Here is a 111,513-nt window from a genome sequence, read left to right as displayed (position 1 = left end):
CACGGTAGTAATACTAGGGCGGGCCGTACCGAGGGTTACGCACCCCACCGAGAGCGGGAACACATTTGCCGAAACAGCAAGATTTCTGGCGCCCTGCGGAGCTGCCGATGCACTATCCGATGATCCTTTCACCCTGACTGACCAGGAGCATCGATGACCGAGACCGTGGCGAACGCCGAAGAGTTCTGGGAAGACTTCTACCGCGAGCGTGCGCAGATCTGGACCGGCAACCCGAACCCCCTCCTGGTGCGCGAGGTCTCCGAACTGACCCCCGGGACCGCCCTCGACCTGGGCTGCGGCGAGGGCGCCGACGCGATCTGGCTGGCGGAGGGCGGCTGGCAGGTCACCGCCGCCGACATCTCCGCGACCGCGATGGAGCGCGGCGCGCGGCGGGCCGCCGAAGTAGGCGTGACGATCGTGTGGGAGCGCCACGACCTCCAGGCGAGCTTCCCGGCAGGCACCTTCGACCTGGTGTCGGCGCAGTTCCTGCACTCCCCGGTGGAACTGCCGGACGAGCGGGCCGGGATTCTGCGCAGCGCGGCGGCCGCCGTCGCGCCCGGTGGTGTGCTGGTGATCGGCGCGCACGCGGCCGCGCCGAGCTGGGCCTCCAGCGAGATGCACGCTCATGTGTTCCCGACCATCGAGCAGGTGCTCGACCAGCTCGAGCTCGGCCCCGAATGGCAGGTCGAGACCGCTGAGCTGGTCCACACCCCCTCGACCAGCCCCGACGGTGTGGCCGGCGAGCGCGCCGACAGCGTGCTGCGCCTGCGCCGCGGCTGACCACGATCCCCAGCAACCTCCCAGCCTGGTCCCAGCTCGGTGGCAGCGCGGCCGTCGAGCCTGGGTGTCATGACTCAGACCGAGGCCGAGCAGAAGGCCATGCAGAGCAGCCGCGCGCCGGTGCTCGACGTAGTGATACCCGTCTACAACGAAGAGGTCGATCTCGGCCTGTGCGTGCGGAGGTTGCACGCCTATCTGCGCGCCGGATTCCCGTTCACGGCCCGCATCACCATCGCCGACAACGCCAGCACCGACGCCACCCTCGCGGTGGCGGAGTTGCTGGCCGCGGAACTCGACGGCGTCGAGGTGCTGCACCTGGACGCCAAAGGGCGCGGGCGGGCCCTACGGGCCGCGTGGGAAGCCTCGGACGCGGCGGTGGTCGCGTACATGGATGTCGACCTGTCGACCGACCTGGACGCGCTGCTGCCGCTGGTCGCGCCGCTGGTGTCCGGGCATTCCGATCTCGCGATCGGCACCAGGCTCGACGCGTCGGCTCGGGTGGTGCGCGGACCCAAGCGTGAGATCATCTCCCGCTGCTACAACCTGCTACTGAAAACCACTCTGCGGGCGGGTTTTTCGGATGCGCAGTGCGGCTTCAAAGCCGTGCGCACCGAGGTCGCCCGGGAACTGCTGCCACTGGTCCGGGACGGCGAGTGGTTCTTCGATACCGAGTTGCTGGTGCTGGCCGAGCGGGCGGGTCTGCGGATTCACGAGGTGCCCGTCGACTGGATCGACGATCCCGACAGCCGGGTCGACATCGTCGATACCGCACGCAAGGACCTGCGCGGAATCTGGCGCTTGACCAGGGCGCTGACCACCGGCGCCCTCCCGCTGGACGAGCTGCGGGCCGCTGTCGGGCGGGAACCGCTGGTCGCCGGGGTACCCCTCGGCATGGTCGGGCAGCTGGTGCGGTTCGCGATCGTCGGGGTGAGCTCGACCCTCGCCTACATCGTGCTGTATCTGCTGTTGCAGCCGCTGCTCGGCAGTCAGGGCGCCAATCTGATATCGCTGCTGGTCACCGCGGTGGGCAATACGGCCGCCAACCGGGCATTCACCTTCGGTGTGCGCGGACGCGGCAACGCGATGTCGCACCAGTTCCAGGGCTTGGCCATCTTCGCGTTCGGGCTGGCGATCACCAGCGGATCCCTGTTCGCCCTGCATCGCTGGGCTCCCGACGCACCCGTGGCGGTGGAACTCACCGTCCTGGTCACCGCCAATCTCGTGGCGACACTCGCTCGTTTCGTCGGCCTGCGCTGGGTGTTCCGGCACGCGGGCGGCGACCGGACGAGCGTCTCGCCGGTGTTCGTAGCCACCGACAATGCGGATTCGGCGGCGCGTGCGCACGCGGTGGAGGTCCGTCGATGACCACGACCATCGCACCCTCCCCACCGGCCGATACCGTGCGGGCGAGGCCGACCCGAAAGCGCTGGGAGCGCCCAGCGTTGGCGGTGTTGCTGCTCGGCACGCTGATCGCCTATCTCATCAATCTGAGCGCCAACGGCTGGGCCAACGACTTCTATGCCGCTGCGGTACAGGCAGGTTCGCAATCGTGGGAGGCGTTCTTCTTCGGCTCCTCCGATGCCGCCAACTCGATCACCGTCGACAAACCGCCCGCTTCGCTGTGGGTGATGGAGCTGTCGGTCCGGCTGTTCGGGCTCAACAGCTGGAGCATGCTGGTGCCGCAGGTGCTGCTCGGCGTCGCGAGCGTCGCACTGTTGTGGGCGACCGTCCGCAGGTCGTTCGGACCCGCGGCGGGGTTGATCGCGGGCACGGTGCTCGCGGTGACTCCCGTTGCGGTGCTGATGTTCCGGTTCAACAATCCCGACGCGCTGCTCGTCCTGCTGATGATCGCGGCCGCGTGGGCGATGACACGAGCGGTCGCGGACGGACGGTGGCGATGGTTGCTGCTCACCGGCGCGTTCATCGGATTCGGGTTCCTGGCCAAGCAGTTGCAGGTGCTGTTGGTGGTGCCACCGTTGGCCCTGATGTATCTGATCGCCGGACCCCCGAAGCTGGGAAAGCGGGTCGCTCAATTGTTCGCCGCCGGTGCCGCGATGGTGGCCGGCGCGGGTTGGTGGATAGCGGCGGTGGAGCTGTGGCCGTCGGATTCGCGGCCGTGGATCGGTGGGTCGCAGAACAATTCGATCATCGAGCTCACCCTCGGATACAACGGACTCGGCCGGTTGAACGGCAACGAGACCGGCAGTGTCGGACCCGGCGGGGAACTGCCCGCCGGCGGCAACGGGATGTGGGGAAGCACCGGGATCACCCGGATGTTCGAACCCGCGCAGGGCGGTCAGATCGCGTGGCTGATTCCGGCGGCGTTGCTCGCGCTCGTGATCGGGCTCGCCTTGCGCGGACGCGCGCCGCGCACCGATGCTCGACGGGCCGCGCTGATCCTCTGGGGCGGTTGGCTTCTCGTCACCGGACTGGTGTTCAGCTTCATGGCGGGGATCTTCCACCAGTACTACACGGTGGCCCTCGCGCCCGCCGTCGCGGCGCTGGTCGGGATCGGGGCCGTGCAGATCTGGGGTTCGCGTGATCGGCTGTGGCTGCGGTGCGCGGGCGCAGTGGCCATCGCGCTCACCACGGCGACCGCGTGGATGTTGTTGTCACGCAGCGCTTCCTTCCAGCCGTGGTTGCGCTGGGCGATCCTTGTCGTCGGTGTCATCGCCACCGTCGCGTTCGTGTTCCCGCCGGCTCGCAAGCAGTCGGTGATCGTGGCGCTCGCCGCGGCCTTCATCGGCCTCGCCGGGCCGATCGCCTACTCGGTCGACACCCTCGCGTCCGCGCATTCCGGTGCGATCCCCTCCGCCGGACCCAGTTCCGGCGGGATGCACGGAATGGGGGGACCCGGTATGCGTCCCGGTGGAGACGGCGGCAGGCCCGGCGCCGATGGATCCGCCAGGGACGGTGCCGCACCCGGCGGTGCTGCCACGGGTGCGCCGACCGGCACGCCGCCGGACGGTGGCGCGCAGGGGCAAGATGGCGCGGCTACGCCGAACGGTGCCGCGCAGGGTACGAACGGCGGTGACCAGCACATGGGTGGCGCGGGTGGATTGCTGGGCGGATCGCGGCCGAGCGACCAGATCGTCACCCTGCTGGAGTCGAACGGCACCGACTACACCTGGGTCGCGGCGGCCGTCGGTTCCAACAGCGCCGCCGGGTATCAGCTCGCCACCGAACTGCCGGTGATGCCGGTCGGCGGGTTCAACGGCAGCGACCCGTCGCCCACCCTCGAACAGTTCCAGCAGTACGTGGCCGACGGAAAGATCCACTACTTCGTCGGTGGTGGGCGCGGTGGCCCCGGCGGGAACAGCGCATCGACCAGCTCGGCGATCACCGCCTGGGTGACGGCCAACTACACCGCGACGACAGTCGACGGAGTAACCCTCTACGACCTCACCCAACCGAAGGCGTAGCTGTCTCGCCGTCAGGCCGGGGCCCGGCGGATCACCCCGATCCGCCGGACCCCGGCCTTCGTGTAGCCGCCCATATGTAGGGCAACCCTGTGTCCCCATCGCCGCTACTCGACCCGACGTCGGTCGCGTCGGAGAGCGGGCGCAGCGGCCTTTGCGCGAGCCACCCGGGTGAGCAGTGTCAGCGAGCGGCGGGGACCGTGGCGGCGACCCACTCAGCGAAGGACGGACCGGCCAGGGTGGCGTGCGGGGACGGCAGGAGGGTGCCGTTCTCGAATTGCTCGCGGTCGGGGTTGGCGGAGTCGGAGGTTTCGATGATCTGCAACGAATCGCCGCGGGCCTCGACCAGGACAGTGGCCGCACCGGCCATGGTCTCCGGCTGCGGTCCTGCGATCTCCGGGAACGGAATATCCTCGGCGGCAATCGGATTCGCGGCGAGATCGACCAGCGCCTCGGCTACTGTTCGAGCGGCGACCAGCTGGGTACGCATACCCGGAACGTAGGCGACGGAGCCTTGCGTACCCCACCCGGCCATCACCTCGACGAGCTCGTGGAACTGCGCCGCACGCAGGATCTGCACCGGCAGCACACCTTTGAGAAGTTCCTGCTCGTGGGCGAGCTTGGCGGCGTTGTACCCGGCGAGCGAACCGTCGATCCCGATGATGGACACCACGACCAGCCGCTCGACCCCGGCCCGCTCCCCCGCCGCATGCAGGTTCCGCGCGGAAGCGGTGAAGAAGTCGGTCGCCACCTGCTGATCGGCCGAGGGCGTACTGGACGCGTCGATAACGATGTCGACCCCGGTCAACGCCTCGTCGAGACCCGCACCGGTCTCGATGTCGACACCGTCGGCGCGCGAGAAGGCGACAACGTCATACCCACGCTCGGCCAGCACATCCACCACGTGCCGACCCAGCCGCCCGGTTGCCCCCGCCACCGCGATCTTCTTCTGCTCCACCATGATCCACTCCTTCATCGCTTCTTGCGGGTTCACAGAGTCGACGAAGTAGGCGACCGGAGTGTGACATCACCTGGTCACGACGTCTCGAGACTCCCCCGAGGCGCGACCCAGCGGTGATTGAGGTCCACCACCGATGCGACCGTTTCGAAATCGGAGTCGTAGTGGAACAGGACAAGGCGGTGTTCTATCGCCAACACCGAAGCGAGCAGGTCATGGATGCCGACCGCGCGGTGGCGGCCCGACCGCGCGAGTTCGCGCTGGATAGCAAACGCGCTCTGCCAGTGTTCGTCGTTGGTCGGTAGATACTCGAACAGCGCGCGCCGATCCGATCGGAGCTGTTCGTATTCGACAGGATTGCGCGCGCTGTAGAGGATCTCGGCGTCGATAGCGGCACAGGTGGCGACCATTCCCGCGTCGATGAGCGGCACGAGGTGACCGGCAACCTCCGGACGAGGCATTCGCGCGAGTGCGCTGGTGTCGACCAGGTATCGCGCTGTCACCGCCATACGTCGTCGCGCCGATCCTTATCGGCCATCTCTGCCAGCCCCCCGTTGATGAGCCACTCGACATGACGGGCTCGGGCCGCGGTGACCGCAGCCGAGTGCAGGGCCGCGCGCACGGTATCGGAGACGCCGGTAGTCCCGAGCGCGTCCTGCGCGGACTCGAGTAGCTCGTCGTCGATCTCGATCAGGCGTTTGGTCATCGCACAGTCCCTCGATATATATTCCCCCATGCCCGAACTATATACCTCGAAACGACCAGGTCACAAGGGTTCAGTGGGACAGGTTCAGGGCGGTGTGGAGGGTGGCGGCCCACTGGTCGACGATCAGTTTGCGGCGAGCGGAGTCGTCGGTGAGGACGTCGGCGAGGCCGAGTCCGCGGGCCAGGTCGAGGGTGGCCTGGACGAGATGGTGGGTGACCGGGTCGGAGTCGTCGACGCCGAGGGCTTCGATGGCGCGGCGGTGGGAGATGCGGCCGAACCGGGCCTCGAGGGGCAGGATGCGTTCGCGCAGGGCCGGGTCGGCGGCGGCGTGGGTCCAGACCTGGAGCGCGGCTTTGAAGAACGGGGTGGTGTAGGACTCGACGAGCGCGGAGACGACGGCGCGCGTGCGGCCTTCACCCTGGGCGACCGCGTTCACCGTTTCGGCCTCGGCCTTGGCCTGGTCCATCCGGAACTCGAACATGAACTCGAGCGCGGCGGTGATCAGGTCCTCGCGGGTGGGGAAATGGTGCTGGGCGGCGCCGCGCGACACCCCGGCCCGCTCGGCGACCACCGACACGGTGGCGGCTGCCCAGCCGGTTTCGGCCAGGCAGTCGATGGTCGCCTCCAGCAGCCGCTGCCGGGTGGCCCGGCTGCGGTCCTGCTTGGGTTCGTGGGGTGTCGCCATCGGACTATTGTGCCCAGCTGGGCGGACGCTTCTGGAAGAAGGCCGTCATGCCCTCGATCACCTCGGGGGTGCCGAAGAAGCTCGCCGACCGCTCGGCCAGTGCTTCGGCCTCGGTGTCGAACGTAGCCAGCACCGCCGCGTTGACCAGTTTCTTGGACTCGGCCAGTCCCTGCGGCGACCCCTTGCGCAGCTCGCCACTCAGGCGTTTCACCTCGGCGGCGGCGTCCTGCGCGGCCACGGTGACCAGGCCGATCTCCTGCGCGGTCGCGGCGTCGAACTTCTCGCCGGTCAGGAAGTAGCGGCTCGCGGCCCGCTGGTCCAGCCGCGGCACCAGCGTGAGCGAGATCATGAACGGCGCCATCCCGATGCGCACCTCGGTGAGCGCGAAACTGCTGCTCGGTCCGGCCACGACCAGATCGCAGGCCCCGATGATGCCCATGCCGCCGGCCCGGACATTGCCGTCGATCTGCGCGATCACCGGCTTGGGCGAGGCGAGGATGCCGCGCAGTACGTCGATCATCACGCGGGTGCGTTCGTCGGCGGCCACCGCCGGGTCGGCCGTGCTCGCCTCCTTGAGGTCGGCGCCCGCGCAGAAGGTGTCACCGGTGTGGGCGAGCACGATGCCGCGCACGGCGGGATCGGCGCCCGCGGCGTCGAATCCGGCGAGCAGCTCACGAACGAGCTTGGACGAGAGCGCATTGCGGTTGTGCGGGGAATCGAAGGTTAGCGTGGCGAACCCGTCGACGACCTCGTAGCGGACGAACGGTGTTTCCGTCGCGTCACTCATCGGGACTCCTGTTCATCCGGTAGGGGTGGTCGCCCCGCTTCCGGGGCGACCACCGTTGTGCCTAGTACGAGCGCGGCAGGCCGAGCGAATGCTGGGCGACGAAGTTCAGGATCATCTCCCGGCTGACCGGCGCGATGCGCGAGATACGCGCGGCCTGCAGCATGGCTGCCAGCCCGACCTCACGGGTCAGGCCCGAACCGCCGTGGGTCTGAATCGACTGGTCCAACGCTTTGATGCTGGCTTCCGCGGCCGCGTACTTGGCCATGTTGGCCGCCTCGGCGGCGCCGAACTCGTCGCCGGTGTCGTAGAGCGTCGCGGCCTTCTGCATCATCAGCTTGGCCAGTTCCAGCTCGATCTTCACCTGGGCCAGCGGATGCGAAATACCCTGGTGCGCACCGATGGCCGTCTTCCACACCGTGCGCTCCTTGGCATACTCCACGGCCCGGTCGATGGCGTAGCGGCCGAGGCCGACCGCCATCGCCGCGCCCATGATGCGCTCGGGATTCAGTCCGGCGAACAGCTGGGCGATGGCCGCGTCCTCGGAACCGACGAGGGCGTCGGCGGGCAGGCGCACGTCGTCGAAGAACAGCGTGAACTGGTTGTCCGGCTCGATCACGTCCATCTCCTGGACGTTCTTCACCAGGCCGGGCGCGTCCACCGGCACGATGAACAGCGCGGGCTTGAGCTTGCCGGTCTTGTGGTCCTCGGTCCGCGAGACCACCAGGATGGCCTCGGCCTGATCGACACCGGAGATGAAGATCTTGCGGCCGTTGAGGATCCAGTCGCCGCCGTCGCGGCGGGCGGTGGTGGTGATCTGGTGCGAGTTGGAGCCCGCGTCGGGTTCGGTGATCGCGAAGACCATCTTCGACGAGCCGTCGGCCAGCTTGGTCAGCCAGTTCTGCTTCTGCGCCTCGGTGCCGTACTTGGTGATGATGGTGCCGCAGATGGCAGGCGAGACGACCATCAGCAGCAGCCCGGCGCCCTGCGCCGCCAGCTCCTCCTGCACCAGCGCCAGCTCGTACATGCCCGCGCCACCGCCGCCGTACTCCTCGGGCAGGTTCACGCCGAGGAAGCCGAGCTTGCCCGCCTCGTCCCACAGCTCGGTGAGGGGCTCGTTCTTGCGCGAGAGCGGCAGCACGTAGTCGCGGTAGTTGTACTTGCTCGCCAGCGAGGCGACCGCCGCGCGCAGCGCCTTCTGCTCTTCGGTTTCGATGAAGCTCATGCCTCCACCTCGCTGACGCTCGGCTGCGGCATGCGCTCCGCGCGCTGGCACATGATTCTCTCGCTTCGCTCGTTCATGCCTGCTCCTGCTCTTCTTCCTCGACGACGGCGAGGACGGTTCCGACCTCGACCTGCTGGCCGACGGTCACGTTGAGTGCACTGAGAATGCCGGTCGCCGGGGCCGCGATGGTGTGTTCCATCTTCATCGCCTCCAGCCACAGAATGGGCTGCCCCTGCTTGACGTGGTCGCCTTCGGCGGCACCGAGGCGGATCACGCTGCCGGGCATCGGCGCGAGCAGCGAACCGGCGGCCACCTGCTCCGACGGGTCGGTGAAGCGGGGCAGCCTGCGCACGGCCACCGGGCCGAGCGGGGAGTCGACCGCGACATGATCGCCGTAGCGGGCGATCTCGAATTGCCTACGCACCGAACCACGTTCACCCGGTACACCGAGGATTACCCGATCGGGCGCGACCGAGATGAGCTCGAGACCGTCGTGGCCCTCGACCGCGACACCCGTGCGGGTGAAGCGGTAGCGCACCTCGTGGGTGCCGGAGGTGCGGCTTTCGTAAGACTTGGTCTGCGGCAGCGAAGACAGGTTGCGCCAGCCACTCGGGGTGAGTCCGGCCAGGCGCGAGGTGCCCCGATTGGCAGCCGAATCGGCAAGCGCCGCGGCGACAATCGACAATGCCTCGTCGGCCTCCGATACCAGCGGCGCCGAGAGCACGGCCAGGTCGTGGGTGGCGAAGAAGGCGGTGTCGGTGTCGCCGGCGAGGAACGCCGGGTGCCGCAGCACGCGCACGAGCAGGTCACGGTTGGTGACCAGGCCGTGGATCTTGGCGCGCTGGAGCGCGGTGGCGAGCAGATGTGCCGCCTCAGCGCGGGTTTCGGCGTAGGAGATGACCTTGGCGAGCATCGGGTCGTAGTGGACGCCGACCACCGAGTCGTCGACGACACCGGTGTCCAGGCGCACGCCTGGCTGGTCGAGAACCGTGAACTCACCAGCGGTGAAGGGGATCTCGATCTTGTGCACCGGACCGCTCTGCGGCTGCCAGTCGTGCGCGGGGTCCTCCGCGTAGAGGCGCACCTCGATCGAGTGGCCACGCTGGGCGGGCTGGGTCGCGGGCAGCGGCAGACCCGACGCCACCTGCAACTGCAGGCGGACCAGGTCGAGGCCGGTGGTCTGCTCGGTGACCGGATGTTCCACCTGGAGACGGGTGTTCATCTCCAGGAAGAAGAAGTCACCCTTCTCGTCGGCCAGGAACTCGACGGTGCCCGCGCCTTCGTACCCGATCGCCTCGGCCGCCAGACGCGCCGCCTCGAACAGCCGATCGCGCATGCCGTCGATCTTCTCGACGAGCGGCGAGGGCGCTTCCTCGACGACCTTCTGATGACGACGCTGGATCGAGCACTCCCGCTCGCCGACAGCCCACGTCTTGCCGAAGGTGTCCGACATGACCTGGACTTCGATGTGCCTGCCGGTCTCGAGGTAGCGCTCGCAGAACACGGTCGGATCACCGAAGGCCGACTCGGCCTCGCGCCGAGCGCCCGCGATCTGATCCTGCAGGTCGCCCAGCTCGCGCACCACGCGCATACCGCGTCCACCACCACCGGCGGACGCCTTGATCAGCACGGGCAGGTGCGCGTCGGTGACCTCGGCCGGATCGAGCTCGGCGAGGACGGGGACTCCGGCGGCGTCCATCATCTTCTTGGACTCGACCTTGGAGCCCATCTGCTCGATCGCCGCGACGGGCGGGCCGATCCAGACCAGACCCGCGTCGAGCACGGCGCGCGCGAATTCGGCGTTCTCGGAGAGGAATCCGTACCCGGGGTGGATCGCGTCGGCACCGGCCGACAGCGCGGCCTCGATGATCAGCTCGCCACGCAGATAGGTCTCGGCCGGAGTGTTGCCGGGCAGCCGGATGGCAGCATCGGCCTCGGAAACATGCGGTGCCGCGGCGTCGGCGTCGGAGTAGACCGCGGTGGTACCGATGCCCATCCGACGGCAGGTGGCGAACACGCGGCGCGCGATCTCACCACGATTGGCAACGAGGACATTCGTAATGGCCATGTTGTCGCGCCTCACATTCGGAAGACGCCGAAGCCCTCGGCGCCCTTGATCGGGGCTGTGTGAATGGCCGACAGAGCCATCCCCAGCACAGTGCGGGTGTCGCGGGGGTCGATGATGCCGTCGTCGAACAACCTGCCCGACAGGAACATCGGCATGGCCTCGGCCTCGATCTGCGCCTCGACCATCGCGGCGAGACCGGCGGCGGCCTCCTCGTCGAACGGCAGGCCCTTGGACTCGGCCGCGCCGCGCTGCACGATGGTGAGCACGCCGCCCAGCTGCGCCCCACCCATGACGGCGGATTTCGCACTCGGCCAGGCGAACAGGAAACGCGGGTTGAACGCGCGCCCGCACATGCCGTAGTGCCCGGCGCCGTAGGAGGCGCCGACCAGCAGCGAGATGTGCGGCACCGTGGAGTTGGCGACCGCGTTGATCATCATCGCGCCGTGCTTGATGATGCCGCCGTGCTCGTACTCCTTGCCGACCATGTAGCCGGTGGTGTTGTGCAGGAACAGCAGTGGCGTGTTCTTCTTGTTGGCCAGCTGGATGAACTGGGTGGCCTTCTGCGATTCCTCGGAGAACAGCACGCCGCGCGCGTTGGCGAGGATGCCGATCGGGTAGCCGTTGATCTCGGCCCACCCGGTGACCAGGCTCGAACCGTAGAGCGGTTTGAACTCGTCGAAGTCTGAACCGTCGACCACGCGCGCGATGACCTCGCGGGGATCGAACGGGATCTTGAGGTCCGAGGGCACGATGCCGAGCAGTTCCTCGGGATCGTAGATCGGCGAGATCACCTCCGCGCGCGGCTCCGGGCCCTGCTTCTTCCAGTTCAGGCGACGAACGATATTGCGGCCGAGGCGGATCGCGTCCTGCTCGTCGGCGGCCATGTAGTCGGCCAGACCGGAGGTGCGGGCGTGCATCTCGGCGCCGCCGAGGGTCTCGTCGTCGGAGTCCTCACCAGTGGCCATCTTCACCAGCGGCGGGCCCGCGAGGAAGACCTTCGCGGCTTCCTTGACCATCACCACGTAGTCGGACATGCCGGGGATATAGGCGCCACCGGCGGTGGAGTTGCCGAAAACCAAGGAGATGGTGGGGATCCCGGCCGCCGAGGCCTGGGTGAGGTCGCGGAACATCGCGCCACCCGGGATGAACACTTCCTTCTGCGTCGGCAGGTCCGCACCACCGGACTCGACCAGCGAGATCACCGGCAGACGATTCTCCCGGACGATGTCGTTGATGCGCAGTGTCTTACGCAGCGTCCACGGGTTCGACGTGCCGCCGCGCACCGTCGGGTCGGGCGCGACGATCATGCACTCGACACCCTCGACAAGGCCGATACCGGCGATCGTCGACGCGCCGACGTGGAAGTCGCTGCCCCACGCGGCGAGCGGGCACAGCTCGAGGAACGGCGAGTCCTCGTCGAGCAGCAGCTCGATGCGCTCACGGGCGGTCAGCTTGCCGCGCTTGTGGTGGCGGGCCACCTTCTCGGGGCCGCCCCCGGCGATGGCCTTGGCGAACTCCGCCTCGACCTCGGTGAGCTTGGTGGACATCGCCTCGGCCGCCGCGGTGTACTCGGGCGAGGCGGTGTCGATGAGGGAACGGAAGGTCGTCACGACTGGTACCCCAATACTTTCGACGCCAGCATGGTCAGGATCTCGTTGGTGCCGCCGCCGATGCCGATGATGCGCACATCGCGGTAGATGCGCTCGACCTCGGCCTCGCGCATGTAGCCCATCCCGCCGTGCAGCTGCACGGCCTGGTTGGCCACCCATTCGGCGGTCTCGACGGCGTTGTTCTTGGCGAAGCACACCTGAGCGATCAGGTTCTCCTCACCGGCGACGTAGCGCTCGACGAGCGCCCGGGTGTACGTGCGCGAGATATCCACGCGCTGCGCCATATCGGTGAGCGTCATCTGCACCTTCTGGCGGCTGATCAGCGGGCGGCCGAAGGTCTCGCGATCGCGGCACCACTGCACGGTGAGGTCGAGCGCGCGCTGGGCCAGCGAATACGCCTGCACCGCGAGGCCCACCCGCTCGCTGACGAACGCGGCGGCGATCTGCGCGAAGCCGCTGTTCTCGGCGCCGACCAGGTTCGACGCCGGAACCCGTACGTCCACGTACGACAGCTCGGCGGTATCCGAGGCCAGCCAGCCCATCTTCTCCAGCTTGCGGCTGACGGTGAAGCCCGGCGTGTCCTTCGGCACCACGATCAGCGAAACACCGGCCGCGCCGGGGCCGCCCGTGCGCACCGCGGTGACGACGAAGTCGGCACGGCAGCCCGAGGTGATGAAGGTCTTGGCGCCGTTGATGATGAAGTCCTCACCGTCGCGCACGGCCGTGGTGGTGAGGTGGCCGACATCGGAACCGCCGCCGGGTTCGGTGATGGCCAGCGAACCGATCAGGTCACCGGCCAGCGTCGGCTTGGCCCACTGGTCGATCTGGGCCTGGTTGCCCGAGGCGATCATGTGCGGCAGCGCGATTCCGCAGGTCAGCAGTGAGGCCCACAGCCCGCCGGACGCTCCGGCGACATGGATCTCCTCGCCCACGATCACCGAGTCGATGGCGTTGCCGCCCTCGCCGCCCGCCGATTCCGGGTACTCGATGCCGAGCAGGCCGAGTTCGCCTGCCTTCTTGTGCAGCTCGCGCGGCAGTTCGCCGGCCCGCTCCCAGGCATCGAGGTCGGGCAGGATCTCCCGCTCGACGAACCCGCGCACGGTGGCGCGCAGCTCTTTTCGCTCCGGCGTTTCCCAAACTGAGGTCATGCGAACAGCTCCGTCGGCATATCGATGTGGCGGGAGCGCAGCCATTCGCCGAGCCCCTTGGCCTGCGGGTCGAAACGTGCCTGGTAGGCGACGCCCTTGCCGAGCAGGCCGGAAATGATGAAGTTGACCGCGCGCAGGTTGGGCAGCACGTGGCGGGTGACGGTCAGTTCGGCCGTCTCGGGGAGGAGTTCTCGCAGCTTCTCGACGGTGAGGGTGTGCACGAGCCAGCGCCACTGGTCGTCGGTGCGCACCCACACGCCGATATTGGCGTCACCGCCCTTGTCGCCGCTGCGGGCGAGCGCGATCGTGCCGAGCGGGACTCGACGGGTCTCGGTGGGCGGCAGGGGTGCGGGCAGTTCTGGTTCGGAAACAGGTTCGAGGACAACGGTTTCCGTGGCAGGGGCGATGTCGACGCGGGTACCGTCCGACAGCACGGCGATATGCGGCACCTCGTGCGCGTCGACGAAGCCCGGGGTGAAGACACCGTAGGGCGAACCGTTTCCGGGCAGCGCGGTGAAGCTGGCGCCCGGGTAGCTCGCGAGCGCCAATTCCACAGCGACACTGGAGAACCCGCGACCGACCTTGTTCGGGTCGGCATCGCGCACCACACAGCGCAGGATCGCGCTGGCCTGCTCTTCGGTCTCGGCGTCGGGGCGATCGAGGCGAGCCAGGGTCCAGGTGAGCTCGGCGGGCTTGTCCGGCAGCCAGGATTCCAGCTGTCGTTGCGCCAGGGCGGCTTTGGCCTCGATATCGAGTCCGGTGAGGATGAACGACATCTCGTTGCGAAAGCCGCCGAGAGTGTTCAGCGAGACCTTGAGCTGTGGCGGCGGGGCCTCACCGGTGACACCGCTGATCAACACCCGGTCCTTGCCCTCCTGGCTCAGCACGATGCTGTCCAGGCGGGTGGTGACATCGGGTCCGGCGTAGCGCGCGCTCTGGATCTCGTACATGAGCTGGGCTTCGACGGTGTCGACAGTGACCGCGCCACCGGTGCCGTCGTGCTTGGTGATCACGCAGGAGCCGTCGCGCCGGATCTCGGCGATCGGGAAGCCGGGGCGGCCGATGTCGCCGAGTTCGGTGAAGAAGGCGAAGTTGCCGCCGGTGGCCTGAGTGCTGCACTCGATCACATGGCCCGCGACCACGGCACCGGCGAGCGCGTCGTAATCGGTACGGGCCCAACCGAAGTGGGCCGCCGCCGGACCCACGATCACGGAGGCGTCGGTGACCCGGCCGGTGACGACGATGTCGGCGCCGGAGTTCAGGCACTCGACGATGCCCCACGCGCCGAGATAGGCGTTGGCGGTGAGCGGCTGACCCAGGTCGAGCTCGGCGGCCCGCGAGACCAGGTCGTCGCCTTCTACGTGCGCGATCTCGGCATCGAGCCCGAGCTCGGCGGCGACCTTGCGCAACTGCTCGGCCAGCCCGGCCGGATTCAGCCCGCCGGCATTGGTGACGATCTGGACGTTCTTCTCGAGCGCGAGCCCGAGACAGTCCTTGATCTGCTTGACGAAGGTCTTGGCGTAGCCGAGGCTCGGATCCTTCATCCGGTCGCGGCCCAGGATCAGCATGGTGAGTTCGGCGAGGTAGTCGCCGGTCAGCACGTCGAGCTGACCGCCTTCCAGCATCTCGCGCATGGCGCTGAGCCGGTCACCGTAGAACCCGGAACAATTCCCGATCCGGATCAGGTCCGGGTCAGCGGAGAGAGCACTCATGGCACCCAGGATCGCAGCGGTTCAGAAAAAAAGCAAGCATGCGTGCTTGTTAATTCCGTGCAATCGACCAGGCAAGATGGAACCCATGCTGTCCGTCCTCCTCTTCGCCCTCGCCGGATTCCTGCTCGGCGGCGCGTACACGACCTGGAAGAACAACCGCCCGGTGGCGATCGGTTTGATCGTCGCCGCTGTCCTCGCGGGCCTCGGCGCCGCGCTCTGGCTGGAATAGCAAGGCTTTCGCAAGATCAGGGCAAGGCAGGGGCTGTTGTCTTGCCGACATGTTCACTTGGTATGTCGGCCTGCTCGCGCTCAGCGGCCTCGCGATGATCATCATGGCCAACGTCGACAACGGCCGCAGCCAGCTCTCGCGCGCGCTCAACGCGGTGTTCGGCATCGCGTTCCTCGGATACGCGGGGTACCTGTGGTTCGTGTTCGAAGGCGGCGACTACCTGATCTTCTTCCACGCGTTCATCCTGCCGGTGCTGCTCATCATCGACTTCGTTCGTTCGACGAACTGGCAGGCGCTGACCACCAAGCCGACCCCGACCCAGCAGGCGTTCCGCGCCTACTGGAAGGAACAGGATCGGCTGGAGAAGCGCTCAGCCCGACGTGTGTAGCTTGAAGATCCTGACGTCTTCCGGGACGCCGTTCAGCGGCGCCGCCCAGAAGTTGCGCTTGTAGGGTTTGGCGACAACACCCAGATCATCGAGGGTTTCCGGACGCAACGCGGCCAACGTGATGCTGGATATCATTGTGTTGCCGTTGCCGCCCGCCTCCATCATCCTGGCAGCGATATTGACGTCGACGCCGAGCCAGTCGCCGCCGATCTCCCGGGGCGAGCCGGTGTGCAGACCGACCCGCATCCGCGGGGTGTAGCCGTTGATCTCGACCCCGGCGAGATTGCGCCGGGCCGCCAGCGCGGCGCGCACGGCACGATCGGGCGAGGAGAACACCGCCATCAGACCGTCGCCCATCCGCTTGACCACCTGACCGCCACGCTCGACGATCGGCGGCTCGATGGCCTTGGCGACCTTGCGCAGCAGTTCCAGGGTGCGCTCGTCGCCCACCGACAGCGACCAGCTCGAGAACCCGACCAGGTCGGTGAACACGATGGTCACCTCCTCGGAGCCGCGCCCACGGCCGATCCGCTCCAGCCCCGCCTGCCACACCTGCAGGGCACCGAAACCGATTTCCCTGGCCGCGGTCGGGGCGCCGCCCGCGATCTTGTCCGCCGCCCGGGCCACCGCGCGCGCACCACCGGGTCCTGTCACCGACAGCGGGTCGCCGAAGGCCGGGTCGCCGGGCAGCTGTTGGCGTGCCCTGCGCAGGGCGCCGATCAGGTCCGCCCGCCGGTTGGCCGCTTGCAGCTTCGACGAGATCTGGGCGCGCTTGCGGCTCGCGCGCGCATCGGTGTCGGACTCGGCGGATTCACTCACGATCGGCTCCAACGGGATGGACACGTCCGCGGCGTCGCGCCGCCGCGGATTCACCCCGCCAGAAGGCGTTTCACTCACGCCAAAAGGTTAGCCGATCCGCCTCCCCGAGACTTCCAGCCAGACTCAGGCGCAGGGGGACGAGGTGACGCGGCCGATGGTTCCGCCCGTGGGGCACGTTCGCCCGTGCCCGGTGAGTTACCCATGTACTCACTGAATATGCGCGAGCCCCCGGCGTCCGGGCAGCGGACGCCGGGGGCTCATGCAGGGGCGACCTCCCGACAAGGTCGCGGCCCTCGCGGCCCGGGCGATTACGAGGGCGGCCCGGGCTGGCTTTATCAGGCGTCGCGGCGGTTGACCAGCACGAGCGCGCCGGCGAACACGATCGCCACGAACACGGCGAAGTAGATCAGGCTTCCCCACACGCCCCAGTGCCAGTCGCCCGCGTACTCCTCGACGCTCAGGAAACGGTTCGCGTTCTGGAAGGGCAGGAACGGCTTGACGGTGCGGCCGAAGCTGCCGAACGCGCCGAGCAGGTTCTCCAGCAGCAGCGACCACAGCACGATCAGCGAGATCGCCGCGGCCGACTGGCGCACCAGCACACCGACGCCGATGGCGAGCATGACGCACAGGAACGCGTAGATCGGCACGCTGTAGATGGCCCGCCAGTTGCCGTCGAGCACGAGACCGGGAGCGTCGTCACCGGTGATCAGCTTGGCCACGATGAACGCGATGAGCGCGAGCACACCGGTGAGCACGGCCGAATAGAAGCCGACCAGCGCGGTCTTCGACAGCACGACCTTGGATCGGTTCGGGACCGCGAGGAAGCTGGAGCGGATGACGCCGAAGCGATATTCGCTGGTCACCGTCAACGCGGCCATGATCATCAAGACCATGACGCCGAAACCGGCGACACCCGACACCGCCACGCTCGGGGTGAGCAACGGCGGGCCCTCGCCGGAATCCCCGGTGGAGTCGGCATTGGTGACCAAGGCGATCAGCACGGCGAGGCCGATGCCGAGCACCACCACGACCGCCGAGCACCACCAGGGCGAGCGGGTGGAGGTGAGTTTGATTCGTTCCGCTGCGAGCACGCCCATCAGAGCGCACCTCCCATCGCCTGTTGATCGAAGCTTTCACCGTGGTACTCCACGGCGCCGCCGGTCATCCGCATGAACGCTTCCTCGAGCGAGGCCTGCTGCGGTGCCAGCTCGTAGAGCGTGACGTTGTTCGTGCCCGCCACCTTGCCGACCTCGTCGGAAGTGACGCCCGCGACGATCAGCGCGGCGTCGCCGTCTTCCTTCACGGTCATGCCGTGTGAGGTGAGCAGGCTGCGCAGCTGATCCAGCTGCGGGCTGCGCACGCGCACCGACTGCTCGGAGGCGCGGTCGATGAACTCCTGGGTGGTGCCGTCGAACATCAGCTGACCACGACCGATGACGATGAGCTGCTCGGCGGTCTGCGACATCTCCGAGAGCAGGTGGCTCGACACGAGCACCGTGCGGCCCTCGGCGGCCAGGCGCTGCATGAACCGGCGGATCCACAGGATGCCCTCCGGGTCGAGGCCGTTGACCGGCTCGTCGAACAGCAGCACCTTCGGGTCGCCGAGCAGCGCGCCCGCCAGGCCGAGACGCTGGGACATACCGAGCGAGAATCCGCCCGCGTTCTTGTTCGCCACCTCGGACAGGCCGACCAGGCGCAGGACCTCTTCGACCCGCGACTTCGGGATGTCGTTGGAGGCGGCCAGCCACTCCAGGTGGGCGCGCGCCGAGCGGTTCGGATGCACCCACTTGGCATCCAGCAGCGCGCCGACCTGCGTGAGCGGGCGTTCCAGCTGCTGGTACTGCTTGCCGTCGATGAGCGCGCTGCCCGCCGTCGGCTTGTCCAATCCGAGGATCATCCGCATGGTCGTCGATTTACCGGCACCGTTGGGTCCGAGGAACCCGGTCACCAGTCCTGGTCGGACGGTGAACGTGAGGTCCTGCACCGCGACGGTCTGGCCGAATTGCTTCGTCAGGCCCTTCAGCTCGATCATGCGCCCCAGCTTGCCTCACGATCGCCGTGCCGCGCGTCGCCGAGAAGTAGCGAGTCGGGTCATCCTCGAGGATGACCTTCGACCCTTAGACGGCTGGGGAAGAAGCCTGAGCCCAGAAACGCTTGGGGATACGGCCCGCCTGCCTGGCCAGATAGCCCGCACGCACCGCGGCCGACATGGCCGATGCCATGAGTTCGGGCTCTTTCGCCCTGGTCACGGCGGTAGCGAGCAGGACTGCCGAGCAACCGAGTTCCATGGCGAGAGCGGCGTCGCTGGCGGTGCCGATGCCGGCGTCGAGGATCACGGGGACCCCGGCGGCGGCGACGATCATCTCGATGTTGTGGGGGTTGCCGATACCCAGGCCCGTGCCGATCGGGGAGCCGAGCGGCATCACGGCGGCACAGCCCGCTTCTTCGAGGCGGCGGGCGAGGATCGGGTCGTCGGTGGTGTACGGCAGGACCACGAACCCGTCGTCGACGAGCTTCTCGGCGGCGTCGAGGAGCTCGAACGGGTCCGGCAGCAGGGTGCGGTCGTCGGCGACCACCTCGAGCTTGACCCAGTTGGTGTCGAGCGCCTCGCGGGCCAGCTGGGCGGTGAGTACGGCTTCGGCGGCGGTGCGACAGCCCGCGGTGTTGGGCAGCAGGGTGATGTCGAGGCGCTTGAGCAGGTCGAGCACGCCGGTGCCGCCCGCGGCGTCGACCCGGCGCATGGCGACGGTGGTGAGCTCGGTGCCGGAGGCGATCAGTGCCTGTTCGAGGACGGCGAGGTTTTCGGCGCCCCCGGTGCCCATGATCAGGCGGGAGCCGAACTCCTTGTCGGCGATCCGCAACGGCGACTCAGCCACCCTGCACCGCCGTGAGCACCTCGATGGTCCAGCCGCGCCCGACCGGCTCGTCCCAGCGCGACTTCGAGAAGACCGCGCCATCGACCGCCAATGCCACACCCTGGCAGGGCAATTCGAGCTTGGTCAGCAGTTCGCGGACGCTGAGCGGCTCGGGGAACTCGTGGTCGACACCGTTGACGGTGACACCGATCGGGATGGTCGAGGTCATCGAACTCCTCCTTGCGACAGAGATGGCATCTGCGATGCCGGAAAACGTTGAGGTGCAGCGGCTTCGATGACCGCGGGGGTCTCGCCGTCGAGCAGTGCGGGCACGACCGCCGCGGTGAGCGCGAGGGTGAGCATGCCGTTGCGGCCGTGACCGGTGGCGGCGACGACCCGGTCGTCGAGGTGGCCGAGCAGCGGCAGGTTGTCGGGGGTGCCCGGCCGTGAGCCCGCGTTCGCTTCGGCCAGTTCGTATTCGGCGATACCGGGCAGGATGGTTTCGGCGTCGGCGATCAGGTCACGGACACCGCCGACGGTGACAGTGGTGTCGAAGCCCGCCTCGTATTGTGTTGCACCGACGACGATCCCGTCCTCGCGGGGAACCAGGTAGACCTGCCTGCCGTGGACCCGGGCGCGGATCACCCTGGTCGGTGGCGGGCTGACGCCGGGCCTGCGACGCAACCGGAGGATTTCACCCTTCACCGGGCGCACCGGCAGGCCGGGCCAGAGCTCGGCGGAGCGGGCGCCTGCCGCGAGAACTATCCGGTCATGCGGTAGATCATCCAGCGCGGCAACGGCTTCGGCACGGATCTCGACACCGGCTCCGGCGCAGGCGGATCGGAGCGCACGCAGTACGCGCCGATTGTCGATGGCGGGTTCGGTTCTCGCGTGCAGTCCGGCGCGGACGGTGCGCGCGAGCGCGGGTTCCAGTGCGCGGACACCCGCACGGTCGAGCACCCGCAGATCATGACCGAAACCGGCCAGCCAGTCCGAGACGGTGCGCAGATCCGTGACATCGGCGCTGTCGAGGGCGACGGTGAGCGTCTCCCCGGCCACGAACATCGATTCACCCGAGACCGCTCGGAGCCGTTCGGCGAAAGTAGGCCACTGCGCCAGCGCGGCCGCGCCGAAGGCGAGCACCCTGTCCTCGCCCGGCCAGCCTTCCGACAGCGGAGCGAGCATTCCACCGGCCACGAAGGAGGCGCCGCGCGCGGGTTCGGGGTCGTAGACGGTGACCGTCCAGCCTGCCTCGGCGGCCCGCCATGCGACGGCAAGTCCGACGGCGCCGCCGCCAACGACCGCCAGAGTTCGCATCACGTTCCACCTGTCTTTTTCGCCTACCGCCCGCCACGGCGTTCGCACTCCAACGGTAGCGCGACTACCGTCGAGAACGTGCAGCCCTCCCATCCGAACCGTTCCGTCCCGCCAAGGGAGCGCCTGTCGAGTGCACTGCTGTATCTGTGCACCGATGCGCGGCGGGAAAAAGGCGATCTGTCCCGCTTCGTCGACGCGGCGCTGGCAGGCGGAGTCGACATCGTGCAGCTCAGGGACAAGGGATCGCCGGGCGAGGCCGAATTCGGGCCGCTCGAGGCTAAGGCCGAGCTCGGTGCGCTCGCCGAGATCAAGGCCGCGACCCGCCGCCACGGCGCCTTGCTCGCGGTGAACGATCGCGCCGATATCGCACTCGCGGCGGGCGCCGATGTGCTGCACCTCGGCCAGGGCGACCTGCCGCCGTCCTACGCGCGACGCGTCCTCGGCCCCGATGTGGTGATCGGCCGCTCCACCCACAACCGCAACCAGGCGAGCCTGGCCGCGATCGACGGCCACCTCGACTACTTCTGCACCGGCCCGATCTGGACCACGCCGACCAAGCCCGGTCGCCAGGCCGCGGGCGTCGACTTCGTCCGCTCGACCGCCGAGTCCCATCCCACACTCCCCTGGTTCGCCATCGGCGGCGTCGACGCGCAACGTCTCCCGGAGGTGCTGGCCGCCGGTGCCCGCCGCGTGGTCGTCGTCCGCGCGATCACCGAAGCCGCCGATCCGGAAGCCGCGGCTCGCGAACTGAAGCAAGCGCTCCTCGCCGCTGACTGAGCGCCACGACAGGCACTGCGGCCGTGTGCCGATGTGCGCGCAGCCTGGTCGACGAGGTGGCGCTCCGGACTCAGGCGAGAACGTCTGCCCTGGTGAGAATCGGGCCTTCGGTGGGCTCACCATCGACAACGACTTCGACGCCGGGGCCGTCGGCCCGCGCGTGCAGCCAGAAGAAGCCCTGGTCGGGCAGTTCGACTGTGCGGGGTAGCGCTTCCGCGAGCTCGGCGTCGGCCTCGAGGCGCACGCGCAACGGCACCGCGCGCAGTTCGATCCAGGCGACGGCGAAGCCGGGATGCAACGGCAGATCGGCGACCTCGTCCTCGGGGACCCAGGCCAGTTCGGCGCTCTCCTTGTTGGCGACCGTGGGCAGCGGCTTGTCGGCGTCGGCGATGACGGTGATGTAGGTCCAGCCGCTCGGGGCGGTCATGGTCAGGCGCTCGGCCCGGACCCGGAGGTCGGCGGCGGCGATGCCCGCTTCCTCCTCGGCCTCCCTGACCGCCGCGTGCTCGGGGGACTCGTGCGAGTCACGCGCCCCACCGGGCAGCGCCCAGGTGCCGCCCTGATGACTCCACGGCGCCCGGTGCTGCAGCAGCACCGCGGACCCGCCACCGGGCAACGGCGCGCGCAGCAGCAGACCCGCCGCACCGAATTTTCCCCAGTGCTTGGCCCCATCGGGGCCCTTGAACCAGCCGTCTCCGTCGCCGCGCATCCCATACTCTTTCCTCCGAGCAGCCGTACAGCAACCGCTGCGGGGGTGTGTGAGGGGCTGCGCTACCCGTAGGCCCACAATAAACTCCGCACAGGTAGGTGTGCACGGACAGCGCCGGGAGGTGAACGATGGTCGAACCGGGGAATCGCAATGCCTCGACGGAGGTGGCGGCCGTCCGTGTTCGCCCGTCATCGCAGGCCACGACGGGTGCGAAGCACTCCGAGACGGCCGGCGCGGCGCCGGTGACACCGCGCTGGGCGCCGCTGCGCCGACCGGCCGCGCCGGTCGACCGGCCGCCCGCGCCCGACGTCAGAGCGTTGCGCGCGCAGTTCCAACCCGCCCGGTTGCGCAGCTTCGCGCACTCCTCGCCGGGACGGCTCGTCGCCGCCGGACTGGTCCTGATGGTGCTGTGCGTCACCGCGGGCGCGGTGACTTCGACGACCGTGAGCGAGCGTCAGCAAGCTCTCGGCGTCCTGCTCGACGACACCGAACCCGACGCGCATTCGGCCAACCACCTCTACACCTCGCTCTCCATCGCCGACGCCGCCGCGGGCACCGCGTTCATCGCGGGCGGACTCGAACCACAAGCGGTGCGCGACCGCTATACCCAGGCCATCGGTGAAGCCGCCGCCGAACTGGTGACCCAGGCCGGGCACGTCTCCGACGAAGAGGCAGCCGATCCCTCGGGCACCGACCGCCGCCTGCGCACCGGCATCGCGACCGGGCTGCCCGTCTACAGCGGGCTGATCGAGACCGCGCGGGTGAACAATCGCAACGGCTATCCCGTCGGCGCGGCCTATCTGAGCGAGGCATCACATCAGATGCAGACCGGACTGCTGCCGATGGCCGAGGAGCTGGAGGACCACCGCTTCGACGCGGTGACCGCCGCGCAGTACCGGCACGTGCAGCCACCGTGGACGGCGATCGTGCTGCTGGTGGTGGCGCTCGGCGCGCTGATCTGGGTGCAGGTCGAGCTGGCGCGGCGCTCGCGCCGATTCTTCAATATGGGCTTGCTGGTCGGCACCGGCGCGCTGGCGCTGACCCTGATCTGGACGGTGGCGGCCGGTTCGCTGTCCGCGGTGGCGATGATTCGCTGCCGGGACGAGGGCGCGGTGCCATCGGCGCGATTGGCCGAGAGCCGAATCCTCGTACAGCAAGCCAGATCAGCGGAAATGGTGAAGCTGGTCCGCCGCGACGCGACCGGCGACTACGACCGCACCTTCGATACGAACGCCGCCCGGCTCAACGAGCTGCTCGCCGGTTACCCCGGGGACGCGCCGGCCCGCGACGAGGTGGCGCACGCGCGCGCCGCGCTCACCCGCTGGCAGTCGGCCCATCAGCGGATGAACGACACCCTCGAGCGGGGCGATTTCGTGGGCGCGGCCACCGTCGCGACCGGTCCGAGCGCCGCAGATTCCGCCGCCCAGGTCGACGCACTCGACCGGGCACTGGACAAGGCGGGCGCGGTGACGCGAGACACCCTGCGCGCCAAGGTCTCGCAAGCGATCAACGTGCTGTCGTTCCTCGCCCCCGGCGCGTTCGTGCTCGGCATCGCGGCGGCGGCATGCGTCGCGCTCGGGCTGTGGCCGCGACTGCGGGAGTACCGATGAGGCGCGGCCGGGTTGTCGCGGCGCTGATGCTGGCCGGACTGCTCGCAGGCTGCTCCGAGGGCACCCCCACGCCCGCTGAGCGGGGTGTCTATTCCGAGCCGCCGTTGCCCGCCAAGGCCATTCCGATCGGCACCGACACCCCGGTGCCTCCCACCGGCGGCGAACAGTGCGGCGATCCGACCGCGAGTCTGCGACCGAGCACCGCCGCGGGCCCGACGATCGATGCCATTCGCGCGCGCGGCAGGCTCGTCGTGGGCCTCGACGCGGGCAGCAACCTGTTCAGCTTTCGCGATCCGCTCACCGGTCGCATCGTCGGGTTCGACGCCGACATCGCCCGCGAGATCGCCCGCGACCTGCTCGGCAATCCTGATCTGATCGAATACCGCAGTCTCGCTTCGGAAGAGCGCGAGCGGGCACTGCAGGATCACACGGTCGACCTGATCGCGAAGACGATGACGATCACCTGCGAGCGACGTCAGCGGGTGGCGTTCTCGACGGTGTACCTGCGGGCCGACCAGCGGGTGCTCGCGGTGAAGGGTTCGGGCATCGACGGGCTGGCCGATCTGGCGGGCAAGCGGGTGTGCGTGGTGCGCGGCACCACCTCGCTCGACCACATCCGCCGCGACCAGCCTGCTGCCACGATCCTGACGGTGCCGACCTGGGCCGACTGCCTGGTGGTGCTGCAACAACGCCAGGTCGACGCCGTGAGCACCGACGACTCGATCCTGGCGGGCCTGGCCGCCCAGGACCCCTATACCGAAGTGGTGGGCGGGAGCATCAGCGCCGAGCCGTACGGCATCGGGATCCCCAAGGGCGACGACGACCTGGTGCGTTTCGTCAACTCCACCCTGGACCGCATCCGCAACGACGGCACCTGGACCCGCATCCACCGCCGCTGGCTCGCGACGCTCGGCGAGACACCGAGCCCGCCCGCACCGAAGTACCAGGACTGACGGCCATGAGCACGAACCCGACCGATGACGGAACAGGGCAATCGACATCCCACGCCGCTGCGCCGGATGACCAGGAACGGCGCGAGCCGACCCAGCTGACCCAGCGCCACCGTCCGGGCACCCTGCCCGGCGGATGGACGCTGCCCGGCGACGACGAGACACGGCCACTGCCCAAGCTCACCGCCGAGGCGGCCGCGGAGTTCGCCGGCAAACAAGCGAGCAGCCGCGACCAGACCCCGGCGACCGACGCCACCCGGCGTGCCGAGGAGTCCGGCGCCGACCCGCGATCGGGCGACGTTCCCCCTGCCGACTCGGGAACGTCGCAGGACCACCTCGCTACGCAGCGGGCGAGCAGACCCGCGCCGACGGCACACGAATCCGCCGCGTATGTCCCGACCGAAGCGACGCAACGCGCCCCCGAGGCCGCGCCGAACGCGGCGGCCGAGGACGCACAGCGCACCCGCGAGACCGCGCCCTACGCGGCGACCGAAATGGCCCATCGCCCCGCCGAAACCGCGCCCTACGCGGCGACCGAAGCGGCACAGCGGGTTCCGGTGAACGCCCCGCACGCGGCGACCGAGGCAGCCCAGCGCGACGATCAGACCGGCGCACGAGCGTCCGATCCCTGGCCGTCTGCGCCACAGACCGGGGTGAGTACCGCGCGGTCGGGGCGCAGTGTGCGGACCGCGCGGTCACGGCCGACGCGGCGGCTCGGCGCCGGGCTGGTGCCGATTCCGACGGTCACCCCGGCGGACCCGCGCGACGCCGTGCTGGCCGATCCGATGGTCTCGGAGGGCCGCCGGTTCTGTTGGCGCTGCGGCAATCCGGTCGGGCGGTCGACGCCGGCGCGAGCCGCTTCGACCAGCGGGGAGTGCGAAACCTGCGGGGCAGCTTACGATTTCCGGCCGTCGCTGCACGAGGGCGATATGGTCGCCGGGCAGTACGAGATCCAGGGGTGCATCGCGCACGGCGGTCTCGGCTGGATCTATCTGGCCATCGACCGCAATGTGAGCGATCGGTGGGTGGTACTCAAGGGCCTGCTGCACGCGGGTGACGCCGAGGCGCAGGCCGTCGCGGTGGCCGAGCGCCAGTTCCTGGCCGAGGTGGCGCACCCGAGCATCGTCAAGATCCACAACTTCGTCGAGCACACCGCGGGTGACGGGTCCATCGGCTACATCGTGATGGAGTACGTGGGCGGGCATTCGCTGCGCGACATTCTCGATGCCAGGCCACGGGGCGAGCAGATGCCGCTGGCCGAGGCCATCGCGTATGTGCTGGAGATCCTGCCCGCGCTGGAACATCTGCATTCGATCGGCCTCACCTACAACGACCTCAAGCCCGACAACGTGATGGTCACCGAGGACCAGGTGAAGCTCATCGACCTCGGCGCGGTCGCCACCATCGACGCCTATGGGAACCTGTACGGCACCAAGGGTTTCCAGGCGCCCGAGATCGCCCGCACCGGGCCGACGCCCGCCTCCGACGTCTACACCGTGGGCCGGACGATCGCCGCGCTCACGCTGGCGCTGCCCAGCGAACACGGCCGCTACCTCGACGGCATCCCCGACCCCGCCGACGAACCGCTGCTGGCCCGCTACGAGTTCTTCCACCGATTCCTGCTCACCGCCACCGATCCCGATCCGGCACAGCGCTTTCCGTCGGCGCGGGCGATGTCGGCGCAGCTGGCCGGTGTGTTGCGCGAGATCCTCGCCTACGACACCGGCACGGAACATCCACAGCTGTCCACAGTGTTCAGTCCACAGCGCACCAGCTTCGGGACCGAGGAACTGATCAGCCAGACCGACGCCTATCTCGACGGTGTCGGTCGCTCGCCGCTGCTGGATTCCCGCGATGTGGTGGCCGCACTGCCGATTCCTCTGATCGACCCCGCCGACCCGTCGGCGCCGCTGCTGGCCGCCACCGCCAACCCCGAACCGGAGCGGGTGCTCGAGGCGCTGCACGACTCCCGCGAGCGGGCCGAGGCCGATCCGGACAACGCACCCGAGACCCTGGCGGGCGAATTGCTCTTCGCCGAGGCGCGAGCGCGGCTGGAACTGGGCGAGTCGGCTGCGGTGTTGCACATGCTCGATCGGGTGCCCAGCGAATCCGATTGGCGCACCGACTGGTTCACCGGTCAGGCACATCTGCTCGAACTCGACTACGAGGCCGCCTTCGCGTCGTTCGAGGCGGTGTTGCGGGTGCTGCCGGGCGAGATCGCGCCGAAGCTGGCGTTGGCCGCCACCGCGGAACTCATTCTGCAACACTGGGATTCCGACGCCCCCGAACAGTGGCGAAGCTTCGCCGAACGTTATTACGACACCGTCTGGCGCACCGACAGGGCCGTGGTGAGCGCGGCATTCGGCCTGGCCAGACAGCTGGCGGTGGCCGGGCGAGTCGGCGAAGCGGTCCACGCCCTCGACGATGTGCCCGCCGCGTCCCGCCACTTCACCACCGCTCAGACCACGGCGATCCTGTTGCTGCTCACCAGCTCTCCCGTCGCCGAACTCGACGAGCAGATCCTGCGGCTGGCCGCCTCGCGCGCCCAGTCCATCCCAGCAGGCGAGCACCGCGCCACCCTGATGCGCACGCTGGTCCAGGGCTCGGCATTGGCCTGGCTACAGGCGGGGAACACACCGAAACGTAAGGACGCCAAGCTGTTCGGCCGCGCCTTCACCGAACGCGAACTGCGCGACGGCACCGAATCCGGTCTGCGCTCGCTCGCCCGCAACGCCCCGGACCGGACGCACCGCTACGCCCTCGTCGATCTGGCGAACTCGCTACGACCCAAATCCTGGTTCTGAGCTCAGTGCCCGCCGACCAGCTCGTGGGCCGCGCGGGCAATGGCCAGTTCTTCGTTGGTGGGTACCACCAGCACGGTCACCGGGGCGGACTCCGGCGAAATGCGGCGGATGCCCGGCGCTCTCTTCTCATTGCGGGCCGGGTCGATGTCGATGCCCAGCGCCTGTAGACCCGCCAGGGCGTCGGCGCGCACCGCCGAGCTGTTCTCCCCCACACCGGCGGTGAAGATGATGGTGTCGACGGTGCCGAGTTCCACCAGGTAGGCGCCGAGATAGCGGCGCAAGCGGTGGATGTAGACGTCGTAGGCGAGCTTCGCCTGGGTGTCGCCGCCGTCGATGAGCTGCTGCAATTCGCGGAAGTCGTTGACCCCGCTCATGCCTTTGAGGCCGGAACTGCGGTTAAGCAGTTGCTCCACCTGACTCACGTCCAGATCGGCCGCCCGCATGAGATACGGCGTGACGCCGGGATCCAGATCGCCCGGCCTGGTTCCCATCACCAGACCTTCGAGTGGGGTCATCCCCATGGTGGTGTCGATCGCGACGCCCCCTCGGATCGACGAAGCCGACGCCCCGTTCCCCAGGTGGAAAACGATCTGGTTCAGCTCTTCGGTCGGTTTCCCCAGGTACTCCGCGGCCTTCTCCGACACGTACTGGTGCGAGGTCCCGTGGAAGCCGTACTTGCGAATACCGTGGGCCGCGGCGAGTTTCGCGTCGATCGCGTAGGTCTTGGCGGCGTCGGGCAAGGTGTGGAAGAACCCCGTGTCGAAGACCGCGACCTCGGGAATGCCGGGCAGCAGCTCCCGCGTCGACTCGATACCGACCACGTTGGCGGGATTGTGCAGCGGCGCGAGCACCGACAGTTCGTCGATCGCGTGCAGCACGTCGTCGGTGATCAGGGTCGGTTCCCAGAACACCTCGCCGCCGTGCACCACCCGGTGCCCGACCGCGCCGATGCCGACCGTGGTCAGGTCGAGGCCGGTCTCGCGGAACATCTCGAACGCCCGCAGCAGACCGGCTCTGTGGTCGGGTATCGCCCCGTCGTATTCGAGTTCGGCCGTCCCCGCCTCGTGCACGATCCTGCCGCCGTGCGACTCGCCGATCTTCTCGACCAGGCCGGATGCCAGCACCTGCGCCGAAACAGCATGCAGCAGTTGATACTTGATCGAAGAGGAGCCACTGTTCAGCACCAGAACAAGGTCACTCACTTGCCATCCCCCTGAGCCTGGATGGCGGTGATCGCCACCGTGTTGACGATGTCGGCGACCAGTGCGCCGCGCGAAAGATCGTTCACCGGCTTGCGCAGACCCTGGAGCACCGGCCCGATCGCGACCGCGCCCGCGCTGCGCTGCACCGCCTTGTAGGTGTTGTTGCCGGTATTGAGGTCGGGGAAGACGAAAACCGTGGCCTTGCCCGCCACTTCGGAATCGGGCAGCTTGGCGCTGGCGACGGCGGGCTCGATCGCCGCGTCGTACTGGATCGGGCCTTCCACCGGCAGTTCCGGCGCACGCTCACGCACGAGTTCGGTGGCCGTGCGCACCTTGTCGACGTCGGCGCCGGTGCCGGACGCGCCGGTCGAGTAGGACAACATCGCCACCCGGGGGTCGATCCCGAAACGGGCCGCCGTGCCCGCCGAGGACACCGCGATGTCGGCCAGCTGCTCCGAGGTCGGATCGGGAACCACCGCGCAATCGCCATAGGCGAGCACACGATCGGCCAAGCACATCAGGAACACGCTCGACACCGTGGAGACCCCGGGCACCGTCTTGATGATCTCGAACGAGGGCCGGATCGTGTGCGCGGTGGTGTGCGCGGCACCGGAGACCATGCCGTCGGCGATCCCCTTGTAGACCATCATGGTGCCGAAATACGAGATGTCGGACATGGTTTCGCGCGCACGCTCGAGCGTCATGCCCTTGTGCTTGCGCAATTCGGTGTATTCGGCGGCGAATTCGTCGAGGTAGCCCGAGGTGCGCGGCGCCATCACCTGGGCGTCGGCGATATCGACACCCAGCTCGGCGGCGCGGGCCCGTACCGAGGTCTCGTCACCGAGGATGGTGAGGTCGGCGATCTTGCGCTGCAGCACTCGACCGGCCGCACGAATGATGCGGTCGTCATCGCCCTCGGGCAGCACGATGCGTTTGCGGTCGGCGCGGGCGCGTTCGATCAGCCGGTATTCGAACATCTGCGGTGTCACGACGGCCGAGGACGGAACCTGAATGCGCCGCAACAGCTCCGGCGCGTCGACCCGCTGCTCCATCAGCGCGAGCGCGGTGTCGACCTTGCGCGGGCTGCCCGCCCACATCCGGCCGCGGGTGCCGTGCACGGCACTGGCGGTGTCGTAGGTACCCAGCTCGGTGGCCAGGATCGGCAGCCGGGGGTGCAGGCCCTCCATCAGCCGCGCGATGGCCGGATGCGGGCGAAGACCGCCGTTCATGATCACGCCCGCCAGCGACGGGAAGCCTTCTGCCTCGTGGGCGTTCACCAGGCTGAGCAGCACGTCGGAGCGGTCGCCCGGGGCGATCACCACCACACCGTCGGAGAGCCGCTCCAGGATGTGTTCGGCGGTCATCCCGCCGACCATGATGCGCAGCGCCTCACGCTGCAGCAATTCCGGGTCGCCACTGTAGATTTCGCCGTCGATCGCCTCGCACAGCTCGCCCATGGTCGGCGCCATCAGCAGCGGCACCTCGGGCAGCGTCCAGGACGGCACATCGAAACCGGCCAGTGCGGTCGCGATGTCGTCGAGCTCGTCGGGAGCGCACCGATTGGCGACGATCGCGACCAGGTGGGCGTGCTCGGTGGCGAGCTCGGCGGTACACAGTTCGACCAATTGCTTGACCTCGCCGGGCGTACGTTCCGCGCCGCGAACGACCAGCAGGACCGGCGCGCCCAGGTTCACCGCGATCCGGGCGTTGAAGCGCAGCTCGCTCGGGCTGGCGACGTCGGTGTAGTCGCTGCCGACGATCACCACCGCGTCACAAGCCTTGGCGACGTCGTGGAAACGCATCACGATGTCGCTGATCGCGGCCGTGGGGTCGCGGTGGACGTCCTCGTAGGTGACGCCGACGGCCTGCTCGTAGCTGATATCGGCGGTGCTGTGCTCGAGCAGCAGTTCGAGGATGTAGTCGGGTTCGTCGGTGGAACGGGTGATCGGACGGAACACGCCGACGCGTGCGGTGGTCGCGCACAGCATGCCGAGGACACCCAGTGCCACCGTAGATTTTCCGGTGTCACCCTCGGGCGAGGCGATGTACACGGTGGACGGCGCTTGTTCGACCATGCTCGCGAGCTTAGTGAATCGGCGGCGATTCAGGGGTTCGGCGGGGTCCGATCGGTCGCGTTATAGTCCGGCCCATGACATCGCAGTTCCCGGATCGCCAGTGGGGCTCCCGCGCCAATCCCCTGTCCCGCGCCGCCACCCGATTCGCCGCGACCAAGCCGGGTTCCTGGCTGATCCGCACCATCACCCCGCTCGACCGCGCCCTGCTCGAGCGCACCGACGCCAAGTACACCGTGCTGGGCCCGATCGGCGCCCCGGTGATCCTGCTCACTACCACCGGCCGCAAGTCCGGCGTCGCGCGCACCCAGCCGCTGCTCTACGTCCACGACGGCGACACCCTGTACGTGGTCGGTTCCAACTTCGGCCAGGCCCACCACCCCGCCTGGACCGGCAACCTGCTCGCCGATCCGGCAGCCACTGTCGCCATCGCCGGCGAACGCATCCCGGTGACCGCCACCCCTGTCACCGACGCGGACAAGGACGCGATCTTCGCCCGCTTCATCGATATCACCGGCGCCTACGCCGCCTACCGCGACCGCACCACCCGCGACCTACGCATGTTCGCCCTGCGCCGGTCGTAAGCGCCGGGTTCGGGCCGGACCCTCTTCGAGAACGTCGAGCGGACTCTCGCGGCCGTCGGAGCGACCTGGACCGACGTCTGCCGCCCGGGCGACCGCACTCGTGAACCGGCAGGACTGACGAGGTATCCGGTCAGCCCTGCCGGCTCGAGACTCGCCCACGACGTGGCGGTGATCAGACCTTGTCGACTTCGCCGTTCGACAGAGCCTTCTGCAAGGAATTGAAGACCGTCAGGCCCTGACCGACCATGCCGTTGAGCAGCTCGCCCACGCCGTCGGGGCCGTTGAGGACGGTGAGGTTGGCGCCCGCCAGGCCGTGCGAGGCCTGCTTGACGATTTCCGGGAGTTGCTCGATGAGCATCTGGTCCAGCGCGATGCGGTTGTTGGACGCCGCTGCCTCGGCCTGAATACGGGTGCGGTCGGCCTCGGCCACCGCGAGGATGCGGACTCGTTCCGCCTCCGCCTCAGCGGGTTTCACCACTTCGGCCTGGAGTTGCTGTTCGCGCAGTTCCGCGTTCTTGCGGGCCTGCTCGGCCTGGGCGTGCAGCACGGCCTGCCTGGCGATGGCGTCGGCGAGCGGGCCCGCCTGTGCCGCTTCGGCATTGGCCTTGTCGATGTCGCGCTGGTACTGCGCCTTGAGGATCGAGGTCTCACGTTCGTATTCGGCGCGACGGCGCAACGACTCCTGCTCGGCTTCGGCGGAGCGCTGCGCGGCCTGGGCCTGAGCGATCTGGGCATCGCGCTGGACGGCCGCATTGTGCGGTGCCGCAAGGGCATTGATGTAGCCGAGGTTGCCGTCGTCGATGGACTGGATCTGGAACGAGTCGACCCACAGGCCGATATTGCTCATCTCCACCTTGGAGGCGATCAGCACCTCGTCGGCCAGCTTCTGACGTTCGCGGATGATCTCCTCGACAGTCATCGAGCCCACGATCGAGCGCAGATGACCGGAGAAGATCCGCCCGGTCAGCACCGACATCTCCTGCTCCTGTTCGGACAGGAAGCGCTGTGCCGCATTGACGATCGACTGGGTGTCGTTGGCGACCTTGAACGCGATCACCGCACGCACATCGAGCTGGATGGCCTGCTTGGTGACGCAGCGCTCGCGGATCTCGGACTCGAACATGGCCAGTGACAGGTAGCGGACCTTGCGGAACAGCGGCACCACCCAGGTGCCGCGCCCGATGACCACCTTGAACGGGGTGTCGTCCTTGGTCTTGGCGCCACTGACCAGCATGGCTTCGTCGGGATCGGGAACGTGATAGCCCAGCATCGCGGGCCCCTTTCATTCAGAGGGAAGCGGAATCCAGGTGACCACGTCGACCAGGCGACCCGGGTGGACCGCGACGATCAACACGGTGGTCCAGGCGGCGATCGGTTCGTCGGCTCGGGCGAGATAGAGCTCGGTGCCCCCGCGAATCGAGATCAGTACCTCACCCAGTGCGCCCGCCTCCCGAATCGGTGACGTGATGGTGCCCGTCATGCCCTGCACCGAGTCGGTCATCGCGGGTGAACCTCCCTGTCTCGCACCGGATGCCGTCAGCGTACGGAGGGTCGGCTATAAGCCGGTAGCAAAATTCTTATTGACAGTATCCTGTCAAATATGACAGGATACTGTCATGTCGAAGAAAACAGTTCACGTAGCCGTCTACGACACCCTGGCCGACTGGGAAGTGGGGGCCGCGACGGCCCACATCGCCAACGGCAACTGGCACCGGGAGCCCGGAACGTTCGAGGTCGCGACGGTCGGCCTCACCACCGAACCGATCACCACCATGGGACGCCTGCGAGTGACGCCCGACCTGGCCGTCACCGATCTCGACCCGGCCGGTAGCGCGATGCTGATCCTGCCCGGCGCGGATCTGTGGATGGGTGCGGACCTGATCGCGTTCGCGCACAAGGCGAAAGAGTTCGTCGACGCCGGGGTGCCGGTGGCCGCGATCTGCGGCGCGACCTTCGGACTGGCCACGGCGGGACTGCTCGATGATCGCGCGCACACCAGCAACGCGGCGGAATTCCTTGGCTACAGCGGATACTCGGGTGCGCGGCACTACGTCGAGGCGCCCGCGGTCACCGACGGTGACGTGATCACCGCGGACGGCATGTCGCCGTTCGAATTCGCCAGGGAGATCTTCGCGCGGCTCGATCTGTACGAACCGCGGGTACTCGAGGCCTGGTACCAGCTGTACGCGCACAAGGACCCGGCCGGGTACGCCACGCTCGCCGAATACGAAGGGAGCCACGCGGCTTGAACTCCGAACAGGACCTGCTCGACGGCGCCGCCCTCACCGTCTTCCGGCTCAACGGTCAATTCCTGACCATCGGCGACGGCTTGTCCGCGCCGGCCGGAATCTCGGTGGCCTGGTGGCAGGTGATGGCCGCGGTGCAGGACCAGCCGCAGCCGGTAGCCGGGATCGCCCGCGCGATGGGCATCACCCGGCAGAGCGTGCAGCGGATCGCGGACCTGCTGGTCGGCAAGGGCATGTGCGAGTACCGGCCCAACCCCGCGCACAAGCGGGCCAAGCTGGTCGCGATGACCGAGGAAGGCACGGCCGCCATCCGTCGCATCGATCCGCAGCACGCGGCCATGGCGCACCGGCTGGCCGAGGCGCTCGGCCCGGCCGAGTTCGCCGCGACGGTCGCGACCCTCACGCGTCTCGCGGCGACCCTCGACACGATCATCGCCGACGAGGACTAGCCACGGCGCACAACGGCCGACGCCCCCATCACCGCACAGGTGATGGGGGCGTCACGTCGGTCCGGGTCAGCCCTGGAGGACCGCCTCGATCTCGAGGGTGAGGGTGATCTTGTCGCCGATCACGGCGCCGCCGTCGGGCAGCGGCATGTCGATGTCGAGGCCGAAGTCGCGGCGCGAGACCACGGTCTTGGCCTCGAAGCCGGCGACCTGACCGTTGCCCATGCCCGGGCTCACGCCGACGAACTCGACCTCGAGGGTGACCGGCTTGGTGTTGCCGCGCACGGTGAACTCGCCGTCGACGACGAAATCGCTGCCCTCGCCACGGAATGCGGTGGACTTGAAGGTCATCAGCGGGAATTCCTCGGCGTGGAAGAAGTCGGCGGTGCGCAGGTGGCCGTCGCGCTGAGCATTGTCGGTGGTGAGGGAGTCGACGCGGATCTCGGCGTGCGCGGTGGCGGTGCCGTCCTCGGCGATCACGAGCGCGCCGTCGAAGTCGGTGAAGCGGCCACGGACCTTGCTCACCATCAGGTGGCGTACGGAGAAGCCGACGGTCGAGTGGGTGGGGTCGATGGCCCAGGTGCCTGCGGTGAGTCCCTTGGCGATGGCGGTGGTCATGAGTGTGCTCCTTGGGGGTTGGTGTGCATCAGTGATTCGCTGCGAGAAGGTCTTCGAACGGGGTCGTATCGGTGTACGGGTCGGTGGGTCGGGTGGCGGACGTGCCGAGCAGTAGCGCGCCGAATTCGGCTGCGGCGCGGTCGATTCGATTGTTGAGCGCCTTGTCGCCGCCGTTCGCGCCCCAATCTGTCGACGCCGCGTAGACCGCGGTGGGGACGACGATCGAGCGCAGGTAGGCGAACAGCGGGCGCACCGCGTGCTCCAGCGCCAGGGAATGACGCTCGGTGCCGCCGGTCGCGCCGGTGAGCACCGGCATCCCGGCGAGCGAATCCGGTTCCAGCACATCGAAGAACGTCTTGAACAGGCCGCTGTAGGAGGCGCTGAAGATCGGCGTCACGGCGATCAGGCCATCGGCGGTGACGACCTTGTCGATCGCCGCCCGCAGCGCGGGGGCCGGGAAGCCGGTGAGCAGGTTGTCGGCCAGATCGCGAGCGTGATCGCGCAGGTCGACGAAGTCCACTTCGACCTCGGCGCCTTTCGCGCGGAGCTCGCGTGCTGCCGCGGCGGCCAGTCGATCGGCCAGCAAACGTGTCGACGAAGGCTGCGAAAGCCCTGCCGAGACCACGGCGATACGGGTTGTCATGCGATCACCTCCGTGGTGTGCGGGCCGCCGAATGCGCGGCGCGGTGTGGATGTCACGCGTTGACCTCCGCCATGGTCTTGGCGGCGAGCAGCGAGTCGTGCGTCGGCGCGTCCGGGACGTGCGCCGGGCGTCGAGCCGCGAACTCCTTGCGCAACACCGGGATCACCTCCTCGCCGAGCAGGTCCAGCTGCTCGAGCACCGTCTTCAACGGGAGTCCGGCATGGTCGACCAGGAACAGCTGGCGCTGGTAGTCGCCGAAGTGCTCGCGGAAGGTGAGCGTCTTCTCGATCACCTGCTCCGGGCTGCCCACGGTGAGCGGGGTCTGCTCGGTGAAATCCTCCAGCGACGGGCCGTGGCCGTAGACGGGCGCGTTGTCGAAGTAGGGCCGGAATTCGCGGACCGCGTCCTGCGAGTTCTTGCGCAGGAACACTTGTCCGCCGAGACCGACGATCGCCTGGTCGGCGCTGCCGTGGCCGTAGTGCTCGTAGCGCCTGCGGTACAGGTCGATCAGCCGCTTGAAATGGTCGGTGGGCCAGAAGATGTGGTTGGCGAAGAAGCCGTCACCGTAGTACGCGGCCTGTTCGGCGATCTCGGGGCTCCGGATCGACCCGTGCCAGACGAACGGTGGCACGTCGTCGAGCGGACGCGGGGTCGAGGTGAACGACTGCAGCGGGGTACGGAACTTGCCTTCCCAGTTCACGACGTCTTCACGCCACAGCCGGTGCAGCAGAGCGTAGTTCTCGATGGCCAGGGGGATGCCGTCGCGGATGTCCTTGCCGAACCACGGATAGACCGGGCCGGTGTTGCCGCGGCCGAGCATCAGGTCGACGCGGCCGTCGGCCAGGTGCTGCAGCATCGCGAAGTCCTCGGCGATCTTGACCGGGTCGTTCGTGGTGATGAGCGTGGTCGAAGTGGACAGCAAGATGTTGTCGGTGCGGCCCGCGATATAGCCGAGCATCGTCGTCGGTGACGACGGCACGAAGGGCCGATTGTGGTGCTCGCCCATCGCGAACACATCGAGGCCCACTTCCTCGGCCTTCTGCGCGATCGCGACCATCGCCTTGATCCGCTCGGCCTCGGTGGGGGTGCGGCCGGAGGTGGGATCGGTGGTCACATCGCCGACGCTGAAGATTCCGAACTGCACGGGCCCTCCTTTGGTTGCCATGGCAACTACAACCACGGCAGGCGGGCACCTATTCCGATGAGATGCGGATCACATGGCTACTCGGCGAACGGGTGGCGCGTGCGGCCGATCAAGTCGGCCACCGAGCCCACCACCATGGTCGGCCGGAACGGATAGGCCTCCACCGAGGACTTCGTCGAGATGCCGGAGGTCACCAGCACCGTGCGCAGACCCGCCTCCAAGCCGGCGATCACGTCGGTGTCCATCCGGTCGCCGATCATCACCGTCGATTGGGAATGCGCGCCGATCTGACGCAGCGCCGAGCGCATCATCAGCGGATTGGGCTTGCCGACGTAGTACGGCTCCTTACCGGTGGCACGGGTGATCAGGGCGGCGACCGAACCGGTGGCGGGCAGCACGCCGTCGCGCGAGGGTCCGGTGGCATCAGGATTGGTGGCGATGAACTTCGCGCCCCTGTCCACCAGCCGGATCGCGGTGGTGATCGCCTCGAAGGAGTACGTCCGGGTCTCGCCGAGGACCACGTAATCAGGGTCGCTGTCGGTGAGCACGTAGCCGATCTCGTGCAGCGCGGTGGTGAGACCGGATTCGCCGACCACGTACGCGGTGCCGTTGGGGCGCTGGTCGTCGAGGAAGGTCGCCGTGGCCAGCGCCGAGGTCCAGATCGACTCCTCGGGGATGTCGAGGCCGGTGTGGCGCAGGCGGGCCTGCAGGTCGCGGGGCGTGCGGATCGAGTTGTTGGTCAGCACGAGGAACGGGATCTCGTTGGCGCGCAGTTCGGCGAGGAACTCGTCGGCGCCGGGGATCAGCTGATCCTCGTGCACCAGCACGCCGTCCATGTCGGTGAGGTACGACAAGATCTGCTCATCCTTGGTGGCCACCAGTTAATTGTCCGCTAAAACTCGGCGTGGTGGGTGACGAAACGGCATGGGCGCGGATGACGGGCTGCGCGCTAGTGTCGTGTTGGCAGGGGTCAACGGACGACAGGAGTGGCTGGAATGGTTGAGCTCAAGCTCGGGTACAAGGCATCGGCAGAGCAGTTCGGGCCACGAGAGCTGGTCGAACTCGGCGTCGCCGCCGAGCAGCACGGTCTCGACAGCGCGACCGTGAGCGACCACTTCCAGCCGTGGCGCCACGACGGCGGGCACGCGCCGTTCTCGCTGGCCTGGCTGGCGGCCGTCGGCGAGCGCACCGAACGCATCCAGCTCGGCACCTCCGTGCTCACCCCGACCTTCCGCTACAACCCGGCGGTGATCGCGCAGGCCTTCGCCACCATGGGCTGCCTGTACCCGGGCCGGGTGATGCTCGGTGTGGGCACCGGTGAAGCGCTCAACGAGATCGCCACCGGTTACAAGGGCGAATGGCCCGACTTCAAGGAGCGTTTCGCCCGCCTGCGGGAAGCGGTGAAGATGATGCGCGAATTGTGGACCGGCGATCGCGTCGATTTCGACGGCGATTACTACCACACCGTGGGCGCCTCCATCTACGACGTTCCCAAGGGCGGCATCCCCGTCTACATCGCCGCGGGCGGCCCGGTGGTCGCCAGGTACGCGGGTCGCGCGGGCGACGGTTTCATCTGCACCTCGGGCAAGGGCATGGACCTCTACACCGAGAAGCTGCTGCCCGCCGTCGCCGAGGGCGCCGAGAAGGTCGACCGCGATGTCGCCGAGATCGACAAGATGATCGAGATCAAGATCTCCTACGACACCGATCCCGAACTGGCACTACAGAACACGCGATTCTGGGCCCCCCTCTCCCTGACCCCCGAACAGAAGCACGACATCACCGACCCCATCGAAATGGAGAAGGCCGCCGACGCCCTCCCGATCGAACAGGTCGCCAAGCGCTGGATCGTCGCCAGCGACCCCGACGAAGCCGTCGCCGCGATCAAGCCCTACCTCGACGCGGGCCTCAACCACCTGGTCTTCCATGCCCCCGGCCAAGACCAGCTCCGCTTCCTCGATCTGTTCAAGCGAGACCTGGCCCCCCGCCTGCGCGCCCTGGGCTGAGACCGGCCGCCGCGAATCCCTGGCCGGGCTCCATTAACGGCGCCCGGCCAGATATCGATCCATGGTCACGAACATCGGATCGACACAAGGAAACGAACCATGGGATTGTGGATCGGTAGCCCCGCGCTGAACGCCACCGAGAACGTCGTCTGGCAGAAACTCGCCAATCGAACGCAAGGCAGCAGGGCCGTCGGCGGACGCCTCCACCTGACCGAAACCCGACTGCTCTTCGTGCCCAATCACCTCGACGCGATCACCGGCGGCAAGCGCTGGGAAGCGCGCCTGACCCAGCTGCGCGCCGTCGGGCAGCAGAGCCCGGATGGCGGCCTGTTCAGCGGCGGCCTGCGCACTCGTCTGCGCGTCGACACCGACGCCGGAACCGAGCTTTTCGTCATCGATCCGATCGACGAGGCGATCGCGATTCTGGACGCCGCTAGGCAGTGAATCCGCTCAGGGCATGGTCGAGGCCACCGAGAAGCCGCCCTGAAGCCTGTAGACAATAGTAGACAATTTTCGGCTAGAATGATTTCATGAAGTCGATCAGTGTCGGCGAACTCCGCCAGAATCCGTCCGCGATGGTCGCCGACGTCGAGTCCGGCGAGGTCTACGAGTTGACGCGCCACAACCATCGGGTCGGCTACATCGTCCCCGCGGTCTCGTCGACCCAGATCATCCGGCGCGCGGTCGACGGCGGGGCACACACGAGTGCCATCGCCCGGCACGAACTCCGCAGCGCTGCGTCGATCGACGAGCTCCTCGAGTCCGAGAAGGGCGAGTGGTGAGGGCCTATTACCTCGACACCTCGGTGGCAATGCGGATCATGCTGGGGCATTCCATCGAAGCCGCACGGTGGTTCGATGAGACGACCGCGGACAAAGAGTGCCGGATCGTCTCTTCGCGACTGTTGCGCACCGAGATCACTCGCGTCCTTCGCCGGGAAGGCCTGCCTGTGCTCGACCGAGGTCAGATCATCGACCACATCGACATCATTCCGATCGATCACGCTGTGCTGAACGAAGCCGAGGCGATCATCTCGCACATCCGGACACTCGACGCGATTCATCTCGCCTCGGCACTGCGCAGCGGCTTGGACGATCTCACAGTGGTGACCCACGACAAGAACATGGCCACCGTCGCGGGCCACCTGGGGTTCGCGGTCTACGACCCGGTCCGGTAAGCGATCCACGAGTCCGACGTCGACCTGCCGAGCGTGGATCGTTGCGACAGGCCGACTCGGGACGTTCGGACGAACTAGCTCAGGGCGTTGTCGAGGTCGCCGAGGAGATCTTCGAGGTCTTCCAGACCGACCGAGATGCGAACTACCCCGTCGGACAAGCCGATTGACGCGCGCCCCTCCGGGCCCATGGCTCGGTGGGTGGTGGTGGCGGGGTGGGTGATCATGGTTTTGGCGTCGCCGAGGTTGTTGGAGATGTCGATGATGCGGAGGCGGTTGAGGACCTCGAAGGCTCGCTTCTTGCCGTCTTCGCCGTTGAGGGCGAAGGTGACTACTGTGCCGCCGCCGGTCATCTGCTCTTTGGCCAGTGCGTGTTGCGGATGTGATTCCAGGAAGGGGTATTTCACCCAGTCGACCGAATTCTTGGTCTCCAGGAACTCGGCTACCCGCAGGGCCGACTCGGTGGAGTGGCGCACGCGCAACGGCATGGTTTCCAGGCCCTTGAGCAAGGTCCAGGCGTTGAAGGGGCTCAGGGCCGGGCCGGTGTGGCGCATCAGGGTTTTGACGGGGCCGTCGATGTAGTCCTGGGCGCCGAGGATGGCGCCGCCGAGGACGCGACCCTGGCCGTCGATGTGTTTGGTGCCGGAGTAGACCACCACGTCGGCGCCGAGTTCGAAGCCGCGCTGGAGCAGGGGGGTGGCGAAGACGTTGTCCAGCACCACCTTCGCGCCCGCGGCGTGGGCGAGCTCGGTGACCTTGCGGACATCGACGAGGGTCTGCATCGGGTTGGCGGGGGTCTCGAAGAACACGGCCTGGGTGGGGACGGACAGGGCCTGCTCCCACTGGTCGAGGTCGTCACCGTCGACGAAGACGGTTTCGATGCCCCAGCGCGGCAGGATCTCGTTACAGACCACGAAACAGGAACCGAACAGGCTGCGGGCGGCGACGAGACGGTCGCCCGCCTTCAGCAGGGCACCGAGCGCGGTGAACACCGCCGACATGCCGGACGCGGTCGCGAAGGCCGCCTCGGCGCCGTCGAGCAGGCGGATGCGCTCCTCGAACATGGCCACGGTCGGGTTGCCGAAGCGCGAGTAGACGAAGTGCTCGACGTCGCCGGTGAACGCGGCCTCGGCGGCCTCGGCGCTCTCATAGACGAAACCCGAGGTCAGATACAGCGCCTCGGAGGTCTCGTCGAAGCCGGAACGGCGCAGGCCGCCACGCACGCCGAGCGTGCCGGGACCGACGCCTTCGGGCAGTGGCTTGTCGAACGAACCACCGGTGATCATGCTTTTCTCCTTATGCCTGACGCCACGGCAGGCCGACAGCGCGCCAACCGGTGCTGCCGCGCTGACCGAACGCGTCGGGACCACCTTCGAAACCGTCGAGCACGTTGTAGGACGGCGCCACGCCCGCCGCCGTCGCCAGGTTCGCCGCATGCGCGGAACGCTGGCCGGAGCGACACAGGAACACCACGGGTGCGTCGTCGGGGCGACCGGCGAGTGCCTTCTCGAGCTGCACTCCGAACTCCGGGTTGCGCGTGCCGGTGCCGTCGACCCATTCGATGAAATGGGCCGGGCGTTCGATGGAGCTGGTGTCGGGGATGCCGATGTGTGCCCACTCGCCCTCGGTGCGCACGTCGACCAGCACGGCGCCGGGGTGCTCGGTGAGCAGCTCCCACGCCTTCTCAGGGGTGATGTCGCCGGCGTAAGTCATGTCGATCCTCCTGCGTGAATCCGCTCTTGCCGTGCCGGAAATCCCCGAACACACGGCCAGGTCGTCACCCGGAGCACCCCACCGCGGAGGAGGGTTGCCGACCAGCGAGCCGGGGCTTGACGCTGGCACTCATGACCTTGCGATCTGAGATTGCCTCGGCACCGGTCATCGTGTCAAACGATTCAGAACGAGCACACCAGCCACGCGCTGTCCACGCGGGTCAGTTTCCAGTTGCTCGCCGCCGGGTTGCCGTTGACCACGAGCGCCGCGTCGATTTTGGCGCGGTCACCGTTGACGGTGGCGTTCTCGAAACCCTTGCCGTCGATCGTGACAGTGGATTTCGGGCCACCGAGCTGTTCGCCGAGGCCGGAGGTCTCTTCGCTGAAGCCGGGGCAGGCCACGCCCGTCGGCGGACGGAGGTCGCTGCGCGAGCGCGCGTCGATATAGTTGGTGACAGCGGCCGCGAGACGGTCGGCCTCTGTGACATTTTTCTCAGCGGGTGAGAGCAGTCCACCCGCCACGATGCCGATGAGCACGATGATCGCGATCACCGCGGCCGCGACGAACGGGACGATGGAACGCTTGTCGGTCTGATCCACCACTACGGGCTGGTCATCCGAGCCTGTTTGCTCCTCGTTCATGGGGTGTCGTAGCGCAAAAACCGGTCCTCTATGACCGGCCACGAGCACGGCAAGTTGAAGCCTGACGCGCACAGCGCTACTCCTCCTTTCGGGATAGTCAGGTTACAGATAAGCATGCTAATTTGTAAGGCGTGGGCGAGGTTGTGAAGCGGGCTTTCAAGTACCGGTTTCACCCGACCCCGGAGCAAGCCGCTGAGTTGGAACGGACCTTCGGTTGCGTGCGCAAGGTATACAACCTCGCACTCGAGACCCGGACCGTGGCGTGGCAGCGGGGCGAGCGGGTCAACTACAACACCACGTCGGCGATGCTGACCGAATGGAAACGCAGCGAAGACCTCGCCTATCTGAGTGCGGTGTCGTCGGTGCCGTTGCAACAGTCGTTGCGTCACCTGCAAACGGCATTCGCCAACTTCTGGGACAAGCGGGCCAAATACCCACGCTTCAAGTCCCGTAAGAAGTCCAGGGCCAGCGCGGAGTACACCCGGTCGGGGTTCCGGTGGCGTGACGGGGAGCTGACTTTGGCGAAGATGAGCGAACCGCTCGCCATCGTCTGGTCGCGCGAGCTGCCCGGCGATCCCTCCACGGTGACGGTGTCGCGAGACGCGGCCCGTCGCTGGTTCGTGTCCTTGCTGTGCGAGGATCCCACGGTCGAGCCACTCCCTCGCACGGGTCAGGCGGTCGGGATCGACGCCGGGCTGACCCATTTGCTCACCCTGTCGACCGGCGAGAAGATCGCCAACCCGCGCCACGAACGCGCCGACCGTGCCCGGTTGGCGAAAGCTCAGCGCAGCCTGTCCCACAAGGAGGAGGGCTCGGCGAACCGGGCCAAGGCTCGGCGCAAAGTCGCTCGCGTCCACGCTCGCATCGCCGACCGCAGACGCGACTACCTGCACAAGATCACTACTCGGCTCGTGCGTGAGAACCAAACGCTCGTGATCGAGGATTTGACCGTCCGCAACATGATCCGCAATCACTCGCTCGCGCGAGCGATCTCGGACGCGTCGTGGTCGGAGTTTCGGTCGATGCTGGAGTACAAGGCCGATTGGTACGGCCGCAAAGTAGTTGCGATCGATCGCTGGTACCCCTCGTCGAAGCTGTGCTCGTCGTGTGGTGTCTTGCGCAACAAGATGCCTCTCGAGGTGCGTGAGTGGGTGTGCAGTTGCGGTGTCCGACATGATCGGGATGTGAACGCCGCGAAGAATCTTTTGGCCGCCGGGCTGGCGGTGACAGTCTGTGGAGATGGTGTGAGACCTCAACGGAACCCTCCGGGCGGGCAGTCGTCGGTGAAGCAGAAAACCCGACCCGCGAGGGTGGGGACCCCGGTCCTTCAGGGACGGGACGATGTCAAGCTGTAATCCTGACAGGGGAAAAAGCAACCGTGCGGGCAGCTACACCGCGCCCCACGAAGCCATCAGCGTCGCAGCTAGAATCACACGTGATTGCGGCCTGCTGCCGCAACTCGGCAGCTGCCAGTAAGTCGGCATGCCGACTTAGCCTAAGCTAAGTTGACGCCGTCAAATCAGTTCTCGACCAAAGGGTGCGCGTAGAAATGACCGAACAGAGTGCAGCGACTCGCCCACTTCGCATTGCGATCGTGGGTGCGGGACCGGCCGGTATCTACGCCGCCGACGCGTTGATGAAGTCCGATGCCGACGTGAGCATCGACCTCTACGAGCGCATGCCCGCGCCCTTCGGTCTCATCCGCTACGGCGTCGCCCCCGACCACCCCCGTATCAAGGGCATCATCACCGCCCTGCACAAGGTCCTCGACAAAGACCAGGTCCGCCTGCTCGGCAACATCGACTACGGCACCGACATCACCCTCGACGACCTGCGCCAGTTCTACGACGCGGTCATCTTCTCCACCGGCGCCAACGCCGACCGCGCCCTGGCCATCCCCGGCATCGACCTCGACGGCTCCTACGGCGCCGCCGACTTCGTGTCCTGGTACGACGGCCACCCCGACGTCCCCCGCTCCTGGCCCCTCGAGGCCGAGAAGGTCGCCGTCCTCGGCGTCGGCAACGTCGCCCTCGACGTCGCGCGCGTGCTGGCCAAGACCGGTGACGAACTGCTGCCGACCGAGATCCCGCCGAACGTCTACGAAGGACTCAAGGCCAACAAGGCCCTCGAGGTCCACGTGTTCGGTCGTCGTGGCCCCGCGCAGGCCAAGTTCACGCCCCTCGAGCTGCGCGAACTCGACCACTCGCCGACGATCGAGGTCATCGTCAACCCCGAGGACATCGACTACGACGAGGGCTCCGAAGCCGCACGCCGTAACTCCAAGCAGGTCGACATGGTCGCCAACACCTTGGAGCAGTGGGCCATCCGCGACCACGGCGACCGCCCGCACAAGCTGTTCCTGCACTTCTTCGAATCGCCCTCGGAGATCCTCGGCGCCGACGGCAAGGTCGTCGGCCTGAAGACCGAACGCACTCAGCTCGACGGCACCGGCAACGTCAAGGGCACCGGCAACTTCACCGACTGGGACATCCAGGCCGTGTACCGCGCCGTGGGCTACCTCTCGCAGAACGTCACGCAGCTGCCGTTCGACGATCAGGCGGGCACGGTGCCCAACGAGGCCGGCCGCGTGATCGCCGACGACACCGCCGAAGGTGACGCCCGATTCATGCCCGCCACCTACGTGACCGGCTGGATCAAGCGCGGCCCGGTCGGCCTCATCGGCCACACCAAGGGCGACGCCAACGAGACCATCGCCTGCCTGCTCGACGACGCCAAGGCCTTCGCCCCCGCGCCGAAGCCCGAGCTCGACGCCGTCACCGAGTTCCTCGAGGGCAAGGGCATCCCGTTCACCACCTGGGCGGGCTGGTACCGCCTCGACGCCCACGAGCGCGCCCTCGGCGAGCCCGAAGGCCGCGAGCGCGTGAAGGTCGTGGAACGCGAGGACATGCTGCGCGCCTCCGAGCCGAACAAGGCCTGAGTTTTTGGCGCGCTGGCGCGCGCGTGTTCGCGGCCCTGAATGGCCCGCCGATGTGCGGGGTTGGGTGTGCTGTCATGGCAGAACTCGGGGTTTCAGTGGTCCCGTCCTAGTGGGGGCGCGACGTTGAGTGCGCTCGCGCCGCAGAGATAAGGCATTCTGTACTGGTGTTCGATGCCCACGTCCACATCATCGATCCGCGGTTTCCGCTGATCGAGAACGAAGGCTATCTCCCCGAGCCCTACGTGATCGATGACTATCGAAAGCGTATGGCGCACTTCGATGTTCGCGGCGGTGCTGTCGTCAGCGCGTCTTTCCAAGGCGCCGATCAGACGTACCTGAAGGCAGCACTGGCCGCGCTCGGTCCCGACTGGGTCGGCGTGACCCGGCTGGATCTCGACGCCACCGACGACGAGATCCTCGAGCTGAACCGGGCAGGCGTACGCGCCCTGCGGTTCAACCTCAAGCGCGCCGCCGCCGACATCACCGAGATGACATTGCAGGCGTTGCGCGCCCACGAACTGGCGGGCTGGCACGTGGAGCTCTACATCGACGGTCAGATGCTGGCCTCGCTGCAACCGGTGATCTCGAAGCTGCCCGCGCTCTCGATCGACCATCTCGGCATGTCCGACGAGGGTCTGCCGTACCTGCTCGACCTGGTGGACCGCGGCGCCAGGGTGAAGGCGACCGGGTTCGGCCGGGTCGAGATGGATGTGGCCGAGACGCTGCGGCGCATCCACACCGTCAACCCGGGTGCGCTGATGTTCGGCAGCGATCTGCCCGGCACGCGCGCCGGTAGGCCGTTCGAGGAGCGCGATGTGGACCTGATCTCGCAGGTGGTCGGCTCCGATATCCACGCGGTGCTCGAGGACAATGCCCGCGAGTTCTACCGGCTGCCCGCGGTGCGTCGCCCGGAATCCGAGCCGCTACCCCGCATCGAGAATCCGACTATCCCGATCCCGCGCAATCAGCTCCCCGGCGCGGACGACCACACCCGCCCGCTGCCGATCATCGAGTAGTCAGCTGATGATCGCGCCGGTGAGCCACACACCGGACGCGATCAGCGCGCCGAACAACTCGACCAGCATCGACAGGCCGACGCCCTTGAGCGCGTGCACCGTCGCGGGCCAGGCCAGGTCGTTGGTCTTCAGGCGGTACAGCTCGGCCAGGTACACACCGAGCACGAAGCCGATGAACAGGCCGACGATCGGGATCACGAAGAAGCCGGCGATGCCGAGCACCGCACCGGCCAGCAGCGCACGGTTCGACACCCCGGCTTCGCGCATCCGCTTGCCCGGCCAGGTGTACTTCACGACGCCGGAGAGCGCCAGCGCGACGGTGGCGATCGCCAGCACCGTCCAGGCCGTCGCACCGCCGGTCATGAACGCCCACACCGCGATCGCCGCGAAAATGAGGATCACCCCCGGCAGAATCGGTACGATCACGCCGACGATGCCGACCAGAATGACAAGGCCGACAACGACCTCACCCCACACGCCCACTACCGGGTCCTCCCGTTGCCGCGCCGAGTCGCGCTCGTGCGAATTCTCGCCCATGCTCTACCCGAGCCGCCACCCCAGCGCTATTGTCAATGTGTCAATACCGTTCGACAACGAACTGAGGTCACCGCGTGAGCACGGAGTCCACCGCCAAGCAGGGGCCCCTTGCGGGCATCAAGGTCATCGAGTTGGCAGGCATCGGGCCGGGCCCGCACGCCGCGCTACTACTGGCCGACCTCGGCGCCGACGTGGTGCGCGTGCAGCGCCCGAACCAGCTGCCCGGCTTCATGGAACGCCCCCAGTGGCGTGGGCGAACGATCGTCGAGGCGAATCTGAAGGACCCCGCCGACGTCGCCAAGATCCTCGACCTGGTCGAGAAGGCCGACGTGCTGCTCGAGGGCTTCCGTCCCGGCGTCACCGAGCGCATGGGCCTCGGACCCGACGAGGCGCTGGCCCGCAACCCACGCCTGGTGTACGGCCGGATGACCGGCTGGGGCCAGCACGGCCCGCTCGCCGATCGCGCGGGACACGACATCAACTACATCTCGCTGACCGGTGTGCTCAATGCCATCGGGCGCAAGGGCGAGCGGCCGGTACCGCCGCTGAACATGGTCGGCGACTTCGGTGGCGGCTCGATGTTCCTGGTGTTCGGCGTGCTCGCCGCCCTGGTGGAGCGGCAGAATTCCGGCAAGGGCCAGGTGATCGACGCCGCGATGATCGATGGCGCGCTTGCCCTTTCGCACATGATCTGGGGCATGCGCGGGGTCGGCCTGTGGTCCGACGAGCGCGGCACCAACCTGCTCGATACCGGCATGGCCTTCTACGACACCTATGAGACCTCCGACGGCAAGTACATGGCCGTCGGCGCGATCGAGCCGCAGTTCTACGCCGAACTGCTGGCCGGGCTGGAGATCGACCCGGAAGGTCTGCCGATGCAGATCGACCCGAACGGTCAGGAACAGCTGCGCAAGCTGTTCACCGACAAGTTCCTGACGAAGACCCGCGACGAGTGGGCCGCGATCTTCGACGGCACCGATGCCTGCACCACCCCGGTGCTGACCTTCACCGAGGCCACCGAGAACCCGCACATCGTGGCCCGTACCGGCCTGATCGACATCGACGGTGTGGTCCAGCACGCGCCCGCGCCGCGCTTCTCGCGCACACCGGGCGGCACGCCCACTCCCCCGCCGAACGTCGCGACACCGATCGAAACGGTCTGGGCTGACTGATTTGCCGGCCTGTCGTCGGTAAAGTTTTCCACTATCGACGACAGGCCGAGGTTCCGAACCGTCAGAACCCCACCGAAGGTGCTCGCCGCCCTCATCGCGGTCACCACCTTCGGCGCGGCAGTGCTGTGCTTCATCCTGGCCGAGGGATGGTTCGACACCCGTACCGCGCAGATCGCCGAAAACCATTGCCACAGCGCGGCACCGGTGCCGGTGATGGTGAGCGTGCTGAACGGGCTGGCGACCGGGATGCTGCTGGCCGCCGCCGTCTCACTGCTGTGTTTGCTGGTGCTGCTGTTCCGCTATCCGTCCGAACGTGGCGCTGTCGCGGTGCCGCTGACCGCGGTGGGACTGGTGGCCTCGGTGCTGTTCATGTTCGGGGCGGGGTACGAAACCGTGCGCCCCGAACCGGCTTCCACCGGGCACAACCCGTGCGCGTTCAGTAGCAGGTGAGCGGTTGCAGTGGGTCGGCGGCGCGGGGCGTGAGGGCGTCGTAGGCCGCGGCGATGGATTTGACGGCGATGCGTAGCTCGGCTTCGGGGTGGGTGTACGGCAGCCGGACGAAACGTTCGAACGCGCCCTGGACGCCGAAACGTGGTCCGGCGGCCAGCAATACGCCGTGATTGGGCGCGGTGGCGGCCAGCGCGGTGGAGACCGGGCTGGGCAGCTGGGCCCACACCGACATCCCGCCCGCGCCGACCGTGATGTGCCAGCCGGGGAGGTCTTCGGCGACGGCGTCGAGCAGGGCCGTGCGCTGGGCGCGCAGCTGTTCGCGACGACGCTCGAGGATGGGTTCGGCGTTCTCGAGCAGGTGGACGGTGGCCAGCTGATCCATCACCGGGGTGCCGAGGTCGACCGTGGAGCGGATGCCGAGCAATTTGGTGATCAGCGGCTGATTGGTTCGGATCCAGCCGACCCGCAGGCCACCCCAGAACGACTTCGACGCCGAACCGATGGTGACGATCTCCGAGCCCTTCGCGAACGCGGCGACCGGCGGGGGCATGGTCCCGTCCGACAGGTTCAGTTCGCCCATCGACTCGTCGACGACGACGGTCATCCTGGTATCGCGGGCGATGGCGGCCAGCTCGGCGCGGCCCTCGGCGCCGAGCAGCAGTCCGGTGGGGTTGTTGAAGTCGGGAACCAGGTAGGCCAGGGTGGCCGCGGTCTGCCGCGCTGTACTGCGCAGACCTTCGAGATCCCAACCGGCGTCAGGGAATTCGGGGCGCAGTGGGATCGGGATGGGACGGGCGCCGACGTCGCGGATGGCTTCGATGGCGTTCGGGTAGGACGGGTGCTCGATCAGGACCCGGGCGCCGGGTGAGGCGAGCACGTTGAGGAGCAGCCGAAGTCCGTGTTGCGCACCGAGGGTCACCAGGATCTGGTCCGGTTCCGTCGGCAGACCGCGCGCGGTGTAGCGGCGGGCCAGTGCTTCGCGCAGCGCGAGGATGCCGACCGGGTCCATACCGTGGGTGCCGAGATAGGACGGGATTCCTTGCAGCGCGGTCGAATACGCGTCGTGGAGTTCGGGGGACGCGGGCATCGCGGCATAGGTCATGTCGATGGTCGGCAGTTCCGGCTGCGCCATCAGGGCCATGATGCCGCGGCTGGGCTTGGCGCCGTCGTGCTGGATCGCGGGCGGGAGCGCGACAGTGCTGCGAGAACCCTGGCGGCTGATCAGATAGCCGTGTTCGCGCAGCAGCGAATAGGTGGAGGTGATGGTGGTGCGGCTGACGCCGAGAGTTCCCGCCAGATCGCGCTCGCTGGGCAGGGCCACGCCGAGTGGGGCGCGGCCGTCGTGGATCAGCAGGCGGATGGCTTCGGCCAGGGCCAGGTAGGCGGGCCGGTGCGGGCGGCGTTCGGCATCGCCGTCGGTTTCGGGGTCACGCCACCGGCCGAGGTCGCGAGCCAAGCCTGCTGCGCCGATCACTCTTGTCGCCATAAAGTCCAGTATTCCCTAAGTGGATATTTCTAAGCAAGGCCAGTGGGTGGATTCTTACTGGCATGACCACTTTCCTAGCCCTCACCGTTGCCGTTGCCTTCGGGTTGGCGGTCTACCACTTTTCGCCCAAGAAGGGCGAACTACCATTCTGGCCCTTCCAATATCTGCCGCATGACCGGGCCTTCGGCACCTATGACGAGCAGCGCCTCTACCGAGATCTCGATGCGATGCGCTCACACGAGGTAGGCGACGATGCAGTCCAGTCGCCCCAAACTGGCCTTGAAGTCCAGTCGGCAGACCCGCAGCGAGGGTCGCTCGCCGCGTGAGTATGTCTTTGTCGGTGGGTCAGCGCACACTGTGATCATGAGTGACTCGACGCAGACCGAGACGGTGGTCTCGGCACTGTTCGACACCGCTATCGGGCTGTGCGCGATCGCCTGGCACGGTGACGCCGTTGTCCGGTTCCAGCTGCCCGAGGCGAGCGAGGAGGAAACCCTCGCCCGGATCACCCGGCCGTTCGCCGGGTCACCGGTGCCGGAGAGCGCACCGGGGCCCGTGATCGTCGAGGCGATCGCGGGAATTCGCGCCCACCTCGACGGGGCGGTCGACGCACTGCGCTGGATCGAGGTGGACCTGCGGGGTGCGCCGGAATTCCATCGCGCGGTGTACGCGGTGACCCGCGAGATCGACCCGGGTCACACGCTCAGCTACGGCGATATCGCCAGTCGGATCGGAGCTCCCGGCTCCGCGCAGGCCGTCGGACAAGCGCTGGGGCGCAACCCGGTGCCGCTCATCATTCCCTGCCATCGGGTGCTCGCGGCCGATCACGCGCTGCACGGATTCTCGGCGCCGGGCGGGATCGGCACCAAGGCGCGGCTGCTGGAGATCGAACGGACGCCGGGCTTCGGCGAACCGATGTTGTTCTGATCGCCCGACTCGTTCGGCGAAGCACCGATGAATTCCCGCGACGCGTCCCGTCTCAACGAACAAGATCGGACTCGCCCGGCTCGTGCCGGCTGCCGGATCCGCGAAACCCGCGCGGACCTGCGGTCGAGGTGATCGCGTACCGTCGAGCGCGGCGGCCCGTTATCGAGAGGAATTCCCCATGCAGACTGTGACGTCGGCCGACGGCACCACGATCGCCTACGACCGGATCGGTGAGGGGACCGCCGGAACCGTCATCCTGATCGGTGGCGCGTTCAGCTACCGCGCGTTCCCCACGATGGTCGAACTCGCGCAGGCGCTGGCCGACGACTACGGGCTCACGGTGCTCAACTACGACCGGCGCGGGCGCGGTGACAGCACCGACTCCCCCGGCGTGTACGACGCCGCCAACGAGATCGCCGATATCGCGGCGCTGGTCGAGGCCGCGGGCGGGAAAGCGGCGCTGTTCGGCTGGTCCTCCGGCGCCGCGCTGGCGCTGCTGGCAGCGCGGTCCGTGCCCGGCGTCACCGAGGTGGTGGCGTTCGAGCCGCCGTTCGTGGTCGACACGAAAGGCCATGTGCCGCCGAAGAATCTGGAAGCCAAGCTGCACCCGATGATCGCGGCCGGCGATCGCGGTAAAACCGTGCGGTACTACATGACCAAGGCGATGGGGATGCCGTCGCTCATGGTGGCGGTGATGCGGGTGACGCCCTTCTGGAAGACGCTGACGGCGACGTCGAACTCGACCGCGCACGACTGGGCCGTGATGAAGCCGTACATGCAGGGTAAGAAGCTGGACCGCGCCGACTGGCAGGGTGTCGAGGTGCCGGTGCTCGTGCTCGCGGGCGACCGGACCGCGGCGCTGCTCATCAAGGGTTCGAAGGCCGCCGCCGAGGTGCTCCCGAACGCGGAATTCGCCGAACTTTCCGGCGTGGGTCACAACCCCAAGATCTCGATCCTCGCCCCCGCTGTCGGCGAATTCCTCACCCGCACAAAGTAATCAGGGCGGCGGCGGGTGATCGCGGAAGAACTGGCACGGCTCACCGGTGAGGTAGCCGTCCAGACACGCGAAGTAGACCTGGACGCAGCTGTTACTCGTGCAACCGACGGTATAGAGCATCCCGCGAATGCGTTCGTTGCGCTGCTGCGAGGGAGCGAGAGTCTGGGCGGGCGGCGGCGCCGAACTCACCGGGGAGACGCTGGGCGAGGGAGCCGGCGCGTCCTGGGCGGCGCATCCCGGCAGGACCGCCAGCGCGAGCAGAGCCGCCGCGGCTGACCCACGTCGCAGAGCCATCGTCCACCTCCATCCCGAAACCCTTCTCGACGCTACCCCGGCGGGCAGTCGGACGACGAGGTCGCCCGAGCCGATTCCCACCGGATCGCGGGACTGTGGCCGTGCCGTCGGGGGACGGGTCAGAGGGTCGCCCCGTAACCGCTGCCGAGCACGCCGCCCGCGACGGCACCCGCCGCGGCCGCGGGAACGCCGAGCACGGCGGCACCGGTAGCCGCACCCGCCGCGGCGCCGATGGCGGCGCCCGCACCGGTGCTGGCGGCTGCGATCGGCCACGCCAGGGCGAAGCCTGCGGGGATCGCCGCCAAGGCGCTCGCGCCCGCCGTCGGGACCGCCGCCGCGGCACCGAGAATCGCGGCCGCACCCGCGGTGCCCGCGGCGCCCACCGCGAAGCCGACACCGGCACCGATGCCGGCGCCGATGAGGCCGCCGCCGACCGCGCCGACGGCAGCGGCCGGAACACCCGCGATCGCGGCACCGGCCAGCGCGCCGCCGACGGTCGCCGCGGCGATCTTGTCGGACCGGCTCGGGTTGATGCCGACCGAACGGCCCTGGGTGGCGATCGCGGCTTCGGCGTCGGCCGCGGTGCCGTTCACACCATCGAGGACGTCGTTCGGAACCTCGTCCGGGACCGGGCTGGTGAAGTCACCGATGCGCAGTGTCCGCTCGGGCGGGGCGATCGGCGCCACCGGCTCGACCGGCTCCGGAAGGTGGAGTTCCTCGATGACGATCGGCGGGGCCGGGGTGGTGTACTCCGGCACCGGGCGCGACTCCGGACGCTCGGGCGTGAGATGCCCGAGCGAATCCGGACCGTCGAACTTCGCCAGATCCGAGCGACCGCCTTCGTCGGCGGGCGACTCGGTGGTGACACCCGGCTGCACCGGAACATTCACACCCGGCTGCGGCACTGCGATCGCGACACCCGCACAGGCGACCGCCAACGCCATGGGCACCACCCCGATCACCGGCCGAGCGACCCGCCGCACCGTCGAAGAGTTCACATTCACAGACCGACGGATCACGCCGACACCCACTGACACTCGAGGAGAACGGCACGTCCCCGCGTGCCGCCCCGCGACGATAGCGTTAGCCAGCTGGATGCCACAAATCGATATAGCGAGTCCACATAATTCGCGCACGTCGCCCTGACCAGGGCGGATATCCGGAACCCCGCCCAAAAGGAAGGTCCGGTGCCGTAACCGGCACCGGACCTCCGACTGGTTTCCCAGTCTCACATCACGCGAGCACGTCGTGCCGAACGATCGTCTGGTCGCGACCCGGACCCACACCGATGCACGAGATCCGCGCACCCGACAGCTCTTCCAGCCGCAGCACGTACGCCTGGGCGTTGGCGGGCAGCTCCTCGAAGGTGCGGGCGTGGGAGATGTCCTCCCACCAACCCGGCAGCTCCTCGTAGATCGGCTTGGCGTGGTGGAACTCGGTCTGCGTGGTCGGCATCTGCTCGACCCGCTTGCCGTCGATCTCGTACGCCACGCAGATCGGCACCGTATCCAGCCCGGACAGCACGTCCAGCTTGGTGAGGAAGTAATCGGTGACCCCGTTGACGCGCGTGGCGTACCGGCTGATCACCGCGTCGAACCAGCCACACCGCCGCGCACGACCGGTGGTGACACCGACCTCGCCGCCGTTCTTGGCCAGGAACTCACCGAAGTTGTCGAACAGCTCGGTCGGGAACGGGCCGGAGCCGACGCGGGTGGTGTAGCACTTGAGAATGCCGAGCACCGTGTCGATCTTGTTCGGTCCGATACCCGAACCCACCGCCGCGCCACCCGCGGTCGGGTTCGACGAGGTGACGAACGGGTAGGTGCCGTGGTCGACGTCGAGCAGCGTGCCCTGCGAGCCTTCGAGCAGCACGGTGTCGCCGCGCTCGAGCGCCAGGTTCAGCTCGAGCCGGGTGTCGGAGATGCGGTGCTTGAACGATTCGGCCTGCTCGAGCACCTCGTCCACCACCTGCTGCGGGTCGAGCGCGCGGCGGTTGTAGATCTTGACCAGCACCTGGTTCTTGAACTCCAGGGCGGCTTCGACCTTCTGGGTGAGGATCTTCTCGTCGAGCACGTCTGCCACCCGGACGCCGACGCGGGCGACTTTGTCCTGGTAGCAGGGACCGATACCGCGACCGGTGGTGCCGATCTTGCGGTTGCCGAGGAAGCGTTCGGTGACCTTATCGATGGCCACGTGATATGGCATGATCAGGTGCGCGTCAGCGGAGAGCAGCAGGCCGGAGGTGTCGACTCCGCGCTCTTCCAGACCGGCCAGTTCATCGAGCAGCACGCCCGGGTCGACGACGACACCGTTACCGATGACGTTCTTCACACCGGGGGTGAGGATGCCGGACGGAATCAGATGCAGCGCGAACTTGTCGCCATTGGGGAGAACCACCGTGTGGCCGGCATTGTTGCCGCCCTGGTATCGGACCACCCACTGCAACCGCTCACCGAGCAGGTCTGTAGCTTTGCCCTTACCCTCGTCGCCCCATTGGGCACCGATGAGGACGATTGCCGGCATTTCGGAGTCTCCTACAGATCGACGGCAGCACACGCGGCACTGCAGCTACCTGCCGTACTGAGGCGGTGGCCGGAGACACAGTCTAGCCGACGCCTGATCAGGTCCCGTCGACCTGCCCCGCCGGAGCGGTTCGACCCCGCCCTACCGCACCTGCCCTGATCGGTTACGGTTACCAGTCGGCAGTGAGTTTGCGTGACCGAGGAGGGTGTACCGCAGTTTGAGTACCCACGTTCTCCGATGCGGTGAAATGCCGGTCCCGATCGCGCTCTCGTCGTTACCCAACACCCAGACCGGGCGGGTCCCCGATGTCGCGGTGATCGACGAGCTGCTTCCGGTGCTGGCCGCCGACAGCCTGCCGCGCCTGATCGTGCTCGGCGCCGATGCCTCGCTCGCGGCCGTGCTCACCCACCTGATGCGCACCGAGCGATTGCACGTCGAAGTCGGTTTCGTCCCGGTCGACACCACCTACGCCTCGCGGGTCTATCAGACCGGAACCGGCAACGGCGCCGCGAAGCGAGCGGTGGAGGGCCGGGCGATCGAGACCCCGCTGATCCGCGACGACACCGGCACCGTGCTGGTCGGCCGCGCGAGCATCACCGGCGTGGACGGCGCGAAGCTCGAGGGCGAAGCCTATGTCGACGACACGCTGCTGTTCACCGGCAAGGTCACCACGATGCTGATCTCGCCGACGATGACCATGCCCGGAGTCCGCGCGCGAGTACGCAAAGGCCTGCGCAAGCGCACCTGGGTGTCCGGCCGCGCCGCCCAGCTCGGGACGCCGGGGGCGGTCGTCACCCGCGACGGGATCACCGCCGAACGCACCGTCCCCCGCTCGACCTTCTATCGATTCGAACAACCCTGGCTCCTGGTGCGATGACCTACTCCTTCCCCTCGGATCGGCGGTCCGGGCACAACGCGGTCCGGCCGAGCCCGGTTTTCCTGCTGATCGTCCTGATCACCGTGGGCGGCGGTGCGCTCGCCTGGGACGCCGACATCGATTCGGTGCGCGCCAAGGTCGGCGTATTCGTGCTCGTGGTGTTCGGCTGGATCATCAGCTTGTGCCTGCACGAGTTCTCCCACGCGTACGTGGCGTGGCGGGCAGGCGATCACGAGGTGGAGGTGCGTGGGTATCTCACGCTGAATCCGCTGAAGTACAGCCACCCCGTGCTGTCGATCGGTCTGCCGCTGGTGTTCATCGCGCTCGGTGGGATCGGGTTGCCCGGCGGCGCGGTGTATGTGGACACGACGCGGTTCAAGACGAGTGTGCAGCGCCTGGTGAGCGCGGTCGGCCCCGCGTCGAACGCGCTGTGCGCGGTGGTGCTGCTGATCGTGATCCGGGCTTTCGGCTCGGTCGCCGAGCATCCCGCGTTCTGGTGCGGGCTCAGCTTCCTGGCATTTCTGCAGATCACAGCGTTTCTGCTGAACATTCTGCCGGTGCCGGGGCTGGACGGCTACGGGATCATCGAGCCGTCGCTGAGTTACCAGACCCGTCGCTCGCTCGATCAGTTCAAGCCCTACGGCATGTTGATCCTGTTCGCTGTCATCTTCTTCACCCCGCTGAGCCAGGTGTTCTTCAACGGTGTTTACGCATTGTTCGAACTGTCGGGGGTACCTGAGGTGTGGGCCGCCTACGGTGGCCAGTTGACCCGATTCTGGCGTTGATAGCCTCGGGTCAGAATCGACCCTGGAACGGAAATTGCGTATGAGCTCCACCGGATCGTCCGCTGTCCTGTCCGTCGTCATCCCGGCGCTCGACGAAGCAGCGGGCATCACCGCATGCCTCGAGCGCCTCGTCGGCCAGGACACGATCGATGAGATCGTCGTCGTCGACAACGGCAGCACCGACAACACCCGCGAGATCGTCGCCGAACTCGCCGCCCGACATCCCAAGATCGAGCTGATCTCCGAGCCGCAGCCCGGCGTCGCGTTCGCTCGCAACACCGGCTTCGACAAGGCTCGCGGCGACTACCTCGGCCGCATCGACGCCGACACCCTCGTCTCCCCCGACTGGGGCGCCACCGTGCGCGCCCACCTCGACTCCTACTCGGACACCATGGCGGTGACCGGCATCAGCACCTATCACGACTCCCCGATCGGCATCTTCCTCGCGGCCGCGATCGGCGGCCAGGAACGGCTGGGGATGATCAAGACGCAGCCCGTCGGCAATGTGCACGGCGCCAATATGGCGATCCGGCGCTCGGCGTGGGACCAGGTGCGTTCCGCCACCACCACCCGTCGCGACCTGCACGAAGACCTCGACCTGGCGCTGTGCCTGTCGAAGGCGAAGCTGCGGATCGACCAGCTGCCGACGCTGCGGGCCGAGATCTCCGCGCGCCGTCGCAAGACCCCGCCGGACGTGTGGTGGAAGTACCAGTTGCGTGGCCTGCAGACCATCGCCAATCAGGGCTACGCCATCGTGCCGTTCCATCGCGCGGTGATCACCGGCGCCTGGATCATGCACACCTCGCAGTGGCCGATCTACCGGGCGTGGGATTTCGATCGCAAGCGTTTCTCGCTGCGACCGGGGCGCCCGCGTGTTTCGCCCGTCGGTGACTGAAGCTACTCCTCCGGCGTCACATACGGATTGGGCACGGTGGGCGGAAGCAGGGCGATCGCCGAGATGCGCTGCATGCCGCACACCACCATCAGATCCACCACGATCGAGCGCAGCTGCGCGAACACCACATGCGCCGACAATCCCGCCCCGACAACGAGTTCGGGGCGGGCAGCCTTGGCGACGCTGCGCAACGACGTGAGGGCTTCGGCCTGATCGGGCTGCTCGCCCGGATCGGCCAGCATCATCTTGCGGACCACATCGGTGGCATGGCCCAGCTGGTCGACCAGGTCGATCAAGCGCGGATCGAGAACCTCGTCGTCGCGGACCAGGGTGAGCGAACGGCGAAGCAGCACACGGGTATTGCGGACCGCGTTGTCGAGCGGGTCGGCCGCGTTGTGGATGCGTTCCAGACGTTTTCGGGAATTCCAGTACAGCGGTGAGATGCGGCTGATCTCCCGGCCGCCCGCGAGCGCGTCGCGCAGGGCGTCGATCTGGGGCTGGGTGTCGCGCACCGCCGACAGCGAGTCGGACACCTTCGTCGAGTTCTGTTCGAGCAGGCCCTCGGCGCAGGTGATCATCGATTTACTCATCACCGACAGCACGTCGGCAGCGTGTTCGCGGGCGCGGCGCACCGGGTGCAGTGGGATCAGCGCGACCATCACCACCCCGACGAGTCCGCCGATCAAGGCGTCGATCATGCGGTTCGGACCCGCGCCGGGCGCCTGGTTCAAGGTCGAGACCAGCACGGCCGAACCCGCCGCCTGGATGGTCATGAGCGCGCCGCTGCCGAGAAAGACCGACACCGACATGGCGCCGCCGACCACCAGCGCCACCTGCCAGACGCCGGTCCCGACCTGGGCGATGAACAGGTCGCCGATACCGATGCCGACCGCGACACCCACCACCAGTTCCACCGACCGGCGCACTCGCGCACCGAACGAGATCCCGATGGAGACCACCGCGGCGGTGGGGGCGAAGAACGGTTCGATGTGGCCGACGAGATTGTGGGCGATGAACCACGCCAGCGCGGCGCCGAGCGCGCACTGGATGATCGGGATCGCCGAGAGCCGCAGGCGCTCGATCGACGCCCGGTACCGGCCGACGGTGCTGACCTTGGCGGCAGCGACAACCGGAGTGGCAACGGCGACGAAAGGCTTGTGTTCGCTCACCTACGACTCGGACCCGACCGCTGGCTCAGTCCAGGCCGAGTTCGTTCGCCGCGCGCGGGTCGCAATCTTCGAGCAGGTCGAGGCAGCGCGCGTACTCTTCGGTCTCGCCGATCGTCTTCGCGGCACTCGCCAGCGCGCCGACGCTGCGCAGGAAGCCCTGGTTGGGTTCGTGACTCCACGGGACGGGGCCGAAGCCCTTCCAGCCGTTGCGCCGCAGCAGGTCGAGGCCGCGGTGGTAGCCGGTGCGGGCGAAGGCGTATGCCGCGACGGTGTCGTGGTTCACCTCGCCGCCGGCGCGCTGCAGAGCGGCTTCCGCGAGCTGGGCCCACGCGATCGATGCGGCCGGGAACTGCGCGGCGACATCGACCGGGTCGGTGCCCGCGGCAATGGCGTCTTCGGCGTCGATCAGTTCGGGAAGGAGGACCGGCTGCGGTCCGAGCAGGTCACCGAAGGAGGTCATGGGTTCATTGTGCACCGAGGCTGTGGCAGTCGCCGACCGGCCCGCCGCTGAGCCGTCGGCGGTCTCCCCCACGCAGCGCCCGTCAAGCGTGCCTTCACCCTCGCTCCGGGCCTGCCTGTCCTTTCGCCGCGGCCGTGCGCGAGAGACTTGGGACCGCTTCGCCGCTGTGCCTATTAGGCTGAGCGCAGAGTGCAACGTTCGAGCCTGAGCGAGGGGTACAGAGGTGTCCGACCCGACCGACGAGAACAACCCGGCAGCAGAGTCTGCCGGTCCCGGCGCGCCCGGCCAGCGTGACGATTCGTCCGCGTCCCCTCCCGGCGCACCGGAGTCGGTCACCGAGCCGGACCGGGCGACGAGCCCGCCGGTGGGTCCTGATGAGACCGTGGTGATCCGGCGAGGAGATCTGCCGGGTCGGCCCGATGACGGTGCGCGCGTGCAGGACACACGTTCCGGGACGCAGCCCACCGCGGGACCGGGCGATCAGCCCGGTGGCGCTCAGCGCCCGGGTGGTCCCGGCGGATCTCGGGTACAGGGTGGGTCTGCCCAAGATGGACCGCGCGCACCGCAGGGTAACGCCGCTGGTGGACGACCGGGTGGCACTGCGCCCGGCGCGGGACAGGGCCCCGCGCGACAAGGCACCGTGGCCGGCGGACAACAGTCTTCGGGACCGGGTGCACAGCAGTCCTGGGGCCGTCCAGGGTTCACGCCCGGCGGGGCGCGGCCGGGAGCGGGACAGCCCGGCAATGGTGCTGGTGCTCAACAACCTTCAGGTCGTCCGGGCAATGCGCCTGGTGCACAACCGCATGCGGGTCAGGGCGGGCCGCGCGCCGCGGGTCCGGCCGGCGGGCCGGGTTCGCCGCAGGGCGGCGGACCACAAGTGGGACACGGACCGAGCGGTGGGCCCCAGGCGAGTTTCGGGCCGAGCGGTCGTCCCGGTTCGCAACAGCCAGGTGGACCGCCGGCGGGCCGTGGGCCGAGTGGCCCGGCCTCGCCGCAAGCAGGTCGCGGGCCGAGTGGCCCGGGTTCCCAGCAAGCAGGTGGACGACCCGCGGGCCGAGGGCCGGGTGGCCTGGGTTCGCCGCAAGCGGGGCGCGGGCCCAGTTCTCAGCAAGGTGGTGGACCGAACGCGGGATACGGACCGGGTGGCGGCCCAGGTTCGCAGCAGGCCGGTGGACCTCGTGTCGAGGGCGGAAATGCCGGTGCGCCCGGTGCTCGGCAGGTGGGCGGGCCGGGCAATGTGAGCGGTGGATCGCAGCCCGCCGGACCGGGTGTCGATTCGCGAGTCGGCGCTCCCGGTGGTGGCTCACCTTCCGCCGGACGGCAAGGGAACGTGCCCTCGGGTTCGAACGGCCGACCAGGTGCGCAAGGGCCGGAACAGGATTCGGCTGACGGCGGTTCGCCGTTGGCCGGGTTGTCGAAGGGATTGCCCGGCGGGAGCCGGGGCGACCATGCGAAAGTTTCGGGCCCAGCGGCTCGGGACGAGCAGGGGTCCGACATCGCCGGACCGGACGCGCCGACTACCGCGATGTCGATTCCCGGACGGAATCCGACGGCGGGGCGCGGGGGTTCGGCGGATGACCGCACCGTGAAAATGGGTGGCGCCCAGTCGAAGTCAGCTCAGGCCGATGTGCCGACTGCCGCGATGAACAGGGCCGATCTGGCAGCGGCGTCGGATGCGGAGTTCGGCGACGACTCCGCGCCGGACGACACCACCACACGTGGCGCGGTTGCCGGAGCAGCGGCGGCAGGTGCTGTCGCCGCAGGTGCCGCAGCGGCGACCGCGAGCGGCGGATCCGACGAGGCGTCGGATGCGCGGGGCTCGACGTCGACCGCCGATGACAGCTCCGGCACGCAGGCGCGGGACGGCGACAGCTCCACGGAAGACGCCGCGACCGAAGCTGATTCGAGTGCGTCCGCCACCGCAGAGCAGCAGGACGACCCGACTGCCGCTGCGAAGACGAACACCGAGGCCGACTCGGTCACGACCACGGGATCCACCGCTTCAAGGCCCGCAAAGACCGCGCCCTCGCCTGCCGAGCAAGCGTCGGACGCCGAGGCAGCAGGCTCCGCAGCCGCACAGCCCGCGGTAACAGGGCCCGCAGCCGCCGGGTCCGCAGCCGCCGGGTCCGCAGCCGCCGGGTCCGCAGCCGCCGGGTCCGCAGCCGCCGGGTCCGCAGCCGCCGGGTCCGCAGCCGCCGGGTCCGGTGCTGCTGCGGGACAGGGTGACTCGCGGGGCGACAAGCCGGTTGATGTCGACGCGACCGAGAAGTTCCAGACCAGTGGGCCCAAGGACGCAGGCTCCGGGTCCGAGGATCGGACCGTGGCGATGCGGACGGTGAGTTCGGCGGATGCGCCGACCACCGCGATGCCGGTGCAGCGGGCGAAGACTGCCGGGCCGGGCACGACCGACCGGGTGGTGCCACCCGCCGGTGGGCGGCCCGCGATGACGCCGCCGCCGAATACGCCGCGCGGTCCCGCCGGTCCCCGACAGGCCGGTCAGTCCGGGCTCGGCGGTCCTGCCGGTCCCGGACAGCACCCCGCGGGTCCGGGACAGCAGGGACCGTCGGGTCCCGGCCAATACGGACAGGGACCGCAGGGACCCGTACGCGGTCAGCAAGGCCCAGCTCAGCAAGGGCCTGCCGGCTCGCGGCCCGGCGGCCCCGGGCCTGTCGGTCCAGGCCAACAGGGCCGAGGCCAGCACGGGCCCGCCGGTCAGCAAGGATCGGGTCAGCAGGGCCCTGCGGCGGCCGGCGAGCAAGGACCCGCCGGTCCCAAGCAGTTCGGGCCCGCTGCGGCCGGTCTGTCGGGACTCGCGGCCGCGGGCAACCAGTCCCCTGGTGGCGCCGCCCCGACCGATTCCGACCAGCAGGGAATCGAGGAGACTCAGCCGTCGCCGCCGCGCGGGCCGGGTGTGCCACAGCGGACAGGGGGATCGGCGCCTTCGCCCGCGGATATCCAGCCGACTCGACCGGCCCAGCAGTTGGCCGAGGGTCAGCGGCAGGTGGCTCCGCCGCAGCGGGTCGGGGTCGAGCAGAGCGAGAAGGCCGGTGCGCCCGGCGCCGAGCGGTCGAAGAAGTGGCTGCTGGCTGCCGGTGGCGCCGCGGTGCTGGTCGTCGCCTTGATCGCGACGGTCGTGGCACTGATGAGCGGTGCGGACGATTCGCCCGAAGGACAGGTGAAGGCGGTGATCGGGGACTACACCGACGCGCTGCGCAGCGGTGACCTGGAGGACCTGCGGGCGAGCACGTGTGGCGAGCTGCACACGTTCTATCAGGGCATCACTCCCGAGCAGTTCAAGGGCGTGCACGAGGTCTCGACCGAGCGCGGTTCCATTCCGGTCGTGGACAGCGTGGACGCGGTCCGGATCACCGGTGACACCGCCCTGGCCCAGGCCACGGTGTACACCACGGCGGATCCGACGAAGCGGACCGCGCGCACGTTCGACCTGCAGCGCACCGACGGTAGCTGGAAGGTGTGCGACCCCGCGGGCACTCCCTGATCGTGCGTCGACCCGTCGTAGTGGGCACTTCTGCCTGCTATGACGGGTCACACATAACTGGTGATCCAGATGGGTGAACAAGTAAAGTTTTCCGGATCATGAGCAGGGAACAGACAGTGGAGCAGCCGGACATCGATGCTGTGGTCCCGGATGCGACGCTGGTCGGTCAGCGCTTCGCGTTCCGCGATCACTACGAAGTCGGCCGCGAGAAGATCCGGGAATTCGCTCGCGCGGTGCAGAATCTGCACCCCGCCCATCAGCAGGAAGTCGACGCGCGCAAGCTCGGCTACGACGGGGTGATCGCCCCGCCGACCTTCGCGTCGGTGATCGGCATGACCGCCACCCGCGCCCTGCTCGACAGCGTGCTCACCGAGTACGACCTGTCGCAGGTGCTGCAGACCGACCAGGTCTTCGAGCTGTTCCACCCGATGCTGGCGGGCGACCGGATCAGCACCGAGATCGAGATCGAGTCGATCCGCCAGTTCGGCGACAACGACTTCATCAACGTCGGCTTCAAGCTGCGCAACCAGCACGACCAGGTCGCCGTGCAGGGCACCACCACGATCGTGGCCCGCCGCGGCATCGAGGTCGACCCTAATATCGTCGAGGCCGTCGAGAACATCAGCATGCACCCGCGCCCCGACACCATCGGCGGTGTCGGCGCGGGCGATCTCCTGATCCGCCACACCGGCATTGCCCCCGCGCTCCCCCCGCGCGAAACCGTCGCGGTCAACACCACCCCCGAATTCGACTCTCTGACAAAGGGAACCGAACTTCCCCCCGCCACCGCCCGCCTGACCCGCGGCGACCTGGCCAACTACGCGGGCGTCTCCGGCGACCCCAACCCGATCCACTTCAGCGACCGCGCCGCCGAACTGGCCGGACTCCCCACCGTGGTCGCGCACGGCCTGCTCACCATGGGCCTGGCCGCGCAGTATCTGACCGACTGGCTGGGCGACCCGACCGCCATCGAGAAGCTGAGCGTGCGCTTCTCGGGATTCGTTCCGGTTCCCCCGGCCGAGGCGGGCGTCATCGAATTCTCCGGAAAGATCAAGTCGATCGATCCCGATCGCCGCGCGGCAACCGTGCTGCTGAGCGGAGTCTCCGAGGGCCGCAAGCTCTTCGGCCGAGCCGCAGCCGAAATCCGCTTGACGTAGTACCTGCCACCCCAGGTCGGCCACGACCGCACTACCGTGGCGGACCTGGGACCTACTTCACCGCGATGAACACCAGAACAGTTCCGCCGATACGGATTACGTCCCCATCGGCCAGCAGTGCCCCGTTGTCGATCGGCACCTCGTTGACATAAACCCCGTTGGCCGAGTGCAGATCCTTGATCAGCAGCCCGGCACGGCTGGGCATGATGTGCGCGTGGTACCGGCTCGCCTTCGGATCATCGAGAACGAGTTCGTTGTCCGTCATCCGGCCGATCCTGATCCCCCCATGGGGAATCGGCAGCGTGCGCCCATCGGCGAACCGCAGATTGCCGTTGCGAATCGACTGCGGCACTTCGGTGACCGTCTCGGTCATCGCCGCGGCCACCTGATCAGATCGCCTGGACGCCAGCACATTCAACGGCTCCTGGCGCAGCACCTGCCGCTCCAGCTCGATCAGCGCGGCCCCCGGGTCGATTCCCAGCTCCTCGGCCAGCACGCTGCGCACCCGGCGGCACGCCTCCAGCGCGTCCGCCTGCCGCCCGGACAGATACAGCGCGGTGATCAACTGCCCCCACAGCGGCTCACGCAGCGGATGCTCGTTGGTCATCGACACCAACTCGCCGATCACCGAAGACGCCCGGCCACAGGCGATTTCCGCGTCGACGCGCGCGGAGACGGCGAGTAGCCGCTCCTCGTTCATCGCGGTGGCGAACCCGTCGGCGAATTGCAATCCGGCCAGGTCGGCCAGCGCCCGCCCGGTCCATTCCCGCAGTGCCGCACCGAAAAGGTTGGCGGCACCCGGGTGGTCACCGACATCCAAACACCGCGAACCCGCTTCGCGCGCGCTCTCGAAACGTCCGAGATCGCACGCGGTATCGGGGATTTCGAGCCGATAGCCCGCGCCCTCGGTCCGCAGCACCTGCGCGGAGTCGATCCCCGCGTTGCGCAGCGCTTTACGGATGTTCGACACGAACACCTGCAGGCTGGCCGCGTAGGAATCCGGCGGATCCTCGTTCCAGACCATCTCGGCGAGCACAGCAGAAGACACCGCGCGCCGCCGATTGACGGTGAGCGCGGCAAGGAGAGCGCGCGGCTTGGGCCCGCCGACCGCTACCGGCTCGCCGCCGACGAGCAGTCGAACGGGCCCGAGCACACGGACATCAAGACTCATGAGCTCGGGCCCCGTTGGTTGGTACGAAAATCAGAAACTGCTCACGGAGCGTCCGGCCGACTTCAGGTCGTTGCAGGCCTCGGTCACGCGCGCGGCCATCGAGGTCTCGGCCTTCTTCAGGTAGCTACGCGGGTCGTAGACCTTCTTGTTGCCGACCTCACCGTCGATCTTCAGCACACCGTCGTAGTTGGCGAGCATGTGACCGGCGACCGGGCGGGTGAAGGCGTACTGGGTGTCGGTGTCTACGTTCATCTTCACCACGCCGTAGCGCAGCGAGTCCTCGATCTCGGACTTCAGCGAGCCCGAACCACCGTGGAACACGAAGTCGAACGGCTGCGCACCGGACTCGAGGCCCAGCTTCTCGGCCGCGACGCGCTGGCCCTCAGCCAGCACCTCGGGCTTGAGCACCACGTTGCCCGGCTTGTACACACCGTGCACGTTGCCGAAGGTGGCGGCCAGCAGGTACTGCCCGTTCTCGCCCGCGCCGAGCGCGGCGATGGTCTTCTCGAAGTCCTCGGGCGAGGTGTAGAGCTTGTCGTTGATCTCGGCCTCGACGCCGTCTTCCTCGCCGCCGACCACACCGATCTCGACCTCGAGGATGATGTTGGCCGACTTACAGGCCTTCAGCAGCTCCTGGGCGATCTCGAGGTTCTCGTCGATCGGGATGGCCGAGCCGTCCCACATGTGCGACTGGAACAGCGGGTTCAGACCGGCGTTCACGCGATCCTGCGAGATCGCGATCAGCGGACGCACGTAGGTGTCCAGCTTGTCCTTGGGGCAGTGGTCGGTGTGCAGCGCGATCGTCACGTCGTACTTCGCGGCGACGATGTGCGCGAACTCGGCCAGTGCCACCGCGCCGGTGACCATGTCCTTCACGCCGAGACCGGAGCCGAACTCGGCACCACCGGTGGAGAACTGGATGATGCCGTCACTGCCCGCGTCGGCGAAGCCCTTGATGGCGGCGTTGATCGTCTCCGACGACGTGCAGTTGATAGCCGGGAACGCGAACGAGTGCGCCTTGGCCCGGCCGAGCATCTCGGCGTAGACCTCCGGGGTCGCGATAGGCACAGCAGTGACCTCCGTCTTGTGGGGAGCAAAAACCAATTCTGTCAGGCCACACCCTAAATTAGGAAGGCGAAGGCGAGATCACCCGGTGGGGCGAGGTTCACCCGCAGGGCACTCACGTCACAGATCGGACCGGTACTGTGGGGGCCGTGACTTTGCTGGCGGTATCCGATGCGGTGACGAACAACCTTGCGTTGACCCAGTTGCTGGACCCGATGTATCTGCTCCAGGAAACCTGGCTCAAGAACGCGGTGCTACCGGCCATCCTGGCGATTGTGTTCATCGAGACGGGTCTGCTGTTCCCGTTGCTGCCCGGTGACTCGCTGCTGTTCACCGGCGGCATGCTCGCGGCGCAGCCGGGCTCGACCCTCTCGATCTGGGTGCTCGTGCCGTTGGTGATTCTCACAGCCTTCGCCGGCGACCAGTGTGCGTATTGGATCGGCCGCAAGATCGGTCCGGCCATCTTCAAGAAGGAAGACAGCCGCTTCTTCAAGAAGCACTACGTCACCGAGACGCACGAGTTCTTCGAGAAGCACGGCCCCAAGACCATCATCCTGGCCAGGTTCGTGCCGATCGTGCGCACGTTCATGCCGGTGCTGGCCGGTGTGTCGAAGATGAGCTACCGCAAGTACGTGGCGTTCGACATCGTCGGCGCGGTGCTGTGGGGTGGCGGCGTCACGATCCTCGGCTACTTCCTCGGCAACGTGCCCTTCATCCGCGATCACATCGAGGGAATCTTCCTGCTGATCGTGTTCGTCTCGATCCTGCCCGCGATCATCACGGTCGGTAAGAAGGTGCTCGAGCGCCGCAACGCACCGGCCGCGCCGGCGCAGAGCGGCGAGCTGGCTGCTTCGACGAACGAGACGCACTGATCCCTGTGACCGCAGTACCGTCGACCCTCGCTATGGGCAGCTTCGATCCGCTGATCTCAGCAGGCCCCGCTGTGGTCTGCACGGTGGTGCTAGTTTTCGTCTTTCTCGAATGCGCGTTCATCATCGGGCTGTTCCTGCCCGGTGATTCCATGCTGATCACCGCGGGCATCGTGCTCGCCTCGCACGCCAATGGCGAGGCGCAGGTCTGGGCGTTGTCGGTGGGCACCATGCTCGCCGCGATCGCGGGTAATCAGGTGGGTTATGTCGTCGGGGCGCGGACCGGGCATCGCCTGGTCGCGCGCAAGAACGGCCGATATATCAACACCAAGAATCTGGCCAAGGTCACCGATCTGCTCGAACGGCACGGGTTCCTCGCGGTGCTGGTGGCCCGCTGGATTCCGTGGGTGCGCACGCTGTGCCCGATGGTCGCGGGTGCGGCCGGGATGGATCATCGGCGCTACACGGTGGCCAGCACGCTCGGCGCGATCATCTGGGCGCCCGTGCTGTTGTTGATCGGGTACTACGCGGGCGAGTTCCTCGAGCAGGTTCCGTGGCTGATGCCCGCGGTGATCGGCACGCTGATCGTCGGCCTGATCGTCGGCACTGTTCTCGGTATCCGGCACTATCGCCAGGAGATGGCGAGGCCGGTCGAGGATTACGACCTCGAGCCGAGCGTCGCGGTCGAGTCCGAGCGCTGAGCTACAGCCCGGCCGCGGTGACCTGGTAGGCCGCTTCCATCAACATCCAGCCGGACAGCTGCACGGACAGGTCGCGTTCGGGCACCGCCGAGGCCGTCACCGAACCGCCCGCGGTGAATCTGCCCGCGCCCGCGGTGCCGCCCGGCAGCCTGGCCGGTTTACTCCAGTCGAATCCGAACAGCGGCTCGCCTTCGAACTCGAGCCGATTGGCCCAGGCGGCGGTGGCCGAGGCTTTGACGATGGCCGCGGCGGTGCGCCGATCGGTTTCGGCCTGCTTGCCCTCGCCGGGCAACATCAGGGCGACCACCGCCAGGTAGCGCGCCAGGACGCCGTTGAACAGCCCACCGTCACCGCCGCCGCCACCGTTGATCACCAGGCGGGTGGTCATGTGTTCTTCCACCGCGGCCAGCAAGCCGCTGACTCGTTCGATGTGACGTTCGTCGTCGTCGGTGTGCACGGCCAGCTCGGTTTCCAGACCGAGCACGACTCCCTGGCAGTAGCTGAACACCGGGCGTTCGACCTCGCCCGAGGGTAGGTGGATCCCGTCGAGGATCAGGCCGGATTCGGGGTCGCGGAGGGTGGCGTCGAGCCAGTCGGCCATCTCTCGCGCGCGCTCCACCCGGCCGAGGCGTAAGAGCGCGATGCCGGCCGGGCCGTTGGCGGGGGCGTTGAAGAAGTCCGATTTGATCCGCCACGGAATACCGCCGCCGACCTCGGGTTCCCAGGCGCCATAGAGCTTCTGCTCGAGGGCGAGCAGGCCGCTGCGCGCCGAGGTGAGTTCCTGCGTGCGCTCGGCGCGTTCCAGGGCAATGGCCAGCCAGGCCATGTCGTCGTAGTAACGATTGGTCCAGCCGGTGATGTTGCGTAGCCGGATGCCGCGGGCGATCGCGCCGATGCGCCTGCGGCGGGCGGGGGTGGGGACACGATTGGCGGCGTCGACCGCGACGTCGAGCAGGTGGGCCTGCCACCAGTAGTGCCAGCCCGCGAAGGCTCGTTCACGACGAGTCGCCGGCCAGCCGACAACACCCAATTCCGTTCCGGGACAACCCCACAGCGTCCGCAGGTGCCGCGAGACGATCGCGGACTCGGCCATGTCGGCACGCTCGGACCACAGCGCCGGGGTGGGCACGGATCCGGCGCGATCAGAGGGCTGGGGGCGCCGGCCGCTGCGCGAGGTCATGGCTCCATGGTGCCAGGTGGTACCGACATTCCGTGCCCATTCCGTTACCAGGCCGCAGACAAGTCGGCGTGTTGGCGGATCCAGGCGTGCATGGCGATGCCCGCGGCGACACCGGCGTTGATGCTGCGGGTCGAGCCGAACTGGGCGATCGAAACAGTCAGGGCCGCTGCGTCTTTCGCGTCGTCGCTGACCCCGGGGCCCTCCTGGCCGAACAGCAGCAGGCAGTCGCGTGGCAGTTCGGCGGTCTCGAGCGGGACCGCGCCGGGCACATTGTCGACGGCGACCACCGTCAAACCCTCGCGCGCGGCGAATTCACGCAGTTCGGCGAGGTCGCTGTGGTGGACGAGGTGCTGGTAGCGGTCGGTGACCATGGCGCCACGCCGGTTCCAGCGCCGTCTGCCGACGATGTGCACCGCGGCGGCGGCGAAGGCGTTGGCGGTACGAACCACGGTGCCGATGTTGGCGTCGTGGCCGAAGTTCTCGATGGCCACATGGAAGGGGAAACGGCGGGCGTCGATGTCGGCGACGATCGCCTCGCGGGTCCAGTAGCGGTAGGCGTCGACGACGTTGCGGCGGTCGCCCTCGGCCAGCAGAACAGGGTCATAGCGCGCGTCGGTGGGGACGGGGGTGTCGTATTCCTGCTCCCACGGACCGAGGCCGTGCGGGTGCTCGCCCCACTCGGTCGGGCCCGCGACCTCTGCTTCATTCACCCGGCAATGCTAGGCGGGGGCTCGCTACGACGAGGAATCGGCCATCGCGCCGACGATCATCAGCACCACGGCGACACCGACGATCAGGACGGTGAAGGCCAGCAAGCACGTACCGACGATGCCGAGGATGTACCCGGCGTATACCTGCGTGCGACCACCGATCTGCCCACCGGAGCCATCGATTTCAGCGAGCACGCCGCGACCCTTGAGCCAGGCGAACGGAGCGCAGAGCCCGCACAGCGACATGCCGAGCACACCGAGGACGAGGACCGTGGTGGCCTGCGGATGCTCGGGCGGCGGGCCGTAATAGCCCTGGGGATAGCCCTGCGGGTAGCCCTGGGGCCCGTTGTCCGGGTAACTCATGACCGAAGCGTAATCGCGACCGCCCCGAATCGCCGTTTATCCTGGAGGGACAGAGTCTTTTCGGTGGTGAGCGTGATGGATCATGCGCGAGTGTCGCGGGCGCTGATCGGCGTCGTGGCGGGGTATCTGATCGCGCTCGCGGTGTGGTTGGGGTGGCTGGCTCCGCACGCGCCGCCGGGCACCGCACCGTTTCAGGTGATGATCATGGTCGGGCTGTTCGGTTCGGCGTGCGGGATCGCGATGACGTGGGCTTCGATGCCGACACGGGCGGATCGGCGGTTGCTCAGGCACGGGCTCGAGGGGTGGGCGCGCATCGACGGGGTGCATCCGCTGAGCCTGACCGATCACGCGAGTGAGCTCACCGAGTTCGATGTGGAGCTCACCGTGCCCGGCTCCGAGAGTTACCACGGGACGATCGTGGTGGACGTGATGCCGGTACACAAGCCCAGAATGGTTGTCGGACAGACAGTTCCGATTCGGGTGGACCCGCAGGACCGGGATCGGATCATCCTGGCGCTGTGAGCGGCGCGTGTCCGTTCGACCGCGCCGGGTCGTCGGCGGGCGCGGGGATGTTCGACGACGCGGGCGACGGGAGGCCGACGATCGGGCGACCGCGGCGGAGGGTGCGCTGCCAGCGCAGGGGGTCGAAGACGGCCGGGTCGGTCTCCTCGATGAACGAGCGGATCAGTGCGACGAAGCGGTCGGGATCGAAATGATGCGGGAAATGGCCTGCGCCCGCGAAGATTTCGATACGACTGCCGGGGAAGGCACGATGTGCGCGATCCGCGTGACCAGACGGGATGACGGTGTCGCGGGTGCCGCCGACGACCAGGGTGGGCAGGTGGGCGGCGAGATAGCCGCGGTCGAGCATGGTGATCGTCTGGCCGCGGCGGTCGGCGGCCGCACGAATGGTGCGCAGGAAGGCGTTGCGAGCGCCGGAGTCGGAGAGGTGGCCGTAGAGGCGGAGCACGTATTCGGCGTCGGGACCGAGGCCGAGGCCACCCAGCGCGGTGACGATCGGCACCGCGGCCGTCACCGCGGTGCGGACCGGCCAGCTGGTGATCGCCATCAGCGCCGGGCCCGCGCCTGCCAGTGTCGCGAGCCGGAACGCGGGGTGCACCCCCGCACCCATTCCCGCCGGGCACACCAGTGCGATCCGCTCCACCTTCTCGGGAAACTGGTAGGCGAACTGCATCGCGACACCGCCGCCGAGCGAGTGCCCGACGACGGTGATCCGCTCGATACCGAGGATGCTGAGCAGATCGCGCATGCCGTTGGCATAGGCCGCCACGGCGTAATCGCCGCGCGGTTTGTCCGATTCGCCGTGGCCCAGCAGGTCAGGTGCGATCACGGTGTAGTGCTCGGCGAGCGCGTCGAAGACCGGCGCCCATGTCCCCGAGCTGTCGGTGATGCCGTGGATGAGCAGCAGCGGCGGACCGGTTCCGGCCATCCGGAACGCCCGGCGATACCCGTGCACCTCGATGAACTGCGCTTCCCCACTCATCTACGAAGCGTGCGCGCGAGGTGTTGCGCCCCGACGACACCTGAGTTAGCGCCGTGTGACACCGAGTATCACGAACTCACCGGCGAGCGGGGAGTGCGGAGCGCCGAGACGCTCCAGGTGCGAGATCCTACGTCCGGCCCAGATCACGGGGAGGCGGGACAGTGAGCAGGTATTGCGCGGAGGCGTACGTCGCCAGGATGACGCCCTCGGTGATCCGGCGGGTGCGGTCGTCGCGGGCGAAGAGGCGGCGCACGACGATCAGCGCATCCGAGATCGTGAACAGCAGGGCCCCGACGCCGTAGCGACTGCGCGGGTCGGAGTTCGGAATGTTCAGGCCCGCGATGTTTTTCGCATCCGGGGCGAGAGCCGGGTCCGAAGCGAGGGTCGCGGCCGTGCCCAATGTCGCGCCGTAGGCGGTGAGCGGCAGAACGAGGTTCGGGGCTTTGGCGCGCAGCAAGCCCGCCGCGCCGACCCACGCCACCACGCGCGGGAGGGCGATCTCGGGGCGCGGCCGGGCACCGCGCTTCCACCACAGCAGTGAGTAGCCGGTTTGCATGACCGCGAAGGACGACGCGCCCGCGATGAGGCGGCGGTCGTCGTCGGGGTCGAGCAGCAGCACATCGCCGACCGTCGCGGCGGCCAGCGAGCCGAGCAGGAGCCGGCGTTCGGCCGGATCGAGATCGACGCCGCTGGTCACCGTGTCGGCGGCGAGCAGCGGCATCAACAGCGGCTTGGCGACCCATTGCAGGCGGTCGCGACCGGTGACGGCACCGAACACAGTGACCGCCGCCGCCCCCAGATAAGCGGCGCGCAACCCTCGCATGTCAGAAGCTCGGTTCCTTCGGGGCGGGCGGCAGGGTCACTACCTGGCCCGCGTAACTCAGACCCGCGCCGAAGCCGAGCAGCAGCGCGAGCTGACCACCCTTCGCCTTGCCGGTGACGAGCATTTCCTCGATCGCCAGTGGCACCGAGGCAGCGGAGGTGTTGCCGGTGTTCTCGATGTCGTTGGCGATCGGGACACTCTCGGCCAGGCCGAGGTTCTTCTTCATCAGCTCGTTGATCCGGGCGTTGGCCTGATGCGGGACGAAGACCTCGATGTCCTCCTTGGCCACGCCGGAGGTCTCGAGCGCCGCGGAGAGCGCGCGCGGCAGCGTGACCGCGGCCCACCGGAAGACCTTCGGGCCCTCCATGTGCAGCGACATCCGGCCGACGGCCTCGACCGCCGGATCGGTGCCCTGCAGGGCCTGCGCCTTGTTCATGTACTCCAGGAAATCGACGTCCTGGGCGATGGCTTCGGCGTTCTCACCGTCGCTGCCCCAGACCGTCGGGGAGATGCCGTTGTCCTCGGCCGGGCCGACGACCACAGCGCCCGCGCCGTCACCGAAGATCATCGCGGTGCCGCGGTCGGTGGGGTCGAGGCCGACGGTCATCGTCTCGGCGCCGATCACCAGCACATAGTCGAACGAGCCCGCGCGGATCAGGTCGGCGGCGACACCGAGTCCGTAACAGAAGCCACCGCAGCCGGACGTTAAATCGAAGGCGGCGACCCCGTTGAGCCCGAGGTCGAAAGCCACCGAGGGAGCGCCGTGCGGGGTGAGCTTGAGCCAGCTCGAGGTGCACAGGACGACCGCGCCGATCTTGGATCGATCGATCGGGGTGTTGTTCAGCGCACGCTCACCGGCGGCCGCCGCGATCGACCGGATCGTCTCGTCGCCACTGATCCAGCGCCGGTTGTGGATACCGGTGCGCTCGAAGATCCAGTCGGGCGTCGAGTCGAGGGTCTCGCACACTTCGGCGTTGGTGACGATGCGCTGCGGACGGTAGGCACCGATCCCGAGCATCGCAACGTTGTCGCGACCTTTGTTTACTGCAATGCTCACCACAGGTGACTCACACGTCCTTCAGACTTTCCGGACAGACCACGTCGTCGTCCGGGTTCGGCGTTGTTCAGGCTATCCCAGGGCGAGATCGTCGAGACCGAGGATGGATCGATATTCCAGCCCCTCCTCGGCAATCACCTGGTCAGCACCGGTTTCCCGGTCGACAACGGTGGCAACGCCGACCACGATCGCGCCCGCGTCGCGCAGTGCGCGCACCGCGGTGAGCGGCGAGTTGCCGGTGGTGGTGGTGTCCTCGACGACGAGCACGCGCTTGCCGACGATGTTGGGGCCCTCGATCTGGCGCTGCATGCCGTGCGCCTTGGCGGCCTTACGGACCACGAAGGCGTCGATCGGACGGCCCGGCGCGTGCATCACGGCCATCGCGACCGGATCGGCGCCCATGGTGAGCCCGCCGACAGCGTCGAAGTCCCAGTCGGCGACGAGCTCACGCAGCAGCGTGCCGATCAGCGGCGCCGCCTGGTGATGCAGGGTCGCGCGGCGCAGGTCGACGTAGTAGTCGGCTTCCTTGCCCGAGGACAGCGTCACCTTGCCGTGCACGACCGCGAGCTCGCGCACGAGGGCGGCCAGCTGGTCGCGATCGGCCTTCGTGAGCGCCTGACGTGCTTGGTCGATCATCTAAGTCATGTCCTTCCGCGTGCGTTGAAGAGTCCGCGATTCATGCGGGCCACCAGGGTGCGCGGGACGAAGCCCGCTACCGCGGTGAGCACCTTGTACTGCACGCCGGGCACGCTGATCACCCGGCCGGAGTCCAGATCCTGCAGGCACCCGTCGACGACCTGGTCGACGTCGAGCCACAGGCGCTCGGGCAGCGAACTCATCTCGATGCCCGCGCGCTCGTGGAACTCGGTGCGCACGAATCCGGGGCACAGCGCTTGGATGCGGACACCGGTGCCCACCAATCCACCCGCTAAACCCTCCGTGAAGGATACGACGTAGGCCTTGGAGGCCGAGTAGGTCGACCCCCGTCCGGGGATCAACCCGGCCACACTCGCCACATTCACGATCGAACCCGCGCCCGCCGCGACCATCGGCGGCAGGGCCGCCCTGGTGAGTTGCAGGACCGAGGTGACGTTGACGTCGAGCTGGGCCTGCAGCTCCGCGGGCTCCAGGGTCCAGAACTCACCCGAATGCGCGAAACCCGCGTTGTTCACGAGGAATTCGATGCCCTGGGCGGCTCTGGCCGCGACGCGAGCGCGATCGTCGTCATCGGCCAGGTCGGCGACGACGACTTCGGCCGACGTGGCGAAACGGCGGGCAACATCGTCGGCGAGTGCGCGCAGGCGTTCCTCGTTCCTGGCGACGAGGACCAGGTCGTAGCCGAGGGCGGCGAGACGGTGGGCGAAACCCCGCCCGATGCCGGACGTCGGTCCGGTGATCATCGCGACGGGGCGGTGCACGCCGGGCAGACGTGAAGGACTATCAGACATCGCTGGTCGATTCCGGTCGACGGGGTGCCGCGACGACTACCGCGGCAGGTGGATCACTTCGGAACAGGGCCCTGGTAAGGGCGGAAACCGGGGTGGAACGGTCCGCCCGGCTGACCCGATTCCGCGTCGTCGAGCGGTGGCTCGGTGCGCGGACGCGGCTCGGGGACGACGGCCAGCGACGGGCGCTTCGGCGGTTCGCCCAGCGGGCGGCGGCCGGGCGCGGGCTGGTCTTCGAACTCGGGGTCGTCGAGATCGGGGTCGTAGTCGGCGGGCAGGGCGGGGGCGCGGCCGCCGATCGGGGCGCGATCGTCGACGTCGCGGGTCGCGGCGCCACGCGCCGCGGAGGGCGCGTCGACTTCGGGGAAGCGGGCGCCACGATAGGGCTCGTCGTCATCGGGCAGGCGGGCCGCGGAGCCACGGGGGGCGAAGGGCTCGTCATCGGAGTCGAGTTCGTCGGGGCCCGGGAAACGGGCGCGGCCACGTTCTTCCACATCGGCGTATTCCGCACGGCCCGCGGCGAATTCGCGATCGTCGTCTTCGTCGTCGTACTCGGGGCGGAAACCGGGTGCGAGATTGGCACTCGACCGCGGCCGGGTGAACTCGTTCGGCTCGGCCACCGGGGGCAGCACGTGCAGCAGGCCGGACAGGCGGAGCACCACGTCGATGGCGGTCTCCCAGTCCTTGGATCCGCTGCCGACGGGGAGCATGCCGAGGGTCCAGTTGCCCTCACTCCACAGCATCTGCACGGTGTCGGACAGCGACTCGATGAAGCCGACCATCCGCTGATCCACCGCGTGGCGCGCGATCTCGGGGTCGGTGGCGAACACGACCCGGTCGCCGATGGCACCGAGCAGTTCCAGATCGTGGTCCTTCGGCGGCGCGGCGGTCTTGAGCCGCATGTCGACATCGATCTCGGAGCCGATCTGGCGTCGCACGGCCACCAGGGTCGCGGCGTCCTCCAGGTCGAAGAGCACGAACTTCTCGCCCTTGCGAATACCGGAGACCACGTCGACCGCCGAGAGATAGCCGAGCTTGGCCAGCGCGCCACGTCGCCACGTCGAGGCGAGCGCGGGCTCCACCGACACGTAGGTGTAGCCCTGGGACTTCGCCCACACCTGTCTCGCGTGTCCGGTGCGCTGCCGCTGGACCCGATCGAAATACAACAGGACGACCGCACCCACGAGTGCGATCGCTGCTAACCCGAACCACATAGCCGTCATCGTCGCCTAGCCTATCCAGCCGTCGCCGTGATTGCCCGGTAGCACCGGGGATTCGACGCGCGGGTCGCTCATCGGGGGCCGCCCGGCAACGCCGTACTGATAATGATCTTGGCGTGGATCGACCCGTCTGGGTTCTTGTCGCCCTGCACCATAACCATGTCGCCCACGGGAAGCTCGCTCGCCTTCGTGCTGGTCAGCGAGATCACCTGGGTGGCATCGTCGATCAGCACCCGCACATCGGATCCACCGAGGGTGCTCATGGTGATCTCGGTACCGGTATTGGCGGTGATACTGCCCATGGTGGCGCCGAGATCTTCGCCGCCGCCGAGACCGGGCAAGCCGGGGAGCCCGCTCGCGCTCGGCGGAGATCCCGGCGTGGTTTGTTTCGGTGTCGGCGGGACGAGCAGCTGGCTCGTCGTCGGCGCCGATGCGGTGTTGTCGCCCGAGTCGTCACCGCTGAGGACCAGACCGGCGAGCACCCCGCCGACCGCGATCAACGCCAGTACGCCCAAGCCGAGCGCGATCCACAAACCGATGTGACGTTTGGGAGGTTCCTCCTGGTCACCGTCCTGCGGCCGCGGTGGATACCCCGGCGGCGGCGCGGCGGGATAGCCCTGGCCATACCCGGGCGGCGGCGCCTGGTAACCCTGGTCGTACCCCGGCGGCGCCTGCTGCGGCGGGGGTTGAGCTGCCGGATAACCACTTTCGTAGTCACCCCATTGCGCGTCGTGCGGCGGCAACGCCTGCGTCGGGTTCGACGGTTGCCCCCACTCGTCGAACGAATTGCCTCCGTACGGCGTGGTCGAGTCGGTGCCCGGCGAACCCAGCCGTTCGGTCGGCGAATCCTCCGGGCGTTGCCCCCACGGATCGTTCGGGTTCGTCATGGGCTCCAGGGTAGGACAGCCCGGTGCGTTTGGGAGGTCCCTACGCACCGGGCTGTGGATAAATCACGAGCTGTGGACAACTTCGCGTTCGACGACGAGCTTGTCGGTGGCGTCGTCCACACTCACCTTCACCGTGTCGCCGTCGGCGACCGAACCGGACAGGAGTTCCTTGGCCAGGCTGTCGCCGATGGCCTGCTGGATCAGCCTGCGCAGCGGTCGCGCGCCGTAGGCCGGGTCGTAGCCGCGCACCGCCAGCCACTGCTTGGCCTCCTCGGTGACATCGAGGGTCAGCCTGCGCTGCGAGAGCCGTTTCTGCAGCTGACGCAGGTTGATGTCGACAATCGACTCCAGTTGCTTGGCGTCGAGCGCGTGGAACATCACCACGTCGTCGAGCCGGTTGATGAACTCCGGCTTGAACGCGCGCCGCACCGCCTCCATCACCTGATCGCGGTCGCCACCGGCGCCGAGATTGGAGGTGAGAATGAGGATCGTATTGCGGAAGTCGACCGTGCGCCCCTGGCTGTCGGTGAGCCTGCCCTCATCGAGAACTTGCAGCAAAATATCGAAGACGTCCGGGTGCGCCTTCTCGATCTCGTCGAACAGCACCACCGAATACGGTCGCCTGCGCACCGCTTCGGTGAGCTGGCCGCCCTGGTCGTAGCCGACATATCCGGGCGGCGCGCCGACGAGGCGAGCCACCGAGTGCTTCTCGCTGTACTCGCTCATGTCGATGCGGACCATGGCGCGTTCGTCGGCGAACAGGAAGTCGGCCAGCGATTTCGCCAGCTCCGTCTTGCCGACACCGGTCGGGCCGACGAACAGGAACGAGCCGGTCGGACGGTTCGGATCGGCGACACCGGCGCGCGCCCTGCGGACCGCGTCCGACACGGCCTGCACCGCTTCCTCCTGCCCCACGACGCGCCCCGCGACCTCGCTTTCCATCCGCAGCAGCTTGGCGGTCTCGCCCTCGAGCATGCGCCCGACCGGCACCCCTGTCCACGCCGAGACGACGTCGGCGATGTCGTCGGGAGTGACCTCCTCGTTGAGCATCATCTCGCCGCTGGCGGCGGTGCCACTGGCGGCTTCGGCGGCGGCGAGTTCCTTCTCCAGCGCCGGGATCTTGCCGTAGCGCAGCTCGGCGGCCTTGCCCAGATCGCCGTCACGCTCGGCCCGCTCGGACTCCCCGCGCAGCGCCTCGAGCTGCTCCTTGACCCCGCGCACCGAGTCGATCGCGTTCTTCTCGTTCTGCCAGCGCGTGGTGAGCTGGCCAAGCTTCTCCCGGTCGTCGGCGAGTTCCTGACGCAGCTTCTCCAGGCGCTGCTTCGACGCGGCGTCGGTCTCCTTCTCGAGCGCCACCTCCTCGATCTCGAGGCGGCGCACCGCCCGTTCCACCTCGTCGATCTCGACCGGCCGCGAGTCGATTTCCATGCGCAGCCGCGAAGCCGATTCGTCGATCAGGTCGATCGCCTTGTCGGGCAGGAATCGTGAGGTGATGTAGCGGTCCGAGAGCGTCGCCGCCGCCACCAGCGCGGAGTCGGTGATCCGCACGCCGTGGTGCACCTCGTAGCGCTCCTTGATGCCGCGCAGGATGCCGATGGTGTCGGCCACCGACGGCTCGCCGACCAGCACCTGCTGGAATCGCCGTTCGAGCGCGGCGTCCTTCTCGATGTACTTGCGGTACTCGTCGAGGGTGGTCGCGCCGACCAGGCGCAGCTCGCCGCGGGCCAGCAGCGGCTTGATCATGTTGCCCGCGTCCATCGCCGAGTCGCCGGTGCCGCCTGCGCCGACGATGGTGTGCAGCTCGTCGATGAAGGTGATGATCTCGCCCGCGCTGTTCTTGATGTCGTCGAGCACGGCCTTGAGCCGCTCCTCGAATTCACCGCGATACTTCGCGCCCGCCACCATCGCGCCGAGGTCGAGCGAGACAACCTTCTTGTTGCGCAACGACTCCGGCACATCGCCTTCGATGATGCGCCGCGCCAGACCTTCGACGATGGCGGTCTTGCCGACGCCGGGTTCGCCGATGAGGACAGGGTTGTTCTTGGTGCGCCTGCTCAGCACCTGGACCACGCGACGGATCTCGGTATCGCGCCCGATGACCGGATCGAGTTTGCCCGCGCGGGCCGCTTCGGTGAGGTCGGTGGAGTACTTCTCCAGAGCCTGGTAGCTGGCTTCCGGGTCGGGGCTGGTGACGCGGGCGCTGCCGCGGACCGTGGCGAACGCGTCGCGCAATGCCTCCGGGGTGGCGCCGTGCTTGCGCAGCAGCTTCGCCACGTCGGAATCGCCGTCGGCCAGTCCGACCAGCAGGTTCTCGGTGGAGACGTACTCGTCGCCGAGTTCGGTGGCCAGTCGCTGAGCGGCCGTGATCGCGGCCAGGGACTCCCGGCCGAGCTGGGGTGTGGTGGTGGCGCCGGTGGCCCGCGGCAGTTTGTCGGCGATGTCGCCCGCCTCGCGTTCGACGGTCGCCGGGTCGACACCGATGGCTTTGAGCAGCGGTGCGGCGATGCCGTCGGTCTGGTCGAGCAACGCCACCAGCAAGTGCGCCGGACGGATCTCCGGATTGCCTGCGGCGGAAGCGGCCTGCAGAGCGGCGGTCAGCGCCGCCTGCGTCTTGGTGGTGGGATTGAACGAGTCCACGAATCTCCTTGTGTGTGTCCGGTATCGACTTGTTCAACGCTCACAAAGTTGAGTCTGTTCCGCTCAACTCTAAAAATTTTCACGGACTTCGAATCCGCGCTTCACGGTACGCCGCGACACCACCGAAGACGACCAATCACCGCATGTCGAACGGCTATCCGCCTAGGATTGCGATGCCCGGCTCACCCCCGATGCGAGGAGTTCACCCCCATGCGCGCGATCGTGGTTCAGAAGTTCGGCGCCACACCCGAGCTCGCCGATGTCCCGGTTCCCGACGCGGGTCCCGGTGAGGTTCAAGTGGCGCTCGACGCGGCCGGGGTCAACCCGTTCGACCTGAAAATGGCCGACGGCATCCTGGAGGGCAAGATGCCCACCGACTTCCCGATGATCCTCGGCGTCGACGGCGCGGGCACCGTCTCGGCGATCGGCACGGGCGTCACCAAGTTCAAGGTCGGCGACAAGGTGGTCGGCAAATTCCTGACCGCGCCGGCGGGACACGGCAGTTGGGCGCAGTACGCCACGGTCCCCGAGGACGCGACCCTCGTCCCCATCCCCGACGGCGTCACCACGGTGGCCGCGGCGGCGTTGCCGGTCGCCGGGGTGACGGCCCAGGATCTGGTGGACGCCGCGCATATCCAGCCCGGCCAGACGGTACTGATCGTGGGCGCGACCGGCGGTGTGGGTTCCTTCCTCGTCCAGCTCGCCAATATCGCCGGCGGCCATGTGATCGCGACCGCCCGCGGCGACGCCACCGACCAGGTCGCGCGCCTCGGCGCCGCCGAGACCGTCGACTACACCCAGATCCGCCCCGCCGACCCGAATGCCGTCGACCCCGACCCGGCCACCCGCCAGGACTCGAGCATCACCGACGCCGTCCGGTTCACCCACCCCGACGGCATCGACGTCCTGTTCGACCTGGTCAGCTCCGCGGGCGATTTCGCCTCGCACGCCACGCTCGTCCGGCGCGGCGGACACGCCTACTCTACGATCTGGGCAGCCGACGAAGCCGTGCTGCGCGACCGCGACATCACCGGCGGAAACTTCGAATCCAAAGGCCGCTCACCGGAATTGAGCCGCCTGCTGTCGCGGGTCTCCGCCGGTGATGTGGTGGTGCCGGTGCAGATGACGGTCCCGCTGGAGGCCGCTCCCGCCGTCCTCGGCCAGGGCAGCGCACGCGGAAAAACCGTCCTCGCCATCTGATCCACGGCCGGCCGACAGCTTCCTGGCGTTCCTGCGAAATGCTGGCCATATCCACCGCGAACTTCGCGAAGCGACGGCGGCGATGCGACCCGATCGGCGATGACCGGCTCAGCGGGGGAGGTAGGTGCCGGTGCGGGCCTTGGTGGCTGTGGTGGTGAGGATGGTGGCGAGGGTGGATTGGATTCGGGTGGGGGTGGTGGGTTTGGCGATGAAGGTGGTTTCGCCGTAGAAGACGTAGCGGCCGTCGCCGGGGATGTCGTGGAGCTGGAAGTCGTCGCGGCCTTCGGTGTGGCGGTTGTCGACGCTGCCGTGGGCGTAGACGCCGATGTGGGTGAGGGTGGTGGTGGGTTTGGCCAGGAAAGATTCGAGTTGTTCCCGGGGGGTGGGGTTCCAGCGGTCGCGGACGTGCGGGCGAGGGGCCGCGAGTTCTGCCGCGGTGACCCGGATTTCGCGGCCCTTGCCGGGGGCGACTTTGGGGAGGGTGGACAGGACAGCGGCGGCCAGGGCGTCGGGGTCGCAAAGGTGGAGGGTGATGTCGCCGGGGTTGGTTTCGTCGCCGGGAGCTTGGACGGCAAGGGAGGCGTAGGTGTCGCGGGTGCCGCCGTGGGCCCGGATCGTTTTGACGCCCTTGGACGCTCCCGCCACTTCGACGCGGGCATGCGGGGCGAGCAGGGCGGCCATGGCGCGGTCGAGATCACTGTCGAACTCGGCCATCAAGTTCTCCGCGGCCTTGCTGCGCAGACGCAGGACCTCGGCGTGGGTGTCGACGTCGGTATGGCGGTGATGCAAGGGGTACGGGAGGACGTCGCGGCCCGCGGCTTCCCACAGGGTGCGGAAATCTAACGCGGTGAAATGCCAGGTACGCACGGGAGATCTACTCTGTTCCATCAGGATTGGCGACTAGTCGGCGCCGATGACCGGCGGGACCATCTTGGGCAGGGTGTCCAGACCGGTGAGTTCGTCACCGTTCTCCTGAGTGATGAGGTAGTCGGGGATTCCCTTGGTCGATTCGTCGTCCTTGCCGCCACCCTTGCCCGCGCCGGGACTCATCATGCCCGGCATGCCGGAACGGCCCGCTGTGCCCGTGCCGGTTCCACGGCCCCCGGCGCCGCCGGCAGACGTCGGACTGCCGGCCACCGCGCCACCCGGCGTTCCCGCGCCCGGTGTGCCCGCACCCGGCGACCCACCGCCGGGCGAGCCCGCACCACTCGGTGATCCGGACGGCGAGCCCGAACCGGGGACGGTCGCGCTCGGGGTGGTCGAGGCGGGAGTCGTCGAGCCCGGCTCCGTCGACTCGGGAGTGGTCGATTCGGGAGTGGTCGAATCGTCGGTCGAGTCGTCGGTGTCGTCCGGGTCGGTGGTGGGAGTGGTCGACGCCGGAGTGGTGGGCTGCGTCGTCGTGGACTGGGTGGTCGGCTGCGTTGTCGAACCCTGCGTCGTGGATTGTGTTGTGCTGACCTTTGTTTCGGGTTGGCCGCCGCCGTCTTCGATGGTCTTCGGGATGGGGATCACCGGGACCTTGTTGTCGGATTCGTAAATCACAGGGGCGTAGACGGTTTGGAGGATACGAACGGCTTCGACGCGCGCGTTCTCTTGCGCGACATCGTCATTGCGCCACCCACGTCCGGTGAGCAGGGCGCCGACATTGTCGAGACCGCTGCGGTGCTCGGGCTCGTGGGGGACGAGACGTTTTGTCGGCTCGAGGCCGGTGCGGAGTTCGTCCAGTTTGGTGCTGGTGAGCGCGGCGGCGGTGGTGACCTTTTTTCCCGTGGTGTCGTATGCCGCAACTGTCTGCGCGGCCGCGCTCGCTGCGGAACCTGCCCAGACGTCGGGGGACATGCCCCGTGTTATTTGCTTGCGGAACTCGTCCAGGGAAGTGCTGTTGCGCGTGGAGATTTCGTTCCAGGCGCCGATCAGGTCGTTGACAGCGTTGAGATCGATCTTGTCGACCTTGGCGCGCAGCTCCTCGACAGTGCCGGGGAACAGGTCGTTCCTCGTCACCACAGTCGGGCGGTAGTCACCGTCAAAACCGAGATCGCCGGCCTTCTGGCGGTTGCGATCACGCTGGGTGTTGTACTGGTTCTGGATATCAGCGATTTCGGAGCTGTCGAGTTCTCCGTCGTCGCCCGAGAACGGGGACATGACGAAGTTTCGGAGGTTGCCGAGTAGGTCGACGCCGCTGATGCTCTGCATGCCGGTCATTCAGCTCACCTGCCCAGTGACGTAGTCGAGAGCGTTGGCGTTTTCGATGTCTTTGCCCGCAATGCGTTTGAAGGAGATGGAGAAGACCTCGCGCAACTGCTTCACCGCCTCGATGTCCTTGAGGATGACCTCGTAGATCGAGTTCGGATCGTTGCCGGCTTGAGCACGGAACTTCGCCTCGAGCTGTCTGGCAATGTCGAAATCACCGAAACCGCTTACGTTCTGGGCTCGCTGAGAAGTGATCAGCATTTTGTCGAGATCGGTCAGCCGCTGATCACATGCCTTGAACATGTGATAGGCCGCCGCCTCGTCGTTCAAGTAGACCTCGCCTGCACGAGCCTGCGACAAAAGCGTGCTGTAAGCCGTCGTATCAGCCATTTGCCCTCCCTGCTATCGAGGGAAGGTCGGGACGAGCGCGCTTGCCGCGTTGTTCAGGTAGACGCACGGTTCCTCGAGGCCGTCAAGGCTGGCACGATTCATAACCTCGAGTTGCACCACCCCGCCCTGAGTCGCGAAGACCACGTCGCAGATCAGGTTGCGAGAATCGCCCGCGACCTTGAACTTCCTTCCGGGGCGACCAGCCACGGTGACATCAGTGAAATCAACGTTGCCCGGCTTGGCCTCGAACTCCGCGAGGGACTTAGCAGATGTGTAGACCGTCAATCCGTACTTGGGGGCCATCCATCCACAGATCTCCCACCCCGACTGCGGAACCCCCGCGACACCCTTCTCCTCCGTAGCCGGATCAACCCCAGCCTCACTCAACACAGCATCCGAAATCTCCGTGCACGGATTCCACAACACCGGTTTGGCCGTGGTCGTCGCCCCCTTCGACGTCGACTCCCCCGAGTCGCACCCGACCAGCCCGACAACCGCCAAACCGGCAACCACCATCGCCGTACCTGCGCGTTTCATCCCCACCCCTTCCGGCCGAGTACTGCCTTGACCAGGCACATTAGCACGGTCAACCGACCAGAGCCGGGGCCGCGTAGGTTGTCGGAGCATGAGCGAACTTCGACTTTCGGCGCCGTTCGACGGGCGTAGTCCCGAGGGCAAACCGGTGGTGAACCGGTCGGCGGTGGACTCCGATATCCAGGATCGGGTGCTGTCCTACCTCGAGCACGCGCCGGTGATTCTGAGCGCCCGCGGCCACGACGCCGACGAGTTCGACCCCACCCGGCGCGACGTGCCGTTGAACTTCCACACCGACGGCACATTCGTCTGGCCGGGCGCTGTTCCCTACTACCTGCGCAAGTACGGGCTGCCGCCGGAGGCCGCGCTGGTCCAGCACATCGTGGGCAAGGGGTTCGAGATCGGGGAGGTCGACGAAGGGGCACGGCAGGCGGCGGTGCGGAGGGTCACCGGCTGACGCGGTTTCAGCTCAGGCTGCGTGGCAGCGCTTCCAGGCCGGGGCCACGCAGGTTCGCCACGGCGGCCGACCTGCCGGTCATCAGCAGCAGGAGGTCGAGGATGGGGCCGTGTACCGGAGTGCCTGCGCCCGTTGACCATTCGATGTCGTCGGCGGCGAGGTGCAGGCCGCGGAGGTGACGTTTCGCCCAGAAGGGCCAGCCCATCGTCCACACCCGCTGTGCGGCGACGGCGGCCGCGCGCGGAGTCACGTCGATGGTGCGGCCGAGTGGGCGGGCGATGTCCTGGGCGTGGACGATCACGTCGAAGAAGATGTTGCGGTAGTTGGTCACGGCAGGCAATCGGCGCGATGCCGCGTGGGCGCGGATCTCGCCGGCCAGGTCGGGGCGATCCGAACAGCGCACCGCGGCGTCGTGATTCATTCGGTGGAAGCGGCCGCCCGCGCGGATTCCCATCCGGATCATCGCAGCCGGGCCGGGTGGCTGCGGCGCCATCGCCAGATGCGCGGCCACGTCGCGCACCCGCCAGCCCGCGCACAGCGACGGCGACTCCCATTCGGCCGGGGTCAGGTCGTCGAGTAGGTCGGCTACGGCACGGCGCTGCTGTTCGATGACCTGCCACTGCTGCTCACGATCCATCATCGACCTCCGGATTTAGTCAGCCTATCTGACCAATATAGTCAGATACACTGACCGAAACAAGGAGGAGAGCGTGGACGAACCGAACCTGGGCCTACTCCTGTTCGTCCCCTACCGCGAGATGGAACGCCGGGTGTTCGCGGCGCTCACCGCGGGCGGTCACGCCGATCTCACCCCGGCCAAGGCCCGCCTGGTCGCGCGGATCGGCACCAACGGCTCCCGCCTCACCGACCTCGCCGCCCAGGCCCAGGTCACCAAACAGACCGCGAGCACCCTCGCCGACCAGCTGGTCCGCGCCGGCTACCTCGAGCGCGTCCCCGATCCCACCGACGGCCGCGCCCGCCTTCTCCGCCTCACCCCCACCGGTCGGGCCGCCGCCGACCTCGCCAACCGCACCGCCGATGAGGTTCAGGCCGAATGGATCTCCCACCTGGGCAAACGAGCCGCCGCCGAGCTACGGAAAACGCTCACCGTGCTCCGGGAAGTCACCGACCCTTACGCGTGAAGCAGGCCGGCGAGTCGGAGCCTTCCGCTGCTCCGCGCGCAGCACAACGGGCCGAGTTGCGCGCTACCAGCTTCGACGCACCGCCGCCTTGGAACCGGTCATCAAGCTGTTCGCCGGGACGTCGTCAGCGACGACCGCACCCGCGGCGATCACGGCGTCGCGACCGATGCTGACGCCGGGCAGAATCATCGCGCCCGCGCCGATCCACACGTTGTCCGCCACGTCGATCGGCGCACCGGTGAGGAATCGGCGCCGTTCCTCCGGATCGACGGGATGGCCCATGGTGATGAAGGTGGCCTTCGGGCCGACCATCACGCCCCGGCCCAACCGGATTCCGGCGTAGTCGAGGAACGTGCAGCCCTGATTGATGAACACGCGCTCGGCCAGGTCCAGGTTCAGTCCGTGATCGGTATAGAACGGCGGGTAGACCGTGAGACCCGCCGGGAGCGGGCGGCCGAGGATCTCCCCCAGCAGCGCCGCCTTTCCGGTCTCGTCGTCGAAGGGCAGCCCGTTGAGACGGGAGGTCAACGCGCTGACCTGCAGAACTCGCTCGTGCATCGCCGTGAACTCGGCCCCCAGAACCCGTTCACCCCTGGCCAGAAGTTCGGGATCGTGAATCTCCATGAAGTTGTCGCTCGCCATCCCTCGATTCTCACGCACCTGCGCGCACGACCCGCAAGATCACCGACGCGTATCGATGATGGGGAGATCATGCTGATCGGCGACGGGGGGTTTACGATCCGTGCGGCTGGGAACGGCGTGACGAGCATCCCTGCACCGAGACGACGGTTTCGGGGGATACTGGGGAGGGCGGCACCGACGGGTGAGCCACATTGCGGCAATTGCAGAGAAATGGAGCTTGACGACGTGGATGCGCGTTCGCTTGCGCTGGTCCGCGCCGATTTCCGCGGGGTGTCGGAGACACCCGGTGGGTCCGAGCGGCTGATCAGCGCTTTCTACGGTCACCTGTTCGCGCAGGATCCGAGGTTGCGTGAGCTGTTTCCGCCTGCCATGGACATGCAGGCCAAGCGGATCACGACGGCGGTGCAGTTCGTCCTCGACCATCTCGAGGACTTCGAACGCGCGCAACGCTTCCTCGAGCAACTTGCCCGCGACCATCGCAAATACGGGGTCGAAGCCGACCACTACGACATGGCCGGACGCGCGCTGCTCGCGGCACTGCGAACCTTTCACGGCAATCGCTGGACCAGAGAGCTCGACGAGGGCTGGCGTGACATCACGCTGCTGATCTCGGCGTCGATGGCGATCGGCGCCAACGAGGACACCTCGCAGCCGTACTGGGACGCGACCGTGGTGGGTCACCGTCGAGTGCTCGACGATCTGGCGATCGTGCGATTACAGGCCGACGGGCCCATACCGTTCAAGGCCGGACAGTATGTGCCGGTCGCGGTGCCGCAGCGGCCGAATATGTGGCGCTACTTCTCCCCCGCCATCCCCGCGAACCCGTATGGCGAGATCGAATTCCATGTGCGGCGGATCAGCGGCGGCTGGGTGAGTCCGGCGATCGTCAACGACACCAAGGTCGGGGACCGGTGGAAGATCGCCGGGCCGCTCGGTGGGTTGCACGTGGACCGGGAGTCGGGCCGCGACGTGCTGATGATCGGCTCCGGCACGGGCATCGCGCCGTTGCGGGCGCAGCTGATCGAGATGAGCCAGCGCGGGATCAATCCGCGCGTGCACTTCTTCATCGGCGGGCGCTATCCCGGCGACCTCTACGACGTGGACAACATGTGGCAGCTCTCGCAGTCCAACCCGTGGCTGACCGTGGTACCGGTCTGCGAGGAACACACCAATCCCTGGTGGTATCCCCAGGATTCGGGTGAGACGCCGATGGGCATGCCGCGCCGCCTGGTCGGTAATCTGGGAGCGGTGGTGACCAGCTTCGGCGCGTGGTCGGACCGTCAGATCCAGATCGCGGGATCGCCGTCGATGATCGCCAACACCCGTTACGCGCTCCAGCGGGCCGGTACACCGACCGAGATCATCGCCGCCGACCCCGTCTGAACCCGCCCGCGACATCGCGAAAGAGGCTGATGAGCAACGCTTTTCCTGACCCCGCCTGGACGGCGACCGTCGTCGGTCACCACCGCTTGCGCCACGACCTCGCCGTGATCCGGCTGATCGGCGATTTCGTGCCGTTCGAAGCGGGCGGTTCGGTGGAGGTCGAGGTGCCGCAGCATCCGGGCGTGCGGCGGCGGTTCTCCCCCGCGCTGCCGCCCTCGCTGGACGGCAAGCTCGAGTTCCATGTGCGCACGGTGCCCGGTGGGTGGTGTTCGAGTTCCATCGTCACCGACACCAAACCCGGTGATCAGTGGCGAATCAACGCGCCCCACGGGGTTCTCGCGGTCGATCCCGACGCTGTCGAGGTGGTGATGATCGCCGGCGGTACCGGGCTCGCGCCGATGCGCGCCCAGATCCTGGACCTGGCCCGTCGCGACACTCCGCCGCGCACCTATCTGTTCTTCGGTGGCCGCTCGCCCCGCGACCTCTACGCCAACGACATGTTGTTCCTGCTGTCGGGCGAATTGCCATGGCTTTCCGTCATTCCGGTTGTCGAGAGCCCGGATGACCCCGCGGTACGCGATGAATGGCACGAACAGACTCGCTCCGATGTGGGTTTCAGCCCCGAGGAAATGCTCCACGGCACCCTCGCCGATGTCGCCGCCGCGCACGGCCCCTTCACCAAGCACCAGGTCCTGGTCTGCGGTTCGCCCGCGATGGTCCGCACCACCGTCGACCGCCTGATCGAAGCGGGAACTCCCCCGGCCAACATCATCTCCGAAGGCGCCTGAGGACCGGTTTCGCGACGGGCCCCGTGGTCAGAACAAGGGGTCGTGGCGGATCGACTGGGCCTGGGTGCCTGCCGCCATGAGGCGGAACTTGGTGGTCTGGACCATCGAGGGGGAGCCGACGATCTGGACATCGCGGTCTGCCCACGGTCCGTAGCTGGCGACGACCTTGCCGATTTGACCGGTCATGCGGGGTTCCAGGCCGGGTAGATCCGGCTGGGGTTCGCCGGAGTCGTAGTACCACCAGGGGTTTTCGTCACTCTCGGTGACGGGGGTGACGGTGAGCCATTTGTTGGCGATGGCGAGTTGGCTCAGGACCTGGAGGTCGTAGAGATCGCAGGGGTGGTGGCCGCCGACGAACAGGTGGACCTTCGGGTTGACCCGGCGCTGGGCCATCGCCATGATCTGCGCGCGCAGGGGGGCGATGCCGGTGCCACAACCGACCATCAGCATCTTGCGTTTGGTGTTGCGCGGCACGCCCAGGCCGCCGAGAGGCGAGCCGAGCGCCCACTGATCACCGACGGCGGTGTGCGCGACCATGGCGGGGCTGACCCAGCCGCCGAGCACGCCGCGAACGTGGAACTCGATCTCGCCGTTGGGATTGGCCGGGTTCGCGGGCGAGAGATAGCGCCACATCCGCGGCCGCGAGGGAATCTGCACGCTGAGATACTGACCGGCGGCGTACTGCATCGGCACGTCGAGCTGGACCCGGACGATCGAGAGATTGCGCAGCACCTCGCGATGTTCGACGACGGTGCCCGTCCAGGTAGCCGGGGTGGTCTCCTTGTCGGCGGCGCTGATCATCGCGCCGCTGATGGTGGCCAGACCTTCGTCCCATGCGCTGGCGACCTCGTCGGTCCACATCTCCGCACCGGCGAACAACCGCATGGCGGATTTCAGCGAGTTGGCCACGGCCACATAGTGCGCCGGTTGCACGCCGTATTTGCGATGGTCGCGCCCGAGCTGGGCCAGGAACGGCAGCAGCTTGTCGGGCTCCTCCAGCCGGTCGAGGGCGTAGGAGATCGCCGTGACGAGTCGGTCGCGCTGGGAGTCCATGGCAGCCGGGAAGTAGTCGCGGACACCGGGGTAGTCCGTGAAGAGGATCGAGTAGAACGACCTCGACAGCTTCTCGGGCCCACCTTCTTCCGCAGCAACCGCCTTGAACGTAGTACGGATCAAAGCGACAGTCCGCGAATCCATATGTGTCACAACCTCGTTTCGCCATCGAACGCTAGCCGCGCCGGCGAGTGACGGGCTGGGAGGACACTCGTCAGCAGCCGATGCGAGAAGTCTAGGCGAGGTTTGCCAGCTTAGGAATCGTACTCTTAAACATCACGCATGTAATTCGCGAAATACCAGGCGGTTCCCAGTAGTTTCTCATGAAAACATACCTGAAGCCCGTTAATTGAGGGTGAACAGCCGCTCACGATTCTCGAAACCACCGGGCGTATCAGGCAATTGGTGACCAATGGCCCTGGTAGAGCGACCCTTCCGCAACGTCGCCCGCAGGTGGCGATCCGACGCGCCGAGCCATGACACGCGGGGTCGGCGCACCGGAGTGGCTGGTCGCGGGCAGCGAATTGCCTTCCGATTGATCCGAATTCAGCATCCGGGCAGCAAACTTTTGGACGTCCACGGTGATAAATCCCCACCTCAGCGCGCCGCGACGCTACTTCCGATCAGCAAGATCACGAATAAGTGAGTTGCTGGAGAGTCACCAGCCGGTCGCCGGGGGTTGACCGGAGACGAACGAGCCCCCGGCTCGCATCCACCACAGCGGATGGGCGAACCGGAGGCTCGTCGAATCGAAGACGACTCAGCGCCGATGCCGTGGCTGCCACACCACGAGCGCGGTACTGCGTGCGGGCGGCGACAGATCGGGCCGGTAGCCCGCCCGCAACCGCTCCATCTCCGCGCTCATCTCCTCGACGCGCTGCTGCAACGCCTCCACCTGATTGGTGAGCTCGATGATGCGCTTGATGCCGGCGAGATTGACGCCCTCGTCCTGCGACAGGCGCTGCACCTCGCGCAGCACCTCGACGTCGCGGGCCGAATAACGGCGTCCGCCACCCGAGGTCCGTTGCGGGGTGACCAAACCCAGCCGGTCGTAGGTACGCAGCGTCTGCGCGTGCATCCCCGCCAGCTGAGCCGCCACCGAGATCATGAAGAACTCGGCACGCGCGGTCGCACCCGAAACAGACTTCGGATCATCGGACATCATCAAGCACCCGCCCATCCTGCACGCGGTTCGAAGCCACTGGCCTTCTCCGCCTCCTGATAGCGCTTGAGCGCATCGGTGGCGTCGGAGTCGAGCGATTGCGGCACCGCGACCTTCACCGTGACCAGCAGGTCACCGGCGCCGCCCGCCGCGCCGCGCTTGGGCACGCCACGACCACGGACTCGCAGGATACGCCCGTCGGCGGTACCCGCGGGCACCTTCACACCGACCCGGCCGTCCAGCGTCGGCACGGAAACCGTTGTCCCCAGAACCAATTCGCTGTAGCTCACCGGGAGCACCAGGGTGAGGTCGTCGCCTTGACGGCCGAAGACCTTGTCCTGGCTGACGTGCACGGTGACATACAAGTCGCCCGAAGGCGCACCGCGCAGACCCGCCTCGCCCTGACCGGCCAGCCGGATCTTCTGACCGTCACTGACGCCCGGTGGGATCCGGACGGTGATGGTGCGGGTGCGGTTCTGGATACCGGTGCCCGAGCAGTCGGTGCACGGGTCGTCGATGATCGACCCGGTGCCGCGGCAGTCGTCGCAGGGCTCGCTGAAACCGAACGCGCCCTGATTGCGGCTGACCACGCCCGCACCGTTGCAGTGCGGGCACACGCGCGGGCTGGTGCCCGGCTTGGCACCGCTGCCGTGACAGGTGGTGCACGGCGAGGGACTCGTCATCCGCAGCGGAACGGTGACGCCCTGGGCGGCCTCACGGAAACCCAGGGTCGTCTCGGTCTCCACGTCGGAGCCGCGGCGCGGACGAGCCGCCGCCCGGCCACCGCCGCCACCCCGGTTGAACAGCCCGCCCAGCAGATCGCCGAGCCCGCCGTCGCCCGCGGCGCCGGTACCACCGGCCTGACCGAAGATGTCACCGATGTTGAAGTCCTGCGAGAAGCCGCCGCCGGCACCGGGATTGAACCCGCCGCCGCCGTAGGCTCGTCCGCCACCGCCGCCGCCCGCGAACATGCGGCGCGTCTCGTCGTACTCCTTGCGCTTGGCAGGATCCGACAGCACCGCATTGGCTTCGCTCACGGACTTGAACCGCTCCTCGGCCTTGGTGTCACCCGGGTTGGAGTCCGGGTGCAGGTCGCGGGCGAGCTTGCGGTATGCCTTCTTGATCTCGTCCTGCGAGGCGCCGGAGGAGACACCCAGCTCCTTGTAGAAGTCCTTTTCGATCCACTCCCGTTGGCTCACCGGGCATCTCCTCCTTTCGCGTTCTTATTGACTGTCGCCGGCATCCGGATCCGATGCCCCCGCGGCCTCGGCATCGGTTACCCCGACCAGCGCGTGCCGAAGCACCCGGTCGCCGAACCGATAGCCCTTGCGCATGACGATGCCGATCACCGGGTCGGCGCCCGAACCCTCGTGCTGCACGGCCTCGTGCAGCGTGGGGTCGAACGGGTCACCGGTGGCACCGAATTCGACCAGACCCTGCTTGGTGAGCGCGGTCTCGAGCTTGTCGGCGACGGACTTCAGCGGGCCGGAATCGAGGTCGCCGTGCGCCCTCGCCCGATCCAGATCGTCCAGCACCGCGAGCAATTCGGTGACCACCGACGCCTTGGCGGCGTCGATGTTGGCCTGACGGTCACGCTCGACGCGGCGGCGGTAGTTCGCGTATTCCGCGGTCAACCGCTGCAGGTCGGCCGTGCGCTCGGCCAGCTCGTCGTGCTCCGGCTCGACAACTTCGGCGTCGAGGGCGGAGTCCGCCGTGGCGGCCTCCGCGTTCTCGTCCGCAGTGTCGTCCAGGATTTCCTCGACCAACTCCTGCTCCGAGGAGTTCGCCTCGGTCACTTCTTGTCCGTGTCGACCGGCTCGTCCACGACCTCCGCGTCGACGACCTGATCGTCATCGGCCTGGCTGGGGCCCGCGCCGTTGCCGGACTGCGCGTCGGCGGCGGCACTGGCCTCGTAGATCGCCTGGCCCAGGGCCTGCGACTCGGTGGCCAGCTTCTCCACGGCCGACTTCACCGCGGAGATATCGGTGCCCTCGAGCGCCTGCTTGGCCTCGGCGACCGCGTTCTCCACCTTCGCCAGCTGATCGGCGGAGACCTGTGCGCCACCTTCGCTCAGCTTCTGCTCGTTGATGAACTTCTCGGTCTGGTGCACCAGCGACTCGGCCTGGTTGCGGGTCTCGGCCTCTTCACGGCGCGCCTTGTCGTCGGCGGCGTGCGCCTCGGCGTCGGCGACCATGCGGTCGATCTCTTCCTTGGACAGACCGGAGCCGTCCTGGATCTTGATCTTGTTTTCCTTGCCGGTGCCCTTGTCCTTCGCGGTGACGTGCACGATGCCGTTGGCGTCGATGTCGAAGGTGACCTCGATCTGCGGCACGCCGCGCGGGGCCGGGGGCAGACCGGTGAGCTCGAAGGAGCCCAGCAGCTTGTTGTGCGAGGCGATCTCGCGCTCACCCTGGAACACCTGGATCTGCACCGAAGGCTGGTTGTCGTCAGCGGTGGTGAAGGTTTCCGAGCGCTTGGTGGGGATGGTGGTGTTGCGCTCGATGAGCTTGGTCATCACGCCACCCTTGGTCTCGATGCCAAGGCTCAGCGGGGTGACGTCGAGGAGCAGAACGTCCTTGACCTCGCCCTTGAGGACACCGGCCTGCAGCGCGGCGCCGACGGCGACGACCTCGTCCGGGTTCACGCCCTTGTTGGGCTCACGGCCGCCGGTCAGTTCCTTGACCAGCTCGGAGACGGCGGGCATCCGGGTGGAGCCACCGACGAGCACGACGTGGTCGATGTCGGCCACGTTCAGGCCCGAGTCCTTGATCACGGACTGGAACGGCGCGCGGGTGCGATCCAGCAGATCAGAGGTGATCTTCTGGAACTCCGAGCGGGTGAGCTGCTCGTCGAGGAACAGCGGGTTCTTGTCCGCGTCGACGGTGATGTAGGGCAGGTTGATCGAGGTGCTCTGGCCCGAGGACAGTTCGATCTTGGCCTTCTCGGCAGCCTCGCGCAGACGCTGCATGGCCATCTTGTCCTTGGTCAGGTCGATGCCCGAGGACGCCTTGAACTTGTCGACCAGCCAGGTCACGACGCGCTCGTCCCAGTCGTCGCCACCGAGGTGGTTGTCACCGGAGGTCGCGCGGACCTCGACGACGCCCTCGCCGATTTCCAGCAGCGAGACGTCGAAGGTGCCGCCACCGAGGTCGAAGACCAGGATGGTCTGCTCTTTGTCGCCCTTGTCCAGGCCGTACGCGAGCGCGGCCGCGGTGGGCTCGTTGACGATGCGCAGCACGTTGAGACCGGCGATCTGGCCGGCTTCCTTGGTGGCCTGACGCTGGGCGTCTTCGAAGTAGGCCGGGACGGTGATCACGGCGTCGGTGATCTCCTCGCCCAGGTAGGCCTCGGCGTCGCGCTTCAGCTTCATCAGCGTGCGCGCGGAGATCTCCTGCGGCGTGTACTTCTTGTCGTCGATCTCGACGTTCCAGTCGGTGCCGATGTGGCGTTTGACCGAGCGGATGGTGCGGTCGACGTTGGTGACCGCCTGGTTCTTCGCGGGCTGACCGACGAGAACCTCGCCGTTCTTCGCGAAGGCGACGATCGAGGGGGTGGTGCGCGAGCCTTCCGAGTTCGCGACGACGACCGGCTCGCCGCCTTCGAGCACGGCGACGACGGAGTTCGTGGTCCCGAGGTCGATTCCGACCGCACGAGCCATAGTGGTTTCCTCCTGTTTGACGTTCGGTTATTGCAACGCTGAGCGCAGTGGGCTCAATCCTGCCTTCGAGATCCACCGTGAGTCAACCCGAAGTTGAGTCAGGTTCGCTCATGTTGTTGATCAGCACAACCAGTAGCTGCGGCGATTCATTCCCGCCACCCGAAAAAATTTCCCGACCCCCGAGCCATTCTTGCCACGGGTGCGCTCAACTGCAGCCCCTGATGCGCGATCGTGACGGTCCGGAGACCATCGGCGGGCTATCGGGTGAGGCCGGGATGGATGCCGGGGCGAAGGCCGTTGCCCTCGGCGGTGCGGCGCAGGAGATCAAGGAAGACCGCGCGGTCTTCGGGAGGCAGGGGAGACAGGAGTTCAGCGTCCAGCTCGGCTACCCGCTGCTCGGCTTCGGCTAGGAGAGCATGGGCGGCGGGCAGGAGGTGGAGGGCGTGCGCGCGCCGATCGCTGGGGTGGCGGCGGCGTTCCACGAGGTTGCGTTTCTCCAGGTCGTCCACCAGGCCGACCATGACATTGCGGTGGATCTCCAACGCCTCGCCGAGCTCCTGCTGGGTGCGGCCGTCGTGGGCGCTCAGGAGTTTCAGCATGCCGAAGTGGCGGGGCTTGATGCCCAGCGGCGCCAGTAGATCGCTGAAGCGATAGGCCGTATGGAAGCCCAGTTGGCCGAGGAGGAATCCGGCGTGGGTCGACAGCTGCGTCGGGTCGGTCACACCACTACGATACGCCGATTAACGCACCATTCATGATTGCCCTATTGATTGATAATCACTTGAGGTGCATAGTTTGAGAGGTCCCCTACTCGAAGAGAGACTCTCGTGACTACCTCCCCCACTCCCCCCGCCCCGGATCCGCGGCGCTGGATCGCGTTCGCGGTGGTGCTGGCCGCCGGCTTCATGGATCTACTCGACGTGACCATCGTCAATGTGGCCGTACCGAGCATCCGGAACGACCTGCACGCCGAGTACTCGCAGCTCGAATGGATCATCGCCGCTTACGTTCTCGCCTTCGCCGCGGTGCTGATCACCGGCGGACGGCTCGGCGACATCTACGGTCGCAAACGCGTGTTCCTCACCGGCATGGCCGGTTTCACGATCGCCTCGGCGGCGTGCGGGCTGGCCACCGATCCCACCGTGCTCATCGGCTCCCGCTTCGCGCAGGGTGCGATGGGAGCGCTGATGGTGCCCCAGATCCTGGCCATCATTCAGACGACCTTCCCGAAAGAGGAGCGGGCCAAAGCGATTGCCGTCTACAGCGGTGTCGGCGGGTCGGCCTCAGCGGTCGGTCTCGCGCTCGGCGGAGTGCTGGTGCAGGCCGACCTGTTCGGGTTGGCCTGGCGGCCGATCTTCCTGGTGAACATTCCGGTCGGCATCGCGGGGTTCATCGCGGCGTGGTTCGTGATGAGCGATTCGAAGTCGGCCAGACCGCCCCGGCTGGACCCGGTCGGGATGGCACTGGCGGTATCCGCTGTACTGCTGCTGGTCTACCCGTTGACCGAGGGACGTCGACTCGACTGGCCCGCATGGACTTTCGTGATGATGGGTGTGGCTCTCGCGGTGTTCGCCGGGTTCCTGTTCTACGAGCGCGGCCTAGCGCGGAAGGGACGTTCGCCGCTGGTCGATCTCGGGCTGTTCCGGTCGCGGCCGTTCGCGATCGGGCTGGGGACCTGGTTGCTCTTCTGGATCGCCATGGGTGGATTCTTCCTGGTGTGGACGTTGTTCATGCAGGGCGGACTCGGGTGGTCGCCGTTGCGGGCCGGGCTCACCTCGGCGCTGTTCGCGGTGGGTGCCGGCGTGGGAGCCGGTCTTTCGGTCGGCGTGCTGGCCGCAAGGTACGGGCGGCGGGTGTTGATGGTCGGGGCGCTGGTGAATGCGACGGGGTTCGCGCTCTACGGCGCGATGGGTGTGCGATACGGGAGCGAGTTCACTTCCTGGCAGATGGCGCTGCCGCTGGTGATCACCGGTGCGGGGTTCGGGATGGTGGTGGCGCCGACGCTGGACCTGCTGCTCGGGCAGGTGCCGGTACGGGAGGCGGGGTCGGCTTCCGGGCTGCTGAACACGGGGCAGCAGTTGGGGACCGCGCTGGGCGTCGCGTTGGTCGGCGTGCTGTCCTTCACCGCGCTCGACCGGGATTCCGATCTCGGAGTGGCCGCCGTGACGCCCGAGATCCGGGCCGAGCTGGCGCTCGAGGGAATGCCGATACAGGTCCAGGATCAGATCCTGGCCGGGTTCGCGGCATGCGTGCACGATCGGTCGGCGGAGGATGATCCGGCCGTGACACCCGCTAGTTGTCAGTCGAATTCTGGTGGCGACTCGGTGGTTTCGCGCGTACTCGCCGAGGCAGGGACCGAGGCCAACGCGGTGAACTTCGCTGAGACGTTCCGGTACACGCTGTTCTACGGCGCCGGGATGCTACTGGTGGTGTGTCTCGGATTCTTCGCACTGCCGAAGGAGGCCAAGCTGGAACAGCGCGTACTCGATGATGAGCCGGAAATCGTCACAGTATGAAACACGAAGGGTGGAAGCACATGTACACCGTTGATCTGCTGACCGTCGGGCGCGGGCGCGAAGTTGTCGATACCGCGCTCGGCTATGTGGGCGGGCTCGGATACCGCGTCCTCGGGTCGACCACCGACGAGGAGGCGCTCGCGATCCTCGAGCGTGAGCGGGTTCGCCTGCTGGTGATCGGAGGTGGAGTCGAAGCCGAGTCCCGGAAGGAGTTGACGGCCGCGGCCCAAGAGCGCGGCGCCACCGTGATCCAGGCGGAGCGGGCCGGGCGCGGGATCGAGCAGTACCTCGCGGAGGAGGTTGTGCCGGCCCTGGGTGAGTGATCGGCCTCCCGCCTGATCGTTGCCCTGATTATTCGGGGCAACGATAGGGGTGCGAACAATCCTGTCGGACACTAGTTTCGGAAGTATGCGTGCATCGATGGGCAAGGTTCAGTGGAAGCGGGCGTTCGGCGGAGTGGCCGTGATCGCCGCCCTGGCCGGAGGCGGGATGGTCGCCTCCGCCGGGAGCGCCGTGGCCGACAGCGGCGTCGCCGTTGCCGATGACGGATGCACGTTCTCGTCGGTCGGGGGGTCGTGCAGCGATCCGGGGCCGGTGGGGCACGCGTTGATCGCGGTTCGGGAGTTCGCGAAGAGCCTGGGGTACGGGACCGGAAGTTCCTCGGGGACCGCTTACTTCATCTGACCGGCTAGGTGGTCCGCGGCGGAGGGAGTTCGGCCAGTATTCCCTCAGCGCTGCGGGCCGCGGCTCGGCAGGCGGTGGCGGTCGATCGGTCGGCGAGAGGATGGGCCGCGCGGGCCCGCCAGGTACGGACGGCGGCGAAAGCCGTGGCACGCAGGGAATCCGGGTCGGACTCCGCGGGCAGTCCGAGGCGTAGATGCGCCGCCACGCCCGCGCCGCCGAGCATGCGGTACAGGTCGGCGAGTACCGGTGGCGGCAACGGCAATTCGTCGGTACGCAGGCGCCCGAGCAGTCGGAGTTCGGTGAAACCGTGCACATCGGCGAGCCGAGCACGCACGCGGGGCCGCAGGCGATCGGCTTCGGTACCGGGGTAGGCGGCCAGGATCCGGTCCAGCGTGCTCAGCGCCGAATGCGCCTTCAATTCCTCAGCGCGCTGACCGAATTGGACCTCCAACACCGAACGCAACTCTTCGATGCCGCTGCGAGCCGCCAATTCCGCTGCCAGCGCGGAAGAATCGCGGGCACCGAGCCGAATCAGCATGGTGGCCATGCGAATACCGAACAGGCCGAAACGATCAACGAGCTGCGCGCGCAGTTCCGGGGCGACCGGCAGCGCGATGTCGGCGCGAGCGAATCGGTCCGCCGAGAGCAACGCGATCCCGAGGTCCTCCGCGGGCACTGTGGACAGCGCCTCGAACGCCGCGAACTCCGGCTGTCGCAGGGTCGCCGCGGCGAAAGCGAGCAGCCCCGCCACCGGAATCACCGACTGGCACAGGCCGGTTCGCTCCAGCTCGTCCGCGAACCGGGCGGCGACATCGCGGGCCGAATGCAGCGCGTCGATGCGACCGGAGCCGATCTCGTCGGCGCGCGACACCACCCCGATCACACCGAGCGGCCCCGCACCACCGGCGCCCGCACCGATCTGCTCGAGAAAACGCACGTCGGCGGCATCGAGACGGCGCAACAGGTAGACGACGGCGTCGGCGCCGGACACCGACAACGGCGCGGCTCGCGCATCGTCCTCGACATCGGCGGGAGTGAGCAGCCGTGCGGTGCGCAGCGACACCTCACGCGACAGCGACGACGTGCCAGGGGTGTCGATGATCGTGGTCTGCGACAACGCGGCCGACGGCCACCCGACCTCGAGATGGTCCACCGCACGGGGACCGCGCGCATCCCAGCTCAGACCGTTCAGGTCGAAGGTCAGTCCGTGCGCGCCACTGCCGCGTCGCACGATCACATTCGCGCGCGATCCGTCCACCGCGTGCGCGGTGACCGTGGGGGTTGCGGCGTCGCGGTACCAGGTGACGACGCGGGTGCACTCGGTGGCGTCGGTCGGGGCGACGGCCTGGCCGACCAGCGCGTTCAGCAACGTCGACTTGCCCGCCTTGATCGAACCGGCCAGCGCCACCCGCAGCGGCTCACGCAAGCGGTATTCGCATTCGGCCAGCAGCGTGCGCGCGTACTCGTCGCGCCCGAACGCCCGCGCCGCCGCGCCGATCAGCTCGTGCGCTTCGGCCAGGATCCTCGGTGTGGTCCGGTCGCTGGGCGCGGCGGTGTCGAAACGGTGGGTCACCCAGATACCGTACCGTCGGCCCGTCTCAGTTCGATCTGCATCGATTCCGCGTAGCGGCGCAGCTCGGCCACCGCGTGCAGCTGGCGTTCCAGCACGACGGTGCGCTCGGCGCGGTGTGTGGCAGCCATGGCCGCCGCCTCCTGTGCGGCCCGCAGGGAAGCGTCGATCGACCGCAGGCTGCGCTCGGCCACCCCGGCGAAGTGGTCGCGCAGCGCACGGTGGATGCGGTGCAGCCGGTCCTTGGTGTCCTTGGCCGCCTGGAACGCCACGTCGTCGAGGAATCGGCGCACCTCACCGTTGGCCTCGACGCGGCGTCGCGCCAGCCGGGCGGACTTGTCGTCGCGATAGGCCTTGCCGCCCACGATCAGGCCCGCGCCGAGCGAGATCGGGTTCAGCATGGCCAGGCCGGCGAAGGTCGTGGCGAGCCCGATCATCAGCACGCCGCCGTAGGAGCCGCGCATACCGACCAGAACCTTGCTCGTGAAGCCGATATCCGGCTCGAGATCGGCCAGGGAACCCGAACTGGCCAGGCCGCTCTCATCGTCCATCCCGGAGTGCACCTCCGGCAGATCGACCGCGCCGACCTCGGCGAAATGGCCCGCGATCCGTTCGGCGAGCAGCTCGGCTCGGCGGTGGGTCAGCAGGAGATTGTCGCCGAGGGCGGTGTCGACGGAGCCGGTCAGCCATTCCGTGATCGCGCCCCAATGCCTGCCCGGGTCGTTCTCGTCGATCCACTCCTGGCCCGTGCGGGCGATACCGCGCAGCCGGTCGCGCAGGTCGTGATCCACATCGCCGACGAGGTCGGTGATGCCGTCGGTGAGGGTCTGCTGCCAGCTCGCGGTGCGCCGCTGCAACTCCTCGGCGGCCGCACGCGCCGACTGCAATTCGTTGACCGCCGCCGCGCCACCGGCCGGATCGCGCAGCGCGACCAGCTCGCTACCCAGCGCCAGCGCCAGATGCTCCGCCGCCGAATGTAATTCGCGAGCCACCGCCTGCCGCGTGACCGCCTGATCACGGGCGACGACCCGATCGCGCAGGAAACCGAACAGCACGCCGAAACCGGACTCCAGGCCCAGCTGCGCGTCCTGCAAGCGCAGGGCGTGCGCACGCAGCAGCGCCGATACCGGGATCAGGGCGACATCGGCTTCCGCGCGCGTCAGATGGCCCCGGTCGGCCTCCAGCACCTGCCGCCAGTGTGGGTAGAGGTCGGTCTTGGTGAGCAGAACGGCGACCGCGGGACACATTTCGCGGATCTGCCGGACGAACGTGAGTTCGGGTTCGGTGAGCTCGGTGGAGGCATCGGAGAGCACAAGTACGGCGTCGGCGGCCGCCGCCAGGCTGAGCACGCCCGCGGCGCAAGCACTCCCGTGGCCGCCGACACCGGGGGTATCGATCAGGACGATGCCGTCGGCCAGCAGCTGACTGGGCAGCTCGGCTTCGATCCGCACGACCTGCCTGCCCTGCGCCAGTGGCGTGCGGGTATCGACGGCGCCGATCTCGTCGAACGGGATCTCGACCCGCGATTCATCGGTACCCGGCGCGGTGAGCACCAGATACGCCCGCTGCTGCGCGCCGTAGGACAGCTGCAGGGGCAACACGGTGGTCGCGTCGTCGCCGACCCGGCACACATCCAGCCCGAGCAGTGCGTTCACGAATCTGCTCTTGCCCTGACCGAGCTGACCGGTGACGACGATCCGGTGCCGCGGGTCGCGCACCCGCACGGCCACCTTCTCCAGACGTCCGACCAGGTCGTCACGGCCCGCGGCGTGGGCCGCCGCGACGGTGTCGGCCAACACCGTCGTCAGCGGCACCACGTTCGGTGCGAGAACAGTCATCCCTTCGCCCGTTTCGCTCAGTGGAACAGTCCGTCGGTGTGCACGTCGGCACCGGTGTCGGCGACGGTGCTCGATTCACCGAACAGCGACGCCTCGCCACCACCGAGGCCGGAACCGTGCAGGCCCGAACCGAACGCACTCGATACGTCGACGCCGGACCAGGTGTCGGCCGCGGTGGTGACCGCGCCCTGCGTCGTCGCACCGGCGGTGCCGGAAGTGTCGATCTGGGTGGTCGAGGTCGACGTGGTCTCACCGGAGAGGCCGCCGACCGCGGCGGTGCCGCCCTGCGCCGCGCCGTCGACGGCGGAGGTGAAGCCGCCGGTCACCTGGGTGCCGCCGGTGATCGCGCCCGACAGTCCCGCATCGCGGAGGCCGCCGAGGCCGGTCTCGAGGCCGGTTCCCGTTTCGGCGCCGCCGGTCGCGGATCCTGTCAGGCCGGTCTCCACGGCACCGGTCAACCCGGTCTGGGCGCCGCCGACTGCGGAACCCGCGAGCCCAGCGCCCGCGCCGGCGACACCGGTCAGGCCCGCTTGGGCGCCACCGGCCAGATCGACACCGGACCCGACGGCGCCGTTTACTCCTGCCTGCGCACCCGAGGCGAGAGAACCGGTCACATCGGTGCCGGCAGTCGTCGCGGTCTCGAGGCCGCCGTGCAGACCGGTGCTCAGCCCGATACCCGAGGTGGTGGACAGCGCTGATTCCACTCCGGTCGTGATCTGTCCGGTTCCGCCGCCGGTGAGTAGTTCGTCGACACCGAACCCGGTCCCCGCCCCACCCGTGAAGCCACCGGTCAGATCCGTACCCGCCGACACTGCGCCACCCAACCCGGTTTCGAGACCTGTGCCCAGGTCCGCGCCCGCGCCGACCACACCGTCGAGACCAGTGATCGCCGACGTGGTGGCGACCGCGCCCAGCCCGCCGGCGGCCTGCGCCCCCACGTTGGCTGCGGCGCCGAGCCCACCGGCAGCCTGCGCGCCCGCGTTGGCGACAGCGCCGACGCCGGCCCCGAGACCTCCCGCGGCCGTGGTCGCACCGCTCAGACCGGCATCGAGGCCACCGCCGAGACCAGCGGCGACATCGACCGCGCCATCCAAGTCGGCGGCGATATCGCCACCCACGGCCAACGCCCCGTCGAGACCGGCGCCCGCACCGACCGCACTCGACAACGCGCCACCGAGACCGGCACCGGCCGCGCCGGTCAGCTCGCCACCGAGACCGGCACCGGTACCCACCGCACCGTCGAGACCAGCGGCAAGATCCGCGCCCGCGCCTGCCGCACCCGTGAGCACACCGCCCAGACCCACACCCGCACCGGCCGCGCCGCCCAGCGCAGCATCCAGCCCGGTCTCGAGTTCGGCCCCCGCGCCGACCGCGCCGGTGAGCGCCTCACCGAGACCAGCGCCCGCGCCGACCGTCCCGGCCAGGCTGCCGCCGAGACCAGCGGCCAGGTCCGCCCCCGCGCCGACCGCACCCGACAGGGCACCGTCGAGACCGGTGCCGATTCCACCGGTCAGCGTGGTGTCGAGACCCGCACCGAGATCCGCGCCGACACCGGCCGCACCCCCCAGCGCGCCACCGACTCCAGCCGCACCATTCAGCGCGCCACCGAGACCGGCGGCAAGATCGCCACCCACGTCGACCGCACCACCGAGACCAGCAGCCAAATCACCACCAACACCCAGCGCACCATTCAGCGCGCCACCAAGACCAGCGGCAAGATCGCCACCCACGTCGACCGCACCACCGAGACCAGCAGCCAAATCACCACCAACACCCAGCGCACCATTCAGTGCGCCACCAAGACCAGCGGCAAGATCGCCACCCACGTCGACCGCACCACCGAGACCAGCAGCCAAATCACCACCAACACCGAGCGCACCGTTCACAGCACCACCGAGACCAGCGGCCAAATCACCACCAACACCCAGTGCACCATTCACAGCACCACCGAGGTTCGCACCGAGGTCGAGGGCGCTGTCGATCGCGCCGTTCAGGCCGAGGCCCGCGCCGAGGGCGCCGGTCACACCGGCGGCCAGGTCGGCGCCGAGGCCGGCGTTCACATCGACGTTCGCGCCGGTGACGGCGTCGAGTGCCACGTCGAGGCCGGCGCCTACCTGGGCGGCGGCGTCGGCGACTACCGAGGCCACAGCGCCGAGGCCGACGTCGAGACCGAGGTCGAGTTCGGCATCGGCCGCCGCGGCGGCCGTGACGGCTGCGGCAGCGGTGGCCGTGCCTGCCAGGGCCGCGCTCGTGCTCGCCGCGGCGCCCGCGGCTACGATCGCCTGCAACTGGGAGCCGCCGCTGACCAGCGCGGATTCCGCCACCATCGGGGCGACGGCGGAAATGTCCTCCGGGGTCACCACGAGGCCTGCCTCAGCCAGCGCGAGGCACGGGTTGGCGCAGTAACCGGCGGCGGCCTCGGGGTCGCGCAGCAGATTGAGGATGAACTCCAGAATCGCGTTCGGTGTCATCGAGATCAGCTCCTCCAGATCATGGGCGGTGATGCCCGATCTGTTTGTCGTTGGAATGTCTTTCACGCTAGGCGGGCCCGTCGTTACAGGTAACGGGGCGAATACCTAGTCCCGCCGGGCGTGCCCCATTAGGGGCCGACCACCGATTAGGGGAATTTCCCCGTACTTGCCCCATCGCAGGTAACAGCTGTCCCCTAGCAACCGACAGATCGAGTGGGACGCTGCCATCGGCGATCTCGCTGTACATCAAGCGTTTACCGGCCCACCGGAAGTCCTGCGAACGGGGTTGTCCAATGACAGAGCGTCTGGCGCTCGGCATCACTGTCGGAGCGGCGAATTCGGCCGCCGCGGCCACGACAGCCGACGGGACCGGTGCCACCGTTCTCACCCATCGCAGCGCACTGATGCTCGGCGCCGACGGATCGGTGAGCTTCGCCGACACCGCGCGCCACCATCGCGGAGTTGTCGTCGACGACTACGTGTCCAGGGTCGGCGATCCGGTGGATCTGCTGGCAGAGGACGGTTCCGCCCACGACGCAGCCGATTTGGTCGCTGCCGCGACCCGTGCGCTGATCGCCGAACTCTCCGGGGTCACCACCGATGTGCCTACCACCGTCGCGTGCTACCCGGCATGGTGGCCGGAGCACACCGTCGAGGCCGCCAGGTCCGCGCTCGCACGCGCCGGCCTGCCCGAAGTGACGCTGGTGCCCGAGCCGCTGGCCGCGGTGCGCCGATACGAGATCGAGTGCGGACAGCTCGAAGACGGCGCGCTGGTCGTGTACGACCTCGGCGCGAGCGGCTCGACCGTGTCGGTCCTGCGCACCGGCGAGCAGGCCGGACTGCTCGGCACCCCGGTGCACAGCACCGCGATCGCCGGTTCCGAATTCGATCTACTGACCATGCGCTACGTGCTGGCAAATGTTCTGAACGGAAACGACATCGATCCATTCGATCCTGTTGTCGAAGAAGAATTGTCGGCATTGCGAGAGCGCTGCGGAATTGCGAAAGAAGAACTCTCCAGAATTACCGCGACGGCGATTCCGGTCGGCATGCTCAACCCCTCGATCCACACCGAACAGGTCCGGTTGACCCGGGGCGAACTCGAAGATCTGCTGCGCCCGATCCTGCTCGACTCGATGAGCCTGCTCCAGGACGCGGTGCGCCGCGCCGAACTCACCCTCGGCGATGTCGGCCGGGTGCTGCTCACCGGTGGCGGTGGCGCGATTCCGCTGGTCGCCGAGCTGATCTCCACCGAATTCGGCCTGCCGGTGATCGCCTGCGCCGACCCGGCGACCTGCACGGCACGCGGCGCGGCCGAGATCGCCCTCGACGTCGCCGCGATCAGCGTGCCCACCGAGGCCATCCCGGTCGTGCCGGTAGCACCGGCAGCGGCTGCGGCGGCACCGGCCGTCGAGGGGCTCGCGCTGCCACCGTCCGAGCCGGTACGGACCAAGATGTTCACGGCCAAACGCTCGGCGATCGTCGCGGCGGCGGCCTTGACCATGGCCGCGCTCGCCACCGGCACCCTCGCCCTCGGTGGCGCCACCCAGTTCTCACCCACCGGCCCCGCCGAGACCACCGTCGGCCCTTCGGTCCCCGGCGCCCCCGCGGCGACCGGCGCCGGCGGCGCGGCCGGGACGGCGAATGCCACGAACTCCGTGGTCACCGACCCGGCCAAGCCGGGCGCGGTCGGTACAACAGCGCCATCGGGTGCGATCCCGGTCGGCACGACCGACGCCGGAGCACCTGGCGGCACGCCCGCGGCGGGAACTCCGGCACCCGTCGGAACACCCACCGGTGGAGCACCCGCCGACGGAACACCGGCGACCGCGGGCCAGCCAGGCCCCGCCGAGCAGCAACCGGCCCAGGCGCCGCCCGCAGGGCAGTCCCCGGCGCCCGCCCCGGCTCCGGCGCCTGCCCCCGCGCCGGCACCCGCACCCGCCCCGGCTCCGGCGCCCGCACCGACCCGGCCGCAGGTCCCCACTGTCAAGGTCGACCCCGGCGGCCTGCTCGACGACGTGGGCGGCGCGGTCGGCGAAACCCTCGAATCGGGTACGCAACTGCCCGGCAAGGTCCTCGGAGGAAATGGTGGCTGAGATCGCCCACGACACCTTCCCGAATGCCCGCTCCGTTTTCCGCGATCTCGACAACGCCGACCAGCAGACAGTGCTGCTCTTGATCCGTGGCCGAGCCGGGACCGGAAAAACGTTCCTGCTCGACGCCGTTCGCGCACGCCTGCGTCGCCGCGGCATACCGGTGGTCGAATCCGCCGCCGACGATGTCGAGAACGGGGTTCCCGACCGGGCGGTGCTCGTCGCCGACAATGTCCACAGCTACAGCGACGCCGAGCTTCGCGCGCTCTGCGAGGCCATCGAAACCGGGCAACGCTCGGTCGTGCTGACCACCCAGCCTCGGCCACACGATCCCCAGCTGCGCGCGCTGGCCGACGCGGTGGCGCGCAACGGCCGCACGGTGGATCTGCGAGCGCTGGGAAGTGCGCACATCACCTCGTTCGCCAGGGAACTCGGCGTGGCTGTGTCCCAGCCGCTCGCGGCGCGTATCCATCAGCTGACGGCGGGCATCCCCGGCGGTGTCGTGGCGGCGTTGAAGGGCGCCCACGCCGCGTCGCTGGAGACCTGCGAGGCAGCGGTCGACGAAGCCGTCACCGTCTGGACGCGGACGCTGCTGGAAGCGGTCGAACCCGAGTTGCTCGAAACGCTGGTCATCGCGGCGACCGGAACCGGGCTGGACGCGACAGAACTCACCGAGGTGCTCGGTGTCGACACCGCCACCGCCCACGACCTGATCGACCGGGCCAGGTCGGGTGCCCTGGTCACCGATGCCGACCTGCTCCTCGCGCCCGCCGTCGGTCCGCTGCGGACGCTGCTCGGCGATCGCCGCTATGTCGATGTGCAGCGCAGGCTGCTCACCGCGCGCCTCGACGCGGGTCTGCTCCGCGATCGCACCGCGCTGATCCTGGCCGAGTCCGGCGTCGTCGATGCCCGGCTCGCCGAGTTCCTCTGCCGCACAGCCGAGAAATCCGACGAGGCGACCCGCTGCTACGCGGCGGCGGCCGCGGCGGGCGCGGCGGTGGAGTCGATCGCGCTGCGCTGGGCCGAGGCCGCCGCGCACGCGGGTGATACCGACACCGCGCTACGCCTGGCCGAACCGCTGCTGACCGCCGAGAACGTCGCACGCGCCGACCTGGTCGCCGCGGTACGCATCTGCGCGAGCGTGCTCATCCGCCGAGGACTGGTGAGTCGCGCGGCCGGACTGTACAACTGGCTCGGACCCGACCGGATCGGCGCCGACTGGGCGCCCGCGGCGATAGTCCTCACCCTGGCCGGTGAACAGGCCGGCGCCGCGCGGATGTCCGAAGCGGCACAGCACTGGCCGCCGACCGAGGCCGACGCGGGCGCTCGGCTGATCGCGGGCGCGCTCGACGAATCGCTCGACCCGCACGGAACCGGAACGGCCGCGGCGATTTCGGCCCTGATCCAGGCGGGCAACACCGACACCGGCGACGATCGCTATCTGCCCTGCTCCGCGGTCTCGATCGCCACGCTGCTCTGCCTCGGCAGCGGCGAGCCCCGTCGCGCCGGCGACGCGCTGCGCCGGGCGGCGGGCATGGGCGGTGGCCGGCAGCTTCCGGTGCTGACGGCCTGGACCGCCCTGCTCGGCGGCGACGAACGCCGTGCCGCGAGCACCCTCGCCGAAATCGACATCCCCGCCCTCGCACCCCGCGATCAACTCCTCGCCCATGCCCTGGCTGTGGGACTGGCCCGTCGCGGCGGCGATCACGCCGCCCTGGCTCGCGCGTGGCACGCGGCCTGCCCACTGTTCGACGAGCTGGAAGCCGACCTGTTGAGCCTGTTGCCGATCGGCGAACTGTGGCTGGCCGGCATCCGCCTGGGCGACGCGCGCCGGATCGAACCGCTCGTCGATGCCGCCAGGGCGCTGGTCCGCAAAGTGGGCCGCGCACCCGCCTGGACCAATTCCTTCCACTGGTACGGCGTGCAGGCCGCGCTGGCCGACGAATCGCCCCGGGCGCTGCTGCCCCACGCCCACGCGCTGAAGACGGCGGCGGAAGCGGGTGACCGGCAGGCCACCGTGCTGGCCGACGCCGGGCGCACCTGGGTGCTCGTGCTGCGCGGGCAGGTCGCCGCGGCCGATGTGGAGGCCGCGGTCTCGGCACTGGCCGAGCTCGGGCTCACCTGGGACGCCGCCCGCCTGGCCAGCGAGGCCGCCCTCGCGGCGAGCGACTCGACCACCGCCACCGCCTTGCTCAAGCTCGCGCGTTCGGTGCGCACGCAAGCCCAGCCGGTCGAGCCGCTGCGACCGACCGCACAACCGCAGCCGCCCGCAGCCGGTCCCGTGCCCCTGACCGGCGAGTCCGGCGCGCTGAGCGACCGCGAACGCGAGGTGGCCGAGCTGGTCCTGCTCGGTCTGACCTATCGCGAGATCGGCGCGAGGCTGTACATTTCCGCGAAGACCGTAGAGCATCACGTCGCGCGGATCCGACGTCGAATAGGCGCGCGCTCACGATCGGAATTACTGTCAATGCTGCGCGCGATGGGACACGGCCAACTGCTGGTGTGACTCGCGCGGACGATGTCGACGCCGAAGTGAGGGGTGTTCCGCCGATGGCCACTGGGGTCGGCCTGCGTATCGCCGATGACGAATGCATCGCCGCGGTGGTCACCGAGGACGGCACGGTTCAGGTGATCGAGCGTGCTTCGGTTCTGCACATGTCCGACGACGGTGACGCCGCCCTCGGCGGACCGGCTCCCACCGGGCATGCCCACTCGATCGCCGGTTTCGTGCGCGCGATCGGGGATCCGGCCGGTGTCGATGTCGACGGCGGCGAGGCATATCGCGCCGAAGACCTCCTCGCGACGGCGATGTTCTGCCTGATCGATCTCACCACCGAGCACCTCAGCGGCCCGGCCGAGTTCTACGCCACCCATCCCGCGGCCTGGTCGACCGAGGTCGTGCGCGGCGTGCGCGAGGCTTTGGACTATCTGGGCTTGAAGTCGGTGGCCCTGCTCGGCGAGGACGAGCTGCCCCAGCCCGCGGACGGCGCCGATCCCGGCAAAACCTTCGCCAACGCCGCCGCCCAGGCCGCGCTGGTCGCGGTGCTGGCGACCCCGGCCGGCTCGACCCCGCCCGACCCGATCGTCACCGAGAACGCCATGGTCGCCACCGATGTGATGCCCGCGCTGCCGCCGCCCTCGGTGACCGCGCAGGCGTACTCGGCGGCGCTGCCGGTCTCGCCGCTGCCGACGAAGGCGATGGCGCCGATCGCGCCCGCCCCGATCGCGGAGCCCGCGGTGGTGCCCGCCCGCGAACCCGCGCGCAGCAAGACCCCGCTGCTGATCGCCGCGGCCGCGCTCATCGGCCTGCTGCTCGGCGGGGTCGCGGTCTCGGTCCTGATCCGCGATTCCGAAACCGTCCCACCGCCGACGATTTCCGACGCCAGCCCGGAAACGCTGTCACCGACCTCGGCGCCCGCGCCGCCTCCGCCGCCGGTCGTCGAGTCGACCACGCCCCCGCCGGTCACCACGACCGACGAACCGGTGCCGACGACCACCGAGGCGCCACCGACGACCACCCCGGAGCCGACCACCACACCGCCGACGACCACACCGAGCCCCACCACCACCCGGCCCCGGTCTCCCTTCGGGACCTACCCGCCCGGCTATCTCCCGGCGCCCCTGACCATCCCGGGGCAGCGCTGAATCCAGCAGCCGGACGGTAACCGCGCCAGCTGGGCGAGCGTGCCCTAGAGTGATGCGCTGACCGACATGATCGCCGCCGGCGGTGTTCTCGGTCACTGGTTGTCGACGAAGGGATTTCATGCGCAAGTTGGTGGCGCGTCGCGCCGCGGTCAAGGCAGCCTCCGCCGGGTTCGCCGCGACTGTTCTTCTCGCACCCCTGCTCGGATCCGGCATCGCGTCATCGGAACCTGCTGCGCCACTACAACTTTCGGCCGATGCGTTACCCGGCGAATTGGTGACGGCACTGTCGCGTGACCTCGGGATGACCCCCACCGAGTACCTCGATCGTGCCGCGCGCGCCCAGCAGTTGCGCGACTACGCGACCGACTTCCGTGCCGCGAACCCCGACACCTTCGCCGGTGCCTGGCTCACGCCCGAGGGCAAGGCCGTCGTCGCCACCACCGATGCCGAGGCGGGCAAGCTCGTCACCGCCGCCGGCTACCAGACCCATCTCGCGCCGATCTCGGCCGGAGGGCTGGAAGGCGCGCTGGTGCAACTGAGTCGGTGGGTCGCGAGCCTGCCGCCCGCGATCTCCGCGCCGATCAGCTCGATCGCGATCGACGCGCTCAACAGCCAGCTCGTGCTCAACGTGGCCAACACCGGCACCGGCCACATGCTCAACCTGCCCACCCTGATCGCCACCATCAAGGTGGTGCTCTCGCCCGGCGGCGGCGGTCCGGTGGAGTACAAGCCGATGGGCGGCGACACCTACATCACCGCGACCAAGGACCTGCACGACGCCGACCTGCGCGGAGTCGACGTCTGCTCGTTCGGGTTCAACAGCACCGACGCCGCGGGCAACGCGCTCAATATCTCCGCGGGCCACTGCAACCCCAACGTCGACAACGGCGGCACGGCCTCGGTCTACGTCCCGAACGTGCGCGACATCCCCAACAGTCCCGAAGTCGGCACCTTCGCCCGCGCGGTGCTCGGCGGCCCCGCCTCGCTGGACTACTCGGTGATCAAGCTCAACGAGCGGGCGGTGAACGCGGGCATGGACCAGCCTCGCGTGCGCGGCGCCGAGGGCACCACCCTGACGGTCACCGGCACCGCCGAACCCGTCACCGGCGCACCGGTCTGCAAGACCGGCCAGTCCTCCACCTTCACCTGTGGGTTCGTCTCGGCCGATCACGTCGAGACCCAGCTGTTCACCGAGGCGGGCGTCAGCAAGACGATCCGCGGCTTCGCCAGCACCGCCTGCACCCTCGGCGGCGACAGCGGCGGCGCCATCGTGTCCGGCACGCTCGCCCTCGGCATCACCAGCGGCTCGAACGCCTCCGGTGCGCCCAACTGCACCGAGGCCAACACCCAGCTCGCCCCCTACGGCGGCACCGCCTCGCTCGGCGTCCCGATCCGGCCCATCCTGGCCGACATCGAGGCGACATCGGGCGGCGGCCTCGGCAGCGGAATCATGGTGCGCACCAAGCCCAACGCGAGCTGAGCGGGGACAAATCACCGACCGGACCGGGTGAGCGAAATCTCTTGCCCGGTCCGAGTAGGCATAAGTCGCTCGAGCCCATATAGTTCGGACCATGCTCCTGCCACGTATGGGTCGTACCCCGTCCGCGCGAAGCTCGAGAAGAGCTCGGAAATCTATAATCGCCGCTTCGGCGGCGTTTCTGCTGTTCGGCCCCACGATGGCGGTTGCCGACGCGCAGCCCGCGCCCGCGGATCTGCCCGCCCAGCTCATCGAGGCGGTCACCCGGGATCTGAAGATCTCCCCTGACGAATACCTGCGCCGCGCCGATGTCGCGCAGCAGGTCGCCGCGTTCTCCACCACCGCGCAGCGTCAGTTCCCGCAGGTCTTCGCCGGTTCCTGGCTGAGCGACCAGGGCAACGCCGTCGTCGCGCTGTCGCACGGCCCCGGCGCCGACCAGGCCCGGGAAGCCGCCCAGTCGGCCGGTTTCGAGGTCCGCAACGTCGCCAAGAGCGAGTCCACCCTGCGCGGCGAGAAGACCGCCTTCGAGAACTGGCTCGCCGCCGCACCGCCGGAGATCTCCGCGCTGGTGCGTGGTGTCGTCGTCGACACCGTGAACAACTCCATCGCCGTCCGCGTGCAGCAGGCCGGGCTCCCGCTGCCCAGCTTCATCGACCCCTCCCGCGTCATCGTCACCGCACCGCCGGTGGCCGGCGAGCGCGTCGACCTGACCGCCACCCCCGTCGCCGGTGACGGCAACGGCGCCCTGGCAGGCGGCGACGGCTACGCCTCGGTGATCGGCCGCAGCTCGCTGCGCTGCTCGCTCGGCTTCAACGGCACCGACCGCTCGGGCAACGTCGTCAACATCTCGGCGGGCCACTGCAACCCCGACATCGAGTCGGCGGGCACCGGCAACGCCGCCGCCGTGTACGAGGTCAACGGCGACCGGGCGGGCGCTCAGCTCGGCACCTTCCAGAAGTCGGTGCTCGGCGAGCAGGACTACTCGATCATCCGCGTCAACGACAACGCGCGCGCCCGCTTCGAGAACAACCTGGTCCGCATCCCCGGGCAGGCCCCCATCGCCGTCGACGGCGTGGCCACCCCCGTGGTCGGCGCCCCCGTCTGCAAGTCCGGTGCCCGCACCGGCTTCAGCTGCGGCGTGATCAACGGTGTCGACCAGACCGTCCAGGTCGGCGACCGCCAGCTCACCCAGAGCTTCTCGGCCAACATCTGCGCCCTCCCCGGCGACTCCGGCGGCGCCATCGTCACCGGCCGCCTGGCCCTCGGCATCTCCAGCGCCTCCTCGGTCGCGGATTTCCCGATCTGCGAGATCCCGAACATCATCGGCGCCATCACCGGCGACACCCCCCAGCTGTTCGCCCAGCCCCTGACCGTCGTCCTCTCGGACAACCCCGGTCTTTCGGTCCGCACCAACTGATCACCACCATGTAGGCACAGAGCAGCCCCAAAAAGGCCGGTAGCACTCCCGCTACCGGCCTTTTGGCTGTCTGCCCCACCCTCTTCCCCGAGTCGTCAGCGTGTCGTCCGGTAGCTCGACCGCCAGCCCTCGGCCTCCACCCAAAAACCGCCGCACTACCGCACCCCCCAACCACACCCTCCACCCAAAAACCGCCGCACTACCGCGCCCCCAGCCACACCCTCCGCCCAGAGACGGCCGCACTACCGCACCAGCCCCAGGTGCACCCCACGTCCGCCATGACCGGCCTCCCAACCCCGCCCCGCGACCCCTAGGGAGCGGCGGCCACGAAGTGGCCGGTCCGCGGC

Annotated in this window: 109 protein-coding genes, 1 pseudogene and 1 riboswitch (1 of these 111 only partly in view); of the genes and pseudogenes, 46 read left to right on the top strand and 64 right to left on the bottom strand. The window is 68.3% G+C overall.

Annotated features, from left to right (window positions below):
• A protein-coding gene (locus ACFTS5_RS21615; protein WP_378633734.1) for a TetR/AcrR family transcriptional regulator crosses the window boundary here: on the bottom strand, positions 1-3 show its 5' end (the start). It extends 723 nt beyond the left edge of the window; 3 of the gene's 726 nt are visible here — the first part of the coding sequence; it begins with the start codon at positions 1-3; its stop codon lies off the left edge, out of view.
• A gap of 150 nt (positions 4-153) precedes the next feature.
• Between ACFTS5_RS21615 and ACFTS5_RS21610 the strand changes: the two genes are divergently transcribed.
• The 3 genes from ACFTS5_RS21610 to ACFTS5_RS21600 all read left to right on the top strand — a co-directional run bounded on the left by ACFTS5_RS21610 (position 154) and on the right by ACFTS5_RS21600 (position 4,202).
• The gene (locus ACFTS5_RS21610; RefSeq protein WP_378633731.1) at positions 154-780 is read left to right on the top strand and encodes a class I SAM-dependent methyltransferase; all 627 of its coding nucleotides are present in this window, start codon (positions 154-156) and stop codon (positions 778-780) included.
• 69 nt (positions 781-849) lie between these two features.
• Positions 850-2,145, top strand: coding sequence for a glycosyltransferase (locus ACFTS5_RS21605; protein WP_378633728.1), 1,296 nt, complete (start codon positions 850-852; stop codon positions 2,143-2,145).
• Positions 2,142-4,202 carry a glycosyltransferase family 39 protein gene (locus tag ACFTS5_RS21600; RefSeq protein WP_378633726.1) on the top strand — a complete coding sequence of 687 codons (2,061 nt, stop codon included), beginning with the start codon at positions 2,142-2,144 and terminating at the stop codon, positions 4,200-4,202. Before ACFTS5_RS21605 ends, ACFTS5_RS21600 begins: the two co-directional genes overlap by 4 nt.
• 178 nt (positions 4,203-4,380) lie before the next feature.
• Here ACFTS5_RS21600 and ACFTS5_RS21595 read toward each other — a convergent pair whose 3' ends face one another.
• The 10 genes from ACFTS5_RS21595 to ACFTS5_RS21550 form a co-directional block, all read right to left on the bottom strand.
• Positions 4,381-5,160 (bottom strand): SDR family oxidoreductase, encoded by a 780-nt coding sequence (locus ACFTS5_RS21595; RefSeq protein WP_378633724.1) that lies wholly within the window; start codon positions 5,158-5,160, stop codon positions 4,381-4,383.
• Positions 5,161-5,234: 74 nt separating this feature from the next.
• Positions 5,235-5,666, bottom strand: coding sequence for a PIN domain-containing protein (locus ACFTS5_RS21590; protein ID WP_378633721.1), 432 nt, complete (start codon positions 5,664-5,666; stop codon positions 5,235-5,237).
• A complete protein-coding gene (locus ACFTS5_RS21585; protein WP_358104280.1) occupies positions 5,657-5,863 on the bottom strand; it encodes a DUF2191 domain-containing protein in 207 nt (68 codons plus the stop codon). The genes ACFTS5_RS21590 and ACFTS5_RS21585 overlap by 10 nt, the downstream gene beginning before the upstream one ends.
• Positions 5,864-5,933: 70 nt before the next feature.
• Entirely contained in the window at positions 5,934-6,548 is a 615-nt protein-coding gene (locus ACFTS5_RS21580) for a TetR/AcrR family transcriptional regulator (protein WP_101465384.1), read from the bottom strand.
• 4 nt (positions 6,549-6,552) lie between these two features.
• Complete coding sequence (locus ACFTS5_RS21575) at positions 6,553-7,335, bottom strand: enoyl-CoA hydratase family protein (RefSeq protein ID WP_378633717.1); 783 nt, start codon at positions 7,333-7,335, stop codon at positions 6,553-6,555.
• A gap of 61 nt (positions 7,336-7,396) precedes the next feature.
• Entirely contained in the window at positions 7,397-8,557 is a 1,161-nt protein-coding gene (locus tag ACFTS5_RS21570; protein ID WP_378633713.1) for an acyl-CoA dehydrogenase family protein, read from the bottom strand.
• A gap of 73 nt (positions 8,558-8,630) precedes the next feature.
• Positions 8,631-10,625 (bottom strand): acetyl/propionyl/methylcrotonyl-CoA carboxylase subunit alpha, encoded by a 1,995-nt coding sequence (locus tag ACFTS5_RS21565; protein WP_378633710.1) that lies wholly within the window; start codon positions 10,623-10,625, stop codon positions 8,631-8,633.
• A gap of 11 nt (positions 10,626-10,636) precedes the next feature.
• Positions 10,637-12,235 carry a carboxyl transferase domain-containing protein gene (locus ACFTS5_RS21560; protein WP_358061506.1) on the bottom strand — a complete coding sequence of 533 codons (1,599 nt, stop codon included), beginning with the start codon at positions 12,233-12,235 and terminating at the stop codon, positions 10,637-10,639.
• Positions 12,232-13,383 carry an acyl-CoA dehydrogenase family protein gene (locus ACFTS5_RS21555; protein WP_378633707.1) on the bottom strand — a complete coding sequence of 384 codons (1,152 nt, stop codon included), beginning with the start codon at positions 13,381-13,383 and terminating at the stop codon, positions 12,232-12,234. Before ACFTS5_RS21555 ends, ACFTS5_RS21560 begins: the two co-directional genes overlap by 4 nt.
• On the bottom strand, positions 13,380-15,095 hold the full coding sequence (locus tag ACFTS5_RS21550) for an acyclic terpene utilization AtuA family protein (protein ID WP_378633705.1): 1,716 nt from the start codon (positions 15,093-15,095) through the stop codon (positions 13,380-13,382). Before ACFTS5_RS21550 ends, ACFTS5_RS21555 begins: the two co-directional genes overlap by 4 nt.
• A gap of 85 nt (positions 15,096-15,180) precedes the next feature.
• Here ACFTS5_RS21550 and ACFTS5_RS21545 point away from each other — a divergent pair, with 85 nt between their 5' ends.
• On the top strand, positions 15,181-15,324 hold the full coding sequence (locus ACFTS5_RS21545) for a hypothetical protein (protein WP_378633702.1): 144 nt from the start codon (positions 15,181-15,183) through the stop codon (positions 15,322-15,324).
• A 49-nt stretch (positions 15,325-15,373) separates the two neighbouring features.
• On the top strand, positions 15,374-15,712 hold the full coding sequence (locus ACFTS5_RS21540; protein ID WP_378633699.1) for a hypothetical protein: 339 nt from the start codon (positions 15,374-15,376) through the stop codon (positions 15,710-15,712).
• Here the strand turns inward: ACFTS5_RS21540 and ACFTS5_RS21535 are convergent.
• From ACFTS5_RS21535 to thiO, 6 genes are all read right to left on the bottom strand, one after another.
• The gene (locus ACFTS5_RS21535) at positions 15,695-16,549 is read right to left on the bottom strand and encodes an adenylate/guanylate cyclase domain-containing protein (protein WP_378634475.1); all 855 of its coding nucleotides are present in this window, start codon (positions 16,547-16,549) and stop codon (positions 15,695-15,697) included. The two genes, ACFTS5_RS21540 and ACFTS5_RS21535, sit on opposite strands and share 18 nt — an antisense overlap.
• A 317-nt stretch (positions 16,550-16,866) precedes the next feature.
• On the bottom strand, positions 16,867-17,628 hold the full coding sequence (locus tag ACFTS5_RS21530) for an ABC transporter permease (protein ID WP_378633697.1): 762 nt from the start codon (positions 17,626-17,628) through the stop codon (positions 16,867-16,869).
• Positions 17,628-18,563, bottom strand: a complete 936-nt coding sequence (locus tag ACFTS5_RS21525; protein ID WP_378633694.1) for an ABC transporter ATP-binding protein — start codon at positions 18,561-18,563, stop codon at positions 17,628-17,630. Before ACFTS5_RS21525 ends, ACFTS5_RS21530 begins: the two co-directional genes overlap by 1 nt.
• A gap of 85 nt (positions 18,564-18,648) precedes the next feature.
• A complete protein-coding gene (locus ACFTS5_RS21520; RefSeq protein WP_358190638.1) occupies positions 18,649-19,407 on the bottom strand; it encodes a thiazole synthase in 759 nt (252 codons plus the stop codon).
• On the bottom strand, positions 19,400-19,615 hold the full coding sequence (gene thiS / locus ACFTS5_RS21515; protein WP_378633691.1) for a sulfur carrier protein ThiS: 216 nt from the start codon (positions 19,613-19,615) through the stop codon (positions 19,400-19,402). Before thiS ends, ACFTS5_RS21520 begins: the two co-directional genes overlap by 8 nt.
• The gene (gene thiO, locus ACFTS5_RS21510; protein ID WP_378633688.1) at positions 19,612-20,703 is read right to left on the bottom strand and encodes a glycine oxidase ThiO; all 1,092 of its coding nucleotides are present in this window, start codon (positions 20,701-20,703) and stop codon (positions 19,612-19,614) included. The genes thiS and thiO overlap by 4 nt, the downstream gene beginning before the upstream one ends.
• Positions 20,704-20,781: 78 nt before the next feature.
• Between thiO and thiE the strand changes: the two genes are divergently transcribed.
• Positions 20,782-21,480: a thiamine phosphate synthase gene (gene thiE / locus ACFTS5_RS21505; protein WP_378633686.1), complete on the top strand. Its 699-nt coding sequence runs from the start codon at positions 20,782-20,784 to the stop codon at positions 21,478-21,480.
• A gap of 70 nt (positions 21,481-21,550) precedes the next feature.
• On the opposite strand, the gene ACFTS5_RS21500 is transcribed toward thiE, so the two are convergent.
• Complete coding sequence (locus ACFTS5_RS21500; RefSeq protein WP_378633683.1) at positions 21,551-22,189, bottom strand: NUDIX domain-containing protein; 639 nt, start codon at positions 22,187-22,189, stop codon at positions 21,551-21,553.
• A gap of 128 nt (positions 22,190-22,317) precedes the next feature.
• On the opposite strand from ACFTS5_RS21500, the gene ACFTS5_RS21495 reads away from it, so the two are divergent.
• From ACFTS5_RS21495 to ACFTS5_RS21485, 3 genes are all read left to right on the top strand, one after another.
• Entirely contained in the window at positions 22,318-23,799 is a 1,482-nt protein-coding gene (locus ACFTS5_RS21495; RefSeq protein WP_378633681.1) for a hypothetical protein, read from the top strand.
• Positions 23,796-24,752, top strand: a complete 957-nt coding sequence (locus tag ACFTS5_RS21490; RefSeq protein WP_378633678.1) for a glutamate ABC transporter substrate-binding protein — start codon at positions 23,796-23,798, stop codon at positions 24,750-24,752. The genes ACFTS5_RS21495 and ACFTS5_RS21490 overlap by 4 nt, the downstream gene beginning before the upstream one ends.
• Before the next feature lie 491 nt (positions 24,753-25,243).
• A complete protein-coding gene (locus ACFTS5_RS21485) occupies positions 25,244-27,553 on the top strand; it encodes a tetratricopeptide repeat protein (RefSeq protein WP_378634473.1) in 2,310 nt (769 codons plus the stop codon).
• A 2-nt stretch (positions 27,554-27,555) separates the two neighbouring features.
• On the opposite strand, the gene ACFTS5_RS21480 is transcribed toward ACFTS5_RS21485, so the two are convergent.
• Both ACFTS5_RS21480 and pta read right to left on the bottom strand, forming a co-directional pair.
• Positions 27,556-28,755 carry an acetate kinase gene (locus ACFTS5_RS21480; RefSeq protein WP_378633676.1) on the bottom strand — a complete coding sequence of 400 codons (1,200 nt, stop codon included), beginning with the start codon at positions 28,753-28,755 and terminating at the stop codon, positions 27,556-27,558.
• Positions 28,752-30,830: a phosphate acetyltransferase gene (pta, locus tag ACFTS5_RS21475; protein WP_378633673.1), complete on the bottom strand. Its 2,079-nt coding sequence runs from the start codon at positions 30,828-30,830 to the stop codon at positions 28,752-28,754. Before pta ends, ACFTS5_RS21480 begins: the two co-directional genes overlap by 4 nt.
• Positions 30,831-30,904: 74 nt before the next feature.
• Here pta and ACFTS5_RS21470 point away from each other — a divergent pair, with 74 nt between their 5' ends.
• The gene (locus tag ACFTS5_RS21470) at positions 30,905-31,411 is read left to right on the top strand and encodes a nitroreductase/quinone reductase family protein (RefSeq protein ID WP_378633671.1); all 507 of its coding nucleotides are present in this window, start codon (positions 30,905-30,907) and stop codon (positions 31,409-31,411) included.
• Positions 31,412-31,583: 172 nt separating this feature from the next.
• Here ACFTS5_RS21470 and ACFTS5_RS21465 read toward each other — a convergent pair whose 3' ends face one another.
• A complete protein-coding gene (locus tag ACFTS5_RS21465; RefSeq protein WP_378633668.1) occupies positions 31,584-32,681 on the bottom strand; it encodes an SPFH domain-containing protein in 1,098 nt (365 codons plus the stop codon).
• Positions 32,682-32,693: 12 nt separating this feature from the next.
• The gene (locus ACFTS5_RS21460; RefSeq protein WP_378633666.1) at positions 32,694-32,912 is read right to left on the bottom strand and encodes a hypothetical protein; all 219 of its coding nucleotides are present in this window, start codon (positions 32,910-32,912) and stop codon (positions 32,694-32,696) included.
• 115 nt (positions 32,913-33,027) lie between these two features.
• Between ACFTS5_RS21460 and ACFTS5_RS21455 the strand changes: the two genes are divergently transcribed.
• A complete protein-coding gene (locus ACFTS5_RS21455; protein ID WP_378633663.1) occupies positions 33,028-33,660 on the top strand; it encodes a DJ-1/PfpI family protein in 633 nt (210 codons plus the stop codon).
• Positions 33,657-34,106, top strand: coding sequence for a MarR family winged helix-turn-helix transcriptional regulator (locus tag ACFTS5_RS21450; protein WP_378633660.1), 450 nt, complete (start codon positions 33,657-33,659; stop codon positions 34,104-34,106). The genes ACFTS5_RS21455 and ACFTS5_RS21450 overlap by 4 nt, the downstream gene beginning before the upstream one ends.
• 66 nt (positions 34,107-34,172) lie before the next feature.
• Here ACFTS5_RS21450 and ACFTS5_RS21445 read toward each other — a convergent pair whose 3' ends face one another.
• The 4 genes from ACFTS5_RS21445 to ACFTS5_RS21430 all read right to left on the bottom strand — a co-directional run bounded on the left by ACFTS5_RS21445 (position 34,173) and on the right by ACFTS5_RS21430 (position 37,344).
• Positions 34,173-34,721 (bottom strand): YceI family protein, encoded by a 549-nt coding sequence (locus ACFTS5_RS21445; RefSeq protein ID WP_378633658.1) that lies wholly within the window; start codon positions 34,719-34,721, stop codon positions 34,173-34,175.
• Positions 34,722-34,749: 28 nt separating this feature from the next.
• Positions 34,750-35,364, bottom strand: coding sequence for an FMN reductase (locus ACFTS5_RS21440; protein ID WP_378633655.1), 615 nt, complete (start codon positions 35,362-35,364; stop codon positions 34,750-34,752).
• 52 nt (positions 35,365-35,416) lie between these two features.
• On the bottom strand, positions 35,417-36,508 hold the full coding sequence (locus ACFTS5_RS21435; protein ID WP_378633652.1) for an LLM class flavin-dependent oxidoreductase: 1,092 nt from the start codon (positions 36,506-36,508) through the stop codon (positions 35,417-35,419).
• A 77-nt stretch (positions 36,509-36,585) separates the two neighbouring features.
• Positions 36,586-37,344, bottom strand: coding sequence for an HAD-IIA family hydrolase (locus ACFTS5_RS21430; protein WP_378634471.1), 759 nt, complete (start codon positions 37,342-37,344; stop codon positions 36,586-36,588).
• 159 nt (positions 37,345-37,503) lie between these two features.
• On the opposite strand from ACFTS5_RS21430, the gene fgd reads away from it, so the two are divergent.
• The 4 genes and pseudogenes from fgd (at position 37,504) to ACFTS5_RS21410 (ending at position 39,691) form a co-directional block, all read left to right on the top strand.
• Positions 37,504-38,514, top strand: a complete 1,011-nt coding sequence (gene fgd / locus ACFTS5_RS21425; protein ID WP_378633650.1) for a glucose-6-phosphate dehydrogenase (coenzyme-F420) — start codon at positions 37,504-37,506, stop codon at positions 38,512-38,514.
• Between the two features lie 99 nt (positions 38,515-38,613).
• Positions 38,614-38,958 (top strand): hypothetical protein, encoded by a 345-nt coding sequence (locus ACFTS5_RS21420; protein WP_378633647.1) that lies wholly within the window; start codon positions 38,614-38,616, stop codon positions 38,956-38,958.
• Positions 38,959-39,044: 86 nt separating this feature from the next.
• Positions 39,045-39,194: pseudogene (locus ACFTS5_RS21415) on the top strand (type II toxin-antitoxin system Phd/YefM family antitoxin); the annotation flags it as partial.
• A gap of 98 nt (positions 39,195-39,292) precedes the next feature.
• Entirely contained in the window at positions 39,293-39,691 is a 399-nt protein-coding gene (locus tag ACFTS5_RS21410; protein WP_378633645.1) for a PIN domain-containing protein, read from the top strand.
• A gap of 74 nt (positions 39,692-39,765) precedes the next feature.
• Here ACFTS5_RS21410 and ACFTS5_RS21405 read toward each other — a convergent pair whose 3' ends face one another.
• The 3 genes from ACFTS5_RS21405 to ACFTS5_RS21395 form a co-directional block, all read right to left on the bottom strand.
• Entirely contained in the window at positions 39,766-40,974 is a 1,209-nt protein-coding gene (locus ACFTS5_RS21405; protein WP_378633642.1) for an O-succinylhomoserine sulfhydrylase, read from the bottom strand.
• Between the two features lie 10 nt (positions 40,975-40,984).
• The gene (locus ACFTS5_RS21400; RefSeq protein WP_056815009.1) at positions 40,985-41,401 is read right to left on the bottom strand and encodes a rhodanese-like domain-containing protein; all 417 of its coding nucleotides are present in this window, start codon (positions 41,399-41,401) and stop codon (positions 40,985-40,987) included.
• 17 nt (positions 41,402-41,418) lie between these two features.
• Positions 41,419-41,538, bottom strand: a riboswitch (SAM riboswitch).
• Positions 41,539-41,583: 45 nt separating this feature from the next.
• Positions 41,584-42,114 carry a hypothetical protein gene (locus tag ACFTS5_RS21395; protein WP_378633640.1) on the bottom strand — a complete coding sequence of 177 codons (531 nt, stop codon included), beginning with the start codon at positions 42,112-42,114 and terminating at the stop codon, positions 41,584-41,586.
• 71 nt (positions 42,115-42,185) lie between these two features.
• Between ACFTS5_RS21395 and ACFTS5_RS21390 the strand changes: the two genes are divergently transcribed.
• The 3 genes from ACFTS5_RS21390 (at position 42,186) to ACFTS5_RS21380 (ending at position 45,996) form a co-directional block, all read left to right on the top strand.
• Positions 42,186-43,397, top strand: coding sequence for an RNA-guided endonuclease InsQ/TnpB family protein (locus tag ACFTS5_RS21390; protein ID WP_378634470.1), 1,212 nt, complete (start codon positions 42,186-42,188; stop codon positions 43,395-43,397).
• A 194-nt stretch (positions 43,398-43,591) separates the two neighbouring features.
• Entirely contained in the window at positions 43,592-44,980 is a 1,389-nt protein-coding gene (locus tag ACFTS5_RS21385; protein ID WP_378633637.1) for an FAD-dependent oxidoreductase, read from the top strand.
• A 164-nt stretch (positions 44,981-45,144) separates the two neighbouring features.
• Positions 45,145-45,996, top strand: a complete 852-nt coding sequence (locus ACFTS5_RS21380; protein ID WP_378633634.1) for an amidohydrolase family protein — start codon at positions 45,145-45,147, stop codon at positions 45,994-45,996.
• Here ACFTS5_RS21380 and ACFTS5_RS21375 read toward each other — a convergent pair whose 3' ends face one another.
• Positions 45,997-46,479 carry a DUF456 domain-containing protein gene (locus tag ACFTS5_RS21375; protein WP_378634468.1) on the bottom strand — a complete coding sequence of 161 codons (483 nt, stop codon included), beginning with the start codon at positions 46,477-46,479 and terminating at the stop codon, positions 45,997-45,999.
• A gap of 128 nt (positions 46,480-46,607) precedes the next feature.
• Between ACFTS5_RS21375 and ACFTS5_RS21370 the strand changes: the two genes are divergently transcribed.
• Complete coding sequence (locus ACFTS5_RS21370) at positions 46,608-47,705, top strand: CaiB/BaiF CoA transferase family protein (protein ID WP_378633631.1); 1,098 nt, start codon at positions 46,608-46,610, stop codon at positions 47,703-47,705.
• Positions 47,706-47,783: 78 nt separating this feature from the next.
• Positions 47,784-48,155, top strand: coding sequence for a hypothetical protein (locus ACFTS5_RS21365; RefSeq protein ID WP_378633628.1), 372 nt, complete (start codon positions 47,784-47,786; stop codon positions 48,153-48,155).
• On the opposite strand, the gene ACFTS5_RS21360 is transcribed toward ACFTS5_RS21365, so the two are convergent.
• Positions 48,142-49,641: a PLP-dependent aminotransferase family protein gene (locus tag ACFTS5_RS21360; RefSeq protein WP_378633625.1), complete on the bottom strand. Its 1,500-nt coding sequence runs from the start codon at positions 49,639-49,641 to the stop codon at positions 48,142-48,144. The genes ACFTS5_RS21365 and ACFTS5_RS21360 overlap by 14 nt on opposite strands.
• A 62-nt stretch (positions 49,642-49,703) precedes the next feature.
• On the opposite strand from ACFTS5_RS21360, the gene ACFTS5_RS21355 reads away from it, so the two are divergent.
• From ACFTS5_RS21355 to ACFTS5_RS21345, 3 genes are all read left to right on the top strand, one after another.
• Positions 49,704-49,967, top strand: coding sequence for a hypothetical protein (locus tag ACFTS5_RS21355; protein WP_378633623.1), 264 nt, complete (start codon positions 49,704-49,706; stop codon positions 49,965-49,967).
• 37 nt (positions 49,968-50,004) lie between these two features.
• Positions 50,005-50,568, top strand: coding sequence for a methylated-DNA--[protein]-cysteine S-methyltransferase (locus ACFTS5_RS21350; RefSeq protein WP_378633620.1), 564 nt, complete (start codon positions 50,005-50,007; stop codon positions 50,566-50,568).
• A 178-nt stretch (positions 50,569-50,746) separates the two neighbouring features.
• Positions 50,747-51,565, top strand: a complete 819-nt coding sequence (locus ACFTS5_RS21345; RefSeq protein ID WP_378633618.1) for an alpha/beta fold hydrolase — start codon at positions 50,747-50,749, stop codon at positions 51,563-51,565.
• On the opposite strand, the gene ACFTS5_RS21340 is transcribed toward ACFTS5_RS21345, so the two are convergent.
• The 3 genes from ACFTS5_RS21340 to ACFTS5_RS21330 all read right to left on the bottom strand — a co-directional run bounded on the left by ACFTS5_RS21340 (position 51,566) and on the right by ACFTS5_RS21330 (position 54,382).
• Positions 51,566-51,859 (bottom strand): hypothetical protein, encoded by a 294-nt coding sequence (locus ACFTS5_RS21340; protein ID WP_378633615.1) that lies wholly within the window; start codon positions 51,857-51,859, stop codon positions 51,566-51,568.
• 119 nt (positions 51,860-51,978) lie between these two features.
• Positions 51,979-52,842 (bottom strand): hypothetical protein, encoded by an 864-nt coding sequence (locus ACFTS5_RS21335; RefSeq protein ID WP_378633612.1) that lies wholly within the window; start codon positions 52,840-52,842, stop codon positions 51,979-51,981.
• A gap of 250 nt (positions 52,843-53,092) precedes the next feature.
• Positions 53,093-54,382 (bottom strand): adenylosuccinate synthase, encoded by a 1,290-nt coding sequence (locus ACFTS5_RS21330; protein ID WP_378633609.1) that lies wholly within the window; start codon positions 54,380-54,382, stop codon positions 53,093-53,095.
• Positions 54,383-54,629: 247 nt separating this feature from the next.
• Here ACFTS5_RS21330 and ACFTS5_RS21325 point away from each other — a divergent pair, with 247 nt between their 5' ends.
• From ACFTS5_RS21325 to ACFTS5_RS21315, 3 genes are read left to right on the top strand one after another with little or no spacing between them, the layout of a single operon-like run.
• Entirely contained in the window at positions 54,630-55,259 is a 630-nt protein-coding gene (locus ACFTS5_RS21325) for a hypothetical protein (protein WP_378633606.1), read from the top strand.
• Entirely contained in the window at positions 55,256-56,044 is a 789-nt protein-coding gene (locus ACFTS5_RS21320) for a site-2 protease family protein (RefSeq protein ID WP_378633603.1), read from the top strand. The genes ACFTS5_RS21325 and ACFTS5_RS21320 overlap by 4 nt, the downstream gene beginning before the upstream one ends.
• Positions 56,045-56,084: 40 nt before the next feature.
• The gene (locus ACFTS5_RS21315) at positions 56,085-56,939 is read left to right on the top strand and encodes a glycosyltransferase family 2 protein (RefSeq protein ID WP_378633601.1); all 855 of its coding nucleotides are present in this window, start codon (positions 56,085-56,087) and stop codon (positions 56,937-56,939) included.
• A 2-nt stretch (positions 56,940-56,941) separates the two neighbouring features.
• Here the strand turns inward: ACFTS5_RS21315 and ACFTS5_RS21310 are convergent, their stop codons facing one another.
• Positions 56,942-58,108 (bottom strand): aromatic acid exporter family protein, encoded by a 1,167-nt coding sequence (locus ACFTS5_RS21310; protein ID WP_378633598.1) that lies wholly within the window; start codon positions 58,106-58,108, stop codon positions 56,942-56,944.
• 25 nt (positions 58,109-58,133) lie between these two features.
• The gene (locus ACFTS5_RS21305) at positions 58,134-58,568 is read right to left on the bottom strand and encodes a DUF3151 domain-containing protein (protein WP_378633595.1); all 435 of its coding nucleotides are present in this window, start codon (positions 58,566-58,568) and stop codon (positions 58,134-58,136) included.
• A gap of 977 nt (positions 58,569-59,545) precedes the next feature.
• On the opposite strand from ACFTS5_RS21305, the gene ACFTS5_RS21300 reads away from it, so the two are divergent.
• The 3 genes from ACFTS5_RS21300 to ACFTS5_RS21290 all read left to right on the top strand — a co-directional run bounded on the left by ACFTS5_RS21300 (position 59,546) and on the right by ACFTS5_RS21290 (position 63,224).
• Positions 59,546-59,809 (top strand): hypothetical protein, encoded by a 264-nt coding sequence (locus ACFTS5_RS21300; RefSeq protein WP_378633593.1) that lies wholly within the window; start codon positions 59,546-59,548, stop codon positions 59,807-59,809.
• A 284-nt stretch (positions 59,810-60,093) separates the two neighbouring features.
• Entirely contained in the window at positions 60,094-62,067 is a 1,974-nt protein-coding gene (locus tag ACFTS5_RS21295) for a hypothetical protein (protein ID WP_378633590.1), read from the top strand.
• Between the two features lie 98 nt (positions 62,068-62,165).
• On the top strand, positions 62,166-63,224 hold the full coding sequence (locus ACFTS5_RS21290; protein ID WP_378633588.1) for a fused (3R)-hydroxyacyl-ACP dehydratase subunits HadA/HadB: 1,059 nt from the start codon (positions 62,166-62,168) through the stop codon (positions 63,222-63,224).
• A 52-nt stretch (positions 63,225-63,276) separates the two neighbouring features.
• On the opposite strand, the gene ACFTS5_RS21285 is transcribed toward ACFTS5_RS21290, so the two are convergent.
• Together ACFTS5_RS21285 and fbaA are read right to left on the bottom strand one after the other, a co-directional pair.
• Positions 63,277-64,395: a BTAD domain-containing putative transcriptional regulator gene (locus ACFTS5_RS21285; protein WP_101465335.1), complete on the bottom strand. Its 1,119-nt coding sequence runs from the start codon at positions 64,393-64,395 to the stop codon at positions 63,277-63,279.
• A gap of 30 nt (positions 64,396-64,425) precedes the next feature.
• Positions 64,426-65,463, bottom strand: coding sequence for a class II fructose-bisphosphate aldolase (fbaA, locus tag ACFTS5_RS21280; protein ID WP_378633585.1), 1,038 nt, complete (start codon positions 65,461-65,463; stop codon positions 64,426-64,428).
• A 212-nt stretch (positions 65,464-65,675) separates the two neighbouring features.
• On the opposite strand from fbaA, the gene ACFTS5_RS21275 reads away from it, so the two are divergent.
• Positions 65,676-66,332, top strand: a complete 657-nt coding sequence (locus ACFTS5_RS21275; protein WP_378634467.1) for a DedA family protein — start codon at positions 65,676-65,678, stop codon at positions 66,330-66,332.
• A 32-nt stretch (positions 66,333-66,364) separates the two neighbouring features.
• Positions 66,365-67,030 (top strand): DedA family protein, encoded by a 666-nt coding sequence (locus ACFTS5_RS21270; RefSeq protein ID WP_378634465.1) that lies wholly within the window; start codon positions 66,365-66,367, stop codon positions 67,028-67,030.
• A 1-nt stretch (position 67,031) separates the two neighbouring features.
• On the opposite strand, the gene ACFTS5_RS21265 is transcribed toward ACFTS5_RS21270, so the two are convergent.
• From ACFTS5_RS21265 to ACFTS5_RS21255, 3 genes are all read right to left on the bottom strand, one after another.
• On the bottom strand, positions 67,032-68,123 hold the full coding sequence (locus tag ACFTS5_RS21265; RefSeq protein ID WP_378634463.1) for a glycoside hydrolase family 76 protein: 1,092 nt from the start codon (positions 68,121-68,123) through the stop codon (positions 67,032-67,034).
• 131 nt (positions 68,124-68,254) lie between these two features.
• Positions 68,255-68,920, bottom strand: coding sequence for a TrmH family RNA methyltransferase (locus tag ACFTS5_RS21260; protein ID WP_378633582.1), 666 nt, complete (start codon positions 68,918-68,920; stop codon positions 68,255-68,257).
• Between the two features lie 24 nt (positions 68,921-68,944).
• The gene (locus ACFTS5_RS21255) at positions 68,945-69,283 is read right to left on the bottom strand and encodes a DUF4190 domain-containing protein (protein WP_378633580.1); all 339 of its coding nucleotides are present in this window, start codon (positions 69,281-69,283) and stop codon (positions 68,945-68,947) included.
• A gap of 75 nt (positions 69,284-69,358) precedes the next feature.
• On the opposite strand from ACFTS5_RS21255, the gene ACFTS5_RS21250 reads away from it, so the two are divergent.
• Positions 69,359-69,805 (top strand): hypothetical protein, encoded by a 447-nt coding sequence (locus ACFTS5_RS21250; protein WP_378633578.1) that lies wholly within the window; start codon positions 69,359-69,361, stop codon positions 69,803-69,805.
• On the opposite strand, the gene ACFTS5_RS21245 is transcribed toward ACFTS5_RS21250, so the two are convergent.
• The 8 genes from ACFTS5_RS21245 to clpB all read right to left on the bottom strand — a co-directional run bounded on the left by ACFTS5_RS21245 (position 69,789) and on the right by clpB (position 78,856).
• Complete coding sequence (locus tag ACFTS5_RS21245) at positions 69,789-70,787, bottom strand: alpha/beta fold hydrolase (RefSeq protein WP_378633575.1); 999 nt, start codon at positions 70,785-70,787, stop codon at positions 69,789-69,791. The genes ACFTS5_RS21250 and ACFTS5_RS21245 overlap by 17 nt on opposite strands.
• 127 nt (positions 70,788-70,914) lie before the next feature.
• Positions 70,915-71,610, bottom strand: coding sequence for a lysoplasmalogenase family protein (locus tag ACFTS5_RS21240; protein WP_378633573.1), 696 nt, complete (start codon positions 71,608-71,610; stop codon positions 70,915-70,917).
• A gap of 1 nt (position 71,611) precedes the next feature.
• Positions 71,612-72,670, bottom strand: coding sequence for a beta-ketoacyl-ACP synthase 3 (locus tag ACFTS5_RS21235; protein WP_378633570.1), 1,059 nt, complete (start codon positions 72,668-72,670; stop codon positions 71,612-71,614).
• Positions 72,671-72,739: 69 nt separating this feature from the next.
• Positions 72,740-73,303 carry an orotate phosphoribosyltransferase gene (pyrE, locus tag ACFTS5_RS21230; protein ID WP_358061648.1) on the bottom strand — a complete coding sequence of 188 codons (564 nt, stop codon included), beginning with the start codon at positions 73,301-73,303 and terminating at the stop codon, positions 72,740-72,742.
• A gap of 5 nt (positions 73,304-73,308) precedes the next feature.
• Entirely contained in the window at positions 73,309-74,115 is an 807-nt protein-coding gene (locus ACFTS5_RS21225; RefSeq protein ID WP_378633568.1) for an SDR family NAD(P)-dependent oxidoreductase, read from the bottom strand.
• A gap of 53 nt (positions 74,116-74,168) precedes the next feature.
• Complete coding sequence (locus tag ACFTS5_RS21220) at positions 74,169-75,335, bottom strand: hypothetical protein (RefSeq protein WP_378633565.1); 1,167 nt, start codon at positions 75,333-75,335, stop codon at positions 74,169-74,171.
• Between the two features lie 68 nt (positions 75,336-75,403).
• Positions 75,404-76,219, bottom strand: coding sequence for a DUF5666 domain-containing protein (locus tag ACFTS5_RS21215; protein WP_378633562.1), 816 nt, complete (start codon positions 76,217-76,219; stop codon positions 75,404-75,406).
• Positions 76,220-76,282: 63 nt separating this feature from the next.
• Complete coding sequence (clpB, locus tag ACFTS5_RS21210) at positions 76,283-78,856, bottom strand: ATP-dependent chaperone ClpB (RefSeq protein WP_378633559.1); 2,574 nt, start codon at positions 78,854-78,856, stop codon at positions 76,283-76,285.
• A gap of 210 nt (positions 78,857-79,066) precedes the next feature.
• On the opposite strand from clpB, the gene ACFTS5_RS21205 reads away from it, so the two are divergent.
• Complete coding sequence (locus tag ACFTS5_RS21205; protein WP_378633556.1) at positions 79,067-80,056, top strand: NADP-dependent oxidoreductase; 990 nt, start codon at positions 79,067-79,069, stop codon at positions 80,054-80,056.
• Positions 80,057-80,164: 108 nt separating this feature from the next.
• Here the strand turns inward: ACFTS5_RS21205 and ACFTS5_RS21200 are convergent, their stop codons facing one another.
• The 4 genes from ACFTS5_RS21200 to ACFTS5_RS21185 are packed head-to-tail and all read right to left on the bottom strand — an operon-like array spanning position 80,165 to position 83,173.
• Positions 80,165-80,923, bottom strand: coding sequence for an ESX secretion-associated protein EspG (locus ACFTS5_RS21200; RefSeq protein ID WP_378633554.1), 759 nt, complete (start codon positions 80,921-80,923; stop codon positions 80,165-80,167).
• A 33-nt stretch (positions 80,924-80,956) separates the two neighbouring features.
• Positions 80,957-82,258: a hypothetical protein gene (locus ACFTS5_RS21195; protein ID WP_378633551.1), complete on the bottom strand. Its 1,302-nt coding sequence runs from the start codon at positions 82,256-82,258 to the stop codon at positions 80,957-80,959.
• Positions 82,259-82,636: a hypothetical protein gene (locus ACFTS5_RS21190; RefSeq protein ID WP_378633549.1), complete on the bottom strand. Its 378-nt coding sequence runs from the start codon at positions 82,634-82,636 to the stop codon at positions 82,259-82,261.
• 12 nt (positions 82,637-82,648) lie between these two features.
• Entirely contained in the window at positions 82,649-83,173 is a 525-nt protein-coding gene (locus tag ACFTS5_RS21185; protein ID WP_378633547.1) for a DUF3558 domain-containing protein, read from the bottom strand.
• An 88-nt stretch (positions 83,174-83,261) separates the two neighbouring features.
• Between ACFTS5_RS21185 and ACFTS5_RS21180 the strand changes: the two genes are divergently transcribed.
• Entirely contained in the window at positions 83,262-83,627 is a 366-nt protein-coding gene (locus ACFTS5_RS21180) for a hypothetical protein (protein WP_378633544.1), read from the top strand.
• A 7-nt stretch (positions 83,628-83,634) separates the two neighbouring features.
• Here the strand turns inward: ACFTS5_RS21180 and ACFTS5_RS21175 are convergent, their stop codons facing one another.
• A complete protein-coding gene (locus tag ACFTS5_RS21175) occupies positions 83,635-84,267 on the bottom strand; it encodes a maleylpyruvate isomerase family mycothiol-dependent enzyme (protein ID WP_378633542.1) in 633 nt (210 codons plus the stop codon).
• Between the two features lie 118 nt (positions 84,268-84,385).
• Here ACFTS5_RS21175 and ACFTS5_RS21170 point away from each other — a divergent pair, with 118 nt between their 5' ends.
• On the top strand, positions 84,386-84,769 hold the full coding sequence (locus ACFTS5_RS21170) for a MarR family winged helix-turn-helix transcriptional regulator (RefSeq protein ID WP_378634461.1): 384 nt from the start codon (positions 84,386-84,388) through the stop codon (positions 84,767-84,769).
• Positions 84,770-84,832: 63 nt separating this feature from the next.
• Here ACFTS5_RS21170 and ACFTS5_RS21165 read toward each other — a convergent pair whose 3' ends face one another.
• The gene (locus tag ACFTS5_RS21165) at positions 84,833-85,411 is read right to left on the bottom strand and encodes a DapH/DapD/GlmU-related protein (protein ID WP_378633540.1); all 579 of its coding nucleotides are present in this window, start codon (positions 85,409-85,411) and stop codon (positions 84,833-84,835) included.
• A 225-nt stretch (positions 85,412-85,636) separates the two neighbouring features.
• Between ACFTS5_RS21165 and ACFTS5_RS21160 the strand changes: the two genes are divergently transcribed.
• Together ACFTS5_RS21160 and ACFTS5_RS21155 are read left to right on the top strand one after the other, a co-directional pair.
• Complete coding sequence (locus ACFTS5_RS21160; RefSeq protein ID WP_378633538.1) at positions 85,637-86,794, top strand: FAD-binding oxidoreductase; 1,158 nt, start codon at positions 85,637-85,639, stop codon at positions 86,792-86,794.
• A gap of 29 nt (positions 86,795-86,823) precedes the next feature.
• A complete protein-coding gene (locus ACFTS5_RS21155) occupies positions 86,824-87,582 on the top strand; it encodes an FAD-binding oxidoreductase (protein ID WP_378633535.1) in 759 nt (252 codons plus the stop codon).
• Between the two features lie 27 nt (positions 87,583-87,609).
• Here ACFTS5_RS21155 and ACFTS5_RS21150 read toward each other — a convergent pair whose 3' ends face one another.
• The 6 genes from ACFTS5_RS21150 to ACFTS5_RS21125 all read right to left on the bottom strand — a co-directional run bounded on the left by ACFTS5_RS21150 (position 87,610) and on the right by ACFTS5_RS21125 (position 94,177).
• The gene (locus ACFTS5_RS21150) at positions 87,610-88,779 is read right to left on the bottom strand and encodes an FAD-binding oxidoreductase (RefSeq protein ID WP_378633533.1); all 1,170 of its coding nucleotides are present in this window, start codon (positions 88,777-88,779) and stop codon (positions 87,610-87,612) included.
• Between the two features lie 616 nt (positions 88,780-89,395).
• A complete protein-coding gene (locus ACFTS5_RS21145) occupies positions 89,396-89,797 on the bottom strand; it encodes a heat shock protein transcriptional repressor HspR (RefSeq protein ID WP_378633530.1) in 402 nt (133 codons plus the stop codon).
• A 2-nt stretch (positions 89,798-89,799) separates the two neighbouring features.
• Positions 89,800-90,996 carry a molecular chaperone DnaJ gene (gene dnaJ, locus ACFTS5_RS21140; protein ID WP_378633528.1) on the bottom strand — a complete coding sequence of 399 codons (1,197 nt, stop codon included), beginning with the start codon at positions 90,994-90,996 and terminating at the stop codon, positions 89,800-89,802.
• A 24-nt stretch (positions 90,997-91,020) separates the two neighbouring features.
• On the bottom strand, positions 91,021-91,593 hold the full coding sequence (gene grpE, locus ACFTS5_RS21135) for a nucleotide exchange factor GrpE (RefSeq protein ID WP_378633525.1): 573 nt from the start codon (positions 91,591-91,593) through the stop codon (positions 91,021-91,023).
• A complete protein-coding gene (dnaK, locus tag ACFTS5_RS21130) occupies positions 91,590-93,455 on the bottom strand; it encodes a molecular chaperone DnaK (protein WP_378633522.1) in 1,866 nt (621 codons plus the stop codon). Before dnaK ends, grpE begins: the two co-directional genes overlap by 4 nt.
• Positions 93,456-93,712: 257 nt before the next feature.
• Entirely contained in the window at positions 93,713-94,177 is a 465-nt protein-coding gene (locus ACFTS5_RS21125; protein ID WP_378633519.1) for a MarR family winged helix-turn-helix transcriptional regulator, read from the bottom strand.
• Positions 94,178-94,282: 105 nt separating this feature from the next.
• On the opposite strand from ACFTS5_RS21125, the gene ACFTS5_RS21120 reads away from it, so the two are divergent.
• From ACFTS5_RS21120 to ACFTS5_RS21110, 3 genes are all read left to right on the top strand, one after another.
• Positions 94,283-95,971 carry an MFS transporter gene (locus ACFTS5_RS21120; protein ID WP_378633517.1) on the top strand — a complete coding sequence of 563 codons (1,689 nt, stop codon included), beginning with the start codon at positions 94,283-94,285 and terminating at the stop codon, positions 95,969-95,971.
• Positions 95,968-96,294, top strand: coding sequence for a hypothetical protein (locus tag ACFTS5_RS21115; RefSeq protein WP_378633514.1), 327 nt, complete (start codon positions 95,968-95,970; stop codon positions 96,292-96,294). The genes ACFTS5_RS21120 and ACFTS5_RS21115 overlap by 4 nt, the downstream gene beginning before the upstream one ends.
• 85 nt (positions 96,295-96,379) lie before the next feature.
• Entirely contained in the window at positions 96,380-96,655 is a 276-nt protein-coding gene (locus tag ACFTS5_RS21110; RefSeq protein WP_378633511.1) for a hypothetical protein, read from the top strand.
• A gap of 4 nt (positions 96,656-96,659) precedes the next feature.
• Here the strand turns inward: ACFTS5_RS21110 and ACFTS5_RS21105 are convergent, their stop codons facing one another.
• The 3 genes from ACFTS5_RS21105 to ACFTS5_RS21095 are packed head-to-tail and all read right to left on the bottom strand — an operon-like array spanning position 96,660 to position 102,534.
• Positions 96,660-98,228 carry a dynamin family protein gene (locus ACFTS5_RS21105; RefSeq protein WP_378633509.1) on the bottom strand — a complete coding sequence of 523 codons (1,569 nt, stop codon included), beginning with the start codon at positions 98,226-98,228 and terminating at the stop codon, positions 96,660-96,662.
• Entirely contained in the window at positions 98,225-100,063 is a 1,839-nt protein-coding gene (locus ACFTS5_RS21100) for a dynamin family protein (protein WP_378633506.1), read from the bottom strand. Before ACFTS5_RS21100 ends, ACFTS5_RS21105 begins: the two co-directional genes overlap by 4 nt.
• A gap of 17 nt (positions 100,064-100,080) precedes the next feature.
• Positions 100,081-102,534, bottom strand: coding sequence for an IniB N-terminal domain-containing protein (locus ACFTS5_RS21095; protein WP_378633503.1), 2,454 nt, complete (start codon positions 102,532-102,534; stop codon positions 100,081-100,083).
• A gap of 293 nt (positions 102,535-102,827) precedes the next feature.
• Between ACFTS5_RS21095 and ACFTS5_RS21090 the strand changes: the two genes are divergently transcribed.
• The 5 genes from ACFTS5_RS21090 to ACFTS5_RS21070 all read left to right on the top strand — a co-directional run bounded on the left by ACFTS5_RS21090 (position 102,828) and on the right by ACFTS5_RS21070 (position 111,166).
• Complete coding sequence (locus ACFTS5_RS21090; RefSeq protein WP_378633501.1) at positions 102,828-104,630, top strand: Hsp70 family protein; 1,803 nt, start codon at positions 102,828-102,830, stop codon at positions 104,628-104,630.
• Positions 104,623-107,133 carry a LuxR C-terminal-related transcriptional regulator gene (locus ACFTS5_RS21085; RefSeq protein ID WP_378633499.1) on the top strand — a complete coding sequence of 837 codons (2,511 nt, stop codon included), beginning with the start codon at positions 104,623-104,625 and terminating at the stop codon, positions 107,131-107,133. The genes ACFTS5_RS21090 and ACFTS5_RS21085 overlap by 8 nt, the downstream gene beginning before the upstream one ends.
• Positions 107,134-107,177: 44 nt before the next feature.
• Positions 107,178-108,272 carry a hypothetical protein gene (locus ACFTS5_RS21080; RefSeq protein WP_378633497.1) on the top strand — a complete coding sequence of 365 codons (1,095 nt, stop codon included), beginning with the start codon at positions 107,178-107,180 and terminating at the stop codon, positions 108,270-108,272.
• A 118-nt stretch (positions 108,273-108,390) separates the two neighbouring features.
• Positions 108,391-109,752 (top strand): S1 family peptidase, encoded by a 1,362-nt coding sequence (locus ACFTS5_RS21075; RefSeq protein WP_378633494.1) that lies wholly within the window; start codon positions 108,391-108,393, stop codon positions 109,750-109,752.
• 196 nt (positions 109,753-109,948) lie between these two features.
• Positions 109,949-111,166 carry a S1 family peptidase gene (locus ACFTS5_RS21070; protein WP_378633492.1) on the top strand — a complete coding sequence of 406 codons (1,218 nt, stop codon included), beginning with the start codon at positions 109,949-109,951 and terminating at the stop codon, positions 111,164-111,166.
• Positions 111,167-111,513: the final 347 nt, after the last annotated feature.

Origin of the sequence: Nocardia sp. NPDC056952, from assembly GCF_042674185.1 — a bacterium.
Taxonomy (GTDB): domain Bacteria; phylum Actinomycetota; class Actinomycetes; order Mycobacteriales; family Mycobacteriaceae; genus Nocardia.
The sequence above is the reverse complement of the archived record's forward strand: the minus strand, read 5'-3'. Positions and strand labels throughout refer to the sequence as shown.

What these genes read in the sequence shown, in the direction of transcription:
- ACFTS5_RS21215 (WP_378633562.1), bottom strand. Translation starts at nt 76,219, where the DNA reads ATGACGAACCCGAACGATCCGTGGGGGCAACGCCCGGAGGATTCGCCG.
- ACFTS5_RS21330 (WP_378633609.1), bottom strand. Translation starts at nt 54,382, where the DNA reads ATGCCGGCAATCGTCCTCATCGGTGCCCAATGGGGCGACGAGGGTAAG.
- ACFTS5_RS21255 (WP_378633580.1), bottom strand. Translation starts at nt 69,283, where the DNA reads ATGAGTTACCCGGACAACGGGCCCCAGGGCTACCCGCAGGGCTATCCC.
- dnaK (WP_378633522.1), bottom strand. Translation starts at nt 93,455, where the DNA reads ATGGCTCGTGCGGTCGGAATCGACCTCGGGACCACGAACTCCGTCGTC.
- ACFTS5_RS21175 (WP_378633542.1), bottom strand. Translation starts at nt 84,267, where the DNA reads ATGATGGATCGTGAGCAGCAGTGGCAGGTCATCGAACAGCAGCGCCGT.
- ACFTS5_RS21405 (WP_378633642.1), bottom strand. Translation starts at nt 40,974, where the DNA reads ATGATCACCGGTGGTTCGTTCGACAAGCCACTGCCCGAAGGCGTCGGT.
- ACFTS5_RS21360 (WP_378633625.1), bottom strand. Translation starts at nt 49,641, where the DNA reads ATGGCGACAAGAGTGATCGGCGCAGCAGGCTTGGCTCGCGACCTCGGC.
- ACFTS5_RS21575 (WP_378633717.1), bottom strand. Translation starts at nt 7,335, where the DNA reads ATGAGTGACGCGACGGAAACACCGTTCGTCCGCTACGAGGTCGTCGAC.
- ACFTS5_RS21565 (WP_378633710.1), bottom strand. Translation starts at nt 10,625, where the DNA reads ATGGCCATTACGAATGTCCTCGTTGCCAATCGTGGTGAGATCGCGCGC.
- ACFTS5_RS21315 (WP_378633601.1), top strand. Translation starts at nt 56,085, where the DNA reads ATGAGCTCCACCGGATCGTCCGCTGTCCTGTCCGTCGTCATCCCGGCG.
- ACFTS5_RS21495 (WP_378633681.1), top strand. Translation starts at nt 22,318, where the DNA reads ATGGTCGAACCGGGGAATCGCAATGCCTCGACGGAGGTGGCGGCCGTC.
- pta (WP_378633673.1), bottom strand. Translation starts at nt 30,830, where the DNA reads ATGGTCGAACAAGCGCCGTCCACCGTGTACATCGCCTCGCCCGAGGGT.
- ACFTS5_RS21115 (WP_378633514.1), top strand. Translation starts at nt 95,968, where the DNA reads ATGAAACACGAAGGGTGGAAGCACATGTACACCGTTGATCTGCTGACC.
- ACFTS5_RS21385 (WP_378633637.1), top strand. Translation starts at nt 43,592, where the DNA reads ATGACCGAACAGAGTGCAGCGACTCGCCCACTTCGCATTGCGATCGTG.
- ACFTS5_RS21400 (WP_056815009.1), bottom strand. Translation starts at nt 41,401, where the DNA reads ATGACTTACGCCGGCGACATCACCCCTGAGAAGGCGTGGGAGCTGCTC.
- ACFTS5_RS21150 (WP_378633533.1), bottom strand. Translation starts at nt 88,779, where the DNA reads ATGGATTCGCGGACTGTCGCTTTGATCCGTACTACGTTCAAGGCGGTT.
- ACFTS5_RS21165 (WP_378633540.1), bottom strand. Translation starts at nt 85,411, where the DNA reads ATGGCGAGCGACAACTTCATGGAGATTCACGATCCCGAACTTCTGGCC.
- ACFTS5_RS21445 (WP_378633658.1), bottom strand. Translation starts at nt 34,721, where the DNA reads ATGACCACCGCCATCGCCAAGGGACTCACCGCAGGCACCTGGGCCATC.
- ACFTS5_RS21320 (WP_378633603.1), top strand. Translation starts at nt 55,256, where the DNA reads ATGACCTACTCCTTCCCCTCGGATCGGCGGTCCGGGCACAACGCGGTC.
- fgd (WP_378633650.1), top strand. Translation starts at nt 37,504, where the DNA reads ATGGTTGAGCTCAAGCTCGGGTACAAGGCATCGGCAGAGCAGTTCGGG.
- ACFTS5_RS21610 (WP_378633731.1), top strand. Translation starts at nt 154, where the DNA reads ATGACCGAGACCGTGGCGAACGCCGAAGAGTTCTGGGAAGACTTCTAC.
- ACFTS5_RS21290 (WP_378633588.1), top strand. Translation starts at nt 62,166, where the DNA reads ATGAGCAGGGAACAGACAGTGGAGCAGCCGGACATCGATGCTGTGGTC.
- ACFTS5_RS21550 (WP_378633705.1), bottom strand. Translation starts at nt 15,095, where the DNA reads ATGAGTGCTCTCTCCGCTGACCCGGACCTGATCCGGATCGGGAATTGT.
- ACFTS5_RS21580 (WP_101465384.1), bottom strand. Translation starts at nt 6,548, where the DNA reads ATGGCGACACCCCACGAACCCAAGCAGGACCGCAGCCGGGCCACCCGG.
- ACFTS5_RS21075 (WP_378633494.1), top strand. Translation starts at nt 108,391, where the DNA reads ATGCGCAAGTTGGTGGCGCGTCGCGCCGCGGTCAAGGCAGCCTCCGCC.
- ACFTS5_RS21185 (WP_378633547.1), bottom strand. Translation starts at nt 83,173, where the DNA reads ATGAAACGCGCAGGTACGGCGATGGTGGTTGCCGGTTTGGCGGTTGTC.
- ACFTS5_RS21440 (WP_378633655.1), bottom strand. Translation starts at nt 35,364, where the DNA reads ATGACAACCCGTATCGCCGTGGTCTCGGCAGGGCTTTCGCAGCCTTCG.
- ACFTS5_RS21245 (WP_378633575.1), bottom strand. Translation starts at nt 70,787, where the DNA reads ATGAGTGGGGAAGCGCAGTTCATCGAGGTGCACGGGTATCGCCGGGCG.
- thiO (WP_378633688.1), bottom strand. Translation starts at nt 20,703, where the DNA reads ATGCGAACTCTGGCGGTCGTTGGCGGCGGCGCCGTCGGACTTGCCGTC.
- ACFTS5_RS21145 (WP_378633530.1), bottom strand. Translation starts at nt 89,797, where the DNA reads ATGTCCGATGATCCGAAGTCTGTTTCGGGTGCGACCGCGCGTGCCGAG.
- ACFTS5_RS21350 (WP_378633620.1), top strand. Translation starts at nt 50,005, where the DNA reads ATGAGTGACTCGACGCAGACCGAGACGGTGGTCTCGGCACTGTTCGAC.
- ACFTS5_RS21070 (WP_378633492.1), top strand. Translation starts at nt 109,949, where the DNA reads ATGGCGGTTGCCGACGCGCAGCCCGCGCCCGCGGATCTGCCCGCCCAG.
- ACFTS5_RS21250 (WP_378633578.1), top strand. Translation starts at nt 69,359, where the DNA reads ATGGATCATGCGCGAGTGTCGCGGGCGCTGATCGGCGTCGTGGCGGGG.
- ACFTS5_RS21325 (WP_378633606.1), top strand. Translation starts at nt 54,630, where the DNA reads ATGCCGGTCCCGATCGCGCTCTCGTCGTTACCCAACACCCAGACCGGG.
- ACFTS5_RS21485 (WP_378634473.1), top strand. Translation starts at nt 25,244, where the DNA reads ATGGCCCATCGCCCCGCCGAAACCGCGCCCTACGCGGCGACCGAAGCG.
- ACFTS5_RS21285 (WP_101465335.1), bottom strand. Translation starts at nt 64,395, where the DNA reads ATGAGTCTTGATGTCCGTGTGCTCGGGCCCGTTCGACTGCTCGTCGGC.
- ACFTS5_RS21555 (WP_378633707.1), bottom strand. Translation starts at nt 13,383, where the DNA reads ATGACCTCAGTTTGGGAAACGCCGGAGCGAAAAGAGCTGCGCGCCACC.
- ACFTS5_RS21090 (WP_378633501.1), top strand. Translation starts at nt 102,828, where the DNA reads ATGACAGAGCGTCTGGCGCTCGGCATCACTGTCGGAGCGGCGAATTCG.
- ACFTS5_RS21530 (WP_378633697.1), bottom strand. Translation starts at nt 17,628, where the DNA reads ATGGGCGTGCTCGCAGCGGAACGAATCAAACTCACCTCCACCCGCTCG.
- ACFTS5_RS21600 (WP_378633726.1), top strand. Translation starts at nt 2,142, where the DNA reads ATGACCACGACCATCGCACCCTCCCCACCGGCCGATACCGTGCGGGCG.
- ACFTS5_RS21195 (WP_378633551.1), bottom strand. Translation starts at nt 82,258, where the DNA reads ATGACCGGCATGCAGAGCATCAGCGGCGTCGACCTACTCGGCAACCTC.
- pyrE (WP_358061648.1), bottom strand. Translation starts at nt 73,303, where the DNA reads ATGATCGACCAAGCACGTCAGGCGCTCACGAAGGCCGATCGCGACCAG.
- ACFTS5_RS21170 (WP_378634461.1), top strand. Translation starts at nt 84,386, where the DNA reads ATGGAACGCCGGGTGTTCGCGGCGCTCACCGCGGGCGGTCACGCCGAT.
- ACFTS5_RS21275 (WP_378634467.1), top strand. Translation starts at nt 65,676, where the DNA reads ATGTATCTGCTCCAGGAAACCTGGCTCAAGAACGCGGTGCTACCGGCC.
- ACFTS5_RS21190 (WP_378633549.1), bottom strand. Translation starts at nt 82,636, where the DNA reads ATGGCTGATACGACGGCTTACAGCACGCTTTTGTCGCAGGCTCGTGCA.
- ACFTS5_RS21080 (WP_378633497.1), top strand. Translation starts at nt 107,178, where the DNA reads ATGGCCACTGGGGTCGGCCTGCGTATCGCCGATGACGAATGCATCGCC.
- ACFTS5_RS21355 (WP_378633623.1), top strand. Translation starts at nt 49,704, where the DNA reads ATGACCACTTTCCTAGCCCTCACCGTTGCCGTTGCCTTCGGGTTGGCG.
- ACFTS5_RS21460 (WP_378633666.1), bottom strand. Translation starts at nt 32,912, where the DNA reads ATGACCGACTCGGTGCAGGGCATGACGGGCACCATCACGTCACCGATT.
- ACFTS5_RS21585 (WP_358104280.1), bottom strand. Translation starts at nt 5,863, where the DNA reads ATGACCAAACGCCTGATCGAGATCGACGACGAGCTACTCGAGTCCGCG.
- ACFTS5_RS21295 (WP_378633590.1), top strand. Translation starts at nt 60,094, where the DNA reads ATGTCGATTCCCGGACGGAATCCGACGGCGGGGCGCGGGGGTTCGGCG.
- ACFTS5_RS21270 (WP_378634465.1), top strand. Translation starts at nt 66,365, where the DNA reads ATGGGCAGCTTCGATCCGCTGATCTCAGCAGGCCCCGCTGTGGTCTGC.
- ACFTS5_RS21340 (WP_378633615.1), bottom strand. Translation starts at nt 51,859, where the DNA reads ATGGCTCTGCGACGTGGGTCAGCCGCGGCGGCTCTGCTCGCGCTGGCG.
- ACFTS5_RS21470 (WP_378633671.1), top strand. Translation starts at nt 30,905, where the DNA reads ATGACATCGCAGTTCCCGGATCGCCAGTGGGGCTCCCGCGCCAATCCC.
- ACFTS5_RS21180 (WP_378633544.1), top strand. Translation starts at nt 83,262, where the DNA reads ATGAGCGAACTTCGACTTTCGGCGCCGTTCGACGGGCGTAGTCCCGAG.
- ACFTS5_RS21100 (WP_378633506.1), bottom strand. Translation starts at nt 100,063, where the DNA reads ATGACTGTTCTCGCACCGAACGTGGTGCCGCTGACGACGGTGTTGGCC.
- ACFTS5_RS21205 (WP_378633556.1), top strand. Translation starts at nt 79,067, where the DNA reads ATGCGCGCGATCGTGGTTCAGAAGTTCGGCGCCACACCCGAGCTCGCC.
- ACFTS5_RS21225 (WP_378633568.1), bottom strand. Translation starts at nt 74,115, where the DNA reads ATGTCTGATAGTCCTTCACGTCTGCCCGGCGTGCACCGCCCCGTCGCG.
- ACFTS5_RS21490 (WP_378633678.1), top strand. Translation starts at nt 23,796, where the DNA reads ATGAGGCGCGGCCGGGTTGTCGCGGCGCTGATGCTGGCCGGACTGCTC.
- ACFTS5_RS21220 (WP_378633565.1), bottom strand. Translation starts at nt 75,335, where the DNA reads ATGACGGCTATGTGGTTCGGGTTAGCAGCGATCGCACTCGTGGGTGCG.
- ACFTS5_RS21110 (WP_378633511.1), top strand. Translation starts at nt 96,380, where the DNA reads ATGCGTGCATCGATGGGCAAGGTTCAGTGGAAGCGGGCGTTCGGCGGA.
- ACFTS5_RS21155 (WP_378633535.1), top strand. Translation starts at nt 86,824, where the DNA reads ATGAGCAACGCTTTTCCTGACCCCGCCTGGACGGCGACCGTCGTCGGT.
- ACFTS5_RS21595 (WP_378633724.1), bottom strand. Translation starts at nt 5,160, where the DNA reads ATGGTGGAGCAGAAGAAGATCGCGGTGGCGGGGGCAACCGGGCGGCTG.
- ACFTS5_RS21525 (WP_378633694.1), bottom strand. Translation starts at nt 18,563, where the DNA reads ATGATCGAGCTGAAGGGCCTGACGAAGCAATTCGGCCAGACCGTCGCG.
- ACFTS5_RS21605 (WP_378633728.1), top strand. Translation starts at nt 850, where the DNA reads ATGACTCAGACCGAGGCCGAGCAGAAGGCCATGCAGAGCAGCCGCGCG.
- ACFTS5_RS21345 (WP_378633618.1), top strand. Translation starts at nt 50,747, where the DNA reads ATGCAGACTGTGACGTCGGCCGACGGCACCACGATCGCCTACGACCGG.
- ACFTS5_RS21305 (WP_378633595.1), bottom strand. Translation starts at nt 58,568, where the DNA reads ATGACCTCCTTCGGTGACCTGCTCGGACCGCAGCCGGTCCTCCTTCCC.
- ACFTS5_RS21570 (WP_378633713.1), bottom strand. Translation starts at nt 8,557, where the DNA reads ATGAGCTTCATCGAAACCGAAGAGCAGAAGGCGCTGCGCGCGGCGGTC.
- ACFTS5_RS21500 (WP_378633683.1), bottom strand. Translation starts at nt 22,189, where the DNA reads ATGCGCGGCGACGGAGACGGCTGGTTCAAGGGCCCCGATGGGGCCAAG.
- ACFTS5_RS21420 (WP_378633647.1), top strand. Translation starts at nt 38,614, where the DNA reads ATGGGATTGTGGATCGGTAGCCCCGCGCTGAACGCCACCGAGAACGTC.
- ACFTS5_RS21265 (WP_378634463.1), bottom strand. Translation starts at nt 68,123, where the DNA reads ATGGCCGAGTCCGCGATCGTCTCGCGGCACCTGCGGACGCTGTGGGGT.
- ACFTS5_RS21465 (WP_378633668.1), bottom strand. Translation starts at nt 32,681, where the DNA reads ATGCTGGGCTATCACGTTCCCGATCCCGACGAAGCCATGCTGGTCAGT.
- ACFTS5_RS21430 (WP_378634471.1), bottom strand. Translation starts at nt 37,344, where the DNA reads ATGGACGGCGTGCTGGTGCACGAGGATCAGCTGATCCCCGGCGCCGAC.
- thiS (WP_378633691.1), bottom strand. Translation starts at nt 19,615, where the DNA reads ATGACCTCGACCATCCCGATCGGTGTCACCGTCAACGGTGTCGACCAC.
- ACFTS5_RS21095 (WP_378633503.1), bottom strand. Translation starts at nt 102,534, where the DNA reads ATGACACCGAACGCGATTCTGGAGTTCATCCTCAATCTGCTGCGCGAC.
- ACFTS5_RS21540 (WP_378633699.1), top strand. Translation starts at nt 15,374, where the DNA reads ATGTTCACTTGGTATGTCGGCCTGCTCGCGCTCAGCGGCCTCGCGATG.
- ACFTS5_RS21545 (WP_378633702.1), top strand. Translation starts at nt 15,181, where the DNA reads ATGCTGTCCGTCCTCCTCTTCGCCCTCGCCGGATTCCTGCTCGGCGGC.
- ACFTS5_RS21455 (WP_378633663.1), top strand. Translation starts at nt 33,028, where the DNA reads ATGTCGAAGAAAACAGTTCACGTAGCCGTCTACGACACCCTGGCCGAC.
- ACFTS5_RS21590 (WP_378633721.1), bottom strand. Translation starts at nt 5,666, where the DNA reads ATGGCGGTGACAGCGCGATACCTGGTCGACACCAGCGCACTCGCGCGA.
- ACFTS5_RS21240 (WP_378633573.1), bottom strand. Translation starts at nt 71,610, where the DNA reads ATGCGAGGGTTGCGCGCCGCTTATCTGGGGGCGGCGGCGGTCACTGTG.